This window comes from Novosphingobium sp. FG137, from assembly GCF_057809735.1.
Map to the genome: position 1 here is coordinate 399,292 of NZ_JBMDKN010000001.1, position 110,792 is coordinate 510,083.

Consider the following 110,792-nt stretch of genomic DNA (forward strand, 5'->3'; position numbering starts at 1 on the left):
TTGTTGAACCCGAAGCGCTCGATCGAGGCCGCGATCTGGCGAATCTGTTTTTTGGAGTGAGTGCGGGCGTTGCCCGCATAGGCCTTCAGCGACGAGATATGGCGTTCTACAACCTGGGGAGCGGACATGGCGACCTCTTTCTTGACGATGTCGTACGCATGGATTGAACGCTTGCAAATGTCAATCCCGGGCGTATGCATGTGCATAACCCGATTGAACGGCACCGCTTCCCATGTCCTTCGCCCGCAAGCTCCACGACCTCAGAATCGCCCAGAAACGCTCACTGCAGGACGTCGCGGATGCTGTTGGCGTGTCGAAGGCGCATGTCTGGAACCTTGAGAAGGGCAGCACCGCCAACCCGTCGATGGAACTGGTGGTCAAGCTCGCCGAGTATTTCAGGGTGCGAGTCGCTGATCTCGTTGGCGAGGGGCCTGACAGCAGTGAGGAATCTCCCGAGATGATCGCGATGTTTCGCGATCTCAAGCAGCTCGGCGAGCGGGACCGCGAGACGATCCGGCTGCTAATGGAGTCAATGAAGAAAAGCCGGGGCTCGAGCGATTGAGCCTGAGCAGGATCGATCTCGACGGGATTGGTTCACCGTTGGCACTGGCGGAGAAGATCCACGAGCTGCTTCCAGACCTCGCTCCTGATTTTGACCTCGACGCGCTGTGCGCCGCGTTCGACATCCACTCAATCAATCGTGTTGAGACATCTGCGTACGAGGCGGCAATCGTTATGGACGGGCTTAAGGCGCAAGGAGCGATCCTGCTTGCCAAGGGCCGCCGGCGTGAGCGTGAGCGGTTCTCCATCGCGCATGAGTTGGGGCACTTCCTGATCGAGACCCACCGCCCGGTACCCGGACAGCCACTCTCCTGCGCGCTGCATGATCTCAGCCACACGGATACAAAGGCAGCCGATCGGCACAAGCGCATTGAGGCCGAAGCCAATCGGTTTGCTGCGGCACTGCTGATGCCAGCAGCAAAGGTCCGCAAAGCGATGACCGCACGCGAGCCCAGCCTAGATGAGATTGTCAGTCTGGCCCGCAACTTCGCTGTCAGCAAGGAAGCGATGGCGCGTGTCTATGTCATGGCCTCGCGGGCTGATATCGCCGTCCTCATCCTCCAGCACGGCCGGATCCTGCGTGTGTATCGGTCCGCAGAGTTTCCGTGGATCGAAGTGCCTATTGGCCGACCCGTCCCACAGGCTTCGCTTGCTGCTGAGAACAATCATCAGCCGGGCACACTGACCGAGATCGAGGAATGTGAGCCAGAGACTTGGCTGTCTCCTCGCACCTGTTTGGACGTCGAAGTCATGACCGAGCAGGTTCTCGGTCAGGCCAGCGGTTTTGCGATGGTGCTTCTGCGCGTCGAGCGAGCAGACGCTTAACACGCGTTCAATGCGGCTCCGTCTTCACGGCAGCGTTCACTGTTCCAGCACTGGCGATTCCCAGTTATGCTGGCTGGATTTCCCTGATCTGAAGGACTGAATTCCCTGTTCCGCGCACCGCCAGTTTGCCGCGCGAATGGCGGATTTCTGCGGGTTGCGAACCCCTCAGAGGGGGTGCCGGTTGCCTAAAAATTGATGATTTCCCTGATAATCCTTCGAAAACAGGGAATATCAGCGGGAGAGCGGCTCGCTACGGACTGCGTCGCGCACCAATCACCCTTCAGAACATGTCGAAGTCACCCCTTTTGGGGCCCACGCATTCAGCGTTCACGATCCGGCTGCAAGAAACAGCGCGAGGGCGGAAGCCTGCGCGGCCGCACCGACTTGCCCAGATCCGCCGCTCCACAGTCCGTCCAAGGGCTGGCTGCCCCCGGCGCTCAACGCCCACACAGCGTCGCTGTTGCGGGCAAGCCAGGCGCGCAGTTCCGCGCGCTCAGGGCCATCGGGCATGGCCTCGGCAAGGCGGCCGAGGTGGAAGACAAAGACGCCTTTGAACATCGGCCCGTCCGCGCCCAGCGCGTCGGATGGCTCGGTCAGCAGGCCATGCGGGGTGACCAGCGTGCGCGTTGCGGCCAGCGCGGTTCGCAAGGCGGCCTCGCGGAACTGCGGATCGCTGGTGATGGCGGTGAGGTCGTTCAACCCGCCGAGCAGCACGCCCTGATTGTAGGTATAACGCGGCGCACCATTGTTGCGGCATTGCGAATCGAGCCCGTCGTTCACCAGCGCATCGGGGCCGATCATGCCAGAGGCGGCAAACCACGCCCATGTGCGCAGCGCCCAATCGCGATAGGTCTCCTGCCCCGTGGCGAGATAGAGCCGCGTCGAGGCAAAGAGCAGCAGTTCGTTGGTGATCGCGTTCTTGTAGCTGTGCTTCGGGTCCCACCACAGCCCGCCGCCACAGTGATCGTCCCAGTGATCGGTCACGATGCGGCTGTAGTTTGCCGCCGCCCAGGCCAGCAGTTCGGGATCGTGGTCGATCTGCCAGGCATCCACGCTGGCTATCACCGCCCAAAGGTCATCGTCGTTGAGATAGCGCCCGGCACGGTTGCGCACGGCAGCGGCGATCTTGCCTCTCCAGCGCGGATCGCCGGTGCGGCGCTGATAGTCCATCAGCACATCCGTCATCGGAAAGCGCTGCCAGTTCTCGCTGGCCTGCCACCCGTTTGGCGTGCCCCATGTGCGTTCCAGCGTGTCGGCCGCAGCGGCAGCGCGCGCCTGCCACGCGGGGGTTTCGGCACGCGCCGAAACCGCGCCTGGCAGGATCAGCAGGGCTGCCACCAGCCGCGCAATTCGCACCCTTCGCATCGGACGTTCAGGCCGCATCCCGGCGGCGCAGCAGCAGCGAACCTGCAACCAGCACCGCCATCAGCCCCGCGAAGATCGCCGCCAGTTCGCGGTTGCTCCACGCCATGGTCACGAGCGCGAGGCTGGCCATGCCGAGCGCAAAGGCCGGGGCGAACGGATAGAGCGGGGCGCGGAACGGGCGCAGAAGGTCCGGTTCGCTGCGCCGCAGCCGAAACAGCGCGGCCATCGAAACGATGTACATGAGCAGCGCGCCGAACGCGGAAAGCGTTACCACGCTCGCTGTAAGCGATTGGCCCGCGATGCTCACGAAAGCATCGCTGTAGATCGCGGCGATGCCCACCAAGCCGCCCGCCAGCGTCGCCACATGCGGCGTCTTGAAGCGAGGATGCAACCGCGCGAACACTGCCGGAAGATAGCCAGCCCGCCCCAGCGCGAAGATCTGGCGCGCATAGCCCATGATGATCCCGTGGAACGAGGCGACGAGGCCGAACAACCCCAGCCACACCAGCATGTGCAGCCACCCGCTGGAGGCACCGACCGCACGCTTCATCGCCTGCGGCAGCGGATCGTTGAGGCTCGACAGCTCCGTCCAGCTGCCCGATCCGCCCGCAAACAGCATGACTCCGAAGGCCAGCACCGTCAGCGTGAGAATGCCCGAGATATAGGCCATCGGGATCGTCCGGCGCGGCTCCTTGGCTTCTTCCGCCGCCATGGCGACGCCTTCGATGGCGAGGAAGAACCAGATCGCGAAAGGCAGCGCGGCAAAGATCCCGCCGACCGCCGCCATGCTGAAATGATCCTGCCCGGCCCAGCCTCCGGCGAGGAAGTTGGACCAGCGGAAGGCGGGCAGCACCACGCCCATGAACACGAGGAGCTCGCCCACCGCCAGCAGCGTCACCACCACTTCAAAGCTCGCCGCGATCTGCACACCCAAGATATTGAGCGCCATGAACACGGCATAGGCGCCGAGCGCGGCGTGCTTGGGCTCCAGCCCCGGGAACTGCACGTGAAGATAGGCGCCGATGGCGAGCGAGATCGCAGGCGGCGCGAACAGGAACTCGATCAGCGTGGCAAACCCCGCCACCGCGCCCCCAACCGGCCCGAACGCGCGCAGGCCATAGGCGAACGGCCCGCCTGCATGCGGGATCGCGGTCGTCAGCTCGGTAAACGAGAAGATGAAGGCGATGTACATCGCCGCCACCGCCATGGTGGTCACAAGGAAGCCCAGCGTTCCCGCGCTGGCCCAGCCATAGCTCCAGCCGAAGTATTCGCCCGAAATGACGAGGCCCACGGCAATCGCCCAGAGCTGGAACGGGCCCAGTGTGCGTTGAAGCTGCTGCGAGCCTCCGGTCGGCGTGGTCATGCGGGGCCTTGTCCTTCGAAGGCAAGCGTCGGGGTCTGGTCGTCCTTTAGCGCAACACCTGAAAGCTCGCGCCGCAGCGCCTCGCGCAGTAGCCAGCCGAGCGTGCGGGCGGCCTCATGCGGAGATAGGCCGCCCGCACCATGGATGTTGGAAATGCAATTGCGCTCGGCGTCAGTGCGGCCTGTTTGCGGCGCGTACGTCATGTAGATGCCAAGGCTGTCGTGGACACTGAGGCCGGGGCGTTCGCCGATGATCATCACGCAGACCCGGGCGCCGAGTGCCTCGCCGATCGGATCGCCCAGTGCCACCCGCGCCGCCTGCGCAATCACCACCGGGCCGATCCTGAGGTTGTCCAGCCCGGCCAAGCAGGCCCGCACCAGCTGGGCGGCACCCGCTTGCACCCCCGTCGCGGAGAGCCCGTCACCAATCACGAAAGCCACATCGCAGTCCCCGCCGGCATCGGCCAGCACTGCTGCGGAGCGCGCCGATAGCCGGCGGCCGAGGTCCGGACGGCGCAGATAGGTCGCCCGGTCCGGTGCATCGCTTTCGACCTCCAGCACAGGCAGCGGGGCCAATGCGGCTGTCAGCGCGGCTGGATCGAGCGCGGCGTGAACGGCATCACGCGCGCGAGCGTGGGCTAGCTGGAAGTCCAGCACTTCGCCCAGCGGCAAGGCATGTCCCACACGCCCCAGCGCGATCCGCGCAGGTGTCGTCCGCCGCAGCCGCGCCCAAAGCTCGCCCGGCACCACTTCACTCAAGAGAGGTTCTCCGCCAGTTGGCGCACGAACGGCGAAGCGCCGTCCGCCAGCGCCCGTAGCGTGCCATCGGGCGCGGCAATCCCCACGTCCGCCAGCCAGGCCTCGAATTCCGGCGCGGGGCGCAGGCCCATCACGCTGCGCAAGTAGAGCGCATCGTGGTTGGACAGGCTCTGGTAGGAAAGCATCACATCGTCGCTGCCCGGTACACAGATCAGGAAGCTGCAACCCGCCACGGTAAGCAAGGTCATCAGGCTGTCCATGTCGTCCTGATCGGCTTCGGCATGGTTGGTGTAGCAGACGTCGCAGCCCATCGGCAGGCCGAGCAGCTTGCCGCAGAAGTGATCCTCCAGCCCCGCGCGGATGATCTGCTTGCCGTCGTAGAGGTACTCTGGCCCGATGAAGCCGACGACAGTGTTCACCAGCAGCGGATCGAACGCGCGCGCCACGGCATAGGCGCGCGCCTCCATCGTCTGCTGATCCACGCCGTGGTGGGCATTGGCGGAAAGTGCCGAGCCTTGGCCCGTCTCGAAATACATCACGTTGCTGCCGACTGTGCCGCGCCCCAGCGCCTGCGCCGCCGCATGCGCCTCGCGCAGCACGGCAAGGTCGATGCCGAAGCCTGCATTGGCCGACTCGCTCCCTGCGACCGACTGGAACACCAGATCGACGGGCGCGCCGCGCTCGATGATCGCCAGTGCATTGGTCACGTGGGTGAGCACGCAAGTCTGGGTCGGGATCGCATAGGCCCCTCGCAATTCATCGAGCATGCGGATGAGCGTGGTGGCGGCAGGCACGCTGTCGGTCGCGGGGTTCACCCCGATCACCGCATCGCCCACCCCGTGCAGCAGGCCGTCGAGCACGGCAGCGGCGATCCCGCGCGGATCGTCCGCCGGGTGGTTGGGCTGGAGGCGCGTGGAAAGCCGGCCGGGAAGGCCGATGGTGGAGCGGAATGCCGTCACCACGCGGATCTTCTTCGCCACCGCGATCAGATCCTGGCTGCGCATCAGTTTGGAAACCGCCGCAGCCATTTCCGGCGTCAACCCCCGGGCGATAGCCGCCAGCGCTGCCTCGTCTGCCGCCTCGCTCAATAGCCAGTCGCGAAATCCGCCGACGGTGAGGTGTGCAATCGGCGCGAAGGCCGCGGCATCGTGGCTGTCGATGATCAGCCGCGTCACCTCGTCGCTCTCGTAGGGGACGATTGCTTCATTCAGGAACGTGGCCAGCGGCAGATCGGCCAGAACCCACCGTGCCGCCACTCGCCGAGTGGCGCTGGAGGCGGCAATGCCCGCGAGTTCGTCGCCGGATCGCGCCGGGCTCGCGGCGGCCAGCACGGCTTTCAGGTCCGCGAAGCTGTGCCGTTCGCCGCCAAGATCACAGGTAAACGGCAAGATCGCATGCCCTCCATGCCAGAGCGGGATGGTAAGCCGCGATCTTGCTGCATTGCAACGGGAGTTTGGGGGCAGCTTGGGGCAACTTACTCCGGGATACGCCAGCGGATCACGCCGGAATAGCGTCCCGCCACCAGATCGCCGTGCTCATCGCGCGCAGGCGTGAAGCTGGCGCGCTCGCTGACTTTCGCGCAGGTCGCCGCGTCGAGATCGGCCGAGCCGCTCGAGCGGGTGATCCGGCAATCGCGCACGCGCCCGTCAGGCCCGATGGTCAGTTCGAAGGCGGAAGCACCCTGCTGGCCCCGCCGCAGCGCGCTGGTCGGGTAGTCCGCGTCCGAAACCCATTTGCCCGGCGCGCCGAGCGGCTTGGCCAGCCGCGGGGTGAAGCTGGGGCTGGGCGTTGGCGGGGGCAGCGGCGGCAGGATCCCACCGCCCAGTTCGGATCCGATCGGCGGGAGCGGGCCGGGATCGATATGGAAGCCCGGATCACCCGTCGGCGGGATCTGCGGGATCGGGTCCGGCCTCGGTGTGGTATCGCGGGGATGCGGTGCGGGCTTCACATCGGGCTCGGGCCTCGGCGCCGGCGGTGGCGGCATGTAGTTCCACGTCTGCAGCGTCTTGCGTTTGAACTCCTGGATCATCCCGCCGGCAAAGCCGGTGAGGAGCGCCAACGCCATCACGCCGTGCACGGCGCCAACGGCACCCAGCGCGACGATCCTTCGCCGGTTGATGCCCTGCTCGTTGTGAGGGGTAAGGTAGGCCATCGCATGCTCTCCTCGGCTGTGCCGGACAGCCCGGGTTGCGGGGCGAGAGCAACGGGAACGAAACGAACAATCCCGATGCAAGCAACACGGGCCGTACGACGTTATTATGGTATAACATTACCACGGCCCGCGCGGCCTTGCGAGAAGAATCTCAACCGGATTGGTGGAGTTTTAAGTTGCCCGGTGCAACTGATCGGACCCGGCTAGCCGCCGTTGACGTAGTCCCACACCTTGGAGATCACGACCGAGCCTTCGCCCACGGCAGAAGCCACGCGCTTGACCGAGCCCGAGCGGACATCGCCCACCGCGAAGATACCCGGGTGCGAGGTTGCGTAGGGCGAAGTGGCGCCGACTGCCGGCCCCGTCTTCACGAAGCCCTTGTCGTCAAGCTCGACCAGGCCCGAAAGCCACTCGGTGTTGGGCGCTGCACCCACCATGATGAACAGCGCGCGTGTCGGGATATCTTGCGTCTCGCCGGTCTTGGCATCGCGCAAGGTCACCCCTTCGAGATGCGCGTCGCCATGCAGCGCGATGACTTCGGCATTGTAGGCGATCTGGATGCCGGGATCGGCCTCCAGCCGTTCCGAAAGATAGCTCGACATCGACAGCGCCAGCGAGGGCCCGCGCACCACGACATGCGCGCAGCGGGCGGAGCGGCTGAGGTACATCGCCGCCTGCCCGGCGGAATTGCCCCCGCCAATGATCACTGCCTGCGTGCCCTTGCAATAGCGCGCCTCGATCTCGGTCGCGGCGTAATAGATGCCCGCCCCTTCGAATTCGGCGAGGCGCGGGATCGGCAGGCGGCGATATTGCACGCCCGTCGCCACGACCACAGCCTTGCCACGCACGCGCTGGTCATTGTCAAACGTGGCGCAGAACATGCCGTCGTCCAGCTCCTCCAGCGCGGTCACCCGGCGCGGCAGGGCAAAGCGTGTGCCGAACTTCATCGCCTGCACTTCGCCGCGCCACACAAGGTCGCCGCCGGAAATGCCGGTCGGAAAGCCCATGTAATTCTCGATCCGGCTGGAGGTGCCTGCCTGCCCGCCGATAGCGAGATCCTCGATCACCAGCGCGCAAAGCCCTTCCGCCCCGGCATAGACCCCGGCTGCCACACCTGCCGGCCCGCCGCCGACGATCAGCACGTCGAACGCCTCATCATGTTGCAGCTCGCGGTTGATGCCTAGGAGGTGCGCGATCTTGTCCGGCGTCGGATCGGTCACCACCGTATCGCGTCCGAAGATCACCGCCGGGACCGAACCCTTGATCGAGCAGGCCTGCGCAGCGGCCAGCGCTTCCTCGCTGCCAAGTTTGAGCGAGCCATAGGGTATGCGGTTACGGCTGGCGAACTGGGCAACGCGGCGGACCGCCGGATCCTGCTCCTCGCCGATCAGCTGCAGCGAACTGTCGCGCTCATCAAGCTGGCGGCGGCGGCGCGCGGCGAACACCGTGATCACGATGTCGGACATTTCCGGGATCTGCGCCATCAGCTCGAGCATTACCTCGCGCGGCACTTCGATCACCCGCGTGTCCTGCGCCGCGCGCATCGCCAGCGAAACGGTGCCGCCGCTGAGGAACGCGATCTCGCCCATGAACTGCGTGGGGCCGAGCGAAGAAGGCCGGTGGCGTTCCTCGGTGAGGGGATTGACGACTTCGATCTCCCCTTCTTCAACATAGGTGAACGTGTCCGCCGGATCGCCGGGGCGGGCGATCATGGTGCCGGCGGGGTAGAGTTTCGGCGTGCCTGCCGCGCGCAGGGCCTCGACATGGCTGGGGTGCAGCGGGGTGCGCTGCATGGTGCGAAGATCGGCGCCAATCGATTCCATATGTGGTCGGGTCCTGCTGTCGCCGGGGGGCGATGGGCGCGCGGAGTCGCGCGGGGTCAGCATACCGTAACGCCCTCCGCCATCCTACAGCCGGATGACTCAGGATGGCGGGATCAAGCGAGTGGCGGGAACGAGGCTACCACGTTGACGGCAACGACCGACACTGAGACTGCGACGGATACCAGGCGGGATCTGAACGACATGGCGGTTGGTCCTTTCTGCGGGAGGGATGGCGGGCGCCTGCTGGAGTGGGAGCTGCAGACGCCCGCCCCCGGCGTCAGGCGGCGATGCGCGCGGTGACGACCGGGAAGTCGATCACGGTCTGGAAGGCCGAGTTGACGTAGTTGGTCCAGGTGTTGAGTGCGACATGCTGGACGATTTCGAGCGCCTGGGCATCGCTGTAGCCGGCGGCGCGCAGCGCCTCGACTTCGGCGGCGCTGACATGGCCGCGGGTCTTCACCAGCTGCACGGCGAAGCGCACGGCGGCATCAGCCTTGGGATCGTTCGAGGCGCCGTTGCGGTTCGCGGTGATTTCCGCGTCATCGAGCTTCGAGAGGTTCTTGCCGAGATAGGTGTGGGCCGAAAGGCAGTAGTCGCAGCCGTTGATCTCGGCGACGGCGAGGGCGATGCGCTCGCGGGTGGCGGCGGGCACCTTGCCCTTGGCCAGTGCGCCGTTCATCGCGAGATAGCCTTCGAGCGCGGCCGGGCTAGTGGAAACGAGGCGGTGGAGATTGGGCACGGTGCCGATCGCCTTGTTCACGGCTTCGAGCAGCGGCTGCGAAGCTTCGGGGGCATCGGCGATGGTGGCGGGGGTGGGGATACGCGACATTTCGGGGGAGACCTTTCCTTGAGAGCTGGCCGGTATCGGCCGGTGACCTCCAAGTAGGGCCTTCCGCCGGGTGGCAGTATCCGCTACCTTGGCAACTCTACCTTCCAAAAAGCGGAATGTCTGATGGACCGGTTCGAGGCCATGCGCACCCTGCTCGCTGCGGTCGACGGCGGCAGCCTCTCAGCCGCCTCGCGCGCGCTGAACACGCCGCTGCCTACGGTGAGCCGCCGGGTGTCCGATCTCGAAGCGCACCTCGGAGCGCAGCTCCTCGTGCGGACGAGCCGCAAGCTGATCCTGACCGAAGCGGGCGAGACCTACGTTGCGGCCACGCGCCGCGTGCTCGATGATCTCGCCGATGCCGAGCGCGCGGCCAGCGGTGAGTACCGTGCGCCGCGCGGCGAGCTCATGGTCACCGCGCCGATCATGTTTGGCAAGCTCCACGTGGCCCCCATCGTCCATACGTTCCTTGCCGCCTATCCCGATGTCACCGTGCGCCTCGTCCTTTCGGATTCGACGATCGATCTGGTCGAGGCGCATGTCGATGTTGCGGTCCGCGTGGGCCAGTTGCCGGACAGCGATCTCGTCGCGCGCAAGCTGGGCGATATCCGCTGGGTCGTCTGCGCCAGTCCCGGCTATCTCGCCCGGCGCGGCGCAATCACGCAGCCGGACGACCTCGCGCGGCACGATTGCATTGCGTTCGAGGGCCTGCATTCCACCCGCAGCTGGCGGATCGGAGCCGGTGTGAACGCCCGCAGTGTGGAGATCACGCCGCGCTTTTCCGTCAACACCGCCGATGCGATCATCGATGCTGCTGCTGCAGGGGTGGGCGTGGCGCGGATCATGTCCTATCAGGCCTCAGCCGCCGCCGCCGATGGCAGGCTTGTGCCGCTGTTCGGCGATCTCGGCTGCGAGCCGGTGCCCGTCCACCTCGTCCACCGCCGCCAGCGCAGCCAGCCGCTGAAGCTGCGCGCCTTCCTCGATTTCGTCGCGCCGCGCTTGCAGCAGGTGCTGGGCGAAGTCGCGGGTTGCTTCGAATAGCTCAGCCGACTGCGGCGATCATGCCTTCGGCGAGCCAGCGGCCGAGCAGCGTCCCGGCCGTGGTCACCGCTGCTTCGTCGCCCAGCGTATCGGCAAGGCGCGCGCAGACCGCCGCAAAACCTACCCCTGCGGCAGACCACGCCAGCACATCGCATTCGTGCGCTTCGGCGCGGCGGAACACTGGCTCGAGGCCCTGCCGCCAGACCAGCAAGGCCGTGCCGCGCTCGGCCATCTCGGCGGGCGGGGGCGGCTCTGCGGTTGCGAGCGCTTGCCAGATCGCATCGGCATTGGTGGTGATCGGCAGCACGAGCAGCGAAGGCACGGCATGGATCGCCGCGGTTTCCCAATCGGCCACGGCCAGCGCTTCGGGCCGGAGTGCGTCTGCATCGGACCCGACGAAGACCTGGCCCACGGTCCAGTCGATCAGCGCGATTTCCGCGACTTCGGGATCATCGGGCCAGAGCGTGGCGACAAAGTCGGTGAAATCCTCCCCATAGGCATCAAGCGTCCAGCTCGAAGGCGGGCGCGCATCGATATAGCGTGCCGCTGCTGCTTCGAAGCCTTCCTCACCCAGCCACAGCACAAGGCGCTGGAACGTCTCGGCAAGGCTGGAGACCAGCGCGGTGCGGTAGTTGTTCTGATAAACCGCCGTGCCCGGCCCGCCGCCGAGCGCGGCAGCTGAACTGTCCTCGCCTGTCACCAGCCAGTCGCGGAAGTTGCGTTGGAGGGCGAGCAGGCTCATGCCGCGATCCTTTCATCGGCGGCAATGCTGCGCGCAATATCGAGCTCGGCGCAAAGCGCCTCGAGCTCGGGTATGTTGTCATCGCGCTCGATCATCGTCGGCACCGGCCCGGCGAGCGCAGTCGCGGCGCGATAGAGCGCCCAGACTTCGTCCGGCACCGGCTGGTCGTGTGTGTCGATCAGCAGATGCTCGCCCTGCACATGGCCGGCGAGGTGGATCTGGCCGACCGCATCCATCGGAATGCCGGCAAGGTAATCGGACGCCGCAAACCCGTGGTTCACCGCGCTGACGTAGATGTTGTTGACATCGAGCAGCAGGCCGCAGCCGGTGCGCCGGGTCATTTCGGCGAGGAATTCCCACTCCGTCATCGCGCCGGGAAAGGCGATGTAGCTCGAAGGGTTTTCCAGCAGCATGCGGCGGCCGAGTGCTTCCTGCGCACGGTCGATATTGCGGCAGACCACTTCGAGCGCTTCCTCGGTATAGGGCAGCGGCAGCAGGTCGTGCGAATTGAACTGGTCGATCCGGGTCCAGCACAAATGGTCCGAAACCACTGCAGGCTCCATCAGATCGACAAGGCGGCGAAGCTCCCGAAGATAATCGTCCCTGAGGCCGTCCGCCGAGCCGATCGACATCGAGACACCGTGGAGGGCCAGCGGATAGTTGCGGCGTGCCTTCATCAGCGTATCGAGCGGCTTGCCGCCCGCGATCATGAAGTTTTCCGAGATCACCTCGATGAAATCGACCGGCGCGGTGCCGTCGATATACGACCGGTAGTGCGGGCGGCGCATGCCAAGGCCAAATCCGGCCAGCGTGTCAGACATTGCGCGCCTCGGTCATCTCAGGTCTCGGTAAAGAGGGGTTGTCTCGCGAAAGAAGGCCGGGGCTCCATCGGGCGCCGGGGAGGGGGTGGCGCCGCAGGGCAGTTGGGACAAGGAGCCCCGGTCAAGTCATCACAGTGTCAGCCGGGAGGGTGCCGGCAGCACACTGGTGGAGCCTTACTTGGGCTCGGTCAGGCTGCCGCCCTGGGCCGCGCAGGCCTTCTTGGTCAGCGCCTTGAAGCCCTGGCCCTTGCATTCGTTCTGGCCCTTGCAGCTGTGCGCGCCGGCGGCGCAATCCGAAGTGCCCTTGCAGGTGTTCACGCCGTAGCAGTGCACGACCTCGGCGGACTTCGCCTTGGCAATCGCGGGGGCAGGGAGCGCTGCCATGGCGGCGGCGATCAGGGCAGCGTTGGCAGCAATGGCAAAGCCGGTCTTCAGGCCGGAATTGAAGGTGGTCATGGGTCGTCTCCGAATATTGCGCCGGGTTGGCATCGGTCTATTCGGCTTTGGACTCAGTGCGGTTACAGGCCGGGTGGAATTTTCTGCGGCGGGCGCAGTCCATGCTTACGCCCGGTTGCGCATCAACCACTCCCGAAACACCGTCAGCCCTTCCGCCATATTGCTGCGGCCAAAGCCGATGCGGAAATGGTCTTGTGGCACGGGGCCAAGCTCGGAGTGATAGATGCTGGAGGGCAGCAGCAGCACGCCGGTTTCCTCGACCAGCCGCTCGGTAAAGCGCTCCACCCCGTCCGCGCCCTTGTAGCGGATGAAGGCCACGCAGCTGCCATCGGGCCTGCGCCAATCGAACAGACCGGGGAAATCGGCGAAGAAGCTGTCGAGCAGATCGAGGTTGCCGTGCGCAAGATCGCGGTTGCGCCCGACGATCACCTCGCGCGCCTTCAGCGCGATTTCTGCGAGGAGCTCCGAAGGCGCCGAATTGCAGATCGAGAGATAGTGCTTGTAGCGCTCGCAGCCTTGCAGAAACGCGCGGTCCTGGCAGGCCAGCCAGCCGATGCGCAGACCCGGCAGGCCATAGCTTTTCGACATCACGTTGAGCGAGATGCCCCGCTCGTAGACATCGGCCGCTTGCGGAATGCGCGCATCGCTGCGGTGCTCGATCAGGCGGTACACCTCGTCGCTGAACAGCCAGAGCCCGCGTTCCCGGCACAGCTCGACCAGCGCGGAAAACGTCTCCTGCGAAGGGATTGCCCCGGTGGGATTGTTGGGAAAGTTGATCGAGATGAGCTTGGTGTTCGGCCGCAGCGCCGCGCGCACGGCATCCAGATCAAGCGCCCAGCCCGCGTCTTCATCCAGCGCGACCCCCGTCACCGCGCAGATCGAGAGCGGGATCGTCTCGGCGGCCTGATAGTTGGGCGTGATGACGATGCAGTGGTCCTCGGGCCGAAGCAGCACTTTCATCGCGACATAGATGCCCTCTTCGGCGCCTGCAAAGCACAGCAGCTGGTCTTCGCGGATCGTATCGTAGGTCTTCGCGATCTCGTGCAGTAGCGGTTCCGCGCCGAAGGTCTTGGTATAGCCCAGGTGCAGGTTGTCGAACCGCTCGCGATCTGCAGGCGTTGCATGCGCGAGAAGCTGCGAAAGGGTCATGCTCTGCGCGTCGGACGCGGTGAGGTGATACTTCGCGGCGAATTCCCACTTCGAGAAGTACACCTCCAGCGCAAAATTCCGCACGAGCCGATTGTCCTTTCACCACGGTGACTTGTTTGGCCACCCTCTAGGATTTGTGGCTCACGAGGTCCACCCGCGCGGAAAAAATGCTGCGCCGTGTAACCGCCGTTCGGCACCCGGCGAACTGGTCAATGTGGCCGGCGCGAAGACTTCCGGACACGAGGCAAGGGCGCGGCAAACGAAGCGCCCGGCCTTCCCTGTTCCCCCATTCTCACCCCCGTGGTGCAACCGTTCACGAAGGAACCTGTCATGAAGATTGCTGCAACCGCTTTCGCTGCCTCGATCGCTCTCGGCCTTGCTGCCGGTGCCGCCCACGCTGCCGATGCCAAGCCCGCGATGGAAAAGTGCTACGGCGTTGCCAAGGCTGGCAAGAATGAATGCGCCGCCGGTCCGGGCACCAGCTGCGCCGGCACCTCGAAGGTCGACTACCAGGGCAACGCCTGGATGCTGGTCAAGGCCGGCACCTGCACCTCGATCAAGACGCCCAAGGGCAACGGTTCGCTGACCGCGAAAGCACACTGATCCCGGCCGGGTGTTCCGGCAGGCCGGAACACCCGGGTGGAGCCTTCGAGGTATCCCCGCATGACCGCTCTCGTTTCCGTCTACAACCGGCTGGCCGAGCTGGCCGGGCGACTGCTGCCCGAAACCGTGCTGCTGCTGGTGGCGCGGCTCGGCATCGCGGCGGTGTTCTTCCAGTCGGGCCGGACCAAGGTGGAAGGTTTGCTGACGATCACCGACAGCACCTACTACCTGTTCGAAACCGATTACAAACTGCCGTTCGTGCCTCCGCATCTGGCCGCCCACATGGCGACTTATTGCGAACACCTGTTCCCGATCCTGCTCGTCCTGGGCCTCGGCACGCGCTTTGCCGCGCTGGGCCTGCTCGGCATGACCACGGTGATCGAGGTTTTCGTCTATCCCGATGCCTGGCCGACGCACCTGAGCTGGGCGGCCATACTCCTGCCGCTCATCGCCAAGGGCGGTGGAGCCCTCTCGCTCGACCGTCTGCTGCGCCGGGGCTGAACCCGCGCCGCCTGCTCCGCGCAGCGACCGGCCCGCGTGACTGCGGGCCGGTCTTGCGAGGTGGTCTTGCGGGGTCGGGGCAAAGATGCAACGTGGCCGGGAACCGGTAGCCAGCGCATCTGGCGATCCTGATCCCGGCCGTTTTCCCTTCGGGCGCGGCGGTGCAGTGAAGGAAGTCTGATGGCCCTCGATCCGGACGACCCGTCCATCGCACAGACGATCGAGGCGCTGGTCGGCGATCTGCGACCGGTCGTGCCGCTGCGTCTGTGGCGCGGCATGGCCGCCGGGCTGGGGTTGACGGCGCTCGCTATCGGCGGGGTTTGGCTCACCTTCGGATTGCGTCCCGATGTCATTGCCCTGCATCCTGCGCCGATCGTGATCGCGCGCGGGGCTGTCTTGCTGGCGGGCAGCCTTGCCCTGCTCGTGGCCGCGCTGCGTGCCGCGCTTCCGGGCCGCGCCGATCAGGGTGCCACTGCCCTTGGAACGCTGATCCTCGGCATCCTGCCGGTGGGCCTCATGGGGCTGCTGCTGGATGGCATCGTCGCTGGCCGGCGGCCCAGCTTTGCCGAACTCACCCCCTCCGGCACCTTGCGCTGCTGCGGTATCGCGCTGGCGACTTCGCTGCTTGTCGGCACCGGCCTCGTGCTGTGGATGCGCCGTGCGGCACCTACCGATCTGGCGCGCGCCGGTTGGCTGACCGGATGGGCTGCGGCAGGGCTCGGCACCTTTGCCTATAGCCTGTTCTGTCCCTCGCAGACGATGGCCTTCGTCACGACCGCCTATCCTGCGGCGATGCTGTTGACGGCAACCGTCATCCGCTTCGTCACGCCGCGTTTGCTGCGCTGGTAGGGTTCAGATTTCGCGCAGCGCGGCCAGCACGTCAGCCGGTTCGGCGCGTTCGCGGAAATCGACATCGGCATAGGCGAACCGCACGCGGCCGGCCTGATCGAGTGCGAAGGTGGCCGGCACCGGGAGGAACCCGCTCGGCGAACCATAGAGCTCATGCATGTCGAGCCCTGCATCCCGGTAGAAATCGAGCAGCGGATCACCAGCAAAGAACGCGAGGCCGAGCGACAGCGCAACGCCGTGGTCGATATCGCACAGCACGTCCGCCACTTCCGCATGGGGAGAGGCTTCGAGCACGGCGCCAAGCGCGCGCGCGCCGCCGCCGGTCTCGCCGGTGATCTCGACAAAACGGACGCCGGCCTCCGCCAGCTCGGGCAGCATGCCGGCCCATGCCGAAACCTCGTGTACGCAATAGGGGCACCAGCGGCCACGGCTGAAGTTAACGATGACCGGACCCTGATCGAGCAGGTCGCCCAGTCGCCGATAGCCGCCGTGCGCGGTCGGCAACGAGAAATCGGGAAACATCTCCCCCACCTTGGGCGCGGCTGCCCCCACGCCCGCACCGCGCAGCGCAATCACGATCTCGTCGAAAAACGGGCCGAGGTCCGGATTGCGGCGCCGGATCTGCGCCAGCTGGGGTGCCAGCGGCGCGGGGGAAGTGGTGGGGCGGTCCATCATGATCTCATAGGCGTGATTGCCGGGCAGGGGAAACGCACCGCGGTGCATCGAGTCCATGCGCGGCCCCTATGGCGCCCCCGCTGCCGCATTGCCGTTTGCCAGCGCCCAATCCTGCGCGCGTGCAACCCGCAGAAATGCCTCTGCAGCGACCGAGCGGCGGCGCCCGGCGACGGAGGCGAGCACGAACCGCGTCTCCACCGATCCGAACGGCAGCCCGGTTGCCGCCAGCGGCGGCGCGGCAATGCTGCGCGGTGTCCAGCCGCAACCGAGCCCGGCCTGCACCATCTGCCGCAATTGCGCGGCGCCTTGCGCCTGATGCCGCACTTCGATCGCCGCGCCGACCTGCGTGGCGATCCGCGCTAAAGCGGCGCAGCCATCACCGGCGAGATCGATCCAGGCTTCCTCCTCGAGCATGGCGGCCGAGGCAGGAGGGGCGGCGGCAAAAGGATGATCGCCGCGGGTGACGATGCACCATTCATCCGCGAACAACGGCCAGCAATCCAGCCGCTCGGGGGCTTCATCGGGCATCTCGACGATGATCAGGTCGAGCGAGCCGGCCATGGCCAACTCGATCAGCTCGCGCGAGGAGCCGCCCGCCAGCGCCAGTTCCAGACCGGAAAGGCTCTTGCCCAGTTCTGCCAGCACGCGTTCCAGCATGGCATGCTCGACCGTCCGCGCGACGCCCAGCGCCAGCGGCGCGATCTCCGCCCGGCCCATGCCGCGTGCCATCTGCTTGGCGGTCTGCGCGGCCTCGAAGCTGCGTTCGAGATGCGGCAACATGGCCTTGCCCAGCTCGGTCAGGTGGGTGCGCGCCCGTTCACGGCGAAACAGCGGGGCGCCGAATTCGTCTTCCAGCTTCTGGATCGCCTTGGTCAGCGAGGGCTGCGAGACGTTGCACTCGATGGCTGCGCGCGTGAAATTCAGCAGGCGTGCTGCGGCCAGGAAGTACCGGACCTGATGCATTTCCATGGCTGTGCTGCCCTGTGCCTGCAACCGCCGGACATTCCCGGACCAGCCGGCACCGCAAGGGCGCCACCGGAGTCGCGGACGACAGCGGGTTGACCCGGCGACAATGAGCGCCATCCGGCCTTGCCGCAAGCGGCGCATGCCACATATGATTTATCCATAAACTGCATTGAACTGCGGTGAAATGGACTGGAATGGTGCTTTACCAGCATCAGCCGATGGTGCAGGACAGCGGCGTGAACGATCTCACCGGCTGGATGCGCACTTTCATCACCGTTGCGGATGCGGCCAGCTTCAGCCGCGCCGCCGCGCGTCTCGAATTGCCGCAGTCGACTGTCTCGCGCCAGGTGGGTGCTCTGGAGCGTCATCTCGGCGCCGCGCTGCTGAAGCGCACCACCCGTTCCATTGCGCTGACAAGCGAAGGGCAGGCTTACTACGAGGCGGCTTTGCGCGCGCTGGCGGCGATCGACGAGGCCGAGGCGGCGGTCGGGCTGCATGGCGCGCTTGGCGGCCAAGTGCGATTGACCGCGCCGCTCACGCTCGCGCAGTCGCGCGTCATCGCCATGCTGGCGCAATTCCAGCGCATCCAGCCGCGTATCGAGATCGATCTCAGGGTGTCCGATCACGCGCTCAATCTCGTGTCAGACAATCTCGATTTCGCCATCCGTGTCGGCGCAATCGGCGATAGTCGCTCGATCGCGCGCCGCATCGGTGTGTGCCGCCGTGTCATGGTCGCATCTCCCGCCTATCTCGATGAATATGGCGTGCCGCATCAGCCGTCCGATCTTTCGGCGCACAATTGCCTCAGCTACTCGCTGCTCGCGACGGGCAACAAATGGGTGCTCGGCAAGGACATGCAGATCGAAGTGAGCGGGACTTTCCGCGCCGACAGCCCGGATGCGCTGCGTGCGGCGGCGCTGGCGAGCATTGGCGTTGCCGTCAATGCGCGCTGGCTGTTCGAGGAAGACCTTGCCAGCGGCCGGCTGATCGAAGTGCTGCCCGATCATTCCCCGGCGGACATGCCGATCCACCTCGTCATGCCGGCGGGGCGCTATGTCGCCGCGCGCGTGCGGGCGGTTGCCGATCATCTCATCGCCGCATTCGCCGCCGATCCCCTGCTGCGCTCGGCCTGAGCGCTGTAACGATCGACCGGCCCCAGGCGAAACGCTCTCCATTGAAGGCGGGAGCAAGACAATGGTCGGTGAAGCAGGGGTCGGTGAAGCAGGGGTCGGTGAAGCAGGCGAAAGAACCGCTACGGTGGAGGGCAGGCCTCCGCAGGTCGTGATCGTGGGCGGCGGGTTCGGCGGGCTGGCGGCGGCCAGGGCGCTGGCCGGTGCGCCGGTCGAGATCACCCTGATCGACAAGCGCAACCACCACCTGTTCCAGCCGCTGCTCTATCAGGTTGCCACCGCCGGCCTCTCGCCGGCAGATATCGCCGGTTCGATCCGCGCCATCCTCGCCCGCCAGCCGAACGTGCGCGTGCTGCTCGACCGGGTCTACGGCGTCGATCAGGAAGGCCGGCGCGTCATTCTCGGCGATGGGGAGCCGCTGGCCTATGACTGGCTGATCATCGCCACCGGCGCCACGCACAGCTATTTCGGGCGCGAGGACTGGGCGCCCCATGCGCCCGGCATCAAGACCATCGACGATGCCACCGCCATCCGCCGCCGCGTGCTCCTCGCGCTCGAACGCGCGGAAACCGAAACCGACGAGGAGAAGCGCAAGGCGCTGCTCACGTTCGTGGTGATCGGCGGCGGCCCGACCGGGGTCGAAATGGCCGGCGCGATTGCCGAACTTGCCCGCCAGTCGGTCAGCCGCGATTTCCGCCACATCACTCCGCATTGCTCGCGGATCGTGCTGCTCCAGCGCGGAGATCGTCTGCTGCCATCTTTCCCGCCCGCGCTTTCGGCCAAAGCGCGCAAGGGGATCGAGGAACTGGGCGTGGAAGTCCGGCTCGAAGCGGATGTCACCGCTATCGATGCCGAGGGCGTTACTGTCGATGGCAACCGGATCAAGGCGGGTACGGTGATCTGGGCCGCCGGTGTCATGGCCAGCCGCGCGGCGGAATGGCTTGGGTGTGCGGGCGATCGCTCGGGCCGTGTGCCGGTGGGCGCGGACCTCCATCCCGATGGCGATCCTGCCATCTTCGTGATTGGCGATACCGCGGCCTGCACCGATGGAGCGGGGCGGGCGCTGCCGGGTGTGGCCCCCGTTGCCAAGCAGCAGGGCCAGCACGCCGCCCGCGCCATTCGCGCGGCGCTGCAGGGCCGCGCCGTGCCGCCGTTCCGCTACCGCGACTATGGCAACATGGCGACGATCGGCCGCAGCCGCGCGATCGCCGATTTCGGCCGTCTGCGCGTGACCGGTCTGCCCGCCTGGCTGCTGTGGTGCGTCGCCCATATCTGGTTCCTGACCGGGCACCGCAATCGTCTCTCAGTCGGAATGAGCTGGCTCTGGAGCTACCTTACCTACCAGCGCGGAGCCCGTCTGATCACTGGCGATGTGGCGCCAGACTTGCCCGCAACGCGCGAACTGGCGCCCGCACTGCGGCGAAATCGCACCGAGTTGTCTGAATTTATCCTTGTCGAATAGAGGTTTGAGTTCGCTCATACCCGGCATGCATTGATAGCATAACCACCAGGTGCGTGGTCGGCTTGCCAGCACTGAGGCACTGTTGGTGCATCGAGAGGCAAAGGAGCAAAGCATGGCAAGCCAACTGGAGACCGCCCGGCACGCTGCAAGCAGCCCCCGCAAGAGCGTTGGCTTCGGTTGGGAAGCCGCGATGGCAGCCAGCCTTGCCGGGGATGCCGCCGCGTATCGCCGCCTGCTGGAAGAGGCTGGCCGCTGGCTGCGCCGCTACTTCGCTCGCCGCCTTGCCCCCGAAATGGTCGACGATGCGGTGCAGGAAGCGCTCACCGCGCTTCACCTCAAGCGCGCCACGTTCGAGCCGGGCCGCCCGTTCCTGCCCTGGCTCGCAGCCATCGCCCGCTTCAAGGGCGTGGATAGCCTGCGCAGCTCCGGGCGCAATCGCACCGAGGAGCTGGATGAAGGCCAGCACGGCGTGCCCAGCCACGAAAGCGCCTCGCTCAGCGGCATTGTCATGGCCGGGCTGTTCGATCGCCTGCGCCGCCCGCAGGCCGATGCGATCCGGTTGGTCAAGCTGCAGGGCTTCTCTGTCCGCGAAGCCGCCGCCATGACCGGCCAGTCCGAAGCGCTGGTCAAGGTCAACATCCATCGCGGGCTTTCAGCGCTCAAGGCCTTCTTCGGCGAAGGCGATCTCGCTCTCGAAGTGATCGGCTGAAGAAAAAAGAAGGGACGGATTGCTCCGCCCCTTCCTCGGCCGAGGGCCATCTGGCTCCGGTCGTCAACTGAAAATGGCGTGCTTACAGCAGCTTCCACGTGATCGGCACGGTCACCGAGGTGGCCCCACCCGGCGGCGGCGGCACCGAGCCGGTGCGGCTCGGCAAGGCCAGCGCTTCGCGATCGAGCGAGGTCGAGCCCGAGGGCGAGACCAGTTCGGCGCGCTCGACCGCGCCGGAGGCAGCAACAAAGATCTTCACTTTCGCCGTGCCTTCCTCGCCGCGCGCAACCGCGGCCTTGGGATAGGTCTGCTTGGAGGCGATGGTGCGGGTGACCTGGCGGATCCAGTCGGCAGACTGGGCGTGGGCGGGGCCGGTAACGCAGGCGGCGGCGAAAAGCCCGAAGGCCAGGATCTTGGCAGTCTTGAACATCGTTGGTCCTTCCGATTGGCGTCGAATAAGATGGCCCGCCAGCCTGATGGGGCTGGGCGGACCATGGTGGCGTGGGGTGCCTTCATCTGGCGCAAGGGCCGTTAGATTCGCGCCAAGCCGCCTTACGAGCGGCACCGGAGGGGGCGTTCATGCCATTTCGGACTGTGCCGAGCGGCAACCCTTGCTTCGCTGCGCGCCTTGAAGGTTAATGCGGAGCCATGATGCATCGCCGATTCGTCCTCGCCGCGCTTCCGCTTGCCTCCCTGCTGGTCGCCGCCGCGCCGCGAAAGCGCGTGGCAGCCCCGCCGCCGCCCCCGCCGCCTCCTCCGCTGGCGGCAGTCGAACGCGTTGTGCTCATCACCGAGCTGGGCACGATAGAACTAACGCTCGATGGCGCGCATGCCCCGATCAGCACCGCCAATTTCCTGCACTATGTCGATACACGGCGCTTCGACGGGATCAGTTTCTACCGCGCGATGCACCTTGCCTGGGGCGATCAGCCCAATGGCCTGCTGCAGGGCGGCCTGCGCGATCCGCGCCGCCTGTTCCCGCCCATCGCGCATGAACCGACGAGCCAGACCGGCCTCAGCCACGTGGCCGGCGCGATCTCGATGGCGCGCAATGCGCCGGGCACGGCAATGGCGGATTTCTCGATCATGCTGTCGGACCTCACCAGCCTCGATGCGAACCCCGCGTCCGCCGATCCGGAGGCACAGGCGGGCTACGCGGTGTTCGGCAAGGTCACGGCAGGCATGGATGTCGTGCGCAAGATCTGGGAAGCGCCGATCTCGCAAACGCTAGGCGAAGGTTCGATGCGCGGGCAGATGCTGGAAGCGCCGGTGAAGATCCTCACCGCGCGCCGCCTGCCGCCCCCGCCTCACCCCTGATCCGCGATCACTCCGGGCAGACCACCGGCTCCCCAGCGCCGCGCTGGAACAGCACGAGCCGCACGAAGAACGAGTCCCCGCCCGCTGTCTGGTTGGGCCCGGCCACGAGCTCCAGCGCATCGCCGGGGGCAAGATTGGCGCTGAGCGGCGGCAGTTGCGTACGCCCGGTCAACACCCCTCGCCACAGCACCTTGCTGCCTGCGGTAAGGGTGAGGTCCACGCCGTCACCGCCAGCGGCCTTGGCGAAGCAACCTCCCACGTCGATGGCTTCGGCCACCGGCGCGACATGTCGCCACACCGCGCGGATCGGCGCCGCAGCCGTGCCGCCCGGCGCAGCAGAGGCGTTGTTGATCCGCAGCGGGCGATACCAGCGGTCGCCGAAGTAGCTGGTGAACTGATCGTCGAACAGCGGCAGGCGGTAGCTGGTATCGGCCTTAAGCCGCGCTGCATAGCGCCACTGCGGCGTGCCCCAACCCATCAGCGTGTCGGCGATCCAGGTGGAGGCGCCAAAGCGGATCGCGGTGGAGCCGGTGATCACCAGCGGACTTTCGCTGACCTGCGCGAGCGCGGCGGGTGTGCCGCTCGCGTCGCTGATCTGCCCGCCTTCGACCCTGAGCGATCGCGGCGCACCCCAGACCACGGTCGTGTCCGTCCCGAAGCGATAGGCAAACAGCAGCGGATCGCCAAGATCGAGCCGCTGCGGCCGCCCGCGCGCCAGCAGGCGCTGCATCAGCCGGAAGGCCCCCGCCTGCGCTTTGGCGGCAGTGCCGGCATAAAGCCCCATGTTCGGGAACCAGCGCTGGTCGATCAGCGCATACCAGCTTGCCTGCGCGGCACCTGCGGCGGCCAGCATGGTTGCCTGCTTGACCAGTTCTCCGGCGGCCAACGGCTGGTTGCGGCTGTCGATGCTGAATTCGCTTGCCCAGATCGGCACGCGCTTGCCCGCGCTGTCCATTGCGGCACCGAGCTGCGCGAGCTCGATATCCAGCCCCTCCGCGCGTGAGCGATAGGGGTGCACCGCGATGCCGTCCACCGTCGCCAGCATCCCGGCAGCGAACAGGGTCCGGAGGAACCCGGTGCCGATCATGTTGGTCGATCCGCCGAGGATCGCCACCCGCCCGCCGATCCGCGCCCGCACCGCCTTCAGCGTTGCGACATAGGCGGCGGCGCGGTCGACCCCGGCGGGATAGACCAGCGTGCCCGGCCCGTTGATCTCGTTGCCGACTTCGATCGCGGCGAGGCAAGACCCGAAGCGGTCCGCCAGTGCCGCAAGGTAGCTGGCAAAAGCCGCATTGCCGGCTGTGCTCGAAACCCACCCGCCGCCATCATAAAGCGGGTTGGACGGGACCGCCGTCAGCAGCAGGCGCTGCCCGCCCGCGCAGGCCGAGGCCAGCGCCTGTGCCGCCGGGGTAGTGAAGGTGTAGCTGCCGCGCACTTTCTCGCTCTCGGCCCAGGGCAGCGAATCGCGAAGCATCGGCGCGCCGACCTGCCGCGCGAGGGCGAGAGTGGAAGGCGACCAGCCTTGGCTGAAATGCGTCTGCACCCCCAGCACCATCGGCGGCTGCTGGGCGATGTTTGCCGCGCCGCTTGCCGCAGAACCTGCCGCCTGCGCCGTCCCGATCGGCGATGTGATCTCGGCCGTGCGCTGCAGGTGCGCCGGCCCGCAGGCTGCAAGCAAGGCCACCAGCACGGCGATGCGCAGCGTAGGGCGCACCTGGTTCGCAACATGGCGAAAGGGATCGATCAGGGCACGGCGGACCATGGCACGCTCTCCGGCAAGGGGACGCGGCAAGGATGTGCCGGAGGCGCCTTAATGCGCTCCCAGCGGATTCGCTTAAGCGGCCATTTTTCTGTGTTGCGCTAGTCTGGCCGAACGCTCGGGGTTTTCCCTTAGGGCGTTACAGCCTAACAGCGCGAACGGCCATTTCGATCACATCGCCGATCCGGCTGAGATCGGCTTCGTCGATGCAATAGGGCGGCATGACATAGATCGTGTTGCCGAGCGGGCGCAGCAGCACGTCCGCTTCGCGGAACAGGGTCAGCAGGCGCGGGGCGAGCGAGGACAGATAGCCGCCGTCGGGAACCTCCAGATCGAGCGCGGCAATCGTTCCGCAGCGGCGCACCGCCCCCACGCCGGGCAGCAGCGCCAGCCTGTCGAGCAGCGCCTGCTGCCGCGCCCCAAGGTCGGCCAGCCGCCCGAGCACCGGCTCCTCCTGCCAGATCGCGATGTTCGCCGCCGCCGCCGCGCAGGCAATCGGGTTCGCGGTGTAGCTGGAGGAGTGGAAGAACATCTTCGCCCGGTCGGTCGACCAGTGCGCCAGGAAGATATCCTCGCGCGCCATGGTCACTGCCAGCGGCATCGAACCGCCGGTGATCCCCTTGGCAAGGCACAGGATGTCCGGCACCACGCTCGCCTGCTCGCAGGCCAGCAGGGTGCCGGTGCGGCCCCAGCCGGTCATCACTTCGTCGGCGATCAGCAGCACCTCGTGACGGCGGCAGATCTCGGTCATAGCGGCTAGCAGCGCCGGTGGGTACATCAGCATGCCGCCTGCGCCCAGAATCAGCGGCTCGACAATGAAGGCCGCCGGGCCTTCGCGGCACGCGGCTTCCAGCGCCTCCAGCGTGTTGGCGCCGTCACCTGTGGGAAAAGGAATGCAGCCCACATCGAACAGCAGCGGCTCATAAGGAGCGTTGAACACCCCGCGCGCGCCGACCGACATCGCGCCGATGGTATCCCCGTGGTAGCTGTTTTCGAGCACGAGAATGCGCGAACGCGGCCGCGCGGTATGCGCCCAATATCCCAGCGCCATCTTGAGCGCGACTTCGACCGAGGTCGACCCACTGTCCGAAAAGAATACCCGCGTCAGTTCGCGGGGCATCAGCTGGACGAGCCCTGCTGCCACTTGCTCGGCAGGCGCATGGGTCCAGCCCGCAAAGATCAACTGGTCCAGCGCCCCGGCCTGCGCGCGGATCGCCTCGACAATGCGCGGATGGCAGTGCCCGTGCGTCGTCACCCACCACGAGGAGATCGCGTCGATCACCCGCCGTCCGTCAGCCGTATAGAGCGCCGCGCCCTCGGCGCGCGTCACCAGCGGAACCGGCTCGCCCAGCCCGTGCTGGGTGAACGGGTGCCAGACGGCGGAGCCGCTCACGTGAAGTCGTCGAGGGAGAACCCCCGGACAAAGGCGCCGATCAGCGTTTGCGGCTCGAGCGTGGGCAGGAGGGGCAGGCGGCCCAGCCGCCGCACCTGGCCCATTTCGCAAATGGTCGCCTCGTTGTCCTCGTTCGCTTCGCCGACGAAGGCCACGCCGTGGATCGGCACGCGCCGCGCGCGCAGTGCCTCGATGGTCAGCAGGGTGTGGTTGATCGTGCCCAGCGCCGTGCGCGCGACAATGATCGTGAGCAGCCCCCACCGCGCGAAGACATCGGCATAGGTCACCTCGCGCGTCAGCGGCACCAGCGCGCCGCCTGCGCCTTCGATCACCAGCGGCCGCGCTTCGGGCAGCATCAGCCAGTCGGGATCGATGACCGTGCCGTCCAGCTCTGCCGCGCGGTGCGGCGAAAGCGGTTCGGTCAGGCGATAGGCTTCGGGGAGGATCTTCTCGGCGGCCAGTCCGGCGAGCGTCGCCACGCTGTCGCTGTCCGCGCCGTCGGCCAGCCCGGACTGCACCGGCTTCCAGTAGTGGGCACCCAGCGCGCCGGCGAGGGCGGCGGAAAAGACGGTCTTGCCAATACCGGTATCGGTTCCGGTTACAACAAACGCACTCATGCCAACGCCTCTGCCAAGGCTTCCGCCAACGCGTCAATATCTTCCGGCATGACGTTTTGTGTCAGTGAAATCCTTAGCCTGCTGGTTCCGGCGGGCACGGTCGGCGGGCGGATGCCGCGAATGTCGAAGCCCGCCGCTTGCAGGCGCGCCGCAACCGCCATGGTGCGCGCTTCATCGCCAAGGATCAGCGGCATGATCTGCGTGCCGGTCGCATCCGCGCCATGGGGCGCCAGCGCCGCCTCGGCATGGGCGACGCGCGCCATCAGCCCGGTCCGCCGCTCGGGCTCATCCGCCAGCATCTTCAGCGCCTCGCGCACCGCAGCGGCCATCAGCGGGGAGGGCGCGGTCGAGAAGATGAACGGGCGCGCCCGGTTGACGAGGAAATCGCGCACCACCGCCGGAGCGCAGACCAGCGCGCCTTCGCATCCCAGCGCCTTGCCGCAAGTGCGCAGCACCACCGTGTCCGCCCGCCCGTCGAGCGCGGCAGCAAGGCCGCGCCCATCCGGCCCGAACACGCCGGTCGCATGGGCCTCATCGATCAGCATGATCGCCTCGTGCCGTTCGGCAAGCTGGACGAGGTCCGCCAGCGGCGCCCGGTCGCCGTCCATCGAATAGAGACTCTCGAACGCCAGCCAGATGCGGCCCTTGCCGCCCGTCTTGCGCCAATCCGCTATCGCATCGGCGAAGCTGCCAACGTCATTATGCCTCGCTGAAACCGCGTTCGCGCGCGTCAGCGCAAGGCCCTCATGCATCGAGGCGTGGATCAGCGCGTCATAGACCACAAGGTCTCCGCGCTGCGGCAAGGTCGCCAGCAAGGCGACGTTGGCGGCATAGCCCGATGAGAGGAACAGCGCGCTTTCCGCGCCGAAAAACTGCGCCGCGTCCGCCTCGAGCGCTTCATGCTCGGGATCATTGCCGCGCAGCAGGCGCGATCCGCCCGAACCGATCGGCACGCCCCGCGCGATGGCATCCCCAACCGCGCGGGCAAGGCGCGGCGCGCGGGCCATGCCGAGGTAGTCGTTCGAGGAGAAGTCCCGGCCTTCGCGCGCGATCAGCCGGCGCCCGCGTCCGCGCGCCTCTAGCGCTTCGAGATCGGCGCGCTGCGCCTCCCAAGCATCAATTCCCGCGCTCATGGCTTTCGTTTGCCTTAGCGCCCGCAGCCCGCTGCCTTGTCCGCGCGCATGGGCTCCTCGGCCTCCATCGGCTTGAGGCCGAGCCGGGCAAACAGCGCAGCATCGGCATCGTCGCCCGCGTTCGCCGCAGTGAGCAGCCGGTCACCGGTGAAGATCGAGTTGGCCCCGGCCATGAAGCACAGCGCCTGCGCCGCCTCCGACATCGATTCGCGCCCTGCCGAAAGCCGCACCATCGACCGCGGCATGGTGATCCGGGCCGCCGCAACGGTGCGCACGAATTCGATGTCGTCGATCTTGGCGAGCGGCGTATCGGCCAGCATGTCGCCCAGCACAGTGCCCTTGATCGGCACCAGCGCATTCACCGGCACGCTTTCGGGATGGCGCTCCAGCGTCGCCAGCGCATGGATGAAGCCCACCCGGTCGCCGCGCGTTTCGCCCATGCCGACGATCCCGCCCGAGCAGACGTTGATCCCCGCCTTGCGCACTTGCGCCAGCGTGTCGATCCGCTCCTCGAAGCTGCGCGTGGTGATGATCTCGCCATAGCGTTCGGGCGAGGTATCGATGTTGTGGTTGTAGTAATCGAGCCCCGCTTCGGCGAGCTGCGCGGCTTGGCGCTCGCTCAGCATGCCCAGCGTCATGCAGGTTTCCATGCCCATCTCGCGCACGCCCTTCACCATCGCGATGATCGCGGGCATGTCGCGGTCCTTGGGGTTGCGCCAGGCCGCGCCCATGCAGAAGCGCTTCGATCCCGCATCGCGCGCCTGCGCGGCGGATTGCAGCACGGCCTGCACTTCCATCAGCTTGGTCGCCTCGACCCCGCTGTCCGCCTTCACCGATTGCGAGCAGTAGCCGCAGTCTTCCGGGCAGCCGCCGGTCTTGATCGAAAGCAAGGTGCACAGCTGCACTTCATCGGGCCGGTGGTGGCGCCGATGCACTTCGGCAGCGCGGAACAGCAGTTCGGTGAACGGCAAGTCGAATAGCGCGGCGATTTCCTCGCGCGTCCAATCAGTGCGCACGCCGTCTGCGGCCTGCGCCGCTGGTGCGACACGGCTGGCCGGATCGCGGGCAGGGATAGTCGCGGCGTTGGTCATGGCGCACTCCGTCAGGCTCGTAGAGGAAGAGAATCAGACACTTGCTCCTAGCCGAGTTGAATCGCCCTGCCTTCCCCGAAAATGCAGTGGGACATTTCACGTCTGGAAACCGGACCCAGTTCGCTTGCGCCAGGCATCCCGGCCGTTGGCCCAGTCTTTGGAATTTTTTCACACCCCCGATGCTAACACGCCCCATGTCCGGCGCAGATGCGAGCGGCGCCCTGCATCGGTCATCAGGTCGGATGGAGCAGCGTCCGGACAACCAAGTTCATGAGGCAGGTTGTTCTGGTATGAAGGCGTTCGGCAAAATCGGCATTATCGGGCTTGGCTACGTCGGCCTGCCGCTGGCTGTCTCGTTCGCCCGCAAGCATGCGGTGGTGGGCTTCGACGTGAGCGAGCACCGCGTATCCACGTTGCGCGCGGGCCATGACTATACCAACGAAATCTCGCCCGAAGAACTCGCGGCCTCCACTCTCGTCATCACGTCGAGCATCGAGGATCTGCGCGGCTGCAGCATTCTCATCGTGACCCTGCCGACCCCGGTGGACGAAAGCTGCCGGCCCGATTTCGCCAACATCGTCGGCGCCTGCACCGCCATCGGCCAGATTATCGCGCCCGGCACGATCATCGTGTTCGAAAGCACCGTCTATCCCGGCGCAACCGAGGAAGTCTGCGCCCCGGTCATCGAGGCAGCCTCCGGCCTCAAGAGCGGCGAGGGCTTCAAGCTCGGCTACAGCCCCGAACGCATCAATCCGGGCGACAAGGCGCATCCGCTCGAAGGCATTGTCAAGGTGGTCGCCGGGCAGGACGCCGAAACGCTCGATACGCTCGCCGAACTTTACGGCTCGATCATCCACGCTGGCATCCACCGCGCCTCTTCGATCAAGGTGGCGGAGGCCGCGAAAGTCATCGAGAACACCCAGCGCGATATCAACATCGCGCTGATGAACGAGATTTCGAAGATCTGCGATCTCGTCGGCATCCGCACCAAGGAAGTGCTCGCGGCGGCGGGAACCAAGTGGAACTTCCTCAAGTTCTATCCCGGCCTTGTCGGCGGGCACTGCATCGGCGTCGATCCCTACTACCTCACGGCCAAGGCAGAGCAGCTGGGCTATCACCCCGAAGTGATCCTCTCCGGCCGCCGCATCAACGACAGCATGGGCAGCTACATCGCCCAGCGCGCGGTCAAGATGCTCGCCGTGGCCGGGCTCCCGCTCAAGAATGCACGCGTCGGCATTCTCGGCCTCACCTTCAAGGAAAACGTGCCGGATATCCGCAATTCCAAGGTGGAGGATATCCATCGCGAGCTGTGCGAGTTTGGCATCGCGCCGCTGGTCCATGATCCGATGGCCCATCCGGAGGCAACCCGCCACGAGTTCGGGATCGAACTGTCTCCGATCGAGGCCTTCTCCGGCATGGACCTGATGATCTACGCGGTGTCCCACGATCACTACGCGGCCATGGGCATCGATGCGATCCAGGCGATGCTCGCCCCCGGTGGTGCCCTGATCGACGTCAAGTCGGTCGTCGCGCCCCAGGGTCTGCGCGATGACATCCGGTACTGGAGCCTCTAAGGTCAGACCAACTGCCGGCACCGGAACGGAGGTCGGCCTTCCCCCGCGCCGGAGAATGACATGGCAATCCTCGTAACCGGCAATGCCGGCTTCATCGGCTTCCACACCGCCAAAACGCTGCTCGAACGCGGGGATGATGTCGTCGGTCTCGATGTCGTCAACGATTACTACGATCCCGCGATCAAGGAAGCGCGCCTCGCGATCCTCGAAGAAACCGCGCGCCGCACCAACGCGAAGTACACTTTTGTCCGGGCCAACCTCGCGGATCGCGGCGCGGTCGAGCAGACCTTCGCCGCAAACGACATCCGCCGGGTCATCAACCTCGCCGCGCAGGCAGGCGTGCGCTACTCGATTGAGAATCCGCACGCCTACGTCGAAAGCAATATCATCGGCTTCACCAACATTCTTGAAGCCTGCCGTCACGGCGGGGTCGAGCATCTGGTCTATGCCTCCACCAGCAGCGTCTACGGCGCCAACCAGGCCATGCCGTTCAGCGAGCATGTCGGCGTCGATCATCCGCTACAGTTCTACGCTGCGACCAAGAAGGCGAACGAGCTGATGGCGCACAGCTACAGCCATCTCTACCGCCTGCCGACGACGGGGCTGCGCTTCTTCACCGTCTATGGCCCATGGGGCCGGCCGGACATGGCGCTGTTCCTGTTTGCCAAGAACATCATCGCGGGCGAGCCGATCAACGTGTTCAACTATGGCAACCACACGCGCGATTTCACCTTCGTCAGCGATATCGTGGAAGGCGTGATCCGTGCCTGCGACCATCCGGCCCAGCCGAACCCGGATTGGGATGCACACCGCCCCGATCCCGCGACGAGCAACGCGCCCTACCGGATCTACAACATCGGCAACAACAGCCCGGTAAAGCTCACCGAGTATATCGAAGCGCTCGAAGACGCGCTCGGCAAGAAGGCCATCCGCAACCTGCTGCCGCTCCAGCCGGGCGATGTGCCGGATACCTTCGCCGACGTCTCCGATCTCGAGCGCGAGCTGGGTTACAAGCCTGCAACCACCGTGAGGGACGGTGTTGCCGCCTTCGTGAAGTGGTACGTTGAATACATGGCCAAGACGGCGGACTGACCTTTCGGCGCAAACTGTGATAGGCCCTTCCTCTCACAAGGGATGGCCCTCCGATGCAACTGCGCCACTTGCGCTATTTCGTCACGCTCGCGCGCGAGCAGCATTTCGCCAAGGCCGCCGCCACCTGCGGCATTTCGCAGCCCACGCTGTCGGCCGGGCTCGCCGCGCTGGAGTCCGAATTCGGCCGCCGTCTGGTCGAGCGTGACCGCCGCTTCATCGGCCTCACGCCATATGGGCAGGCAATGCTCCCCTGGGCCGAGCAGATCCTCGGCGCGGTCAGCGGCATGGCGAGCGCGGTGGCGGCTACCGCCGCGCCGCTCAGGGGCGAGTTCGGGCTTGCCGCGATCCCTGCCGCACTTCCGCTTATCGGCCTCTTGGGAGAAGCGCTGCTGGCGCAGAACCCGGGGATCACGCTTTCCGTCCGTTCCGCCACCTCGCGCGCGATTGAGCATGGGCTGCATGCCTTCGAAGTCGATGCCGGGATCACCTACCTCGATCACGAACCGCCCGCGAATGTGCTGTCGGTTCCGCTCTATGCGGAACGCTACGTCTTCCTCGTGGCGCGCGGCAGCGGGTTCGATCAGCACGCGGCGATCAGCTGGGAGGAAGCCTGCGCGCAGAACCTGTGCCTGCTCCATCAGGGCATGCAATACCGCCGCATTCTTGACGAGCGCCTTGCCGCGCGCGGGCTCGCCACAGCGCCGCGCGCCACGGCAGACAGCCACTTCGCGCTGTTCGCCTTGGTCCATTCGGGCGCCTTCGCCACGATCGTGCCCGATGGCTACGCGCGGCTGATGGCGGGTGTGGAATGGGCGCGCTTCCTGCCGTTCGATGAGGCGGAGGAGGCTCGCCGGGTCGGGCTTGTCGTGGTCAATCGCGATCCGCTCGGCCCCATGGCGCGCGCCGCGCTCGCGGCGGCCCGCGCGCTCGAACCGGCAGGGCTGCGACCCGCGTTGTAATAGAGATTATCTATCAACCATAAGGCAATTCAATTTGACCTGCGCCGCTGAATTCCCATGGGTTTTGCGCATGACAGATCAAGACGAGCTCGATGCCATCCTTGCCGGCCACACCGGCCGCGAAGGCGCGCTGCTGCCGATCCTGCACGATGTGCAGGCCGCGTTCGGCCACGTTTCGGAAGATGCGATCCGCCGCATTGCGCATGCGCTCAATCTCACCCGCGCCGAAGTCCACGGCGTCGTCAGTTTCTACCATGATTTCCGCGAAGCCCCGGAAAGCCGCCCGGTGCTCAAGCTTTGCCGCGCTGAAAGCTGCCAGGCACGCGGCGTCGAAGCCATGGTTGCCGCGCTGCCCGATAACCCCCGCGTCGCGGTCGAGACTGTCTACTGCCTCGGCCTTTGCAGCGTCGGCCCCGCTGCAATGATTGGCCATGAAGTCCACGGAAGGCTCGATGCTGCTCGACTCGGCGCGTTGGTGGAGAGCCTGGCATGACCGTGGTCCGTATCTCCGACGATGCCGCCGCGCTCGCTTGCGGCGCCAACGCCGTCGCCGCAGCCTTTGCCAAGGCAGGCTGCACGGTCGAGCGCGTGTCCAGCTGGGGCATGCACTGGCTCGAACCTTTGGCAGAGATCGAAGGGCAGGGCTTCGGTCCGCTCACATCTGAGGATGTGGCCGCTGTCCTCGCCGGAACGAGCGACAAGGCCATCGGCCCCATCGCCGAGCATCCCTTCATCGCCCGGCAGCAGCGCTTCACCTTCGCCCGCGCGGGCAAGACTCGTCCGCTCAGCCTTGAAGACTACGCCGCGACCGGCGGCTGGGCCGGGCTGAAGCGCGCGCGTGAACTCGGTCCAGACGCGACCATCGCCGATGTCACCCAGTCAGGCCTGCGCGGGCGCGGCGGCGCGGGCTTCCCGGCAGGCATCAAGTGGACCACCGTCGCCAAGGCGGCAGGCCCGGTAAAGTACATCGTCTGCAACGCGGACGAGGGCGACAGCGCCACTTTTGCCGATCGCATGGTGATGGAAGGCGATCCCTTCATGCTGATCGAGGGCATGGCGATTGCCGGCCACGCCGTCGGCGCGGGCAAGGGCTATATCTACGTCCGCAGCGAATACCCCCACGCCATCGCCAAGCTGCAGGCCGCCATCGCGCTGGCGGTGCCGTATATCGCCCCGTTCGAGGTCGAAGTCCGCGTCGGCGCGGGGGCCTACGTTTGCGGCGAGGAAACCTCACTCCTGAACTCGCTTGAAGGCAAACGCGGCGAAGTGCGCGCCAAGCCGCCGCTCCCCGCATTGGAAGGCCTCTTCGGCAAGCCCACGGTGGTCAACAACGTGCTGACCCTTGCGGCGGTGCCGTGGATCTTGGCGAATGGCGGCGCGGCTTATGCCGACGTCGGCTTCGGCCGGTCGCGCGGTACGATGCCAATCCAACTTGCGGGCAATATCAAGCACGGCGGGCTCTACGAAGTCGGCTTCGGCATCACGCTCGGCGAACTCGTGAACGATATCGGCGGCGGCACTGCCACGGGCCGACCGGTCCGCGCGGTGCAAGTCGGCGGGCCATTGGGGGCCTATCACCCGCCTGCGGATTACGCTCTCCACTTCGATTATGAGTGCTTTGCCGAAGCCGAAGGCCTGATCGGCCACGCGGGGCTGACGGTGTTCGACGATACGGCTGACATGAGCGCGCAGGCCCGTTTCGCCATGAGCTTCTGCGCCGCCGAAAGCTGCGGCAAGTGCACGCCCTGTCGCATCGGCAGCACGCGCGGCGTCGAATTGATCGACCGCATCCGCGCCCGCTCGGGTCGTCAGGCTGACCGAGTGGAAACGCTCCCCCAGATGCACAACGCCCGCAAGGCGCCGCGCACTTTGGCCGAAGACGTCACGCTGCTCGAGGACTTGTGCGAGACGATGAAGTTCGGCTCGCTCTGCGCGCTGGGCGGTTTCACGCCCTATCCGGTGCTCTCGGCGCTGAAGCATTGGCCCGAGGATTTCGGGGTGGGTGTGCCGGATCAGGAAGCGGCTGAGTGATTGGGCGTCGCGCCAGCATCCTTCGACAAGCTCAGGATGAGCGGGTCTTGGTTTGGGGCTCTTCCCCAATGCACCAAACCCCGCTCGCCCTGAGCTTGTCGAAGGGCCACAGCACGACGGTGGGAAAAGCATGATCCTCGGCGCAGTCCTTGCGGGTGGGCAATCCTCGCGCTTCGGCAGCGACAAGGCGCTGGCCGCGCTTGGCGGGCGCACCCTGCTGGCACGCGCGGTCGCCTCGCTCGAAGCACAATGCGACGGCGTGATCGTGGTAGGTCGCGATGACGTCCCCGACCGCCCGCGCCCCGGCATGGGTCCGCTCGGCGGGATCGCCGCCGCGCTCCACCATGCTGCCAGTCACGGCTACAGCGAAGTGCTCACCTGCGGGGTCGATTGCGGCGGCCTTGGTTCCGGCACCCGCACCGAACTTGCGCCCGCCCCGGCCTACGTGGCGGATCAGCCGGTCATCGGCCTTTGGCCCGCCAGCGCCGCGTCCGCGCTCGATGCCTTTCTCGCCTCCGATGCCAAGCATTCGATGCGCGCTTTTGCCGAAATGATCGGCGCGCGCCGCGTCAATCTTTCGGCCAGTCCCGCCAATATCAACACGCGCGAAGATCTCGCCCTCGCGCAGGAGCACCTCGATGGACAGTGAACGCGAAACCTATCGCCCCCAGCCCGATTTCGGTACGCCCGAAGTGCGCGGGGCCGCGACCGTCACGCTCAACATCGATGGCCGCGAAGTTTCGGTCGCCCCCGGCACCACCGTGATGCGCGCTGCCGCCGTCTCGGGCGGCTCGATCCCCAAGCTCTGCGCGACCGACAGCGTCAAGCAATTCGGCTCGTGCCGCCTCTGCCTTGTCGAGATCGACGGGATGCGCGGCACACCCGCCAGCTGCACGACGCTCGTCTCCGAGGGCATGAAGGTCCACACCCAGACCAAGAAGCTCGAAAAGCTGCGGCGCGGGGTGATGGAGCTCTATATCTCCGACCACCCGCTCGACTGCCTCACCTGCAGCGCCAACAACGATTGCGAGCTGCAGGATCAGGCCGCCGCCGTGGGCCTGCGCGATGTGCGTTATGGCTTTGAGGGCGCGAACAACCTCGCCCAGCCGATGGACATCTCGAACCCCTACTTCGATTTCGATCCCTCCAAGTGCATCATGTGCTCGCGCTGCGTGCGCGCCTGCGATGAAGTGCAGGGCACCTTGGCGCTGACCATCGAAGGCCGGGGCTTTGACAGCAAGGTGAGCGCGGGCTTGTCGTCAGACAGCTTCCTCAGTTCCGAATGCGTCTCCTGCGGCGCCTGCGTGCAGGCCTGCCCGACCGCAACCTTGCAGGAGAAGGCGGTCAAGGAAATCGGCAAGCCCGAGCGCGCCACCGTCACCACCTGCGCCTATTGCGGCGTCGGCTGCACCTTCCGCGCCGAGACGCGCGGCGAGGAAGTCGTGCGCATGGTGCCGTGGAAGGACGGCAAGGCCAATCGCGGCCACTCCTGTGTGAAAGGACGCTTCGCCTGGGGCTATGCCCAGCATCAGGAACGCGTGCTTTCGCCGATGATCCGCTCGTCGATCGACGAGCCGTGGCAGGAAGTCAGCTGGGACGAAGCCATCGCCCACACCGCTAGCGAACTGAAACGCATCTCGGCCAAGTATGGTCGCAATGCGCTGGGCGGGATCACCTCCAGCCGCTGTACCAACGAGGAGACCTTCCTCGTTCAGAAGCTCGTCCGCGCCGGGTTCGGCACCAACAACGTCGATACCTGCGCACGCGTCTGCCATTCGCCCACGGGCTACGGCCTCAAGACCACCTTCGGCACCTCGGCGGGCACGCAGGATTTCGATTCGGTCGAAGACAGCGACGTGATCCTCGTGATCGGCGCCAACCCCACCGACGGCCACCCCGTCTTCGCCAGCCGCATGAAGCGCCGCTTGCGGCAGGGCGCCAAGCTCATCGTGATCGATCCGCGCCGCACCGATCTTGTCCGCAGCCCGCACGTCAGCGCCGATTATCACCTGCCGCTGCGCCCGGGCACCAATGTCGCGGTGCTGACCGCGCTCGCCCACGTGATCGTCACCGAAGGCCTGGCGGACGAGGCCTTCGTGCGTGAACGCTGCGATTGGGAAGAGTATCGCCACTGGGCCGATTTCGTTTCGCTCGAACGCAACAGCCCCGAGTTCCTCGAACCGGTCACCGGCGTTCCCGCCGCTGATCTGCGCGGCGCGGCCCGCCTCTTCGCGACCGGCGGCAACGGCGCGATCTACTATGGCCTCGGCGTCACCGAACACAGCCAAGGCTCCTCCACCGTCATGGCGATTGCCAACCTCGCGATGGCGACAGGCAACATCGGCCGCCGCGGTGTCGGCGTGAACCCCTTGCGCGGCCAGAACAACGTGCAGGGTGCCTGCGATATGGGCAGCTTCCCGCACGAGCTTTCGGGCTACCGCCATGTCTCGGACGCCAGTGCCCGCGCGCTGTTCGAGGCGGAGTGGGGTGTGCCGATCGATCCCGAACCGGGCCTGCGCATCAACAACATGCTCGATGCCGCGACCGACGGCCTGTTCAAGGCGATCTACATCCAGGGCGAGGACATCCTCCAGTCCGACCCGGACACCAAACACGTCGCCGCCGGCCTCGCCGCGATGGAATGCGTGATCGTGCAGGACCTGTTCCTCAACGAAACCGCCAATTACGCGCATGTCTTCCTGCCGGGCTCCACCTTCCTCGAAAAGAACGGCACTTTCACCAATGCCGAGCGCCGCATCCAGCCGGTGCGCAAGGTGATGGAACCGAAGAACGGCTACGAGGACTGGGAGATCACCCAGCTCATGGCGCAGGCGATGGGGCTCGATTGGGCCTATACCCACCCGCGCGAGATCATGGATGAGATCGCCCGCCTCACGCCGACTTTCGCGGGCGTCAGCTTCGCGCGGCTCGATGCCGAAGGCTCGCTGCAATGGCCGGTCAACGATGCCGCACCCGAAGGCTCGCCGATCATGCACATCGATGGCTTCGTGCGCGGGAAGGGCAAGTTCGTGGTGACCGACTACGTGCCGACCGACGAGCGCACCGGCCCGCGCTTCCCGTTGCTGCTCACCACAGGCCGCATCCTCAGCCACTACAACGTCGGCGCGCAGACCCGCCGCACCGCCAATGTCGTGTGGCATCCGGAAGACTTGCTCGAAATCCACCCGGCCGACGCCGAGAACCGGGGCATCAAGTCGGGCGATTGGGTTCGCCTCGCCAGCCGCTCGGGCGAGACGACCTTGCGCGCCACCGTCACCGACCGCGTTGCGCCGGGCGTGGTCTACACCACCTTCCACCACCCGGTGACGCAGGCCAACGTGATCACCACCGACTATTCGGATTGGGCCACCAATTGCCCCGAATACAAGGTGACTGCCGTGCAGATCACCCCGTCCAACGGCCCGACCGACTGGCAGGAGGAATACGAGGCACAGGCCGCGCGTTCGCGCCGGATCAAGGGGCATGAAGGTGCGATGGAGCCAGCCGAATGAGCGCGCATACCGCCGAAAAGCTCGTCTACATGGCCAACCAGATCGCGCGGAACGTGACGCACGAGCCGGACCCCGTTGCCATGATCGCCGATCACATCCACGCCTTCTGGTCGCCCCGGATGATAGCCGATGTGCTGGCTGTGCTGGATGGGCCGCAAGGCGCTGCGCTCGATCCCGTGGCGCGCGCGGCGCTTGACCGGCTCGCCGCGCATGCTGCCTGAAGCTGCCCGGCAGCATACATTCGCCGAACATTTCGCCGATGGCCGCGCGCCCGCCCCGCGCGAGCGGCTGCTGGCGATCGAGGCGCCCATCGCGGTCGAGATCAACGGCCTCGGCTATGCGGTGATGATGGCGACGCCATCGGATCTTGGCGACTACGCGCTCGGCTTCTGCCTTTCCGAACAGCTGATCGCCGCGCCCGAACAGCTTCTGTCCGCCGAGGCGAGCGAAGTCCCCGCTGGCGGCTGGATGCTGCGGATTCAGCTCGCCGCCGATGATGCCGCGCCGCTGATGGAGCGCGCCCGCCTGCGCCTGGCCGAGGGCAGCTGCGGCCTCTGCGGCATCGAAAGCCTCGAACAGGTCCTGCGCCCGCTGCCGCCGATTACGGCGCAAATCGAAGTCGATGACGCGGCGATCTTCCGCGCCGTCGCCGCGCTCCCCGATCTCCAGCCGCTCGGCAAAGCCACCCGCGCCGTCCACGCCGCCGCATTCTGCACCCCCGATGGCACCGTGCATCTGGTGCGCGAGGATGTCGGCCGCCACAACGCGCTCGACAAGCTGCTGGGCGCGATGGCGCAGACCGGGCTCAATGCAGGGCAAGGCTTCATCGTCCTCACCGCGCGGTGCAGCTTCGAGCTTGTGCAGAAGGCGGTGCTGGCAGGCTGCCCGCTGCTCGTCACGATCTCCGCCGCCTCGACGCTCGCCGCGCAGCAGGCCGCCGCCCACGGCCTGCGCCTCGTCTCGCTGGCGCGCGAGGACAGCTTTCTCAGCGACTAGGATTCCGGTTTACCCCCGGATGCTTTAGACATCCCCGGGTGACCACCGCGCCCGCCAGTACCCGCTTCACCGATCGCCCCGGCCTCAGCCGCCGCGCGCGTGCGTGGCTGATGCTGGCGGTCGCGCTGCTTCATGTCGCGCTCGGCTTCGCGATCTTCACCGGCCTTGCGGGCAGCGCGATCACGGCGATCCAGCAAGCGGCGACCGCAGCCTATTCGGTTCCGCTCGATCCGCCGCCACCCCCTCCGCCGCCCCCGGCCAGCCCGGTCCCAACGCCCCAGCCAGCCGGAGCCGAAGGTGCTGCTGCCAAGGCGGCCAAGCCCAAGCCCGTGGTCGCCGCGCCCGCGAAGATTCTCACCAAGGCGATGATCGCCGCCCCCGCCGCTTCCACCGGGGATGCAACGAAATCGGGTGCAACCAGCCTTGGCAGCGGCACCGGCGGCGGCACCGCGGGCTCCGGTACGGGCAGCGGCGGCAGCGGCGATGGCTGGGGCGCGGGCGCCAGCCGTGCGGTCAAGATTGCGGGCGAGATCACGGCCACGCGCGATTATCCGGCGCGAACCCGCAACCTGCGGCTGGGCAAGAGCGTCATCGTGGTGCTCACCGTGGGCACCGATGGCCGTGTCCACGGCTGCCGCATCCACCAGCCGAGCCCCGACGCGGAGGCCGATGCCATCACCTGCCGCCTGGCGACCGAACGCTTCCGCTTTCGCCCGGCAACCGACCGTGCCGGCAATCCGGTTTCGTCCGAATTCGGCTGGCAGCAGCGGTGGTTCGCGCCATAAGCGACCGTCAGAAGCCTCAAATGATCAACGCCGAGGCCACTTCCCGCGATCTGTTCACAATCTGGACGTATCAGACACGACATGATTGAATTTGGACCCTAACAGCATTGCCGTGACTTATACGTAGGCTATTGCCATAGACCGAGCTGCCGCCGAAGGTGGCTTTGTCCGGAGCCGCGAAACAGGAACCCGATGGACACTATCATTCCCGTTGTTCTGTGCGGCGGCAGCGGCACCCGCCTCTGGCCGCGTTCCCGCAAGACCTGCCCCAAGCCGTTCCTGCCGCTGGTCGGCGATACCACGCTGTTCGAGGCGACGGTGCTGCGCTGCCCGGCGGAGGCCGGATTCGGCGCGCCCATCGTGGTCACCGGCGCCGCGCATCTCGAGCATGTCGAGGCGCAGCTTCCCGATCCAGCGCGCAGCACGGTGATCGTCGAGCCTGAAGGCAAGAACACCGCCGCCGCGATTGCTCTTGCCGCCTTGCGCCTGCCCAAAGACGCGGTGATGCTGGTCTGCCCGAGCGATCACCACATCGGCGATGTGGCGGCCTTTCAGGCTGCCGCGCGGGAAGCGGCTGCCCTTGCGCGCGGCGGCTGGCTGGTCTCGTTCGGCATTGCTGCAACTGCGCCCGAAACCGGGTTTGGCTATCTGCGCCGCGGCGATGCGATTGAAGGCTCCGGCGGCTTTGCGGTTGCGCAGTTCGTCGAAAAGCCTGATCTGCAGCGCGCGATCGGTTTCCTGGCCGATGGCGGCTATGCGTGGAACGGCGGCATCTTCGCGTTCCGCGCGGGCACCTTCCTCGAGGAACTTGCCGCCCATCGCCCGGCGCTGGCTGCTGCGGTGCAGGCCGCCGTGGCGGAAGGCCGGGAGGATGGCACGCGCTTCTATCCCGATCCGGCCGCCTTCGCGCGAATCGAAGGCGAATCGGTCGATTACGCCGTCATGGAAAACACCGCCCGCGCCGCCATGGTCCCCGCTGCCATGGCATGGTCCGATATCGGCAACTGGCAGGCGCTGCATGAAGCGCTCGACCGCGATGACGAAGGCAATGCATCGCGCGGACGCGCCGAACTCGTCGATTGCACGAATGTCCTCGTGGAAAGCGATGGACCGCGCGTTTCGGTGATCGGTGCGCGCGATCTGATCGTCGTTGTCGACAAGGACGAAGTGCTCGTCTGCACGGCTGACGGCGCGCAGAAAGTCGGCAAGCTTTCAGGCGCGGTGAACCAATGAGCCTGCTTGCCGTGCGCACCGTGGAGAAGCCGTGGGGGCGCGATCAGCTGCCCGCCCCGTTCATGGCCCCATACGGCAAGCGTATCGGCGAGATCTGGTTCGAACCCATCGAGGAAGTCAGTTCGCTCCTCGTCAAATACATCTTCACGAGCGAGAAGCTCTCGGTCCAGGTCCACCCGGACGACGCGCAGGCGAAGGACCTGGGCGAGTACGATACGGGCAAGGAGGAATGCTGGCTGGTGATCGATGCCGAGCCGGGCGCCACCCTCGGCATCGGCTTTCACGAACCGATCGGGCCAGAGGCCATGCGCACCGCCGCGCTGGATGGCAGCATCGAGGACCTGCTGGTCTGGCACCCGGTGCAGGCGGGCGACTTCTTCTACATTCCGGCGGGCACCGTCCACGCCATCGGTGCCGGGGTCAGCCTGATCGAGATCCAGCAGAACTCCGATATCACCTACCGGCTCTATGACTATGGCCGCCCGCGCCCGCTCCATCTCGACAAGGGCATCGGCGTTGCCAAGGGCGAACCCTACGCAGCGGCCCTCCACCGCCATCTTGCGCCCACCGGGACGGTTGAGCTTGCCCGCGGGCCTTACTTCACCGCCCACCGCGTCGAAGGCGTGCCGGACGCCGCGCTACTGGCGGAATATTCCGGCCCCATGCTCGTGCTGCCACGCCGGGGCGAGGTGGAACTGGGCGGCCATCTGCTCCGTCCGGGCGAGTGCGCCGCCGCCGCTGCGGCCAGCGCCATCACCTTCACACCGGAAAGCCAGAGCATTCTCGTCCGTGCAGCCTGAACACCCCGGGATGATCGCACAGACCATCCAGCTCGCGCTGGCGCCGGTCTTCGTGCTCGTGGCCATCGGCAATATCATGAACATCCTCACCACGCGCCTTGCGCGCATGGTCGATCGTTCGCGCCACCTGCAGACGCTCCATCCCGGCACCCAGGGCAGCGAGCACGATGTGATCGTGGTCGAAATGCGCATCATCGACCAGCGGATCGCGCATATCGGTCATGCGCTGCTGTGTCTGGTGATCAGCGGTCTCGCCATCGGCACCACGGTCGCGGCGCTGTTCCTCAGCGAACTCGTCAATGCCGATCTGCGCGTGGTGACGGCGCTGACATTCGTCGCTGCCATCGCGCTGCTCATGTGCGCGCTGGTCCTGCTCCTGCTCGAAACCCGCCTCGCCGCCCGCGCGCTGCGCCTGCCGCCTGAATTGCTCGAACTCGAACGCGGCGATCTCTGAATCCCAGCTCACAAAATGGGGACTGTCCCCATTTAACGCAGCAGATGCCCCGTCCGGTCGCGCTTGGTATCAAGATAGCGCGCGTTGTGCGGATTGGCCGGCAACTGGTGCGCCACGCGCTCGCTCACCGTCACGCCCACGGCTTCCAGCGCCGCCACCTTGGCCGGGTTGTTGGTCAGTAGCCGCACCGCCCTCACGCCCAGCAGATCGAGCATCCGCGCCGCTACCGGGAAATCGCGCGCTTCGCTCGGCAGGCCCAGCCGCTCGTTCGCGTCCACGGTGTCGAAGCCCTGATCCTGCAATTCATACGCACGCAACTTGTTGATGAGGCCGATTCCGCGCCCTTCCTGCCGCAGATACAGGAGCAGCCCCCAGCCACCCGCATTGGCTTCCTCCGCCATGCGCGCCAGCGCCGCATCAAGCTGCGGCCCGCAATCGCACTTGAGGCTGCCGAGCACATCGCCCGTCAGGCATTCGCTGTGGAGCCGCACCAGCGGCACATGGTCCCCGCTTTGCGTGCCGATCACCAGCGCGACATGCTCGCGCAGATCGTCGCGCGCGCGGAAGGCGATAATCTCGGCATGCTCGCAGGCATCGACTGGCAGCCGTGCGCGCGCCTGGATGGTAAGCTCCATCGGATCCTTGAACGCGCCAAGATCGGCCGGCGTTACATGGGCCGAAGGCTCAACCCCGGTCGCGACCATGAACGCCGGCAGGATCCCCGCCAGCCGCGCCAGCTCCATCGCCGCAACTGCCGCCGTCTGCGCGGGGCAGGGGTCGGCGCGGAAAGGGCCGCGCATCGGCTCGGCCAGATCGAGTGCGGGATCGGCGAGTCGGCGCGCGGCGTGGAGCGAAAAGGGCTCCGCGCCGTGGATCATCACCGGCATATGCGGTTCCGCCGCATCGCGCTGGTTGGCAAGCTTCAGCGTGGCGGCGCGCGCGTGGGAAATCAGCAGCCGCGCGGCATAGAGCCCGGGCTGCACGAACGCAGTCTCCGCCGGCAGCAGATCGAGCGCCCCGTCCGGACCTTCTACCCGGATCGCCCAGCCATGGCGCAGCGCATCGAGCGCCAGCGCCACCGCACGCGGCTCTCCGCTCAAAGCGCGAACTCCGTCACCAGCGGGATATGGTCGGAAGGCTGATCCCAGCGCCGCGTCTCCTCGACGAAGCGGTGCGAGAGCGATTGCGCGGCAAGCTCCGGCGAGGCCCACATATGGTCGAGCCGCCGCCCCTGATCCTTTTCCCGCCAATAGGAACGGTAGGACCACCACGAATAGTTCCGCTCGGGCGCTGGGATATGTTTGCGCCCCAGGTCCACCCAGCCATGCGCATCGCCGAATGCGCCCAGCGCCGCCACTTCCTGCGGCGTGTGGCTGACGACCTTGAGCAGCGCCTTGTGATTGTAGACGTCGCAGTCCAGCGGGGCGATGTTGAAGTCCCCCACGATCAGCGTCGGCCGGTCAAGCGCATCGGCCCAGCGCGTCATCCGCTCAAGGAACGCCAGTTTCTGGCCGAACTTCGGGTTTGCTTCCGGATCGGGAATGTCCCCGCCCGCCGGGATATAGACGTTCTCGAGAATCAGGCCCTGGCCCGCGCCGAGCACCTCGACCCCCACATGCCGCGCCTCGCCATTGGCCTGCCAATCGTGCCGGTTCACCTCGCGGATCGGCAGGCGGCTTACGGTTGCGACACCGTGGTAGCCCTTCTGCCCATGCACCGCGCGGTAGGTGTAGCCCAGCCGCTCGAACATCTCGTGCGGGAACAGCGCCTCGGCGGTCTTGATCTCTTGCAGGCACAGCACATCGGGTGCCTGCTCGGTCAGAAACCGTTCGACCTGATCGATGCGCAGCCGCACCGAATTGATGTTCCAGGTGGCGACGGTGAGCGTGGGAGAAGCCATGGCCGCGCTTTACGGTCCTGAGGCGACAGCGGCAAGCGGATGGTCGTGCAATCGTCGCGCTAGCGGGGGGGGCCATGAGTCCGATTCCGGGGGAACCTGAACAACCGAACAAAAAAACCCTCGGACCGGGGGCGTGGTCCGAGGGTTCCTTGTGCGTTCGTCACGCTGTCATGACGGAAGGGGGATTGTGGACCGGGTAACAGGGGGGGCGAACCCGGTCGGATCCGTCTTGACCCCTTCTTTCTAGGACCCCGCCGCTTGCTGGCGGATGAACGGTGTTGTCAGGGAAGTCCCAAACTGGTCGCAAATTGTCGCGGGATCGCGATGGCCCTTCGGCACTGCGATGAACGGCCGACTATTTGCGGCCAGCGGTCCGCGGGTCGTTCCAGCGGAAGATGTTGGACGGAAGCGCGATGCCATAGCGCTGATTCGAAAGCCGCACGGTCGTCCGCCGGTTCTGCGAATCGAGCGCGATCCAGCTGTTGAGCTCCCACCCGCCGGGCGCGCCGGCCTTGCGCAGCATGATCATGGTGATCGAGCCATATTCTGGGTGGCGAGGATCGCGCACATCCATGCTGAGTACATCAGAATGACCGGTCGGGTTCAGCGTGGCAAAGCGCGCCACGTCCTTGTTCGGATCGAGCAGCGCGCCCAGCGGGCTGTTGCGGATCGGCCAGCGTTGCACCTGCCGCACTTCGTAGTCGATCAGCGTCAGCGCCGCGCCGTCAGAAACGATCAGCAGCGGCACGCCCGCCTGATACTGGAAACGAATCCTGCCGGGGCGCTGCATGGAAAGCACGCCGGTCAGGCGCTGGCCGTTGCGATCGGTTTGAACGAAATCGGCCTGCAGCGTCGTGATCGCGCGCAGGGCGGCGACCGCCTGCTCGATCTGCGGATTCGCCACGGGCGCCGCAGCAGGCGGCGCGGCAGCCACGGTCACGACAGGCGCCGCCAACGCAAACAGCGCGGCGGCGACAAAGGAACGGGGGGCGGAAAGCCGGCGGGCAAGGGAGAGGTTCATGGTCATCCCTATACCACTGCCGAAGGGCCATTGAACCCGGCGTGAACCCGATTTCGGGCCATGCGCCGGGCCATAAGCCGCTTACTTGATCTTGGCTTCCTTGAACTCGACATGCTTGCGCACAACCGGGTCATACTTGCGGAACACCATCTTCTCGGTGGTGTTGCGCGGGTTCTTCTTCGTGACATAGAAGAAGCCGGTGTCGGCGGTCGAGACCAGGCGGATCTTGACGGTAGTGGGCTTGGCCATGGCTTTATCCTGAACTTGCGCCAGAAACACGAAAGCGCGCATAAAAACGAATACGGCGGCGCGTTGCCACGCCGCCAGACAGGGGCCGGTCGTTGTGAGCGAATCGCGCAAAAGTCAAGCGTCGGGATAGGGCCTCAGAGGTTTGAGCACCCCGAAGTGCTCCTTCGCGCACGGTTCGGCCAGCGGCGGCAGCCCCGGAACCGTCTCCTCCACCTGCTTGATCGGCAGCCGGTCCAGCAGATCGCGCACCAACGTCAGCCGCCCCCGGCGCTGATCGTTGAAATCCACGAGGGTCCACGGCGCGTGCTTGGTGTGCGTCGCCTGCAGCATCGCTTCGCGCGCTTCGGTATAGGCCCGGTACTTGCCGCGCGCGGCTACGTCGATGGGCGAGATCTTCCAGCGCTTGGTGGGATCGTCGTGCCGCTCGGCCAGCCGCTCTTCCTGCTCCTCCTGATCGCAGGCGAGCCAGTACTTGAACAGCAGCAGCCCATCATCGACCAGCATCCGCTCGAACGTTGGCGCCGCGTCCAGAAAGGCCGCAACCTGCGGCTCGGTGGCAAAGCCCATGACCTTCTCGACCCCCGCCCGGTTGTACCAGCTGCGGTCGAACAGCACGATTTCGCCGCCCGCTGGCAGATGCGGCACATAGCGCTGGAAATACCACTGCGTCTTTTCCCGGTCGGTCGGTGATGGCAGGGCGACAGTGCGCACCTGCCGCGGGTTGAGCTTCTGCGAGATCGCGTTGATCGCGCCGGTCTTGCCCGCAGTATCGCGCCCTTCCAGGATCACGAGGATCCGCGCGCCGCATTGCCGCGCCCAGCCCGCCATCGCGGTGAGTTCGGCCTGCATCGCCTCGAGCGCTTCTTCGTAGTCCTTGCGGCCCAAATCGTCCTTGCTCACGGCAGTTCCTCTCGCTCTGAAAGGGCAGACTGTCGCACCCCCGCGGCTTTGGCAATCGCCGCCGATTGCGCGCGGTGAGCGCGTCTGTTAAAAGTTGCAACTGAAACCATGTCCGACCTTATCGAACTCGCAGCCGATTTCACCCGGCTCCCCGAACTGCCCGCCGGCCTCTTCACCGCGCCGCTGCAGCGTCCGCCGCATGTCGGCGAGGACTGGCTCGAGCCGCATCAGACCGACTATTCGGCGGACGAGCACCGCGTGTGGGACGATCTCTTCGCCCGCCAGATGCAGATCCTGCCCGGCCGTGCCGCGACTGCCTTCCTCAAGGGGCTCGACCGGCTCGATCTCGGCCGCGGCGGCGTGCCCGATTTCGCGCGGCTCTCGGCAGAGCTGGGCGCGCTCACCGGCTGGAGCGTCGTGCCGGTGCCGATGCTGATCCCCGATCACGTGTTCTTCTGGCACCTCGCCAACCGCCGCTTCCCGGCCGGCAACTTCATCCGCCCGCGCGAACGCTTCGACTATATCGAGGAGCCGGACGTCTTCCACGATGTGTTCGGCCATGTGCCGATGCTGACCGACCCGGTCTTTGCCGATTACATGCAGGAATACGGCCGCGCCGGGTGGAAGGCGATGCGCTACAACCGCTTGAAGGCGCTCGGCGCGCTTTACTGGTATACGGTCGAATTCGGCCTGATCATGGAAGCCGATGGCCTCAGGGCCTATGGCGCGGGCATCCTCTCCGGCCCGACCGAGGCGGTTTTCGCGCTCGAGGCGCAGTCACCCAACCGGATCATGCTCCATGTCGACCGGGTGATGCGCACCGACTACGCGATCGATGATCTCCAGCCGACCTACTTCGTGATCGAAAGCTTCGCCGATCTCTTTCGCCAGACCGTCGAGCGTGATTTCGACCGGCTCTATCGCGGGCTGGGCGCAGGCTTCACCTATGCCGGCAGCGCGGTGATCGATGTAGACGATGTGCTCCATCGCGGCACGCTTGAGTATCACCTGCGCGGAGGGCGGGGGAGCGGGGCTTTGCCGGTCTAGAACCTGCGGTGCAGGTGGGCTTGCGCTCAACTCTGGTCACTCACGTCCACTTTCGACTTGCTTCGGAGCTACCTTAGGTGCAGGTTCAACCTGACAAATACCGGCGATGTGTGGGAGGGCTTTATGCCGTTGAAGTGCAATAATACAGCAATGCTGATTAAGTTTGTTGAAGAAAAGCATCCTAAAGCTACAAAATCCCATCCATCGGGACTTCAAACAAAGTTTGATTTTCCATGTGGATTAGTGATGAACGTATTCAATACTGGCACTGTAAACTTTCAAGGTAAAAGCTTCGAGAACCATACTGCATCTGACTTAATAAACGTGATTGAAGCTATAAACCGGTAAAGCAGGGTGATATTGCAAGCCACCCGCGTGCAGCGCCGAAAAGTGACCCTTCCGCTTCCCACCAATTCGCGCCATTCACGCTTGTGACACTACGCCCTGAAACTTACACCCACAGCAACCAGGCCAACCCCGCGCCGCCCAGCACGATCCGGTAGACGGCAAACGGGGTGAAGCCGCGCTTGCTGACAAAGCCGATGAAGAACTTGATCACGATCAGCGAGACCACGAACGAGACCACCGAGCCGATCGCGATTTCCTTCATGCCCACCGGCCCCGCGCCTGCTGAAAGCTCGTGCCGGTGATCCCACAATTGCTTCACCGTCGCGCCCAGCATAGTCGGCACCGCAAGGAAGAAGCTGAATTCGGCGGCCGTCTTGCGGTTCTCGCCCATCACCAGCGCGCCCATGATCGTCGCGCCCGAGCGCGAGACGCCGGGGATCACCGCGATGCACTGCATCATGCCGATGCGGATCGCCTGCGCGAGCGGCATCTGGCCCACCGGACGGTAAGTCTGGTGCGAGACCAGCCGCTCCACCGCCACGATGGCAAAGCCGCCCAAGATCAGCGCGATGCAGACCACCACCGGGTTTTCCAGCAGCAGATCGATGCGCGATTTGAACAGCACGCCCACGATCGCGGCCGGAATGAACGCCGCGAGCACGTTGCGCACGAAGGCGATCGATTCGCGCGATCCGCGCAGCGCGCCCACCGCAACGTCCATGAAGGTGCGCCAATAGAGCACCACCACCGCCATCACCGCAGGCAGCTGGATCACAACGTTGAACACTTCCCATGTCTTCGCGTCATAGCCGAACAGCTCCGACGCAAGGATCAGGTGCCCGGTCGAGGAGACGGGGATGAACTCGGTAAGCCCCTCGACGATGCCGAGGAGGATGGCGGTGATGGTCGTATCCATGGCGGCAAGGGGTCGCCGCAGCGCAGCATTCTGTCAAGCCGCCACCACCTTAAAGTTCTGTCATCCGGTCGTTTTGCCGCTGCCCACCCCCGGCCCCTCCCGCAAGCGGGAGGGGGGAAGAATGGGCAACAGGCTCCCCTCCCGCTTGCGGGAGGGGCTGGGGGTGGGCCTGCAGCCCGGCGCAATCTCACCAGATCCGCACGCGGTCCTTGGGCGCGAGGTAGAGCTTCTCGCCCGGCTTCACCTTGAACGCCGCATACCAGGGATCGAAATTGCGCACGACCGCGTTGACCCGCGCCTCTGCCAGCGAGTGCGGATCGGTCTTGAGCTGCTGGCGCGCCAACTGCTCGCGTATCTTCTCGCGCCACGATTGCGCGTAGGAGAGGAAGAACCGTTGGTCGCCGGTCAGTCCGTCAATCAACGGGGCAGGCTTGCCGCCCAGCGAAAGCTTGTAGGCGGTATAGGCCATTGAAAGGCCGGCAAGGTCACCGATGTTTTCCCCCAGCGTCAGCCGACCGTTGTGGCAGGTCTTGCCGTCATCATAGGGGCAGACCTTGTCGTACTGCGCGGCAAGCTTGGCCCCCAGCGCGTCGAACGTCTTGCGGTCCGCCTTGGTCCACCAGTCCTTGAGTGCGCCGGTGCCATCATAGCGCGAACCCTCGTCGTCGAACCCGTGGCCGATCTCGTGGCCGATGGTCGCGCCCACCGCGCCATAGTTCACCGCCGGATCGGCGTTCGGATTGAAGTAGGGCGGCTGCAGAAAGGCAGCCGGGAACACGATCTCGTTCGCGGTCGGCTGGTAATAGGCGTTCACCGTCTGCGGCGTCATCAGCCACTTGGCCTTGTCGACGGGCTTCCCCAGCTCGTCCAGCATGTCCTGCCACGCCCAGCGCCCCGCCTCGATCGCGTTGGCCAGCGGCTGGCCCGGCTTGATGTCCATGCCGGCATAGGTCTTGAACTTGTCGGGATAGCCGATCTTCACCGTGAAGGCGTCCAGCTTGGCCAGCGCGGCCTTGCGCGTCGCCGGGCTCATCCACGCCAGGGTCTTGAGCTTGGAGGCCAACGCCGCCCGCAGGTTGCCGACGAGCGTGACCATCGCCGCCTTGCTCGAAGGCGGGAAGTGCTTCTCGACATAGGCCTTGCCGATCGCCTCGCCCATCTGGCCCTGCACCGCCGAAAGCGCGCGCTGCCAGCGCTGGCGGTCGCGCTCGCGGCCCTGCAGCGTCTTGCCGTAGAAGGCAAAGCGCGCATCATCGATGTCGCTCGGCAGCACGGCGGCATTGGTGATCAGGAAATGCGCCGCAGCCCAGGCCTGCAGGGTGCCGATATCTTCCTCGCCCAGCAGCTTGATCAGCGCGGGGAAGCCGCCGCCCAGCTTGCCGAGGTCCTCCTTGGTCAGGCCCAGCTTTGCCGCCTTGTCCGCGCTCGGCAGGATCTCGGCCACGAACACCGAATTGACCTTGCCCAGCCCCGAACCTTCGAGCAGCGACAGGACCGGGAACGCGCCGCCCATGGCCACCAGGTCATCGCGGGAGACGCGGTTGGTGGTCAGCAGCGGGTTTCGCTGCACCGCCTTGTCCCAGTCCACCACCGCGATCTTGCGTTCGAAGTCATAGACTTTCGCCGCCGTCCCGGCCGGATCGGCATAGCCTGCCTTGCCCAGCATGAAGGTCAGCAGATCGCGGTACTTGCCCTGCAACTCGCGGTTGCGCTCGTTGTCGACAAGGTAATAATCGCGGTCCGGCATGCCGAGCCCGCCCACCCCGGTATAGACCGCATTGGCGCCCGGCTTTTCGGCATCGATCTGCACCGAGAAACCGACTGGCGAAGGAAAGCCCGGCGCGGCAAACAGCGCGGCGAGGTCGGCGCGCGTCCTGGCGGCCTTGATCCGGTCGAAATAGGGCTGCGCGGGCGCCATGCCCGCAGCATTGATGGCGTTCTGATCAACGAACGCGCGGTAGCTGTCGGCAATGCGCTGGCCGTCGCTGCCGGGGGCCTGCGGCGTTGCGACAAGGTCTTCGACAATCTGCCTGACCGACTTTTCCGCTCCCAGCACCAGGGCCAATGCCACGCCGCTATAGGGATATTGCGGCGGGATCACCTCGCTGCGCTCCCACTTGCCGTTCACATAGGCGAAGAAGTCGTCACCCGGCTTCACGGCGGGGTCGATATCGGCAGGATTGACGCCCCAGCCGCCGAAGGTCGGGATGCGATAACCGTCGATTTCGGCGGAGGCTGCTGCCGTATCGGCATGGGCGGCGAGGGGTATGGCCAGCGCAAACAGCGAGGCAGCGGAGAGCGCGCCCTTGATGTGCTTCAACATGGCTCGGAGATTTCCAATCGATTGCGAATGTACCGTAACGGGACACTAGCCATCGCGCTGCGCTTGTCCAGCACCCACCAGTATTACCGATTTGCGGCTGATCAGGCCTCGGCGCCGTCGAACTGCAGCCGGGCGAGGCGGGCATAGAGCCCATCCTGCGCCGAAAGCGCCGTGTGGGTGCCCTGTTCGACGATGCGGCCCTTTTCCATCACGATAATGCGGTCTGCCGCGCGCACGGTGGCGAGCCGGTGCGCAATCACCAATGTGGTACGCGCCTTCATCAGCCGGTCGAGCGCGTCCTGCACCAGCCGCTCGCTCTCGGCGTCAAGCGCGCTGGTCGCTTCATCGAGCAGCAAGATCGGCGCATCGCGCAGCAGTGCGCGCGCAATCGCGATGCGCTGGCGCTGCCCGCCCGAAAGCCGCGCGCCATCTTCGCCCAGGAACGTATCGAGCCCCTGCGGCAGCTCCTTCAGGAACGCAGCCGCATTGGCGGCTTCAGCCGCTTCCCAGATCTGCGCGTCGCTTGCGGCCCAGTTGCCATAGCGCAGGTTGTCCCGCGCGGAGGCGGCAAACAGCACGCCTTCCTGCGGCACCAGCGCCATGCGCGCGCGCACTTCGGCGGGGTCCGCCTGCGGCAGTGGCACGCCGTCGATCCGCACGGTGCCGGCATGCGGATCGTAGAACCGCTCGGCCAGCAGGAAGAGCGTGGACTTGCCCGCGCCCGAAGGTCCGACGATCGCGACCGTCTCGCCCGGCTCCACCGCCAGCGAGAAGTCCTCCAGCGCGGCCACTTCTGGGCGGCTGGGATAGCGGAACGAGACGTTCTGGAAGGCGATCTGCCCGCGCGGCGGCTGCGGCAGATGCAGCGGCCGCGCCGGGGCGGTGATCTCGGGCTGTTCGAGCAGCAGTTCGTTGAGCCGCCCCGCCGCGCCCGCACCGCGCAGCAGGTCGCCATAGACTTCCGTGAGTGACCCGACCGCGCCCGCCACGATCCCGCCCGTCAGCACGAACGCGGCGATGGTGCCGCCGCTGATCGATCCACTCGCCACCGCAGTCGCGCCCTGCCACATCAGCGTGGCAATCCCGCCGAACACCAGGACGATCACGATCGCGGTCATGATCGAGCGGATCATGATGCGCCGCTTGGCGGCGCTGAAGGTGCGCTCCACCGCCTCGCCAAACCGGCCCGCCTCGCGCTTTTCCTGCCCGAAGGCCTGCACCACCTTCATCGCGCCGAGCACTTCGCTGATCTGCACGCCGATGTCCGCGACGCGGTCCTGGCTGGAGCGCGAAGCCTTGCGCAGCCTTGAGCCAAAGAACACGATCGGCCCGACGACGACCGGAATGCCCACCAGCAGCCCGGCGGTGAGCGCCGGGGCCAGCGTGAAGAGATAGGCGAGCCCGCCCAGCGCGGTGATCGAATTCCTGAGCGCGATGGAAACAGTGGTGCCCACCACCTGCTCGATGATCGCGGTGTCCGAGGTCATGCGTGAGGAGATTTCCTTCGGACTGTTCGTCTCGAAGAAACTCGGCGGCATGCGGAGAAGATTGCCCTGCACCTTGAGCCGGATGTCCGCCACCACGCGCTCGCCCAGCCACGAGACATAGTAGAAGCGCACCGCGGTGCCGAGGCCCAGAATCACCACCACCACCAGCAGCCAGCGGAACGAGCTGTTGATCGTCTCGGCATTGGCGCCCTTGCCGAAAGCCTTGTCGATGATCGACTTGAAGCTGGCCGGAATCGCGATGGTCGCGCCCGATGTGATCAGCAGCGCGGTGAGCGCAATGGCCAGTTCGCTGGGATAGGACGCGCCTTCGCGCAGCAGCATGCGCAGCGGGCTCAAGGTGCGCGCAGGCCGGGCGGCAGGTGCGGCTTCGGCGGCCGGAGCTTCGGGGCCGGTGTTCTCGGTTTTGGCGTCCATCGCACCCGCCCTAGCCCAAGCGGCGAGGGGCCGAAAGGGGGCAGCGGGGCATTCGCGTCCAGCTTGGGTCGATGGTGCGTTGCACAAGGCCGAGATGTGCGGCACACTGGGGCTAATCGGAGCAGCGTACGGCTCCGCAACAACAAAAAGGTGTTCGCAGTGCTCTACAAGGCTTACGAAATCCAGCGCTCCATGCTCAATGCTGGCAGCGCCATGGCATCGATGGGTGCCGAGATGCTGGCCGATCCGCGCAACCCGTGGGCGCCCTTTGGCGGCACGCAGATGATGGCCTCCGCGCTGGAGGTGTTCGCCCACGCCGCCGCGCCGCGGGGCAAGCCCACGTTCGGCCTCAAGGTCATCACCGTCGATGGCACGCCCCACGCGGTGAACGAGACGGTGGAGATCCAGCAGCCCTTCGGCAACTTGCGCAAGTTCACGCATGAAGGCCTCCCCGCCGATGCGCCGCGCCTGCTGATCGTCGCGCCGATGAGCGGCCACTACGCCACGCTGCTGCGCGGCACGGTGGAGCGCATGCTCGAACGCTCCGTCGTCTACATCACCGATTGGGCGGACGCGAAGTACGTGCCGATGGCCGAAGGACGCTTCGATCTCGACGAATACATCGACTACCTGATCGGCTATCTCGAGCACATCGGCCCCGGCACGCACATGATGGCGGTGTGCCAGCCCTCGGTCCCCGCGCTTGCCGCAACGGGTGTGATGGCGGTGCGCGAGAACCCGTGCCGCCCGGTCACGCTCACCATGATGGGCGGCCCGATCGACACGCGCGAGAGCCCGACTGCCGTCAACGATCACGCGGTCACCAAGCCCTACGTGTGGTTCAAGCACAACGTGATCACCACCGTCCCGGCCAACTATCCCGGCGCCGGCCGGCAGGTCTATCCGGGCTTCGTCCAGCTCGCGAGCTTCATGTCGATGAACCTCGGCAGCCACATGATGAGCCACTATGGCCTGTTCAAGCACCTCATCCAGGGTGACGGCGAGAGCGCGGACGCGGCCAAGGCGTTCTATGACGAGTACCGCGCGGTGTGCGACATGACCGCCGAGTTCTACCTCCAGACCGTCGACGTCGTGTTCCAGACCCACGCGCTGCCCAAGGGTGAACTGGTGCACCGCGGCATCCGCGTCGATCTCGCCGCGATTCGCGATACCGCGATCCTGTGCATCGAGGGTGAGCGCGACGATATCTCGGGCATCGGCCAGACCAAGGCCGCGCTCAAGGTCACGCCGAACCTTCCGGAAAAGCTCAAGAAGTATCACCTCGCGCCAGAAGTCGGCCACTACGGCATCTTCAACGGCTCGCGCTGGCGCACCTCGATCGCCCCGGTGGTCGAAGGCTGGATCCGCAGCAACAGCGCCGCGCGCAAGCTGAGCGTGGTGGCCTGATCCGCCGCCCCGCTGCCCGGGCGGCGGGGCGGATCACCGGCCGCTTGTAGCCGGAAACCGCGCCGGTTCTGTACTGAAACGGCACGCATGGGCTGAGCAGACCCCTGTCCGGGGCGGATTCGCGCGTCCGAAACAAAGTGCAACGGTCCGGAAAAGCAGGTGCTGCATTTGTCTGGCACCTGCTCATCCATGGAAATGGTATCTCATCACGTCCAAGGCGACGATCCGCCGGGTCCTGATTCCGGCGGCGATGGCAGCGCCCGGTCGCAGGGCGCAGCTCCTTTGCCGCGCGTCAGCGTCGTGCTGCCGGTCCACAACGGCGCCGCCTATCTCGATGCCGCGATCGGTTCGATCCTCGGCCAGACCTTCCGCGATTTCGAACTGATCTGCGTCGACGACGGCTCCACCGACGAAACGCCGAGCATCCTCAGGCGTCATGCGCAGGCGGATGGCCGGGTTCGGATCATCACCAACCGCCCCAACAAGGGCCTGCCCGGCGCGCTCAACACCGGCTTCGCGGCGGCGCGCGGGATGCTCCATACGTGGACATCGGACGACAACATTGCCCGGCCGCACATGCTGGCGCGGCTGGTGGCGGCGCTTGATGCCGATCCCGGAGTCGCAATCGCCTATGCCGATTTCAGCGTGATCGACGCGAACGGCGCGGTGATCGGCTGCCAGAAGATGGGGCCCGCCTCCGATCTTCTGCTCGGCAATCGCATCGGCGCAGCCTTCCTCTACCGCGCCGAAGTCACCAAGGCGCTTTCAGGGTATGACGAGGCGCTGTTCGGCGTCGAGGACTACGACTTCTGGCTACGCGCCTCGCGCCGCTTCTACTTCGTGAAGCTCGACGAGGATCTCTATCTCTACCGCCGCCACGAGGCGAGCCTGACGGGTCGCCGCGCGCTGCGCATCCACCGGCTGGGCTCGCAGGTCATGCGCCGCGAATTGGCGCGGGTGCCCAGTCGGACATTGCGCGCGCGGGCGCTCGTCGAACATGGCCTTGCAAGCCGCCTCGATCCGCGGCTCGACATGCTGGTGCGCGGGTTGATCCTGTCACCGGGGCTGGCCAGGGGCAGGATCACGGCGATCCTGCGCCACTGTGCCCATCACCTCGTCCGGGCGTTTACACGAAGAACTGGGTAATCCACTCGCAGATCAGCGCGGGCTTGGGCTCGCCCTCGATCTCGACGGTGATTTCCATGGTCTGCTGCCACTGGCCGGGGCGCTTTTCGTCCAGCTCCAGCAGCTTGAACACGCCGCGCACGCGCTTGCCAGAGCGGACGGGAGCAAGGAACCGCGTCTTGTTGCCGCCGTAGTTGACGCCCATTTTCACGCCTTCGGGGCGCGGGCAATCGCTTTCCATCGTCAGCAGCGGGATCAGCGAGAGGGTGAGGAATCCGTGCGCGATCGTCCCGCCAAACGGCGTCAGCTTGGCCTTCTCCGCGTCGATGTGGATGAACTGGAAGTCGCCGGTCGCCTCGGCGAACTGGTTGATCCGCTCCTGCGTCACTTCGACCCATGCCGAGGTGCCCACCACCTCGCCGACCAGCTCCTTGATTGCGCCCGGTGCCATCGTCTTCATTGCATCGTCTCCCGCTGCGAGAATTGTCTGTCGCCTTCCCATGGCGGCAAGTGGCGGACCGTTCAACAATCTCGTTGCGTGAGGGTACTTGCGGCGGCCTCTTGCCGGACGCGTTCAGCGGGAAAGGGCGGTGCTCCGGTTCAGGCGGGGTTGCAGCGCATTGAGCGCGCGCTGCGCGGGCAACTCAACCCATGCGTGCGAGAGGCCCGAGACCACGACGAGCAAGCCGATGAACACAGCGAGCTTCCAGACATTGAGCTGCAGGTCCGCGCCGACAAAGGCCAGCTTGAACACGATGAACAGGCCGAAGTGGCACAAGTACGTCGAATAGCTCACCTCGCCCAGCCAGTGCACCGGGCCGCTGGCGAGCCGGCGCGCGATGCGGCCATCCGCCAGTGCCATCGCCAGCAGCACCAGCAGCAGCGCAAGCGGCACCCACGCCGTCTCGGGCAGGGCAAACCACAGCCCGGCACCGCAAGTGGCTGCAGCAGCGCCGCCGCAGGCATGGCCGATGCGCTGCGCTGAAGGCAGGGCGCGCCAGTGCAGCCAGAGCCGAGCGGCCAGAGTCCCGGCGGTGAACTCGATCAGGCAGCGCGCGAGGCCAAGCGAAGTGATGGCATCGCCAAGGCTGGAATGGCCCAGCGCGGCAAACAGCGCGAAAAGCCCCATCAGCAGCAGGCCGAGCCCGGCCACCAGCCCCGTTGGCCCCCATGCGCGGCGGCCCATCACGGCCAGCAGCGGGAACAGCAGGTAGGCCGCCATTTCCGTGCTGATCGACCAGGCCGGGTGGTTCCACGCCAGCGCGCCGGTGAAGCCCCAGTTCTGGATCAGCACCACGTGAAGCGGCAGTTCGCCGAAGGGATAGCCCGCATGATCGCGCCCGGTGATCGTCAGCAGGATGGCCAGCATGACAAAGCCTGAGAGCACCACCGCATGCAGCGGCCAGATCCGCGCGATGCGGCGCCACCAGAAGGTGCCGATCTCTGTCGGCGCGAACCGGGCCAGTCGCGGGCCGTAGGTCAGCCAAAGCACGAACCCGGAAAGCATGAAAAACAGATCGACCGCGAGGTACCCCTTGGCGAGGACCGCGATCACCGGGGCGGGCAGGATGGCGGCAAGCGAGAGGCGAATATGGTAGAACACGACCAGCCACGCCGCGAGCCCGCGCAGGCCGGTCAGCGCTTCGAGCCGCAGCGGCTGCGCCGTCATCGTGCGAGGCTCCCGGGCAGGGGCGGCCCGCTCGCGGGTTCGCTGCCATCTGCCGCCACGCTCTTCTTGCGCTGCTGCCACTGCGACGGGGGTGCCAGACGGCGCGCCACCTGCATGGCAAGCGCGATCTGGAGGCCGATCAGCATGAAGATGAAGGGCTGGAACGCGATGCCCACGAACAGGGCGCCGAACAGGTAGATGCAATGTCCCGATTGTAGCGCCAGCGCCAGCGAGCGGTCCGCCTGGCTGACCACATCGGTCTTGCGGCGCAGCCGGCGCTGGATCAGCTCAAGCTGGAACAGGCCGGAGACATGCAGCAGCAGCCACATGGCAAGGCCGGGATAGCCCTGTTCGCCCAGCATCTCGAAATAGCCCGAATGATAGGCGCGCGCCTTTTCCTCGATCCGCTGCGTCTCGATCGCGGTGTTGTTGTCGCCGGCGTTCTCGGCCTTGATCGTGTCATAGCTGACCCGGTTCTGGCGGAATGCATCGAAGCCGCCGCCGAACGGGCGTGTCTTCACGAAGTCCAGCGTCCACATCCACACCGCCATGCGCGTCGAGGCGGACTGGTCCGACTTGTGGTTCTCGATCGTGTTCATCCGGTCGAGATAGCTTTGTGGCAGGAACGGTACCGCCACGCAGGCGAGCCCCGCGATGACCCCGATGTAGAGCAGCGGCCGCTTCACCGAACGGAGCGAGAGCCCGATGAGTATGACCAGGCAGATCAGGCCGGTGCGGGTCTGCGTGCCGATCGGAATCAGGCAGCATGCGAAGCCCAGCGCCAGCGCGAACAGCGTGACGAGTTTGCCGGGCGGAAAGATCGTGCCGAACCGCGCCAGCCAGACGATCAGGGGGATCGTGGCGACCGCCACCATCGACAGCGTGCTGCCTTCGTAGATGCCGGTGTTGTCGTTCACCAGCAGCCTGAGCTCGCCATAGCCGCCCCCGCCGGACGCGATCGTCTTGATCCCGCCGCCGATCACGATGCAGCCGAGCGAGAGCACCATGACCAGCACCAGCGCTTCGATCCGCAGCCGCGTGCGCACGGTCAGCGGGAGGAACAGGGCAAAGACGAGCGCCTTCCACACCCAGCTCCACTTTTCGAGCGCTTCTTCGGGGAAATCGGCGCTGCGAGTGGTCAGCCCGCAATAGATCAGCAGCATCAGCAGCAGGAACTGGCGCGGCGAGAAGCGTATCCCGGTCTTGTCGTCCGCCACTGCCCAGGCGGTCACCGCGCCGATGAAGGCGATCAGGCTGATGGGGATCGATTGGAGGAAGCCCCAGCTGACCTTCTGCGGCGCGAGGATATCGATATAGGCGTAGGCCAGCACGAACAGGAACGGCCGCCGGATCCCGGCAGCGAAAAACGCGGTCACGAAGGCGGTGAGGAAGAGATTAAGCACCGGGGGTGCCGTCCCCGCGCAGTGGCGCCTTCGTCTTGCGCTGCAGCGGCCCGCGCCGGAAACCGGGCAAGGTCGGTTCCTGATCGAGATCGTCGCGGTGCAGCAGGCGCCAGACGGCAATCGCCATCAGCACATGCGGCAAGACCACGGTGAAGATATCGATCATGCGGCCATGCCCAGGCTTAACATCCGGCCCCTGATCGAACCGTCTGATCCTGCTGTTTAGGCAAACTCGGTTGACGCGGCGTTAAGTCCTGCCGTGCCATGGCAATCAGCATGACCCGGGTCCTGCATATCCTCGATCATTCGCTTCCGCTGCAGAGCGGCTACACCTTCCGCACCCGCGCGATCCTGAAAGCGCAGGAAGGGCTGGGACACGAAGTGCGCGGACTGACCGGCCAGCGCCATACCGCCGCGCTGACGGGCGAGGAGCCCGAGACGCATGACGCGCTGCAGTTCTATCGCACCCCCGGCACGCCGTCCGGTCCGCGGTCCCGTCTTCCGGGCCTCAGCGAATGGCAGGAAATCGGCGCGCTCGCCCAGCGCATCGAGGGCGTCGCCCGCGAATGGCGTCCCGATATACTCCACGCCCATTCGCCCGCGCTCGGCGGGCTCGCCGCCGTGCGCGCCGGTCGCCGGCTCGGCCTCCCCGTCGTCTACGAAATCCGCGCCTTCTGGGAAGACGCGGCGGTCGGCAACGGCACGGGCAGCGAAGGCTCGCTGCGCTACCGGCTGACCCGCGCGCTCGAAGACCGCGTGGTGCGCGGCGCGAATGCCGTTGTCACGATCTGCGAGGGCCTGCGCAGCGATCTCGTCACGCGCGGGGTTCCGGCTTCCAAGATCACGATCATGCCCAATGGCGTGGACCTTGCGCTGTTCGGCCAGCCGCTGGAGCGCGATGCCGCGTTTGCCCGCAGCCTCGGGCTGGGGGAGGGGCCGGTGATCGGCTTCCTCGGCAGCTTCTATCCCTATGAAGGGCTCGACGATCTCATCGCCGCGATGCCGATGATCCTCGCGCGCCAGAGCGATGCCCGCCTGCTGCTCGTCGGCGGCGGCCCGGCAGAAGCGGCCTTGCGCGCCCAGGCTGCTGCTTCGCCGGCTGCGCACGCGATCCACTTCATCGGCCGCGTGCCGCACCACGAAGTGGACCGGTACTACGCGCTCGTCGATGTCGTCTGCTATCCGCGCAAGGCGATGCGACTCACCGATCTCGTCACGCCGCTGAAACCGCTGGAGGCCATGGCCCAAGGCAAGCTCGTGGCGGCAAGCGCTGTCGGCGGCCACCGCGAACTGATCGAGGACGGGATGACCGGCACCTTGTTCCCGCCCGATGATCCTGCCGGCCTTGCTGCCGCGATGGCCGCGCTGCTGGGTGATCGCGGGATGTGGGATGCCCGCCGCACGGTCGCCCGCGCCTTCGTCGAACGCGCGCATGACTGGTCCGTCAATGCGGCGCGTTATGATTCTGTTTACCAAACCCTGTTAACCCGAAAGCAAGCAATCTCCGGCGCTGCGGCCTGATCCAGGGACGCGCTTTTCCGGGGGTACCATTCGACCGGGATCTGAAACGCGCCATGAGTACGTTCCGCCAGAAAGTTCAGGCCACGACGAACTGGGTGAAGCCCGATCCGCAGGATCTGGACGAGGCACCGCGCCGCGCCCGCCGCGCGGGCAAGCGCAAGCGTTCCAGCGCGCCGGTCACCGCTCATCGCCTGTTCCCCGCCCTTGCTGCCGTGTGGTTCGCGGCGCTGCTGGGCCTCGGCAGTCTCGCCATTCCCGGCAGTCTGCTGGGGGCAATCGTGGTCAAGACCGGGCTGCCGGCGCTCGTGCCCGCCGCCGCCCCGCCGCTGGGCTTTACCGCGCATCTGCTGGTCGCCTTCGCGCTTGCCATGTTCGGCGCCGCGCTTGGCCTCGCCCTTGGGCTTCGCCTGCGCCCGGCGGGATCCACCGAAGCCCGCAGCGCCGAAACGATTGTCCCGGTCGCGCAGCCTGAGGCGGACAACGTCTACAAGGTCCGCGCCCGCGATGCGCACCCCGATGCGCCGCCGCGCCGTCCGCTGGTGCTGACCGAAGCCTTTGCCGAACCGCTCGTCGAAGCTGCCGCCGAACCGGAGCCGGAACTGGCCGAGCCGCTGCTGCGCCGAAAGCGCAGCCTTCCGGACAGCGAGCCGGTGCGCGATGCAGGCCCGTGGCTTCCCGAATTCACCCCCGGCGGCATCGGCGCCATCCGCCCGCTCGATCTAGCCGCGCTCGATCTCAGCGATCCGGACATCGCCGAAGCAGAAATCGCCGAAGCAGAAATCGCCGAGCTTCCGGCCCAGCCTGTACCCGCCGCCGAACCGGCGCCTGCCCCCGAAGCAGCCGCAATCCCCGCCGCGCCCGCGCTGATTGCCGCGACCCCGCAGCTCCCCGCCGGCTTCGCCGCCGCACTGCCTGATGTTTCGGACGGAAAGTGGTCGCCCGTCGCCGGAGCGCCGCTCGAAAGCCTTGGCCTCGTCCAGTTGATCGAACGCCTCGCCCTCGCCATCGCCGCGCAGAAAGCTGCCAATGAAGCAGTGATCAAGGCCGATGACGCTGCCGAGGCCGCTGCTGCCGCTTCAGCGGTCGAATCTGCACCGCGCGCCGCCAAGGAAGTACCCGTCCAGCCCGTATCCGTGCCCGGTCCCTTCTCACGCCCGCATATCGCAAGTGTCGCTGGCGCTGAAGAAGCGCCCGCATTCGGCTCCGCCCGCGAGGGCATTCTGCGCCGCCTCGGTGCGCTTGCTGCCGGCGATTCGACCAGCGGCGAGGCTGATGCGGCCCCTGCACCGCGGCAGTTCACGCGTCCCGTGTCAGTCGCTGCGCCGGTTGAAGCTGTCGTCCCGCTCCGGCTGGCCGAGCCCGCCGCCCCGGCCCCTACAGCGGCGGCCGCAGCCCTTGCGTCGCAACCCGATGCCGATGCTGCCCTGCGCTCTGCGCTGGCCACGCTCCAGCGCATGACTGCCCGCGGCTGACGCTACGGCAAGGCCGATGGCAGCACCCGGTCAAAGCCGGGTTCTGCCATGCATCCGTATTTCCGGGCGGATCGTCGCCGGACCCTTCGGGCAATTCGCGCAGCGCAGTTGCAAAATAACATTCCTGCAGTCATGGGGGGATTCCGCGCAACTTTCGTTGTCCTCAGGACAGCGTGATTCGCGCTGGGCGTATCAACCGACGTCATTTGACCGAGTGCAGGGCGATTTAAGTGATGGGTTTTCCGCAGGTTCAGGGCCTTTACGATCCGCGTAACGAACACGACGCATGCGGCGTCGGCTTCGTCGCGCATATCAAAGGCATCAAAAGCCACGGAATTATCGAGCAAGCGCTTGAAATCCTGCGCAATCTCGATCACCGCGGCGCGGTTGGTGCCGATCCGCTGCTGGGCGATGGCGCGGGTATCCTGATCCAGATCCCCGATGCGCTGCTGCGCCGCTGGGCGGAAGGCGAAGGCAAGGACCTTCCCGCGCCCGGTGACTATGCCGTCGCGATGTGCTTCCTGCCCCAGGACGAGCCTGCGCGCGACTTCGTGATCGAGGTGTTCGAGCGGTTCATCGCCAAGGAAGGCCAGCACCTCGTCGGCTGGCGCGATGTGCCCACCACGCTCGATGGCCTCGGCAAGACCGTGATCGAACAGATGCCAGTGATGCGCCAGTGCATCATCCGCCGCGGTGAGAACTGCCCCGATCAGGACGCGTTCGAGCGCAAGCTGCTCGCCATCCGCAAGCAGACGCAGAACCCGCTCGCCGCCATGGCCGAAAAGCATGGGCTGCCGGGCGTGACTCAGCTCTACATGCCCAGCTTCTCGTCGCGCACCGTGGTCTACAAGGGCCTGCTGCTCGCCGATCAGGTCGGCTCGTTCTACGATGATCTGCGCGATCCGCTTTGCGTCTCGGCGCTCGGCCTCGTCCACCAGCGCTTCTCGACCAACACCTTCCCCAGCTGGAAGCTGGCGCACCCCTACCGGTTCATCGCCCACAACGGCGAGATCAACACCGTGCGCGGCAACGTCAACTGGATGAACGCGCGCCGCCGCACCATGGAGTCGGAGCTGCTCGGCCCCGATCTCGACAAGATGTGGCCGCTCATCCCGCATGGCCAGTCAGACACCGCCAGCCTCGACAACGCGCTCGAACTGCTGCTCGTGGGCGGCTACAGCCTCGCCCACGCGGTGATGATGCTGATCCCGGAGGCCTGGGCCGGCAATCCGCTGATGGATGCCAAGCGCCGTGCCTTCTATGAATACCACGCCGCACTGATGGAGCCGTGGGACGGCCCCGCCGCCGTCGCCTTCACCGATGGCCGCCAGATCGGCGCTACGCTTGATCGCAACGGTCTGCGCCCCGCGCGTTTCTCGATCACGCGCGATGATCTCGTCTGCATGGCCTCCGAAAGCGGCGTGCTGCCGTTCCGTGAGGAAGACATCGTGCGCAAGTGGCGGCTCCAGCCCGGTCGCATGCTGCTGATCGACCTCGAAGAAGGCCGCATCATCGAGGACGAGGAAATCAAGGCCCGCCTCGCCAGCGACGAACCCTATGAGGAGTGGCTTGCCGCCGCGCAGTACAAGCTCAAGGAGCTCGCCGTGGTCGAGCCCGAGGAAGGCGAACTGCCCGAGCCGACCTCGTCCTTGTTGGACCGCCAGCAGGCGTTCGGCTACACGCAGGAAGACATTTCCCGGTTCCTCGAACCGATGGCGACGACCGGCGATGATCCGCTGGGCTCGATGGGCACCGATACGCCCATCGCCGTCCTCTCGGACCGTTCGCGCCTGCTGTTCGATTACTTCAAGCAGAACTTCGCGCAGGTCACCAACCCGCCGATCGATCCGATCCGCGAGGAACTGGTCATGAGCCTTGTCTCGATGATCGGCCCGCGCCCGAACCTGCTCGGCCACGATGCCGGCACGCACAAGCGTCTGGAAGTCGATCAGCCGATCCTCACCAACGCCGATATTGCCAAGATCCGCTCGGTCGAAGCCGCACTCGACGGCGCCTTCCGCACCGAGACGATCGACACGACCTGGGACGCCAGGACCGGCGCCGCCGGCCTCGAAATGGCGATCAAGGAAATGTGCTGGGCCGCCACCGAAGCGGTGCTGGCAGACAAGAACATCCTCATCCTGTCCGACCGCGCGCAGGATGCGGGGCGCATCGCGATGCCCGCGCTGCTCGCCACCGCCGCCGTCCACCACCACCTCGTCCGCCAGGGCCTGCGCATGCAGACCGGCCTCGTCGTGGAAACCGGCGAAGCGCGCGAAGTACACCACTTCTGCGTGCTGGCGGGCTATGGCGCTGAAGCGATCAACCCCTATCTCGCGTTCGAGACGCTGGAATCGATTCGCGTTTCCCGCGAACTGCCGCTCTCGGCTTACGAGGTCGAAAAGAACTACATCAAGGCCATCGACAAGGGCATCCTCAAGGTCATGTCCAAGATGGGCATCTCGACCTACCAGTCCTATTGCGGCGCGCAGATCTTCGATGCGGTCGGCCTCAGCTCGGCCTTCATCGACAAGTACTTCACTGGCACCGCCACGATGATCGAAGGCGTGGGCCTCACCGAAATCGCCGAAGAGACGGTGCGCCGCCACGCGGTCGCCTATGGTGACAGCCCGGTCTACCGCAAGATGCTCGATGTCGGCGGCATGTACCAGCTGCGCCTGCGCGGCGAGGAACACGCGTGGACGGCGGAAAACGTCGCCGCCCTCCAGCACGCTGTGCGCGCCAATGTGCCCGAAAAGTACCGCGATTTCGCGCAGTCGATCAACGATCAGTCCGCCCGCATGCTCACAATTCGCGGCCTGCTCGATTTCAAGCCCGCGAACGATCCCGTGCCGCTGGAAGAGGTCGAATCCGCGAGCGATATCGTCAAGCGCTTCGCCACCGGCGCGATGTCGTTCGGCTCGATCAGCCGCGAGGCGCACACCACGCTGGCCGTCGCGATGAACCGCATCGGCGGCAAGTCCAACACCGGTGAAGGCGGCGAGGAGCCGGATCGCTTCGTCCCGCTGCCCAATGGCGATTCGATGCGCTCGGCGATCAAGCAGGTCGCCTCGGGCCGCTTCGGCGTCACCACCGAATACCTCGTCAATGCCGACGATATCCAGATCAAGATGGCCCAGGGCGCCAAGCCCGGCGAAGGCGGCCAGCTGCCGGGTGACAAGGTCGACAAGGTGATCGGCAAGACCCGCCACTCAACGCCCGGTGTCGGCCTGATCTCGCCGCCGCCGCACCACGATATCTATTCGATCGAGGATCTCGCCCAGCTGATCCACGACCTCAAGAACGTGAACGGCAAGGCGCGCGTCTCGGTCAAGCTCGTCTCCGAAGTCGGGGTCGGCACGGTCGCGGCGGGTGTCTCGAAGTGCAAGGCGGACCACGTCACCATCTCGGGCTACGAAGGCGGCACCGGCGCTTCGCCGCTCACTTCGCTGACGCACGCGGGCAGCCCGTGGGAAATCGGCCTTGCTGAAACCCAGCAGACCCTGCTGCTCAACAACCTGCGCAGCCGCATCGCGGTGCAGGCCGATGGCGGCCTGCGTACCGGGCGCGACGTTGCGGTCGCCGCGCTCCTCGGCGCGGACGAGTTCGGCTTTGCCACCGCCCCGCTCATCGCGGCCGGCTGCATCATGATGCGCAAATGCCACCTCAACACCTGCCCGGTCGGCGTCGCGACGCAGGACCCGGTGCTGCGCGCGCGCTTCACCGGCCAGCCCGAGCATGTGATCAACTACTTCTTCTTCGTCGCGGAAGAGCTGCGCGCCATCATGGCCGAACTCGGCTTCCGCACCGTCGGCGAAATGGTGGGCCGCGTCGATTGCCTCGATACCCGCGCCGCGATCACGCACTGGAAGGCGCGCGGCATCGATCTGTCGCGCCTCCTCCACCGCGTCGAACCCGCAGCCGGCACCACGCTCGGCTGGAGCGGCACGCAGGACCACGGTCTCGACGCCGCGCTCGACAACACGCTGATCGCCGCCGCTCAGCCCGCGCTGGAACGCGGCGAGGCGGTGCGCATCGAAAGCAAGGTGCGCAACGTCAACCGCACCGTCGGCGCCATGCTCTCGGGCGAAGTGGCCAAGCGCCACGGCCATCGCGGCCTGCCCTCCGGCACGATCCATGTCACGCTCTCCGGGGTTGCGGGTCAGTCGTTCGGCGCGTTCCTCGCCCACGGCGTCACGCTCGATCTCACCGGCGATGCCAACGACTATGTCGGCAAGGGCCTCTCCGGCGGCCGCGTCATCGTCCGCCCGCCTTCGCATGTGGACCGCGCCGCGAACGAGAACATCATCGTCGGCAACACTGTGCTCTACGGCGCCATCGCGGGTGAGGCCTACTTCAACGGCGTCGCCGGTGAACGCTTCGCGGTGCGCAATTCGGGCGCCGTCGCGGTGGTCGAAGGCACCGGCGATCATGGCTGCGAATACATGACCGGCGGTGTGGTCGTCGTGCTCGGCAACACGGGGCGCAACTTCGCCGCGGGCATGTCGGGCGGTGTCGCCTATGTCTATGATCCGGAAGGCCGTTTCGCCCCGCTGTGCAATCCGGCAATGGTCGATCTCACCCCCGTCTCGGCCGAGCGCGACGAGGATGAAGGCACCGGCAGGCCCCAGCAACGCGGCGTGGACGTCACCGACTTCGGCATGGGCGATATGCTCCGCCACGATGCAGAACGCCTGCGCATTCTCGTCGAGCGCCACCACCTCCACACCGGCAGCAAGCACGCCCGCGCGCTGCTTGATAACTGGGCGGAGGCGCTGCCGCACTTCGTCAAGGTCATGCCGCGCGACTATGCCCGCGCGCTGCGCCAGCTCGAAGCCGAGCGCGCCGCAGCCGCCAGCGTCGCCGCAGAATAAGTCAAGGTATCAAGAACATGGGCAAGGCAACCGGCTTCCTCGAAATCGATCGCAAGGATCGTTCCTACGACGCACCGCAGGAGCGTCTGAAGCACTACCGCGAGTTCGTCATCCCGCATGACGACAGCACGCTCAAGGGCCAGGCGGCGCGCTGCATGAACTGCGGCATTCCGTATTGTCACAACGGCTGCCCGGTGAACAATCAGATCCCGGACTGGAACCACCTCGTCTACGAGAACGACTGGCGCACCGCGCTCGACAATCTCCACTCGACCAACAACTTCCCGGAGTTCACCGGCCGCATCTGCCCCGCCCCGTGCGAGGCCGCCTGCACGCTCAACCTCGTCGACCAGCCCGTCACCATCAAGTCGATCGAATGCTCGATCGTCGACAAGGGCTGGAAGGAAGGCTGGATCGAACCGCAGGTGCCCGCGCACAAGACGGGCAAGACTGTCGCCGTCGTCGGCTCCGGCCCCGCAGGCCTTGCCTGCGCGCAGCAGCTCGCGCGCGCCGGGCACTCGGTCACCGTGTTCGAAAAGTCTGACCGCGTCGGCGGCCTGCTCCGCTACGGCATCCCCGATTTCAAGCTCGAAAAGCACCTCATCAACCGCCGCCTTGTGCAGATGATGGCCGAAGGCGTCGAGTTCCGCACCTCGGTCGAAGTCGGCGTCACCGTCTCGGTCGCCAGCCTGCTCGAAAACTTCGACAAGGTCGTCCTCGCCGGCGGCGCCGAAGATCCGCGCCCCATCGGCATCCCCGGCTTCGAACTCCCCGGCGTGCGCTACGCCATGGAATTCCTCACCCAGCAGAACAAGCGCGTCGCCGGAGACGATGAAATCCGCGCCGCCCCGCGCGGCTCGCTCCTCGCCACCGGCAAGCACGTCGTCGTGATCGGCGGCGGCGATACCGGCTCGGACTGTGTCGGCACCTCGAACCGCCAGGGCGCGCTCTCGGTCACCCAGCTCGAAATCATGCCGCGGCCGCCCGAGAAAGAGGACAAGGCGCTGACCTGGCCCAACTGGCCGCTCAAGCTGCGCACTTCCTCCAGCCACGAAGAAGGCGTCGAACGCGAATTCGCCGTCCTCACCAAGCGCGTGCTCGGTGAAAACGACGTCTCCGGCCTCGAATGCGTCCGCGTTGAATGGAAGAACGGCAAGATGGAAGAAGTGCCCGATAGCACCTTCGTCATCCCCGCCGATCTCATCTTCCTCGCCATGGGCTTCACCGGCCCGCGCAAGCAGGGCCTGCTCGAACAGTCCGGCGTCAAACTCGATGCGCGCGGCAACGTGAAGGCCAACACCGCCGACTACCACACCAGCCACGAACGCATCTTCACCTGCGGTGATATGCGCCGCGGCCAGAGCCTCGTCGTCTGGGCCATCCGCGAAGGCCGCCAATGCGCCCGCGCCGTGGACGAAGCCCTGATGGGCGTGACCGAACTCCCGCGCTGACCCATTGATCCTCCCCATTTTTCCCCTGAGCTTGTCGAAGGGACAAATGGGGAGGTGGCAGCCCGCAGGGCTGACGGAGGGGTAATTCAACCTCCGTTGGGCAAGGGCCATCGCCCCTGCATCCCATCACCCTGTCAGCGCCATCCCCACGCCAACCACACCGCATTCCCGCCTGCGCGCCGCAGCTTGTCCGCCATTCCGCAGCCTGTTTTTGCCATGACAGCCCGCGCCGGGACTGATAATCAAGCCACACATTACTAACGGGTTCGCGCAACATCGTCGGTCATCCAGCGGCTCCGGCTCCACGGAGCGCTCGCTGTTTGCGCCAAGCGGGAGCTCGTTCGCCATGCCAGACCTTCGTCTCGACACTTACCCGCAAGACATGAAGGCGCTCGCGCTGCTCGTGACCGATGCCAGCACGGTGCCCGGCGGTCACCGGGTGCAACGTGTGGCCTCCACCGCAATGGTCGATATCAATGTCGTCGCCACTGGCGCGGCGCAGATCACGATGCTGGTCAAGGAATCAGGCCTCTATTGCAAGGGGTTCCGCAACGGCAACGGAACCTTCTACTTCAAGGACGAGAACAACGGCGCCAACGAACTTCGCTTCGGGTGCAGCTATGTCGGCAGCAACAGCTTGGGCATCTTTACCGATGGGGGCACCGACATCGCCAAGAAACCGCGCGCGAAAAAGGACATCGTCCAATCGGTGACCACCCTCGCCGCCTTCGCGGGCGGCAACGACCTGCACCTCAAGGAACATCTGGCAACGATGGTCTTCTGCGTGTCGGAAGCGATCCGCTTCACGATCGTCTATGATCGCATCGTCGAGGTGTGCAAAGGCAACGGCGCCACCTTCAACTTCCGCGATCTGCGCGCCTACGTCCAGAACTGGTCGGAACTGTCGAGCGGTGGACGCGTAGCCGGCACGACGCCCAACAAGGTCTTCACGTCACACGGTTGATGAAAGCCGCTCCGCTCCGGGCGCGCGTCCTGATCGGTTTGCGGATCATGAAAGTGGAGCCTCCGGCGGGCAAGGGCCATCGCCCTACACGTTGCGCCAGCGTCCTTTGTTCTCGGCCTTATGCGGATCACGCGAGGTTGCGAGCAGCATGCTGCCAGCCCGCGTTCAAGCCACTCCGCCAGCCACCCGCCGCGCCCGCCATGCCGCGATCCGCACCCCCAGCGCCGCGAGTAGCAGCGGCACCACTGTCAGGCCCAGCGAGCGCAGTTCGGGTTCAGCCAGCATCGAGGCGTAGCCGGCAAGGTAGTAGAGGAACACGATCTGCACGCCCGCCGTGTGCAGGCGGTGCCACCATTGGCCCAGTTGCTTCATCGAACCGGGGTTCGATGAGAAGGCCATCAGATAGATGAAGACATAGCCCACGATCCCGGCAGCAGGCTGTGGTGGGCTGCCGGGTTGGGCGATATAGTTGAATACGGCGGCCAGATGCACCGTGTGCGTCAGCGCGAAGCTGAGGCCGAGCGAGCGGCGATTGCGGCTGAGCCATGCCGTCCAGGTCCCGGGCCACAGGCGGTGGAGCGAGGAGGCGGTGTAGATCAGCAGCACCAGCGGCACGCCGACGCGCGCGGTGAACCGCACCATGTAGAGCGCGCGCTGCAGAGGATCGTGCCCCAGCCATTGGCCGAGCAGCACCGCCGCGGCACTGGCGGCAATCGCATAAAGAAACGGTTCGATCCGAAGGCGCATGGCGGACCTTTCGAGCGGGAGCGGATGAGGCGGGTATCGAATCAGTCCAGATAATCTCTAAAACCGTCTATATAGACTGTACAGGGAATCAGCCAGCCTTTTCCCACCGGCGTTGATCCCGCCGTGCTCGCAGCTATGGTGCGCACCCAGGTAAGGAACGATCATGGCAGATAGCCCCAAGCGGAAAGGCCCCGGCGCGCGGCGCGAAGCCGTGCTCGATGCGGCGGAGGCGCTGGTGCTCGATACCGGGGCGGCGCACCTCACCATGGATGCGGTTGCGGCGCGCGCCGGGGTGAGCAAGGGCGGGGTGCTGCATCACTTCCCCACCAAGCGGCACCTGATCGAGGCGATGCTGGACCGGCTGCTGGCGGTGTTCGAGGCGGATTCGGTCGTGGTCGAGCGCATTGCGGGCCCCGGCCTCAAGGCCCAGATTCACGGGTGGATTCGTCTGGCAGAAACGCCCGATCCCAAGGTCGAAGGCATGGCTGCCGCGCTGCTTTCCGCAGCGGCGAACGAGCCTGAGCTGCTTTCGCCCTTCGGCGGCATGATGCAGCAGCGCCTAGCCCAGCATCGCGCCCACCCGGAATATGCACTGGCCCTCGCGGTCCGCACCGCGCTCGATGGCTACTGGCTGTGCAATGCCCTGCGCATGGGGCCCTTCACGCCGGCGGACCACACCGCATTCTTCGCGATGCTCCACACCCTTGCGGACGGGATCGGGGACTGACCGGGGAACGAATAACAGACGCGCGCGTCAGATATAAACCGCTGTCCTACAGGTAGGCACCTGCGGCATGGTCCTCGGATGGTCATGCCCATGCCTCGGTTATCCAACGATTCCCGCACCTTCCGGCGCAGAGGGGCGGGTCTGCCGGGGGCTCGTGAGTTTTCGCTCAGGACTGTGTCAACCGTGTCAACTTGCGGGCAAAATCACCCCGAACAGGTCGTGCGCGTCGGCATCCTCCACCAGCACTTCGGCGAAGTCTCCGGCCTTCAGATCGGCGGGCACGTTGCGCAGGTAGACGGCGCCGTCGATCTCCGGCGCGTCGGCCTGGCTGCGGGCGGTGGCGCCCACGTCGCCGTCTTCGTCGGGGTCGCCAACTTCGTCGATGATCACGCGCACGGTGCGGCCAACTTTGGCGGCGAGCTTGGCGGCGCTGATAGCTTCGGTTTTCGCCATGATCCGGGCGTAGCGTTCTTCCTTGACCTCCTCCGGCACGGGATCGGGCAGGTCGTTGGCGGCGGCGCCCGCCACGGGTTCGAAGCGGAACGCGCCGACGCGGTCGAGCTGCGCTTCGTCGAGCCAGTCGAGCAGGTACTGGAAGTCCGCCTCGGTCTCACCGGGGAAGCCGACGACGAAGCTGGAGCGGATGGTGATGTCCGGGCAGATCGCGCGCCATGCTTTCAGGCGTTCGAGCGCCTTGGCCTCGTTGGCGGGGCGCTTCATGCGTTTGAGAACGCTGGGGCTGGCGTGCTGGAACGGGATGTCGAGGTAGGGCGTGAGCAGCCCTTCGGCCATCAGCGGGATGACGGCATCGACGTGGGGGTAGGGGTAGACATAGTGGAGGCGCACCCACGGCGTGTGACCGTCCGGCGTGCGCAGCTGGCCAAGTTCGCGGGCGAGGTCGGTCATGTGGGTGCGGACCTCGCGCCCCTTCCACTGCCGCGTCTCATGCCGCACATCGACGCCGTAGGCCGAAGTGTCCTGGCTGATGACGAGCAGTTCGCGCGTGCCGGCGGCCACCAGCTTCTCGGCTTCGCGCAGCACGGCATCGATGCGGCGGCTGGCGAGTTTGCCGCGCAGGCTCGGGATGATGCAGAAGGCGCAGGCGTGGTTGCAGCCCTCGGAAATTTTCAGATAGCTGTAGTGGCGCGGGGTGAGCTTGACGTCGCCCGGATCGGCCTGCGGGATCAGGTCCACATAAGGGCTGATCGAAGGCGGCGCGGCTTCGTGGACGGCTTCGACCACGGCTTCGTACTGGTGCGCGCCCGTCACGGCGAGGACGCTGGGGAAGCGCGCGCGGATGGCTTCGGCTTCGTTGCCCATGCACCCGGTCACGATCACGCGGCCGTTCTCGGCGATGGCTTCGCCGATCGCGGCGAGGCTTTCCTCCTTTGCCGAATCGAGGAACCCGCAGGTGTTGACCAGCACCACATCCGCCCCGGCATAGTCCGCGCTCATGGCATAGCCATCGGCGCGCAGGCGGGTGAGGATGCGTTCGCTGTCGACGAGCGCCTTGGGGCAGCCGAGGCTGACCATGCCGACTTTGGGGGCGTCCGGAAGGATGATGGGTGTGGTGGCCATGGCGGGGGCGCTTACGCGATATTTGGCGGCGCGTCACGGGTCCGCGCACTTTCCCCATTTCCCGCTCACCCTGAGCTTGTCGAAGGGTGTAGGACGCGGCGCTGCAGCCAAGGAGAATGCAATGGGTCCGGTAAACTGGGTGGCGGTGGTTGCGGCGGCACTGGCCGCGCTCGTCTTTGGGCTCATCTGGCACGGCCCGGCGGCGCGGCGGCCAGCGCAGGTGGTGCTGGCGGGCGCGCTGCTGCTGCTGACGGCCTCCATGATGGGGCACATGTTCGCGCGGGTCGGCGCAGCGACTTTGGCGGTGAAGCCGTGGCTCTATTTCATGATGTCGGGCGGGCTGGCGCTCGCCTTCGTGGCGCCCGCGCTGGCGATTGGCGAGGCGCGGGCCGGGGCTTCGGCGGGAAAAGTGGTCCGGGGCGCGGCGTTCTGGATCGCCAGCTACCTGCTGATGGGCCTCGTGTTCTTTCTGTTCAAAGCCTGATCGGAAGATACAGCGCCGGGTTGCGCGGGGACGTGCCCTTGCGCAGTTCGAAGTGAAGGCCGGGGCGCTTGGCCTCGCCGCTCTTGCCGATGCGGGCGATGATCTGGCGGGCCTTGACCGTCTGGCCTTCCTTGACGCGGACCTGCCCGAGGTAGGCATAGGCAGTGACCCAGCTGCCGCCGTGGTCGATCAGGATCAGCTGGCCGAAGCGCTCGGGTTCGGTCCCGGCGAAGACAACCTTGCCGGCGGCAGCGGCGTGGACGGTCATCCCCGCGAAGGCGGCGAGGTCGATGCCGTTGTTGGGCAGGCCCTTGACCGGGGCGCCGAACTTCGCGGTGACCGCGCCGGAGGTGGGCCAGGCGAGGCGCGGAGCGCCGGCCTCGCGGCTGGCAGGCGGCGGTGCGGGTTTGCGGGCCGGGGCGGAGGGCGGGTTGGCGCGCCGGGGCGTGCTATCCGTAGCGGGCCGCTTGAGCACTTGCCCGACGCGCAGGATATAGGGCGCGCGCAGATGGTTGGCGGCGGCGAGCGCTTCTATGCTGACGCCCATGCGCTGCGCGATCACGCTGAAGCTGTCACCCGCCCGGACGGTGTAGGGCCCCGCGCTATCGAGCAGGTTTTCGGGCTGGGCTTGTGCGGAAGGGCTTGCTGCCAGAAGCAGCAGTGCCGCCGCAACCAGCCGGAGCCGCGCCATCAGCCGAGCGCGACGAGGCGGGTCACGCCGCCCATGTAGGGCTTGAGCACCTCGGGCACCTCGACCGTGCCATCGCCCTGCTGGTAGTTTTCCAGCACCGCGACGAGCGTGCGACCGACGGCAAGGCCCGAACCGTTGAGCGTGTGGACGAACCTAGGGCCAATCATCATATTGTCCCCAGCTGGCCGATAGCGCGCGTTCATGCGCCGGGCCTGGAAATCGCCGCAGTTGGAACAGGAGCTGATTTCCCGGAACGCCCCCTGCCCGGGCAGCCAGACTTCGAGATCATAAGTCTTGCGCGCGGTGAAGCCCATGTCGCCCGCGCAGAGCAGCATCTTGCGGTAGGGGAGATCGAGCGCCTGCAGGATCGATTCCGCCGCTTCGGTCATGCGTTCGTGCTCGGCGTCCGAATCCTCGGGCCGCGCGATAGAGACGAGCTCGACCTTCTCGAACTGGTGCTGCCGGATGAACCCGCGCGTATCACGCCCCGCCGCGCCAGCTTCGGAGCGGAAGCAAGGGGTGAGCGCGGTGAGGCGCAAGGGGAGGGCGCTATCGGCGAGGATCTGGCCGAGGACAGAGTTGGTGAGGCTGACTTCGGCCGTGGGGATCAGCCAGCGGCCATCGGTCGTCTTGAACAAGTCCTCGGAAAACTTGGGAAGCTGGCCGGTTCCGAAGGCAGCTTCGTCCTTCACCATGAGCGGCGGGTTGCACTCGGTGTAGCCGTTCTCGCCGGTCTGCCGATCGAGCATGAACTGGGCGAGCGCGCGGTGGAGGCGGGCCATCTGGCCGCGCAGGAAGCTGAAGCGTGCGCCTGCGATCAGCGCCCCGGTCTCGAAATCGAGGCCGAGCGGCGGGCCGAGATCGGCGTGTTCCTTCGGCTGAAACTCGAAGCTGCGCGCCGTGCCCCAGCGGCTGACTTCGACGTTGCCGGCTTCATCCTCACCTTCCGGAACATCATCGGCGGGGAGATTGGGGTGGGCTGCAAGCGCGGCGTTGAGCTCGGCGGTGAGACGGCGCTCGTCTTCTTCCAGCGCGGGGAGCGCGGTCTTGAGTTCGGCGACTTCAGCCTTGAGCGCTTCCGCCGCGTCCTTGTCGCCCTTGCCCATGGCGGCGCCGATGGCCTTCGACGCCTCGTTGCGGCGGGCCTGCGCTTCCTGCATCCGCGTGGCGACATCGCGCCGTGCGGTATCGAGCGCGAGGATCGCTGCCGACTGGGGGGCAACGCCGCGGCGGGCGAGGGCGGTGTCGAACCCGGCGGGGTTCTCGCGGATCAGGCGGATGTCATGCATGGTCCGGGCGCTATGCCGTCTGCCAGCGCCCGGAGCAAGTGTGTGGCGATCAGGTGTGCAGGCCGAGCGCGCTGTAGAGCGGGCACACGCCGGCAAAGGCGGTCACGATCGGCACGATGGCCACAAGCGCGATCAGGGGGTGGCCGAGGATCAGGCTGAACACGATGATCATGGCGGCGAGCAGCAGACGGATCACTTGGTCGACATCACCGACATTGCTCTGGAACATGGGTCAGGTCCTCCACTTGGCTTGGTGTGGAGGGCTTATGCCTGCCCGAGAGGGGGCGGACATTGATGCGGATCAAAGGGGGTGGCTTCTCAATCCATCCCTTCGTCATTGCGAGCGTAGCGAAGCAATCCAGAGCGGAAGCGCATCACCGCTCTGGATTGCTTCGTCGCTGCGCTCCTCGCAATGACGAAGGGTGGGCCTTGGGCTTTACAGCGCCCGATATTGCGGATGGCCGCCTTGCAGCACTTCGAGGATCGGCAGCGGGAAGGCCGCGTTTGGATCGAACACCGGTTGATCGGGGATTGGGTGCGACCAATCGAGCACGTAATCGCGGCGTGATATCCGCCATTCGCTGCCGCGCTTTTCAAAGGCATCGAGGTAGCGCCCGCCGTAGAGTGTGCCGGCGTAAGTGCCGTCTTCGCCCTGCCGTGCCCCGGCGGTAAGGCCGTAGGTTTCGACTTCGGCGTGGGCGGCGCTGGTGAAGCGGATCGCGGGGGTATTGAGGAAGTGCCAGCGCCGCGCGCTGCGGCGTTCGATGGCCATGACGACGGGGAGGAAATCGGCTGCGCTGCCCTTGAAGAAGCCGTAGTCGATGGCAGCGTCGGGCCAGAAGCAGCTCGCCTGCCCCTCATCATCGAGCCAGTCTAGCGTGCGCGAATAGCGTGCGAGGACGTCGGCGATGGCATCCTTGGCGAGGAGCTCGTCGAGCGACGTCGCAGCGCTCATGCGCGGCCGCTCCACCATGCGGGAATGGTGATCGGGAAACGTTCCTGGGCGGTCTTGAGGTCGGCGTCGGCATCGGCGGGGAGCGGCGCATCGATCGTGGCGGGGAGGCCGCCGCCGGAGCCCTTGACCGGATCGACATATTCGAGGCGGATGTCTTCAAGCACGGCGGCGAAATCGTGGCCTTCATGGTGCGGCGACATTTGGTGGCGATAGAAGGCCACCTTGTCATCGAACGAGAGCAGGCAATAGTAGAGGTTTGGCGCCTCGCCCTTCCAGTATTCGTAGCGCTTCACGCCGGTTTCGGTGCTCCACGTCTGGTGGATCATGTCGGCCATGATCTCTTCCCATTGGGCTTCCGAGCCGGGCTTGATCTTGATGTGCGCGAGAAGGGTGGTCATTGGACGGGCTCCCTTTGGAAAGTGCAGTGAAGCGCAAGCGTGCCGAGCATGATGCCCGGCTGGTGCAGGAAAGTGTTGCCGGGGGCGTAGTCGAGGCTCGCGAGGCGGTCGCACAGGCGGTTCCAGGCGATCGTCTGTTCGAGCCGCGAGAGGCCGGTGCCGGGGCAGACGCGCGGGCCGGCCGAGAAGGCGAGGTGGCGGGTGACGGCAGCGCGGTCGAGCTTGAGGTCGAGCGGGTCGTCGAATTCGTCGGGATCGATGTTGGCGGCGCCCCAGCGCAGGTGGAGCGTTGAGCCGGCCGGAACCTCGACACCCTGGAAGACCTCGTCCTGCGAAGTGATGCGGGTGGAGAGGCCCTGCGTGGGGGAGCGCAGGCGCATGCCTTCCTCGGTGAAGGGACGGATAAGTCCGCGGTCGGCCTTGAGCTTTGCGAAGAGGCCGGGGCGCTCGATCAGCAGCTGGGCTTGCTCGACGAGGGCGTACTGCGTGGTCTCCAGTCCGCCGATGACCATCGCGTAGACGATGCCGTCGATCTCGTCGTCGGTCAGCTTGCGATCCAACGCCTCGTAGTGGACCTGCGTGAGGTAGCTGATCATGTCCTCGCCCGGATTGGCGCGGCGGCGGCGGACGTGATCGCGGACGTAGTCGGAGAAACCGGCGAGCAGGCGGAACTTCTCGGCGCTCTGCTCGGGGGTGAGCACGTTGTTGTGTCCGCAGCCGTGGACATAGGACATGACTTGCGCGTTGCCCCAGATCTCGAGGTCCTTCACATCCTCCAGCGGGAAGCCGAGCACGCTGGCCATTGTGCGCTGGGGCAGGGGGCGGGCGAAATCGGCGACGAAATCAAATTGCTCGCCGCTTATCCATGCGTCGATCAGGGCATCGACATGGCCGGTGATCATCGCCTCGTGCCGCTTGGCGCCAGGGCCGACCCACGGATCGGTTAACTGCTGGCGGTGCGCGCGCCACAGTTCGGGATTGGGGCGTAGCGAGGCGATGGATTTCACCATTGCGTCGATATCGGGCATCGCGCGGACCGAGGCGGGATCGGCCTTGCGGGCCTCGAGCAGCAGCGAGAGCGTGGGCGGATAGCGATCCCAATCGCGCACGACGCGGGCGATATCCTCGTATTTCGAGAGGATAAAGGCGTCGCGGTCCGGAGCCAGTCCCTCGCCGGGGAGGCGCAGCACCGGGGCCTCGGCATGGAGGATTGCATAGGCCTCATACCAGTGCTCGGCAGCGCCGGGGGAGAACAGATCGACATCCGCCAGCGCGCGCGGACACGCCATCGGGCTCAGTTCGTGATTGACGTGGCGCATGGCCTCTCTCCCCTGGCTCTATTCAAATCGCCAGTTGTTGTTGGGGGGATGGTGCATGACCAATGCGGGGTCTGCCATGCTCACTTTTGCCAAGACCACCAGATGGCAGCGCTGGACGGAAGGGACTGCACCATGACCCGCGTCGCCAAGATTGCCCCGGAGGATTGGGATCCGCGCCTGCGCGCCGCGCTGAAGCCGGAAGACCGGACCGAGATCGAGCAGGGGATGATCCGTTTCCTCGCCCATTGTCCCGATCAGGTGCTGGGCATGATGCAGTTTGCCGGAGCGCTGAAAGTCCATCGCCAGCTGCCCGAGAAGCTGGTGGAACTGGTGCGGCTGCGTGTCGCCTTCTTCAACCAGTGCCGCAGCTGCATGGCGATCCGGTATACCGATGCGCTGGAAGACGGCGTGACCGAGGACCTCGTCTGCTCGCTGGAGCGGCCGCAGGAAGCGGAGAACCTGACCCCGGCGGAGAAGGCGGCGATCCGCTTTGGCGAGGCGATGGCGACCGACCATCTGCGCATCGATGAGGCGATGTATGCCGATCTGCGCAAGCATTTCAGCGAGTCGGAGATTGTCGAACTCGGCATGACCTGCGCGTTTTTCGTCGGTTTCGGGCGGCTCGCGGCGACACTGCACATGGTGGAGGAACTGCCCGATGCGTTCCGTCAGGAGGGCGTGGTTGCGCCCTGGGGCGAGGAACGGGTGGTTGTGCGATGAGTGATGGTGCGGACGAGCTGGGGATCAACCTGTTCGACCCTGCGGTGCAGCAGTGCCCCTATGACGCTTATCGCACGCTGAGGGATCAGGCCCCGGCCTATCGCCAGCCGGGCACCAACATGTATGTGGTGACGCGCTACGAGGACGTGCGGCGGGTGCTGCTCGATTCCGAGACGTTCCCGAGCAGCCCCAAGAGCATCGGGCTGCAGACGCTCTCCGCCAATGTCGAGCGGCAGAAGAAAGTGGTGGCGCGGTTTCAGGAGCGCGGCTGGCTGCCCGAGCCGACGCTGAGCGGGCGCGATGATCCGAACCACAAGCAGATGCGCGCGATGTTCAACGAGGCGTTCAAGCCGAGCCGGATCAAGGAGATCGATCCGCTGGTGGAAACGCTCGCCTATGAACTGATCGATGGCTTCGTGGCGGATGGGCGCTGCGAATGGGTCAGCCAGTTCTGCGTGCCGCTGCCGCTCTACATCATCGGCGAGCAGATGGGCGCAAAACGCGAGGACATGTGGAAGATCAAGCGCTGGACCGACGCCTTCTTCAAGCGCATCTCGATGATGCTGCCCGAAGAAGACGAAATCGAGATGGTCGACCGCGAGATCGAGGCGCAGCACTATTTCCAGCCGATCTTCGAGCGGCTGCGCGACAAGCCTGATGACTCGCTGATCAGCGTGCTGGTCAACACCGTGATCGAGGGCTGGGGGCGGCCGCTGAGCGACAACGAGCTGCATGCCGAGATGATGGCGGATACCTTCGTCGGCGGCAGCGAGACGACGACCAACGCGCTCGCGGCTGGGATGAAGCTGCTGATCGAGAACAAGGACGTCTGGCGCAAGCTGAAGTCCGATCCCGAGCGCTACATGAAGACCTTCGTCGAGGAAGTGGTGCGGCTGGAATCGCCGGTGCAGAGCCTGATGCGGTTCTGCGCGAAGGACACCGAGCTGGAAGGCACCGTGATCCCCAAGGGCGCGCTGGTGAACGTGCGCTTTGCCGCCGCGAACCGGGATGAGCGGGTGTTCGAATGCCCGGAGAAGCTCGATCTCGACCGGCCCAAGGCGGGCGCGCACATGGGCTTTGGTTCAGGCACGCACCACTGCCTCGGCGCGCCGCTCGCGCGGCGGGAGCTGGCGTGGGGCTTCCAGGCGGTGGTCGACCGGTTCGAGGATATGCATTTCGCTGACGGGGCGAACGACTTTTCGGTCCACCCGCACTTCTTGCTGCGCAGCCTGAAGGCGCTGCATATCGAGTTCGAGGTGAAGAAGCCTTAAGCTTCGCACAAAAAAGGGGGCTGGCGGTGTGTGCCGCCAGCCCCCTTTTTGCGTCTGCCGCTTACTTCGCGGCTTCGAACACCATCAGCGCATTGCCGGGTGCGTGGCTGTACATGCCGTAGCCCGAGTTCACGAAGACCTTGCCCTTCCACACGGCAGCGCCGGGGCCGCTCATCGAGCCGCCCTTGGCCGTCTGGTCGCCGATCGCGGTCATCGGCTGGGTGGTGTCGTATTGCCACAGGATCGCGCCGCTATCGGCATCATAGGCGCGCAGCATGCCATCGAGGTGGCCGCCGAATACGACGCCCGGAATGCTGGTGACGGCGGCGGAAATGCCCGGATCGCAGAACTTGCGGCCCTCGCAATTGTCCTTGGCTTTGGCCTGCCAGATCACATTGCCGGTAGCGGCATCGAGAGCGTGGAGGCCCGCGCCGCGGATCGCGGGATCATAGAGGCGTGCGTCGCCGGTATCGGCCATGTCGTTGATGGGGACGAATACGCGGTTGCCCTCTGCCGACATGCCGAAGTGGACGCCGCCCTGCGTGCCGCCGTGGCCAAGCCGGGTCATCCATTTGACCTTGCCGCTATCGGGATCGAGACCCCAGGCCTGGCCCGACTTCTGGCCGATGACGAGCATCTTGGCGCCGGTACCGGTATCGATGAGAAGCGGCGAGGCGGCGACGTCGTAGTCAGGCCCACCTTCCTTGGGGCACGAACCGAGGCCCATCATGCAGCCGACGTTCCAGGCGTCACCGAGGGTGAGCTGGGTATGCCAGACGCGCGCGCCGGTGCGGGCATCGACCGCGAAGATCGCGTCGGAGCCATCATCGGCGGGGGTGGAATAGTTCTCGCCCGAGCCGAAGTAGACGCGGTTGGTGGCAGCGTCATAGGTCGGGCTGTTCCATACGGGTGCGCCGGAGGGGCCGAGGATCTGGGTGCCGTCTACGGTCTTGCCCTGCGGCACCGGCTGCCCGGCGGTGTAGGCGCGCCATTTTTCAGCGCCTGTTTCCGGATCGACCGCTACGACCGAGCCGCGGAACGTGCAGCACGGGTAGGCCGGGTTGCCGGCCTGCACGACCTCAAGCGAAGATACCGGCACATAGAGCAGCCCGCCGCCCAAGGTGGGCGTGCCGGTGATCGTGGCATCGGCATGATCGCTCATCTTGCTGGCCCAGAGCTCCTTGCCGGTCATGGCATCGAGCGCGTGGACCTTGCCGAGCAGATCACCAAAATAGAGCCGCTTGGTCGAAGCTTCGGTCACGATCGCGGTGCGCACTTCGGCGCTGAGGCGCGTGGTCCATCTGGTGCAGCCGGTGTCCGGATCGAAGGCATAGACGGTGCCGTCCTGGCTGCCGACGAAGAGCGTTCCCCAACCTATCGTGGGCTGCGAGCGGATGTGGGTCGCGGCCGGATAGGCGAAGGCCCACTTGAGTTTGAGCTTCGGCACATCGGCCTTGGCGAGCCCGGCGATCCCGGCGGGGATGAAGCGGCGGTTGTCATGCCCCCAGCCGATATCGGCCGGCACGTCCGTCATGTCGAACCTGGCGGCGGCGCCCTTGCAGCGCGGCGGCGGGGCGGGGCGCTGGTAGGAGGCGTAGGGCGTGCGGGTGAGATACTCGGCGACCTGGATCTTTTCCGCCGGGGTGAGGCTCGCGGCCTGCTGGCGCATCACGCCGCTGGTCATTGCGGTGACGATAGCATCGGGCGCAAGCATCGCGAGGAAGCCGGGCGAGGGCGCCTTGGGCACGCCGCCGAGATGGCACATCGCGCAGGCCCGTTCGAAGATCGGGCGGCCCGGTGCGGTTTCGGGATTGATCGAGGGGCCAGCGCGGGAATTCATGTCTTCGGTCGACTTGATCCGTTGGGGCGTGGCCGCGTTGAGGCCAGCGGCGAGTGCCAGCGCAGCGAGGCCGGACAGGACCGCAATGCGGCTGGATTTGAACAGCATGGTGTGAGACCCCAATCTCAATCGAGCGAACGGTAGAACGAAAGCTTCATGTCTTCGGCAAGGCAGGCGAGGACGGGCGGCACCAGCCGGTCGTGGAAATCGATGTGCATGTGCGTCTCGAACGCCGCATCGTCGCGGAAGGTGGCGACACACTGGAACAGGTCCGGGTCTTCTTCTGATTGGAACAGTTCGTAGACCAGCGCGCCCGGTTCGTGCTCGAACACCAGCTTCTTGAGCTCGGTCTGGAGCGCGATCAGCTCATCCCGTTTTTCCGGCTTGGTGCGCAGCTGCGCGATGAAGCTCTTTGCAGTCATGGTGTCAGTCAGCCTTGGGCAGCGGGTTCGAGATCGTAGAGCAGTTCGCGCGTGTAGGAGCCGTCCATGCAGGCGATCATCCGCTCGATCAGCGGTTGGTTGTGGGGGTACGCCCCGTGGGCCTTGTCCGCTTCCTCATCGGTGAAGCGTTCGTAGACCGCGAACATGCCCGGCTCCGCAAGCCGGTAGAACTGATAGGAGAGGGTGCCTGGCTCACCGGGGGCGAGCGCTTCCATCTCTTTGGCGAGCGCGATGAATTCGGCTTCCTTGTCGGCGCGGATGCGGAAGCGGGAAAGGAAGGAAAAGGCCATTGGGGGTCCTTCGGGGTTCAGGCCTTGCGGGCCTGTTCATAGGAAATCCAGCTGGGCAGCCGCTCGGGGTAGTCGGCCAGCTTCGGCTCGGCATAGGCGTGGTTGCGATCAGGCCGGGCGAGGATGCCGGGGTAGGCTTCCACCGGCACGTAGTAGAGAAAGCCGATCACGCGCTCGGCAAACTTCCAGCCTGCGGGCGTCTTGCGGTAGCGATCATCGTAGCGGATCGAGGCGACCATCATCCGGCCATGACGCATCAATTCGGCATGGCCGGCGACGCGGCCGGTGGCGGTCTCGTCGTCCACGAAATCGATCTGGATATCGTGCATCACGTGGTGGCCGGGGCCGAGCACGGCGAAGCGGCCATCGAACTGCGCCATGATCGCATCGGGCCCGGCCGCGTGCATCACCCCGTCGTGCGAGCGCAGCACGGCATCATCGGCAAACAGCGCGCGTACCGCATCGGTGCGGCGATCATCGATATCGAAGCTGTAGCGCGCGACGAGTTGGCGGATCTGCGATTCGGCTTCCAGCCGCGCGATACGCTTTTCCAGATCGGCCCCTGGGCTCGCCTCAAGATCAGGCATGCGGCTGTGCTTTCTCTCCCGCAGACCGCTTCGCGCGGCCCTGCTTTGTGATCATGATACCGGGCCTTGGCCTGAAAACAATCATGAATGTTTGGAGGCTGCCGCCGCCCACATATCTGATCCGAGGATTGCAGCCTGGGCGCGGCGGGTCGGCGCAGATGCGCCGTTTGCTGGGCTGGACGCGGGGGCATTCGCGAGGTGCGGGGCAAATCGCGCTGGTGCTCCCGAAGGGCATCCCGCCTCTTTAAAAAAACATACATGTCTGCTTGCAAAATACGCCCCGGAGTCTATCCTTGAGCCCACACCGCACACGAATGCGGGGCATGAGGAGATGGGGATGGCACTGAGGGACCTTCGCTGGTCGGCGGCATTTGGCGCAATGGCTGCAGCGATGCTGGCAACGCCAGCTCTGGCAAATGATGAGGCTCAGGCGGCGCAGCTGCAAGCAGGCCAGGCGCAGTCCAGCGCCGATGACATGGCAAGCGATCGACTGGGCGAAATCGTGGTGACGGCAACGCGGCGCAGTTCGAACCTGCAGCGCACCCCGGTCGCGGTCTCTGCGGTCGATGCCAACCTGATCCGCCAGTCGAGCCCGCGCGATATCGGTGATCTCGCCGCCTTCGTGCCGAACTTCTCGGCGAACACGATCACCAACTTCAATGCCGCCTCGTTCGCGATGCGCGGTGTCGGCCAGACCTCGATCATCGTTTACTTCGAGCCGCCGGTCGCGGTCCTCGTGGACGACTTCGTGGTGCCTTCGGTGCAGACCCAGCTTCTCGACACGTTCGACATTGCGCAAGTGGAAGTCCTGCGCGGTCCGCAGGGCACGCTGTTCGGCAAGAACACCACCGGCGGCGCGGTGACGGTGCGCACCAAGCGTCCCGAGCTCGGTGTCGTTGGCGTCGACGGCCGCGTCGAGATCGGCTCGTTCGGCTCGAAGCGCCTGCAACTCGCTGCCAACGTGCCGATCTTCGACAACATGGCGCTGCGCATTGTGGCCGGTGCCGAGAAGTCGGACGGATATTACAAGAACGGCGCCTGCTACGGCCCGGTCGGCGGTCTGCCGACGAGCAATTTCTTCGGCCAGACGGGCTGCCTTGATGGCAAGTCCGCCGGCGGCAAGGATGTGGTCAACCTGCGCGGCAAGCTGCTGTGGGAGCCGACCAGCCGCCTGCACATCCTCGCGCAGTATGAATGGCTGCGCGACCGTTCGCAGACGGTACCCTCGGTCAACGAGAACTACCTGTACAAGGGTACGGGCGGCTTCGCCACCGACGCGCTTGGTACGATCCGCCAGAACCCGGCCAGCAGCGATCCGCTCGACAATGCGGCCGTGACCTATCGTCAGGACGGCCTGATCAAGATGAAGAATGGCCAGCGGATTTCCGTGGACGGCTTCTATCTGAATGCCGACTACGATCTCGATTTCGGCAAGTTGACTTCGGTTACCGGCTGGCGCCGCCAGCTTTCGCGCATTCCGAACTCCTATGCCGGCGCTGCGCCGATCGGAAAGGATGGCACGCCGCTGTCGTTCTTCGATGCGACGCGTGACGACAATCGCAAGACCTTCCAGCAGGAACTGCGCTTTGCCACCAACACCGGCACTGCATTCGATGCGGTGATCGGCGGGTTCTACCAGCGTGAGACGGTGGATTTCTGCGTTGCGCAGATCCTCGGCTTCCTCGATCTGACCGCAGGGCCGCTGCCCTTCGGCAACTGGAACGACACGCCCTACATCCTGTGCAACGCGCAGCGCTCCAATTCCAAGGCGGTCTTCGCCGAGGGCACCTACAAGATCACGCCCGAACTCTCGCTGACCGGCGGCATGCGCTATACTTGGGAAAACAAGACCTGGTATGGCCGCAACCAGGCGTTCATCCCGCAGCTTGGCGGTGGTTTCGATCCCACGATCAAGATCAACGAGGCGCTGGATGCGAGCGTGTTCAAGTTCCCGGCCAATGTGGTGACGGTGAACAACAAGTCGAACAAGCCGACCTGGCGCATCACGCTTGGCTATCAGGCAACGCCGGATATCTACGCCTATGCGAACTACTCGCGCGGCTTCAAGAGCGGCGGGTTCAACGACCAGATCGGCGGCTTCGCGGCCTTCGCGACCGACCTTGACGCCTTCCGTGAAGCGGCGCGCGCCACGCGCCCGGAAACGGCGGATTCGTTCGAAGCTGGCATCAAGACCGAGCTGTGGGATCACCGCCTGCGCTTCAACCTCACCGGCTTCTACGTGAAGTACAAGGATCTGCAGAAGCAGCTCAACGTGCCGATCGTGGTCAATGGCAACCCGAACCAGGTCACGCTGTTCGTCAACGCGGCGAGCGCCACGGTCAAGGGCATCGAGGCGGAAGCGACCGCACGCCTGTTCAAGGGCTTCACCCTGCGCGGCGTGCTCGGCTACCAGAACGGCAAGTACAACCAGTACACCGCCGCCGGCGCTGGCTACAACCTCGCCGACGCACCGCTGGACCGCGCGCCGGAATGGCAGTGGACGATCGACGGTGCCTATGAAGTGCCGCTCGGTTCGAACTACAAGATCATCGCCAACGCTTCGGCGGCCTATACGGCGAAGAACCTCAACACACAGTCGATCACCGATATCGACGGCAACACCTTCCTTAACGCGCGTACGCTGGTGAACGCCTCGCTCACGCTCTCGCAGATCGACGACAAGTACTACGTCAAGGCCATCGGCCGGAACCTGACGGACGAGCGCTACCGGATCGCCTCGCAGAACGTGGCGGGCCTGTGGCTCAATTCCAACTTCGGCGCGCCGCGCTACTTCGGCGTCGAAGTCGGCGTGAAGTTCCGCGGTCCCTGAGCAGGGAACATGCGGCAAGACTGAAAAGCCTGCGGGCCGTCGTGTGGGGAAACCCGATGGCGGCCCGCAATCATGATCGGGAACGACAATGAACGCCTTGGACCTCTGGGATATTCACACCGGCAAGCGCTTTCCCTTCGATGCACGGGCGCCGCGGATCGATAACGGCACCGCCCGCCCGGCGCCGGACCGCTATGTGAGCCCCGCCTACGCCGCAGAGGAATGGGACAAGGTGTTCGCGAAAAGCTGGCTGCTGGCCGGTCCGCTCTCTGACATTCCCGAGCCGGGCGATTTCATGAAGTTCGATGTGGGGCCGGAGAGCTTCATCGTGGTGCGCGATGATGATGGTACGATCCGCGCGCACTACAACGTGTGCCCGCACCGGGGCAGCCAGCTCGTCAGCGCCGATCTCGGTTCCGTCGGCCAGTTTACCTGCCCGTTCCACTCGTGGCAGTTCGCACTTGATGGCAAGTGCACCGCGATCACCGATGAAGAGACCTTCCGGCCGGAAGTGCTGTGCCACGGCACCGATCTTTCGTCGGTGCGCTGCGAAGTTGCGGCAGGCTTCGTGTTCGTCTCGATGGACCCGGAGATCAAGCCGCTCGCCGAGTTTCTCGGGCCGATCCTGCCGCAGCTCGAGCTCTACGAGATCGACCAGATGTACGTGGTGCAGCACCGCCGGTCGGACTGGGGATCGAACTGGAAGGGCGGGGTGGATGCTTTCGCCGAGATCTATCACCTCCACGCCGTCCATCCGCAGACGCAGTGCCTGATGGATGATCGCACCCAGATCGACTTGTGGCCGGGCGGGCTCAGCCGCCAGTTCGTACCCTTTGCGCAGCCGAGTCCGCGCTTCCCCGACCAGGAGAGCGTCAATCCCGGCATCCAGATGATGCTGCGCGATGCAGGCATCGACCCCGAAAGCTACGAAGGCTCCGCGCGCGAGACCCGCACCGCCGTGCAGCAAGCCAAGCGCAAGCGGTCCGACGAGCTGGGGCTGCGCTACGAGCGGTTCAGCGACAGCCAGCTTTCGGACTCCGTGGTCTACTCGGTGTTTCCGAACGTGCAGATCGGCTGCCATCCTGAAGCTGTGTTCCTCCACCGCTTCCTGCCGCATCCCACCGACCCGAACCAGTTCACCTACGACACGATCATCCTCTACCGCCATGTCGATGCGCCCGGCTACTCGGCCCCGGCGTGGATGGGGATGGGCGAGGATGTCGATCTTTCGGGCCGCACGCGCCCGGATGTGATCCACACGAGGCTGGGCGAGCCGCCATGCCTGGGTGAAGTGCTCGATCAGGACAGCGACTTGCTGCCGGTGGTGCAGAAAGGTGCACGTTCGCGCGGGTTCAAGGGGCCGCTGTGGAGCGAGCAGGAAGGGCGGCTGCGGCACTTCCATGCCGAGCTGGATAGGCTGATGGGGGCTTGAGGGCCACTCCACACTTCGTCATTGCGAGGAGCGTAGCGACGAAGCAATCCAGAGCGGTCGTGCACTGACGCTCTGGATTGCTTCGCTTCGCTCGCAATGACGAAAGTTTAGCTAGTGCGTGGTGGCGCCTAGCCCTCAGAACGGCCGGATCGTCAGCCCGTTGTCGATCACCAGTTCGGCGCCGGTGATGTAGCGGCTTTCGTCGCTTGCGAGGAATACCACGAGCGCGGCGACATCCTTGGGGTGACCGGGCGAGCCATGTGGCAGCACGCCATCGGGGATGTCCTTCGCCTCGCCCGGGCGACCCTCGGCCTGCTGGACCATCGGCGTCTCGATCGCGCCGGGGTGGATGGAGTTGCAGCGGATCTTGTAGCCCTTGACCTGCGCCATCACCGCGACCGACTTGCTCATCGAACGGACCGCGCCCTTCGCGGCGGAATAGGCGAAGAAGATCGGATAGCCGAGCAGCGCGCCGACCGATGACATGTTGATGATCGAGCCGCCGCCGCTCTTGTTCATCAAGGGAATCGCGTGCTTCATGCCAAGGAACACGCCGTCGATCATGATCGCATTGACCCAGCGGAACTTGTCGAGGCTGGTGTCCTCGACATCGGCATTGAGCACGACGCCGGCATTGTTGACCAGCACATGCAGCCCGCCGAAGCGCTCTTCGGTTGCGGCATAGGCGGCAATCCACTGCGCCTCGTCTGCGACATCGAGCGCCAGCGCCATGGCATTCTCGCCGATGCGATCCGCAACAGCCTGCGCGGCGGCTAGGTTCACGTCGGTGACGACGACCTTGGCGCCCTCGGCGGCGAGCGCCTCGCAATCAGCCGCGCCCAATCCCGATCCGCCGCCGGTGACCAGTGCCACCTTGCCTTCAAGCCGGCCCATATTCGCTCTCCTGTCTTGCCCGCGCGGTTCAGGCCGCGCCGTCTTCCGAGAAATAGTCCGGCATTCCGGCCGGCCAGATCACGCCCCATTGCGCCTGCCCGCCATCGATGATCATGAGATCGCCGTTGATGAAGCGGCCTGCCGGGCTGGCGAGATAGGCGATCGCCTCTGCCACATCCCAGGCATTGCCCCGCATCTTCAAGGGGTTGGCCTTGTGGAAGCGGGCGAGCGCTTCTTCCGGATACATGCGGAAACCCTCGGTCTCGATCACGCCGGGGCCGATGCAGTTGACGCGAATATTGTGGGGCGCCCACTCGGTGGCGACCGTCTTCGAAAGGTAGATCACCCCCGCGCGCGCGGCGCAGGTGTGCGCGGCCTGCGGCATGCCGCGCTCGACATTGGCGACGATGTTGATGACATGGCCCGGCTTGCCATCCGCACGCCAGCGCTTGGCGGCTTCCTGCATCATCCACCAGGTGCCGTTGAGGTTGGTGTCGATCACCGCGAGCCAGCCCTTGCGGCTGAAATCGATCGCGTCCTGCGGGAACTGCCCGCCCGCATTGTTGACCAACGTATCGAGGCCGCCGAAGTGATCATGCACCGCGCCGATCATCGCCTCAACCGCTTCGGGATCGCGGATATTGGCCTCGAGGCAGAGAATCTCGCGCCCGGTTTCCTCGCGGATCAGCGCAGCGGTGGTATCGAGCTTTTCACGCGTGCGGCCGCAGATCGCGACGTTCGCGCCAAGCTTTGCGGCGAGAAACGCGGCGGCCTTGCCCATGCCGCTACCAGCGCCGGAGATCAGGATGGTGTGCCCGTCGAGCAGGTCCTCGCGGAAGATCGTCTGCTGCGTGCGCAGCGCCTCTTCATCAAGCCCGCGCTTGGGGCGGCCGGGATCGCCGGGTTCGGGACGGAAGATGCGCGGGGTATGTATATCGGGCGCGTTCAACGGTTCATCCCCCATTCGTTCGTTCTCGCATAGCTAGAACACCCGCACAGAAAAAACAAACAGGTTTGATTTTGATTTGTGCCCCGCAGCCTCGATTTGCGCAGGGCGCGCGGGGACTTGGTGGGGGCTCTCCCACTCCCGCAAACGCGCCGCCAATCAGTCCTTGGCGGCAGGAGCGAGCGCGCGGATCTGGGCTTCGAGATGGCGCAGCATCGGCTCAACCTGCGCGGGTTCCATGCCGCCGGTCTGCAGCGAGATCGCCATGCCTTCGAGGATCGTCTGCGAGAGCGTCATCGCGAGGGCAAAGTTGGGCGAGCCGAGCCATTCGGGGAAAAGCGCTTCCGCCTGCGCGTTGAACTTTTCACGGAATTCGTCCTGCAGGGGCGAAAGGATCGAGGCGAGATCGGCATCGGTGCGCGCGGCGACCGCAAGCTCGTGGAACGCGATGAACGCGGGCTTCTGAAGCTGGCGCCAGTAGGTTTCGACGAGATCGGTGACCTCGTGCTCGGGCCGGTCAGCCGCGCGGCGGAAGGCGCGCAGGCGCTTTTCGTGCAGTTCCGTGATCGCCGCCTTGATCAGGGCTGAGCCGTTCTCGAAGTGGTGGACCATCGCCCCGCGCGAAAGGCCGGCTTCTTCCGCCACTTTGGGCGTAGTCGTGTTGGCATAACCGTATTTGACGAGGCAGCGCACCGTTGCGTCGATCAGGCGGGCACGCGTCTGGGCCGCCTTGGCTGCCTGCAGAGTGCGCGTGCGATCAGCCGCCGGGCGTAGGGGCCGAGGGGCGGGCCGTGCCGCCCGCGTGCGTGATAGAGCCATGCGTTTTACTTGCCTGAACCGCTGCGCACCGGGTCCGGTACGCCTTGAAAACACCCTTAATGCGTTTTCATGCCTCGTAAAACCGCTGCCTCGACCGGTTCGGGGACAAGTACCCCGGCCTGCATCGCGGCGGCTGGTTGCCGATGGCATGATAGACATCGAATCAGCCGCACTGCACTTCCGTGCCGTGCTGGTTCAAGGCGTAACGCATCGCGCAGAAAAAGACAGATATGATTGTCTTTTTCAGCATCCTGTGTATCTCCGCATCAAGACCAATAAGGGCCTGTCAGGCCGGGGGATGCATGACCGACGCGCAGCCAATCGCCACTGCACCTGTGCTTACCATGGGCGGCATGATCCGCGCTTCGGCGCAGGCCTTTGCCGAACGCGAGGCAGTGGTCTTCCCCGATCGGCGCATCAGCTATGCAGACCTTGATGCTGCAGCGAGGGCCTGGGCGTCGGCGATGATCGCGCTGGGCGTGCAGCCGGGCCAGCACGTCGGCCTGTTCATGCCGACATGCCCGCAATTTATCGAGGCTTTCTATGGCATTGCGATGGCTGGTGCGGTCGCCGTGCCGATCAATGCCCGGTATCAATCGCACGAGCTCGCCTATCTGGTGCGCGATGCCGATCTGGTTGTGCTGGTGACCGCAGGGCATGTGGCCGAGGGGCTGGACTACCGCGACCGAGTGCGTGCTGCACTGCCATCGCTGGCTGAAGCGGACGCGGCGCGGGGGTTGAGCCTGGATGAAGCGCCGATGCTCCACACGATCATCTCGCTTGATGCCGCAGGCGCGGACGGGATGCTGCCGGTGGACGAGGCGCTGGCGCTGGGCGAGGGCACCGAAGCGGCGCTGATCGACCGGCGGATCGACGATGTCGATGCAGAGGACATCGCGATGATCCTCTATACCAGCGGGACAACGGCGAACCCCAAGGGCGCGTTGATCTCGCACCGCGCGCAAGTGGGCAACAGCCGGAACCTCGGCAAGCGCTACCTCTGCACGGCCGAAGACAAGGTGTGGTCCCCGCTGCCGATCTTCCACATCGCGGGCATCCTGCCGATGACGATGATCCTCGATCTGGGCGGGGTCTACATGACCGTGCCGCATTTCGAGGCGGGGCAGGCGCTGGCGATGCTGGGCGCGGAAGGGGCGACGATTGCGTACCCCAGCTTCGTGACGATCATGCAGGATCTGATCAATCACCCGACCTTCAAGACCACCGATCTTTCGAAGCTGCGCGTGATGAATTCGAACTTCGCGGTGCAGCCGGCGTGGATCAAGGACGCTGTGGTTTCCGCGATGCCGCACACGATCCAGGTGGGCACTTATGGCCTGACCGAAGCGGCGGGCACGGTTTCGACGAGTCGGCTGGACGACAGCTTCGAGGTGCGCACGGGGCGTTGCGGCTTCCCGCTCGAGGACTGGGAGATGCGCATCGTCGATCCCGAAACCGGGCGTGACTGCGGTGCCGGCGAGCGCGGCGAGATCGTGCTGCGCGGGCCGCATATGCTGAAGGGCTATTACAACGCGCCGGAAAAGTCCGCCGAGGCGCTTCGTGGTGGCTGGTTCTACACCGGCGACGTCGGCTCGGTGGATGTGGGCGGGAACGTGATGTTCCATGGCCGTACCAAGGACATGCTCAAGGTCGGCGGCGAGAATGTCGCGGCGGCGGAAATCGAATCCATGCTGCAGACCCATCCGGCGGTGAAGCTGGCGCAAGTCGTGGGCATTCCCGATGACCGCTATGTCGAAGTGGCGGCGGCCTTTGTGGAATTGGCCGAGGGTGCTTCGACCGACGAGGCGGAGTTGATCGCGCATTGCAAGGGCAAGCTCGCGGGCTTCAAGATCCCGCGCCATGTGCGAATGGTTAGCGAGTGGCCGATGTCGACTTCGAAGATCCAGAAGTTCAAGCTGCGCGCCGGGCTAATCGAGGAACTGGGGCTGGGGTGAGCCTCACCCCCCCCCACACACAGCCACTCATGCTGAGCTTGTCGAGGCATCACACACAACCGCCGCGCCAACACCCTTCGGCAAGCTCAGGGTGAGCGGGGTTGGTTTTGTCCTTGCCAGAACTAAACCGTCTCGGCGTTCCCGAAGATCACCGTCGCCTGCGCCGAAAGCGTGCCGCCGTTGCCATGCGCGAGGGCGGTTTTCGCGCCAGCGATCTGGTTGGCCGCCGTCCCGCGCATCTGGCGCACCGCTTCGACCATCGCGAACATGCCGTACATGCCGGGGTGGCAGCACGAGAGGCCGCCGCCATTGGTATTGACCGGCAGCGAACCGCCCGGCGAAATCGCGCCGCTCGCCACGAACTTGCCGCCCTCGCCCTTGGCGCAGAAGCCGAGGTCTTCGAGGAACAGGATCGTGTTGATGGTGAAGGCGTCGTAGAGCTGGACGGTGTCGATCTCGCCCGGCGTTAGCCCCGCCATGGCCATCGCGCGCGGGCCGGATTCGGCAGCGGCGGTCACCGTGATGTCGTCGGCCTGCGTGACCGAGTTGTACCAGGTCGCGGCAGCGGCGCCGAGCACGGGGACGAGCGGCTGGGGGCCATGCTTGGCGCGGTCGGTGCGGGTGAGGACGAGCGCGGCGGCGCCGTCGGTCACAAGGCAGCAGTCGCGCGCGCGGATCGGGCTGCTGATGAGGCGCGAGGCGATGACGTCCTCGACCGAAAGCGGTCCCTTGGCAAAGGCTTCGGGATTGGTGTTGGCCCAGAGGCGCGCGGCAACCGCCACGCTCGCCAATTCCTCACGCGTCGTGCCGTACTGGTGCATGTGGCGCGCGGCGGCGAGCGCGTAGAAGGAAAGCGGATACATCGGATTGTAGGGCGCGTCCCACCGGTCGGGCCGTGCGGGGGTGGAGAGCTTGCCGCCGCTCGAACGCTGGTTCGCGCCATAGGCGATCACCGCACAATCGAGGTACCCGGCGTCGAGCATCATGCACGCGGTGACGAGGTGGCTCATGAACGAGGCACCGCCCGCGCGGTTGTTGTCGGTAAAGCGCGGGTGCAGACCGAGATACTGCGCGAGGCTCAGGCCGGCGAAGAGATCATCGGGCAGGGCGATGAACAGGCCATCGACTTCAGAGAGGCCGATCGCGGCATCGGCGAGCGCCAGTTGCACAGCCTTGCCTGCCATCTCGATGGTCGAGTGGCCCGGCATTTCGCCGACACCGAAAGTGGAAGCGCCAGCGACCGCAACGCGGCCGCGCGGGAAGGTGTCACCCATGGGCCTGCTCCACTGGATCGAAGACAATCATGGGGGTTTCCCCGGCGATGATCCGCGCCTTCACGGCCATGCCGATGTCGAGCGTTTCAGGGCTGACGCCTTCGACGCGGCCCATCATGCGCACGCCTTCGGCAAGATCGACGAGCACGACGTTGTAGGGCGGCTCAGGCGGTTTGCGCTGGATCCAGGTGGCGGAATAGACGGTGCCGTGGCCCGATGCCTCGAACCATTCGAGGTCTGCGCCGGTGCCGGGCGCGAAGGCGCGTGGAGGGAACACCGTGGCGCCGCCGCCAACCGGCTGCTGGATCAGGAAGCGGCCCTCGGCAAGGGCGGCATCCCATTCGGCAGACGGGCCGCTCATGGCAGCACCGCGCCGCTGGCGACCATGGCCGCGATCTCGTCTTCCGCGAAGCCTGCCTCGGCGAGCACCGCGCTGTTATCTGCACCCAGCGTTGGCCCGGGATCGCCGATTGCGCCGGGCGTGCCGGAAAAGTTCGTGGGGATGCCGGGGTAGCGCAAGGTGCCAAGCTCCGTTTCGGCGCTGTGCCAGAAGCCCGTCTCGACCAGATGCGGATCGTGGAGCAGGTCTTGCAGCGAGGCGATGGGGGTTGCGGGGATTTCGGCGCGACGGAAGAGCTCCATCCACGCTTCAGTGGTGCGGGTGACCATGACTTTTTCGACCTCCGCGAGGACCGCCGAGATATTCTCACTGCGGCTGCGCATCGAGGCGAACATGGGATCGTTCGACCAATCCGGATTGCCGAGTTCGCGGAAGAAGGCCTGCCACTGCTTATCGTTGTAGATCATCACGCCGACATGGCCGTCCGCCGTCTTGTAGGGCCGGCGCGAGGGCGAGGTGGCGCGGGGGTAGACCGGGGGCCCGAGCGGAGGATCGAACAGCGAGCCGCAGATGTGCTCAGTCGCGGCGAACGAGACCAGCGTCTCGAACATCGGGACTTCGATTTCCTGCCCCTCGCCCGTCTTCTCGCGCGCATAGAGCGCGGCGATCACGGCATAGGCGCCGGTGAGGCCCGCCACTTTGTCGGCGATGACGGTGGCGCTGTAGGTCGGCTCGCCGTTCGAGAGTTTGGCCTGCAGATCGACGATGCCCGAGGCGGCCTGCACGATATCGTCGTAGGCCGGATAGTCGCGGTAGGGGCCGGTGCGGCCATAGCCATAGAGATTGGCGTAGATGATCTTCGGGTTTGCCGCCTTCAGCGCAGCATAATCGAGCCCGAGTCTGGCGATGGCCTGCGCGCGCATCGAATGGATGAAGACGTCCGCGTCTTTGGCGAGGCGCAGCACGGCATCGCGTGCGGCGGCCTGCTTCAAATCTAGCGCAAGGCTGCGTTTGCCGCGGTTGACGTTGAGGAACATCGCGCCGCGGGTGGGATCCGGGCCGGGCGGAATGAAGCGCGTGGTATCGCCCGAGGGGCCTTCGATCTTGATCACATCGGCGCCCAAGTCGGCGAAGATCTGCGTGGCGTAGGGGCCCATCAGCACGGCTGTGAGATCGAGCACGCGCACGCCCGCGAGGGGCCCTTTGCCGCGCCCGCTCATGCCCCGGATCCGGTGCTGCTGATGAGCCGTGAATGCCCCATGATTCTCCCGTTTCTTCTTGCCGTCCGGCGGCGGCTGAGTTCGCTATGAAGGACCATAAAAAAGCATTCAAGCATGTTTTTTTCTTGGCGGGTGAGCCCCGCCTCCATAGAGTGCGCGGCAACAAGAGGAGCGGGCATTTCGAGCCATGCGCGCGAGCGCCGATGGTAGCCCCGCCGCAGGAAAGGACAAGGCATGGATCTGGGACTTCAGGGCAAGAAGGCGATCGTCGTCGGCGGCGCGCGCGGCATCGGCTATGCGGTCGCGGAGATCCTGGCGCGCGAAGGCGCCGATGTTGCGATCAGCGCGCGCGGCGAAGACAGCGTGAAGGACGCGGTGGCCGCGCTCTCGCGCTATGGCACGCACGTGGTGGGCAAGCCCTGCAACGTGAAGAAGGCGGACGACTACAAGGCGTGGCTGGAGTGGGCTATCGAAGCGCTGGAAGGCGTCGACGTGCTCGTGCCGCTCAGCTCGGCCGGCGGCGGCATGGGCAGCGAGAAGTATTGGCACAACGCGTTCGAAACCGATGTGATGGGCCCGGTCCGCGCCATCGAAGCCGTGATCCCGGTGATGACGCAGCGCAAGGGTGGTTCCATCGTGCTGGTTGCCACCACTAGCGCACTGGAGGCCATGGGCGGCCCGCAGGCCTACAACGCAATGAAGGCCTCGCTGATCACCTATGGCAAGCAGCTGGCGCTGGCGCATGGCAAGGACGGCATCCGCGTCAATGTCGTCTCGCCCGGCCCCATCGAGTTCGAAGGCGGCAACTGGGACATGATCAAGGGCACGATGGAGAAGTTCTACCAGTCGCAGCTGCGCCAGCAGCCGATGGGGCGGCTCGGGAAGCCCGAAGAAGTGGCGCGCGCGATCGTGTTCCTCGCCAGCGAGGCAGCGAGCTGGTGCAGCGGTTCGCACCTCGTGGTCGATGGCGCCTTCACCAACCGGACGCACTTCTGAGATGAGTGAGCCCGTGACCCACCGGCCCGTCACGTGGGATACGTCGAAGATGGACGTGAAGCGCGTCGTCGATGTGATCCGCGTTTCGCCCGACGACAATCCCAGCCGTACGCCGGTGGACAAGGCGCCCGATCCGCAGTTGGGGCATGATCTGATCCCGGCAGAGCGGTACTACTCCGAAGAATTCATGAAGCTCGAATGGGAGCGGGTGTGGACCAAAGTCTGGCTGCTGGGCGGCCGGGCGGACGACATCCCGAATCCGGGCGACTACATCTGCACCGAGATCGGCAAGGAAAGCGTGCTGATCGTGCGCCAGCATGATGGCTCATTGCGCTGCTTCCCCAATGTTTGCCTCCACCGCGGCAACCGGCTGCGGCCAGAGGGCATTGGCAATGCGCAAGCGTTTCGCTGCATGTATCACCACTGGACCTACGGGCTCGACGGCAAGATCGAGCGGCTGCCGGACTTGTGCACGTTTCCGCAGGGCGGTCCTCCGGGGATGACCTTGCCGAGCTTCCCGGTGACCGAGTGGAACGCTTTCGTGTGGTTCTCGCTGAACCCGGATGTGGAGCCGTTCGACGAATTCATCGCGCCGCTGAAGGAGCATCTGGAACCCTATCACCCCGAGCGCATGGCGTGGAAACGCGATGTGACGGTGGAGTGGGACTGCAACTGGAAGGCCTCGGTCGATGCCTTCAACGAGACCTATCACGTGCAGGGCATCCACCCGCAGCTGCTATGGTATCTCGATGACGTCAACGTGCAGATCGATTGCTACGAGCGGCACAACCGCTATCTGATCCCGTTTGCCGCAATCTCTCCGCGCGTGGCCATGCCCAGCACGATCCCGCCTGCGATCGACGAGATCATGCGCCATGCGGGGATGGACCCGGCGGAGTACGAAGGCCGCGTGAGCGACATTCGCCGCGATGTGCAGCTGTTCAAGCGGGCCAACGGCAAAGCGCAGGGCAAGGACTATTCGGCGCTGAACGACGATCAGCTGACCGATGATTACCACTACATGATCTTTCCGAACGTGGCGCTCAATGTGCATGCGGACGACATCATGATGTTCCGCCAGCGCCCGCACGCGAGCGATCCGAACAAGATGCTCTATGACGTGTGGGTGTTCGAGCTGGTGCCGGAGGGCGAGCCTTGGCCCGAGCGCGCCAAGCATCGCCGCTTCAAGCATGGCGACCGCAGCATCGGGCAAGTGCTCGACCAGGACGCCTACAACCTGCCCACGGTGCAGGCGGGGATGAAGAGCAGCGGTTTTCCGGGCCTGTGGATCGGCGAGCAGGAACTGCGCATCCGCCATTTCCACAAGGTGCTCGACGATTACATCTACGGGCCGGGCGGCAAGCAGGCGAGTGACTTGTGAGCGAGCGTATCCTCCATTTGATCGGTAGCCCGCGCGGGGATCGCTCGCGTTCGGTAAAGGTGGCCGAGCGGCTGATCGCAGGGCTGGTGGCGGCGAGCCCCGGCGCGGTGGTCGAGACGCTGAATGTCTGCCACGCCGATCTACCCGCACTGACCGGCCCGGTAATCGAGGGGCGCTATGCGCTGATCGAGGGCCGCGAAGTGGCGGACGAAGTGCGCGCTGCTTGGGCGCAGATCGGCGCGGCGGTGGCGCATTTCCTCTCGTTCGATTGCGCCGTGTTCAGCGTGCCGATGTGGAACTTCGGCATTCCCTGGCAGCTCAAGCAGTACATCGACACGATCACCCAGCCTGGCATGGCCTTCCGCGTTTCGGAAGCGGGTGTGGAAGGGCTGGGCGCGGGCAAGCGGGCCATTCTGGTGGCCTCGGGTGCGCTCGATATCCGGCCTGCCGCTCCCGGCGCGGAGCTGGATCATCAGGTGCGCTTCATGCAGACTTGGCTTGGTTTTATCGGGATCACCGACGTGCATGTGGTCCACTTGCGGCCGACTTACGGCCCGCCCGAAGCGGTCGAGGCCGCGATGGACGAGGCTTATGCTTCGGCGGAAGCGCTGGTGGCGGACCTGTCGCGCGCATCGCGCGTGTAGACGAGGTTGGTGCTCTCGAAGGTCACGCATTCTGTGCCGTCTTCAAGGCTCACGACATAGCGCGTGACAGCGGTGCCGCGCGGTTTGCCGCTGCGTGATGGCTCCAGACTCAGGATTTCGCTGGAGACGCGCAGGGTATCGCCTGCACGGACCGCACGTTTGAGGCGCAGCCGATCCCAGCCCACACCGCAGACGAAATCGATATCGCCATTGATCTCGTGGTCCATCTGCCGCCAGATCGCCAGCACATGGATGCCGCTCGCGACCACTTGCCCGAACACCGAGGCGCGCGCGGCTTCGGGATCGGTGTGGAACCACTGCGGATCATGCGCGCGGGCAAATTCGACGATTTCCGCCTCGGTGACGGTGCGTGTGGGCGAGAGTTTCGTTTCACCCACGCGCAAGTCCTCGAAGGTCCGCCAGAGCGTGCCGAGCGGCGATAGCGTATCCGTCATTCGCGGACGATGAAGGGCGCGAGCACCGGCTTCACGCGCAGGTTCTCCGGCACGTTCTCAACGCCGATCCGGCGGTCAAGCTCTTCGTGCCAGTTGTAGATGCGCCGCTCCTGATAATTGAGCGACATGCCCTTGAAGCCCGGCCCTTCGACCGATTCCTGGATCTGCGGCGCGAACTGCAGGTCTTCGTAGAGAATGCGCTCCCAGTTCTTGATGCGCATCTCCCATAGCGGGTGGGGATTGGCGGCATCATGCTCCGGCGCGAGCCAGGTCGAGACGACGCGGGTGCGCTTGGGTCCCATCGGCCAGAATTGCAGTAGCGGAATGCCGGTCGGCGCGGGCGGCATGATGAAGTTGGGGTAGATCGAATAGCTGACGTTGTTCTTCGCCACGAACTCCGAGATCGTCGGGATTTCGGGCATGCCCTTGGTGCCGGGATCGATCCAGCCTTCACGGCGGTTGGGCGTTGCCATGCGGCTATGGCCATTGGGCCAGAGCGTGACGATCATGGCGCGGTGATCGAGGAAGCGGTCGACCGTGTTCTCGTGGATCGACTTGAGGTGATAGACTTCAAGGAACGCGTCGAGCAGCACCTTGACGTTGCACTCGGTCTCATAGGTGCGGCTATCGACGAGGCGCAGCGTTTCAAGTTGAAGCTGTTCGAGCTCCGCCGCCATCGGGCCGATGTGGTGGAGGAGCGGCTCGGCATCTGGATCGGCGTTGAGGAAGATCAGGCTGCCGAGCAGCTCGCAGCGCACCTGGCTAAGTGAGTGGCAGGAAAAATCGAAGCCCTCTGCAAAATCGCGCCGGTCGCGCACGGCGGTGAGCTTGCCTTCCAGCGTATAGGACCAGCCATGATAGCCGCAGACGAAGCCGCGCGAAGTGCCGCTCTCCTCCTTTACGAGAGGTGCGCCGCGGTGCTGGCACGTGTTGTAGTATGCGCGGATGTCCCCCGCGAGCGTGCGGGTGACGATGACAGGGGAGCCGGTGTTGCGGCAGAGGAACCATGAACCGGGTTCGGGAAGCTGGTCCACGTGCCCCGCATAGAGCCACGAGCGCTGCCACATCCCCTTTTCCTCGAGTTCAAGGAAGGCGGGATCGACATAGCGGCCGCCGGGGATCGAGGGGAGCGCAGGGAAATCGACGGGCGGGCCATTGCGCTCGCGTTCCCAGGTCATGCGTGCGAGATCGTCGGCAGGCGGCGATGCGAAGGGGGGCTTGGCGGTCAGGGCTTCGGACATCGGTTGCTCTCCCGGAACGCCCGAGTACGCCGGCGCTCCGTTTGCAGTTTAAAAACATTCATGTATGCTTGTAAAGCGATGGTTTAGAGGTCTGATTTGGTCATTTTTTAATCTATAAAACATGGGCTTGCTTAGGTATGGCGGGCAAAGCGGGAGTGAAGCGAATGGAGATTTTGGCGGGCATCTTTCACCATGGCGTGATCGTCGACGATCTGGAAGCGGCCATGGCCCGGTTCAGCGCGACGATGGGCTGCACCTGGACCCCGGTACGCACGTTCGATCCGATGCCGGTGTGGAACGCGGCGGGCGAGCAGCTCGAGGCGAAGCTGCGCGTGGTCTATTCGCATCAGGGGCCGCTGCGGATGGAACTCATCGAAAGCGTGCCGGGCTCGGCCTATGATGCGATGCGCGCGCTGGGCCCCTCACACCTTGGCGTGTGGGTCGATTCGGTGGCGGACAGCGCGGCGGCGATGCTGGCAGACGGCTGGGAGCTCGTGCTGGGCGGCGCGCCGGCGGATCAGGGCCACGGCGCGATCGCCTATCTCTCGCGTCCCGGCAGCCCGGTGATCGAACTGGTGGCGCGGGCGATCACGCCGATGATGGAAGAATGGTGGGCGGCGACGGAGTGAGTGGGGCAATGAGCACGACCTGGCATGATCTGCTGCCCGAGGCCGATTTCCCGGCCGAGGGCAAGCTCGCGGCGCGGGTGGCCGGCTGGCACGTGCTGGTGCTGCGCGCGGACGACGGCAGCTTCCGCGCCGTCAACGACCGCTGCACGCATCAGGCAGCGCAGCTTTCCGGAGGCCGCGTGCGGCGCGGCGCGGTGATGTGTCCGCTCCACGGCGCGCGGTTCGATGTGCTGACGGGCAAGTGCCTCGGCGCGGCCTATCCCGATTTGCGCACCTTTGCGGTGCGCGTGGAAGGCGGCCGGATCGCGGTGGAAGTGCCCGATGCGCCGCCGGGGCCGGGGGAAATGCCAGTGACAAGCTAGGGCTGGCGCCACCGGCCGGGCCGGTGGTGGGCGCGGCAGGGATTGAACCTGCGACCCCACCCGTGTGAAGGGTGTGCTCTACCACTGAGCTACGCGCCCGCGCGGCGGGGCCACGCACATGGCATGGCGGCCGGACAGGGGCGGGCCTCTGCCATGACGGGGCTTGATTGACAAGTGGGGGGATCAAGATATTTGCGGCCCCCATGACCGAAGAAGCTTCAGCTCCCGAATCTGCCGTTCCCGCCATCACCGCCGGACCGGATGTGCCCCCCGATCACCTCGCGATCAATCCGCGCAGCCCGTTCTTCGATGCAGAGAAGCTGCGCAGGGGCATCGGCATCCGCTTCAAGGGCACGGTGCGCCGCAATGTCGAGGAGTATTGCATCTCCGAAGGCTGGGTGCGCGTGCAGGCGGGCAAGACCATGGACCGCAAGGGCAACCCGCTGACGCTGAAGCTCTCCGGGCCGGTCGAGGCGTGGTACGAGGATCTGGGCGACGACGCGCCAGTGGCGAAGCTGTAGAGAAAACCCCCTCCGACCTGCCTGCGGCAGGCCACTTCTCCATTTATGCTTCGCAAAAATGGGAAGGCCCTAATGGGGCAGTAGCCTGCCCCTTTCGCGCTCAACCAGTCCGGTGAGCCACGTCTTGAACGCCTGAACGCGTGCGAGCGCGTGCGTATCCTTGTGCATGACGAGCCAGAACGATCTGGTGATGCGCCGCTCGGGCAGGACGGGAACGAGGCTAGGGTCCGCATCACCGATGAAGCAGGGCAGCACCCCGATGCCCGCGCCTGCGGCGATCAGGCGGTGCTGCGCGTTGATCGAGGACGAGCGGACCGTGGCGGCGAGGCCGGGCTCGATCTCCGCAAGGTAGCGCAGTTCGGGTGCGTAGAGCAGATCGGGGACATAGCCGACGAGGGCGTGGCCCTTGGCGAGGTCTGACGGGCGGCGCAGCGGGGCGTGGCCGGAAAGGTAATCCGGGCAGGCGTAGAGCCTGAGGTGGTAGTCTGACAGCTTGCCCGCGATGACGGGGCCAGCACGCGGGCGCGAGAGGGTGACGGCAAGGTCCGCCTCGCGCTTCGAAGGGCTGAGGAAGCCGGAGTTCGCCACCAGGTCGATCACCAGCCTTGGATGTGCAGCAGTAAAGCTGCCTAGCGCAGGGGCGACGATCCAGCTGGCAAAACCTTCGGAAAGGCTGACGCGCAGCAGGCCCGCCGGGCCGCCGCCGCCATGTTCGGCAATGCGGCTCGCGGCGCGCTCCATGGCTTCGACTTCGACCAGCATAGCCTCGCCCGCTTCGGTGAGCACCTGGCCCTCGCGCGTCTGTTCGAACAGGGTGGCGCCGATGCGGGTTTCGAGGCGGCGCAGGCGGCGGCCCATGGTCGTGGCATCGACGCCGATGGCCTGCGCCGCGCGGGCGAGCTGCCCGGCACGGGCGATAGCGAGAAAGGTCTGGAAATCGCTCCAGTCTGGGGCCTGCATCATTGCAGGCATCCCTCGCATTTTCTCACCTTGCTTGCAAATCGTCGGGGGTGCAGGGAACTGCCCAAGGTCCACGGACCAATTCGTCAGGAAAGGATGCAGCATGCGCCAGATCGATCATTTCATTGTCGGCGGTTCGGGCGGGGCTCCAGCACGCAAGGGCCCGGTGTTCGATCCCAACACCGGCGCGGTGCAGGCTGAAGTGGCGCTGGGCACGTCTGATACGCTGGAACGCGCTGTTCAGGCCGCACTGGCGGCGCAGCCCGCCTGGGCCGCGGTCAACCCGCAGCGCCGTGCCCGCGTCATGTTCGAATTCAAGCGGCTGGTCGAGGCAAATATCGACGAACTGGCGCGCTTGCTTTCGTCCGAGCACGGCAAGGTGATCGCCGATTCGAAGGGCGATATCCAGCGCGGGCTTGAAGTGATCGAGTTCTGCTGCGGCATTCCGCATGTGCTGAAGGGTGAATTTACGCAGGGCGCCGGGCCGGGCATCGACATCTATTCGATGCGCCAGCCCATCGGTATCGGCGCGGGCATCACCCCGTTCAACTTCCCCGGCATGATCCCGCTGTGGATGGCAGGTGTCGCCATCGCCACCGGCAATGCCTTCATCATCAAGCCTTCGGAGCGCGATCCTTCGGTGCCGGTGCGCTTTGCCGAGCTGTTCCTTGAGGCGGGCCTGCCCGAGGGCATCTGCCAGGTCGTCCATGGCGACAAGGAAATGGTCGACGCGATCCTCGACCATCCGGCGATCGGCGCGGTGAGCTTCGTTGGCTCGTCCGATATCGCGCACTATGTCTACAACCGCGGCGTCGCCGCCGGAAAGCGCGTGCAGGCGATGGGCGGGGCCAAGAACCACGGCATCGTGATGCCGGATGCCGATCTCGATCAGGTGGTGAATGATCTGGCGGGCGCTGCCTTCGGTTCGGCGGGCGAGCGCTGCATGGCGCTGCCGGTGGTCGTGCCGGTGGGTGAGGAAACCGCCGAGCGGCTCAAGGCCAAGCTGATCCCGGCGATCGAAAAGCTGCGTGTCGGAATCTCGACCGACGCCGATTGCCACTATGGCCCGGTCGTCACCGCTGCACACAAGGCGAACATCGAGCGCTGGATCACCAAGTGCGAGGAAGAAGGCGGCGAGATCGTAATCGACGGGCGCGGCTTCACCTTGCAGGGCCACGAGAACGGCTTCTTCGTCGGCCCGACGCTGATCGACCATGTGACGGCTGACATGGAAAGCTACCAGAACGAGATCTTCGGCCCCGTGCTGCAGATCGTGCGGGCGAAGGACTTCGAGGAGGCGCTCGCGCTGCCTTCGAAGCACCAGTACGGCAACGGCGTGGCGCTGTTCACCCGCAGCGGCAACGCGGCGCGCGAATTCGCGGCGCGGGTGAACGTGGGCATGGTTGGCATCAACGTGCCGATCCCGGTGCCGGTCGCCTATCACACCTTCGGCGGCTGGAAGCGCTCAGCCTTTGGGGACACCAACCAGCACGGCATGGAAGGCGTGAAGTTCTGGACCAAGGTGAAGACCGTGACGCAGCGCTGGCCGGAGGGTATGCCGTCGGGAGGGAACGCATTCGTGATCCCGACGATGGAGTAAGGTAATGGAAAAGCAACGTGTTTCGAGTGGTTCGCCGATGGAGCCAATCATCGGGTTTTCCCGGGCCATTCGCACGGGCAAGCAGATCATGGTCGCGGGAACGGCGCCGATCGAGCCGGATGGTTCGAGTACCCCCGGCGATGCGGCGGCGCAGATGGAGCGTTGCTGCGCAATCGTGGCGCAGGCGATTGCCGACCTTGGCGGCGATATCGCTGACACGGTGCGGACCTGCATCTATCTGACCGACCGGGCGGACTTCGATGCAGTGGCGCGGGTTCACGGCAAGTGGTTTGGCGGTGCGCGGCCGGCAACAACGACCTTGATCGTTTCCGGATTCATCCGGCCGGAATGGAAAGTAGAGATCGAAGCCGAAGTGATGGAATCATGACCGACCAGTTCGCCCTTACCGACGACCAGATCGCCATTCAGGAGATGGCGCGCCGCTTTACCGCCGATGCGATCACCCCGTTTGCCGCGCAGTGGGACGAGGAGCACAGCTTTCCGCTCGATACGATCAAGGCGGCGGCGGAACTCGGCTTCTCCTCGATCTATGTGAGCGAGGAAAGCGGCGGAATCGGGCTCGGGCGACTGGAATCGGCGCTGATCATGGAAGCCATGGCTTATGGCTGCCCCACGACCAGCGCGTTCATCTCGATCCACAACATGGCTTCGTGGATGATCGACCGCTTCGGTGGGGAGGAAATCAAGGGCCGCTATTTGCCCTCGCTGATCACGATGGACAAGATCGCGAGCTATTGCCTGACCGAGCCCGGCTCGGGTTCCGACGCGGCAGCGCTGCGCACCACGGCTCGGCTGGAAGGCGACCATTATGTCGTGAACGGCACCAAGCAGTTCATCTCGGGCGGCGGGGTGAGCGACATTTATGTGACGATGGTTCGCACAGGCGAGGCGGGACCGAAGGGTATTTCGTGCCTGGTGATCGACAAGGGCACGCCGGGGCTCAGCTTCGGCGCGCCGGAACGCAAGCTGGGCTGGAACGCCTCGCCCACTGCGCAGGTGATTTTCGAGAACGTGAAGGTGCCCGTGGCCAACCGCGTCGGCGCGGAAGGCGACGGCTTCCGCTTTGCCATGGCCGGGCTGGATGGCGGGCGGCTCAATATCGGCGCCTGCTCGCTTGGCGGAGCGCAGCGCTGCCTTGATGAAGCGATCAAGTATGCCAAGGAACGCAGCCAGTTCGGCCAGCCAATCGCCGATTTCCAGAACACCCAGTTCCAGTTGGCGGATATGGCAATCGAGCTTGAGGCCGCGCGCGCGCTGCTCTATCTCGCGGCCGCCAAGGTGACGAGCAATGCGCCTGACAAGACGCGCTTTTCGGCGATGGCCAAGAAGCTGGCGACCGATACCGGCTCTTCGGTGGTCGACCGCGCATTGCAGGTGTTTGGCGGGTACGGCTACCTCAAGGACTATCCGATCGAACGCTTCTGGCGCGACTTGCGCGTGCACCGCATTCTGGAGGGCACCAACGAGGTGATGAAGATGATCGTGGGCCGGGATTTGCTGCGCCAATGATTGCGCACAGCCTCGCCATGGTGACGATTGTGGTGCCCGATTACGAAGCGGGGCTGGCGTACTTTGTGGGAACGCTTGGCTTCGATCTGGTCGAGGACACCGATCTTGGCGCAGGCAAGCGCTGGGTGGTCGTCTCCATCGGTGAGGGTACGAAGCTTCTGCTGGCGCGGGCCGCCGATCAAACACAGGCCGCCGCAATCGGGCGGCAGGCGGGCGGGCGCGTGGGGTTCTTCCTTCACACCGCCGATATTGCCGCAAGCGAGGCGGCGCTGCGTGCGCGAGGCGTGACAATCGAGGCGCCCGTGCGGCGCGAAAGCTATGGCGCGGTGCTGGTGTTCCGCGATCCCTTCGGCAACCGCTGGGATCTTATTGAAGCTCTGGTCCCGCATGAAATGGGGAAGGCCGCATGACCGACGATATTCTGGTCCGCACCGAAGGGGGCATGGGCGTGCTGTCGCTCAACCGGCCCAAGGCGATTCACGCGCTCAACCGGGCGATGGTGGACGGCATGACCGAGGCGCTGCTGGCGTGGCGCGATGATCCCGCGATCGGCGCGGTGATCATCGACCATTCCGAAGGGCGCGGCTTCTGCGCGGGCGGCGACATTGCCTTCCTGCGCAATTCGGCGCTGACTGACGAAGGCGTTTCGGGCCGCAAGTTCTTCTTCGATGAATACCGCCTCAACCACCTGATCATGACCTATGAAAAGCCCATCGTGGCGTTCATGGACGGGATCACCATGGGCGGCGGCGTGGGCATCGCCGATCCGGCGCGCTACCGCGTCGCGACCGAGAATACCCGGCTTGCCATGCCCGAGACCGGCATCGGCCTGTTTCCCGATGTGGGCGGCGGCTGGTTCCTTTCGCGCATGAAGGGGCGGCTGGGCCAGTACCTCGCGCTAACCGGCGCCCGGATGGACGGGGCCGAATGCCTCTGGGCGGGTTCGGCCACGCATTACCTGCCGTCTGCCGCGTTGGCCGAGGTGAAGGCAAAGATCGCGGCGAACCCGGACGATATTCCGGCGATCCTGCACAGCTTCGCCGCCGTGCCGCCCGAACCCAAGATCGCGGCGCGGGCGGACGATATCGCGCGGCTGTTCGCTTCGGACCGCTACGAGGACATTCTCGCCGCGCTCGAAGCCGATGGCAGCGAATTTGCCGCCGCCACGCTGGCGACATTGCACACCAAGAGCCCGCAAACTTGCAAGGTCGCGTTGCGCCAGCTGGCGACTAGCCTGACCCTGCCCGATTTCGCCGCAAACATGGTGATGGAATACCGCATCTGCAGCCGCGTGCTGGTGCGCCCCGATTTTGCCGAGGGCGTGCGCGCGGTGATCGTGGACAAGGACAATGCCCCCAAGTGGAACCCGGCGACGCCCGAAGGCGTGACCGAAGACATGCTGGACGCGATCTTCGCGCCCCTGACTGATAGCGCAGAATGGAGCCCCCTATGACGTATGAAACTATTCTGGTCGAACAGCGCGGCGCCGTCACGCTGATCACGCTGAACCGCCCCAAGTCGTTGAATGCCCTCAATTCGCAGGTGCTTGAAGAACTGATCGATGCCTTCGCTGCCTACGAGGCCGACCCGGCGCAGCGTTGCGCCGTGCTCACCGGCTCGGGCGAGAAGGCATTTGCCGCCGGCGCGGACATCAAGGAAATGGCCGACAAGGCCGCAACCGATTTCTACACCGGCGACTTCTTCTCGCGCTGGACCAGCCATCTGGTGAAGACCACGCGCAAGCCGTGGATCGCGGCAGTGAACGGCTTCGCGCTCGGCGGCGGCTGCGAGCTTGCCATGATGGCGGACTTCATCATCGCTTCGGAAAACGCAAAGTTCGGCCAGCCCGAGATCAAGCTCGGTGTCGCCCCCGGCATGGGCGGCTCGCAGCGCCTGACCCGCGCGGTGGGCAAGGCCAAGGCGATGGACATGTGCCTCACCAGCCGGATGATGGATGCCGTAGAAGCCGAGCGTTCGGGCCTCGTCAGCCGCGTCGTGCCGCTGGCCTCGCTGATCGACGAAGCGGTCGCCGCCGCCGAAGCCATCGCCGCGATGCCGCCGGTGGCCGTGATCGCCAACAAGGAAATGGTCAATGCCGCGTTCGAGTTGACGCTCGATCAGGGCCTGCTGTTCGAACGCCGCGTATTCCAGATCCTCACCGCGACCGAGGACAAGGTCGAAGGCATGGCCGCCTTCATCGAAAAGCGCCCCGGCGTGTGGAAGGGAAGGTAGACCCATGAAAATCGCATTTATCGGCCTCGGCAACATGGGCGGCGGCATGGCCGCAAATCTTGTCAAGGCGGGGCATGACGTCCACGCGTTCGATCTGGCGGAAGCGGCGCTGGCGCGCGCGAAGGAAAGCGGCTGCGCCACGTACACTTCGGTGAAGGAGGCGGTGCAGGGCGCCGATGCTGTCGTCTCGATGCTGCCCAACGGCGCCATCGTGAAGGCGGTCTACACCGCCGATGTGATCGGCCATGCGCCGACTTCCGCACTGCTGCTTGATTGTTCCACCATCGACGTCGCCACTGCGCGCGAAGTGGCGGCGCTGGCGGCGGACGCAGGCTATGCGATGGTCGATGCGCCGGTCTCGGGCGGGATCGCGGCGGCCAATGGCGGCACGCTGACCTTCATGGTCGGCGGCAGCGCGGACGCGTTCGCGCGCGGTGAGCCGATCCTGGCCGCGATGGGCAAGGCGGTGATCCATGCCGGGGATAGCGGCGCGGGTCAGGCGGCGAAGATCTGCAACAACATGCTGCTCGGCGCCTCGATGATCGCGACTTGCGAGACCTTTGCCATGGCCGAGAAGCTGGGGCTGGACCTGCAGACCTTCTTCGACATCTCCAGCAAGGCTTCGGGCCAATGCTGGTCGATGACGAGCTACTGCCCGGTGCCGGGTGTCGGCCCGACGACTCCGGCGGACAATGGCTATCAGGGCGGCTTTGCCACCGCGCTGATGCTCAAGGACCTGAAGCTCGCGATGGAAGCGGCCAAGGGTGCCGGGGCTGACGTGCCGATGGGTGCGCGCGCGGCGGAGCTTTATGCGGCGTTTGCCGATGCGGGCAACGGCGGGCTCGATTTCTCGGCGATCATCAAAACGCTTTGATGGCCTCCACCCGGAGATGGTGGGTCTGAAGGCCTGCTCAGCGCACGCGGCTGGCGATGATGCGGCCGATGGGATCACGGGCCAGGTTGGGGGAGACTGCAAGGGTGCGGTCTTCCTTGACCGGGACTTTCACCGTTTCCCGCGCAGCCAGCGGGCGCCGCGCGGACGTGCGGCTCGTTTCGGGAACGATGCCCTTGAGGAAGTCGGGCCCGATGCGTGAGGTGTAGGCGGCCTTGGGCGCGTCAGCCGAAGCGAGCACAGTCAGCCGTTCATTGGGTCCGAGGGTCTTTGGCGGCTTGCGGTTGTAGATAAAGCCCTCAACCGGCCAGTGCGTCGTGCCGAGCCCGCCAAGCGGTGCATACCACACGCGCACTTCGCTCCAGTCGTTCGCGGGTGAGACATCCACCGCGCGGACATTGTCTTCCATCTGGCCACGACGCCCCTCGATGGGAGACCAGTTGGCGTGGCGCAGCAGGATGGTACGCGAATCGAGGATGCGGCTGACGGCGGCCACATGGCCGAGTTGCATCGCACCGTAAGGGCGGAATGCCATGACCGCGCCGACCTTGGGCAGGGAGCCGCGCGCATAGTGCCCGGCGGCCTGATTCCACCAGGTGTGGGCGTCACCATAGAGCTGGATGCCGGTGACCTTGCGCGCATAAGGCACGCACTGGATGTAGGGCAGGGCGAAATCTCGGCCGATATCTTCGGCGTTATCGTCGCTCGCACCGGCTGGATCGGGCGCTATCGGCCGTGCCTGCGCCTGGGGCGGCACTGCTGCGAGCAGAAAGAGGAGTGCGAGTCGCAGGGGTACCGGGATCATGCAGGCAGCTTTGCCCGCGGCGTGGTTAAAGCTGCTCAAGCGAAGCTGGTTAACGAACCATTTCGGCCTCGAGGCGCGCGCGGCGAGTCCACGCTGCGCTTGCGTTCCGGGCGCGTTGGGGCCACGGGAGGGCCATGTTGCCCCAGGTTATCATCATCGGTCGCCCCAATGTCGGCAAGTCGACTCTGTTCAATCGGCTTGTCGGCAAGAAGCTCGCGCTCGTCGACGACCAGCCCGGCGTGACGCGCGACCGCCGCTTTGGCGATGCGGATCTGCTCGGCTTGAAGTTCACCATCGTCGATACAGCAGGCTGGGAAGATCTCGATCCCGAGACCCTGCCGGGCCGCATGCGCCAGCAGACCGAAGCTTCGCTGGTGGGCGCGGACGTCGCGCTGTTCGTGATCGATGCGCGCGCGGGCGTGACCCCGCTCGACGAGGAAATCTCGCGATATCTGCGCTCAAGCCGCATTCCCATCGTGCTCATGGCCAACAAGGCCGAAGGGCGCGCGGGCGATCCGGGACTCTACGATGCCTTCGCACTGGGCTTTGGCGAGCCGGTGGCGTTTTCCGCCGAGCATGGGCAGGGCCTCGCCGATCTGTTCGAGGCGCTGCGCCCGCATATCGAAGGCACGGACGGCGAAGGCGATGCCGGGCCTGACGCCGAGATCGAAGACGAAGAGGAGTTCGATCCCGAATCGGTCCTCAAGCTTGCCATCGTCGGGCGGCCCAATGCGGGCAAGTCCACCCTGATCAACAAGCTGCTCGGCGAAAACCGGCTGCTGACGGGGCCGGAAGCGGGGATCACACGCGATTCGATCGCGATTGACTGGCAGTGGTTCGATCCGACGAGCGACGCCTACCGCCCGGTGCGGCTGATTGACACGGCGGGGATGCGCAAGAAGGCGCAGGTCGTCGAAAAGCTGGAGAAGATGTCCGTCGCCGATGCGCGCCGCGCCATCGACTTCGCCGAAGTGGTCGTGCTGCTGCTCGATGCGACGCGCGGGCTGGAACATCAGGACCTCAAGATCGCCTCGATGGTGCTGGAGGAAGGCCGCGCGCTGATGATCGCGATCAACAAGTGGGATGTGGCGGAGGACCCCTCCGGCCTGTTCAACGGGATCCGCGCCGCGCTGGAGGAAGGCCTTGCGCAAGTACGCGGGGTGCCGCTGCTGGCGGTTTCGGCGCGCACGGGCAAGGGGCTCGACCAGATGCTGACCGCCGCCTTCGATATCCGCGCGGCTTGGTCGAAGCGCGTGCCGACTTCGGCGCTCAACCGCTGGTTCGACGATGCGCTCGCCGCCAATCCCCCGCCGGCACCGGGCGGAAAGCGCATCAAGCTGCGCTACATCACGCAGGCGCGCATCCGCCCGCCCAGCTTCGTGATGTTCGGCACGCGGCTCGATCAGCTTCCCGAAAGCTATCGTCGCTATCTGGTGAACGGCATCCGCCGCGAACTGGGTTTCGATGCGGTGCCGATCCGGCTGACCTTGCGCAGCCCGACCAATCCGTTCGCGAAGAAGTAGGACGCGCCATGCCCGATACCGCCCTGCCGCTTGACCCCGCGATGCTGCCGCATAGCGCGGGTGCTGCCATCATGCGCGGTGCGGCGGGCAAGTGCCCGCGCTGCGGCGGCACGCATCTGTTCGCTGGCGGGCTGAAGCCTGTCGAACGCTGCCGGATGTGCGGGCAAAACTGGACGTTGCACGCGGCGGACGATTTCCCGCCCTATATCGCGATCCTCCTCACCGGGCACCTGATGGCACCGGTGATCATCGGCCTTGGCAAGATGGAATCCTTGCCGGCGTGGGCGATGATGTTGATTGCGCTGACCATGGCCGCCGCGCTGATCGCCGCCATACTGCGCCCAGCCAAGGGCGGCGTGATCGCGCTGCAGTGGTGGCTGGGAATGCAGGGCTTTGCCGGGCATTCGGGTAAGGTTGAGGCAGGGGTGGCATAGTTCCTCCCCGTTTTTGCGCAGCACAAATGGGGAGGTGGCAGCCCACAGGGCTGACGGAGGGGCCTCTACCCCTCCACCACCCGCTGCGCGGGCGGTCCCCCTCCCCGTTTGTCCTTCGGAAAAACAGGGAGGACCGAGCATCGGACGGTTTGCGCCCCCCGTCGCCCCGTGCTTGACACGGGGTTAGGCTTTTCTTCGAGGTCAGCGCCGTGCCGCCAAAGCGGGCCTCCGGATCAAAGGCGGGGTGACGGTCAATCGTTGGCCGAGGTGGCACCAATTCTTTCGCAAGTACCATGCGACCAGACATACGCTGTTTGTCGACCGTCCTTCGCGACCTCATTGTATCCGAGCCACTCGACCGCGAAATTCCTATCGTCCTGAGGCTTGAGTACCGCCCATGTCTCTTCGCCGTTTGAGCGGAAGCGTAGCCCTGCCAGCGTTACGATACCTTTGTCATTCTGCCGGACAGAAATGCGCCTGTCGCCGTCAATTTCGGACCAAGCGATCATTGTACCGATCCCATCTCGAGCAACGAGCGACGCCGGATGAGGTTCACCGATCGGCGAGTTGAGGATCGGGTCTATATCCTGAAATGTGCAGGCAAGAATGAACAAGCCGGCGATGGGCACACCTTCGACCATTGTTCACGGCCCCCTCACAAAAAGTTGTTCGGCCAGATCATCGTCCGCCACATGTGCGCCGTGGGTGAGCCATCGAAGCCGAGCCCTTCCGCCGGCTCCTTGAAATTCCGCCCGATCACGTCTTCCAATTCCTCGGGCACCACCACCGGGAAATCGTCGAAGAAGTAGGTGTCGTAGAGCGTCATCTGCCGCGCGGTCATGTACCACTTGTGGTTCTTCGCGTACTCGGCGTCGCGCAGCAGGTAGTCCGGCACCTGATAGTCCGGGCCGAAGAAGGCGTGGTAGCTCTCGGGGTAGGCGTAGCCGACGCTGGCATCGGGCACATAGCGCAGCGCCTGGTGGTATTTCACCGCGAAGGCCACTTCGGGATCGACGTAGGGCTCGACCAGCTGCGCGCTCCAGTAGCCGTGGTCGCAGCGGATCAGGCAGCCGTTGGAAATGTCGTGCAGCAGGCAGGCCATCACGACCTTCTCCGGCAGCCCGTCATCCAGCGCGCGCTTGGCGCTGACGAGGAGGTGGCGCACGGTGATATCGCCGAAGCGGCAGCGGAAGAAGTCCATCAGGCGCGGGCGCTCGGGCATGCGCGGCAGGGCGGGGTTGTCGCCCATCATGAACACTGTCTTGGGGTTCAGCAGCTTGAGCAGCTCGCCCTCGTTGTCCACGAAATCAGTGCCCTTCCAGCCGACCGGGGAAGGGTAGATCAGGCGTTCGCGGCCGTCCTGCGGCCAGGGGCGAGTATCTTCGGTCATGGTTTTAAGGGTAGGCGGGGTGTGCGCTTCGGGCAACCCACCCCGCTGCGACCAGGCTCACTGCGTTCGCCAAGTCTCGCGGCCCTCCCGCAAGGGGGAGGGCGCAAGGTCTT

At 65.8% G+C, this 110,792-nt stretch carries 109 protein-coding genes and 1 tRNA gene (1 of these 110 running past the window's edge); 53 read left to right on the plus strand and 57 right to left on the minus strand.

Features of this window, described 5'->3' with window-relative positions; all coding sequences use genetic code 11:
- Positions 1–200 carry the 5' portion of a site-specific DNA-methyltransferase gene (locus tag ACODS2_RS01745; protein ID WP_488997309.1) on the minus strand. The gene continues 1,201 nt to the left of window position 1, outside the view, so 200 of the gene's 1,401 nt are visible here — the first part of the coding sequence; the start codon lies at positions 198–200; its stop codon lies beyond the left edge, outside the window.
- Positions 201–232: 32 nt separating this feature from the next.
- Here ACODS2_RS01745 and ACODS2_RS01750 point away from each other — a divergent pair, with 32 nt between their 5' ends.
- Both ACODS2_RS01750 and ACODS2_RS01755 read left to right on the plus strand, forming a co-directional pair.
- Positions 233–562: a helix-turn-helix domain-containing protein gene (locus ACODS2_RS01750; protein ID WP_072384407.1), complete on the plus strand. Its 330-nt coding sequence runs from the start codon at positions 233–235 to the stop codon at positions 560–562.
- A complete protein-coding gene (locus tag ACODS2_RS01755; RefSeq protein ID WP_488997310.1) occupies positions 559–1,386 on the plus strand; it encodes an ImmA/IrrE family metallo-endopeptidase in 828 nt (275 codons plus the stop codon). Before ACODS2_RS01750 ends, ACODS2_RS01755 begins: the two co-directional genes overlap by 4 nt.
- Positions 1,387–1,713: 327 nt before the next feature.
- Here the strand turns inward: ACODS2_RS01755 and ACODS2_RS01760 are convergent, their stop codons facing one another.
- The 7 genes from ACODS2_RS01760 to ACODS2_RS01790 all read right to left on the minus strand — a co-directional run bounded on the left by ACODS2_RS01760 (position 1,714) and on the right by ACODS2_RS01790 (position 9,676).
- The gene (locus tag ACODS2_RS01760) at positions 1,714–2,724 is read right to left on the minus strand and encodes a glycoside hydrolase family 76 protein (protein ID WP_488997311.1); all 1,011 of its coding nucleotides are present in this window, start codon (positions 2,722–2,724) and stop codon (positions 1,714–1,716) included.
- Positions 2,725–2,758: 34 nt separating this feature from the next.
- The gene (gene eat / locus ACODS2_RS01765; protein ID WP_488997312.1) at positions 2,759–4,114 is read right to left on the minus strand and encodes an ethanolamine permease; all 1,356 of its coding nucleotides are present in this window, start codon (positions 4,112–4,114) and stop codon (positions 2,759–2,761) included.
- Entirely contained in the window at positions 4,111–4,863 is a 753-nt protein-coding gene (gene eutC / locus ACODS2_RS01770; protein WP_488997897.1) for an ethanolamine ammonia-lyase subunit EutC, read from the minus strand. Before eutC ends, eat begins: the two co-directional genes overlap by 4 nt.
- Before the next feature lie 5 nt (positions 4,864–4,868).
- Complete coding sequence (locus ACODS2_RS01775; protein ID WP_488997313.1) at positions 4,869–6,260, minus strand: ethanolamine ammonia-lyase subunit EutB; 1,392 nt, start codon at positions 6,258–6,260, stop codon at positions 4,869–4,871.
- 86 nt (positions 6,261–6,346) lie between these two features.
- Positions 6,347–7,024, minus strand: a complete 678-nt coding sequence (locus ACODS2_RS01780) for an energy transducer TonB (protein ID WP_488997314.1) — start codon at positions 7,022–7,024, stop codon at positions 6,347–6,349.
- A 203-nt stretch (positions 7,025–7,227) separates the two neighbouring features.
- Positions 7,228–8,847 carry an FAD-dependent oxidoreductase gene (locus ACODS2_RS01785; RefSeq protein WP_488997315.1) on the minus strand — a complete coding sequence of 540 codons (1,620 nt, stop codon included), beginning with the start codon at positions 8,845–8,847 and terminating at the stop codon, positions 7,228–7,230.
- Between the two features lie 277 nt (positions 8,848–9,124).
- Positions 9,125–9,676, minus strand: coding sequence for a carboxymuconolactone decarboxylase family protein (locus ACODS2_RS01790; RefSeq protein WP_488997316.1), 552 nt, complete (start codon positions 9,674–9,676; stop codon positions 9,125–9,127).
- Positions 9,677–9,799: 123 nt separating this feature from the next.
- On the opposite strand from ACODS2_RS01790, the gene ACODS2_RS01795 reads away from it, so the two are divergent.
- Complete coding sequence (locus ACODS2_RS01795; protein ID WP_488997317.1) at positions 9,800–10,714, plus strand: LysR family transcriptional regulator; 915 nt, start codon at positions 9,800–9,802, stop codon at positions 10,712–10,714.
- A 1-nt stretch (position 10,715) separates the two neighbouring features.
- Here the strand turns inward: ACODS2_RS01795 and ACODS2_RS01800 are convergent, their stop codons facing one another.
- The 4 genes from ACODS2_RS01800 to ACODS2_RS01815 form a co-directional block, all read right to left on the minus strand.
- Positions 10,716–11,456 (minus strand): HvfC/BufC family peptide modification chaperone, encoded by a 741-nt coding sequence (locus tag ACODS2_RS01800; protein WP_488997318.1) that lies wholly within the window; start codon positions 11,454–11,456, stop codon positions 10,716–10,718.
- Positions 11,453–12,277: an MNIO family bufferin maturase gene (bufB, locus tag ACODS2_RS01805; RefSeq protein ID WP_488997319.1), complete on the minus strand. Its 825-nt coding sequence runs from the start codon at positions 12,275–12,277 to the stop codon at positions 11,453–11,455. The genes ACODS2_RS01800 and bufB overlap by 4 nt, the downstream gene beginning before the upstream one ends.
- Before the next feature lie 174 nt (positions 12,278–12,451).
- Complete coding sequence (gene bufA2 / locus ACODS2_RS01810) at positions 12,452–12,733, minus strand: BufA2 family periplasmic bufferin-type metallophore (protein WP_488997320.1); 282 nt, start codon at positions 12,731–12,733, stop codon at positions 12,452–12,454.
- A 105-nt stretch (positions 12,734–12,838) separates the two neighbouring features.
- Positions 12,839–13,966 (minus strand): aminotransferase class I/II-fold pyridoxal phosphate-dependent enzyme, encoded by a 1,128-nt coding sequence (locus ACODS2_RS01815; RefSeq protein WP_488997321.1) that lies wholly within the window; start codon positions 13,964–13,966, stop codon positions 12,839–12,841.
- A 246-nt stretch (positions 13,967–14,212) separates the two neighbouring features.
- Here ACODS2_RS01815 and ACODS2_RS01820 point away from each other — a divergent pair, with 246 nt between their 5' ends.
- From ACODS2_RS01820 to ACODS2_RS01830, 3 genes are all read left to right on the plus strand, one after another.
- The gene (locus ACODS2_RS01820; protein ID WP_298166189.1) at positions 14,213–14,485 is read left to right on the plus strand and encodes a BufA1 family periplasmic bufferin-type metallophore; all 273 of its coding nucleotides are present in this window, start codon (positions 14,213–14,215) and stop codon (positions 14,483–14,485) included.
- Positions 14,486–14,545: 60 nt separating this feature from the next.
- Positions 14,546–14,986, plus strand: coding sequence for a DoxX family protein (locus ACODS2_RS01825; RefSeq protein ID WP_488997322.1), 441 nt, complete (start codon positions 14,546–14,548; stop codon positions 14,984–14,986).
- A gap of 180 nt (positions 14,987–15,166) precedes the next feature.
- Positions 15,167–15,835: an NrsF family protein gene (locus ACODS2_RS01830; protein ID WP_488997323.1), complete on the plus strand. Its 669-nt coding sequence runs from the start codon at positions 15,167–15,169 to the stop codon at positions 15,833–15,835.
- 3 nt (positions 15,836–15,838) lie between these two features.
- On the opposite strand, the gene ACODS2_RS01835 is transcribed toward ACODS2_RS01830, so the two are convergent.
- Positions 15,839–16,567, minus strand: coding sequence for a peroxiredoxin-like family protein (locus tag ACODS2_RS01835; RefSeq protein ID WP_488997324.1), 729 nt, complete (start codon positions 16,565–16,567; stop codon positions 15,839–15,841).
- 9 nt (positions 16,568–16,576) lie between these two features.
- A complete protein-coding gene (locus tag ACODS2_RS01840; RefSeq protein WP_488997325.1) occupies positions 16,577–17,479 on the minus strand; it encodes a LysR family transcriptional regulator in 903 nt (300 codons plus the stop codon).
- 191 nt (positions 17,480–17,670) lie between these two features.
- Here ACODS2_RS01840 and ACODS2_RS01845 point away from each other — a divergent pair, with 191 nt between their 5' ends.
- The 3 genes from ACODS2_RS01845 (at position 17,671) to ACODS2_RS01855 (ending at position 20,777) form a co-directional block, all read left to right on the plus strand.
- Positions 17,671–18,609: a LysR family transcriptional regulator gene (locus ACODS2_RS01845; RefSeq protein ID WP_488997326.1), complete on the plus strand. Its 939-nt coding sequence runs from the start codon at positions 17,671–17,673 to the stop codon at positions 18,607–18,609.
- A 61-nt stretch (positions 18,610–18,670) separates the two neighbouring features.
- Positions 18,671–20,068: an NAD(P)/FAD-dependent oxidoreductase gene (locus ACODS2_RS01850; protein ID WP_488997327.1), complete on the plus strand. Its 1,398-nt coding sequence runs from the start codon at positions 18,671–18,673 to the stop codon at positions 20,066–20,068.
- Between the two features lie 112 nt (positions 20,069–20,180).
- Positions 20,181–20,777, plus strand: a complete 597-nt coding sequence (locus tag ACODS2_RS01855; RefSeq protein WP_488997328.1) for a sigma-70 family RNA polymerase sigma factor — start codon at positions 20,181–20,183, stop codon at positions 20,775–20,777.
- Between the two features lie 82 nt (positions 20,778–20,859).
- Here the strand turns inward: ACODS2_RS01855 and ACODS2_RS01860 are convergent, their stop codons facing one another.
- Positions 20,860–21,207, minus strand: a complete 348-nt coding sequence (locus tag ACODS2_RS01860) for an energy transducer TonB (protein WP_298166176.1) — start codon at positions 21,205–21,207, stop codon at positions 20,860–20,862.
- 218 nt (positions 21,208–21,425) lie between these two features.
- Between ACODS2_RS01860 and ACODS2_RS01865 the strand changes: the two genes are divergently transcribed.
- Complete coding sequence (locus tag ACODS2_RS01865) at positions 21,426–22,094, plus strand: peptidylprolyl isomerase (RefSeq protein WP_488997329.1); 669 nt, start codon at positions 21,426–21,428, stop codon at positions 22,092–22,094.
- 7 nt (positions 22,095–22,101) lie between these two features.
- On the opposite strand, the gene ACODS2_RS01870 is transcribed toward ACODS2_RS01865, so the two are convergent.
- The 5 genes from ACODS2_RS01870 to bioB form a co-directional block, all read right to left on the minus strand.
- Positions 22,102–23,856: a hypothetical protein gene (locus tag ACODS2_RS01870; RefSeq protein WP_488997330.1), complete on the minus strand. Its 1,755-nt coding sequence runs from the start codon at positions 23,854–23,856 to the stop codon at positions 22,102–22,104.
- A 136-nt stretch (positions 23,857–23,992) separates the two neighbouring features.
- Complete coding sequence (locus ACODS2_RS01875) at positions 23,993–25,246, minus strand: adenosylmethionine--8-amino-7-oxononanoate transaminase (RefSeq protein ID WP_488997331.1); 1,254 nt, start codon at positions 25,244–25,246, stop codon at positions 23,993–23,995.
- Positions 25,243–25,863, minus strand: coding sequence for a dethiobiotin synthase (gene bioD / locus ACODS2_RS01880; protein ID WP_298166168.1), 621 nt, complete (start codon positions 25,861–25,863; stop codon positions 25,243–25,245). Before bioD ends, ACODS2_RS01875 begins: the two co-directional genes overlap by 4 nt.
- Positions 25,860–26,996: an 8-amino-7-oxononanoate synthase gene (locus tag ACODS2_RS01885; RefSeq protein WP_488997332.1), complete on the minus strand. Its 1,137-nt coding sequence runs from the start codon at positions 26,994–26,996 to the stop codon at positions 25,860–25,862. Before ACODS2_RS01885 ends, bioD begins: the two co-directional genes overlap by 4 nt.
- A 14-nt stretch (positions 26,997–27,010) precedes the next feature.
- Complete coding sequence (bioB, locus tag ACODS2_RS01890) at positions 27,011–28,087, minus strand: biotin synthase BioB (protein ID WP_488997333.1); 1,077 nt, start codon at positions 28,085–28,087, stop codon at positions 27,011–27,013.
- A 290-nt stretch (positions 28,088–28,377) separates the two neighbouring features.
- Here bioB and ACODS2_RS01895 point away from each other — a divergent pair, with 290 nt between their 5' ends.
- From ACODS2_RS01895 to ACODS2_RS01955, 13 genes are all read left to right on the plus strand, one after another.
- A complete protein-coding gene (locus ACODS2_RS01895) occupies positions 28,378–29,661 on the plus strand; it encodes a nucleotide sugar dehydrogenase (RefSeq protein WP_488997334.1) in 1,284 nt (427 codons plus the stop codon).
- A 60-nt stretch (positions 29,662–29,721) separates the two neighbouring features.
- Complete coding sequence (locus tag ACODS2_RS01900; protein WP_488997335.1) at positions 29,722–30,753, plus strand: NAD-dependent epimerase; 1,032 nt, start codon at positions 29,722–29,724, stop codon at positions 30,751–30,753.
- 53 nt (positions 30,754–30,806) lie between these two features.
- The gene (locus ACODS2_RS01905) at positions 30,807–31,712 is read left to right on the plus strand and encodes a LysR family transcriptional regulator (RefSeq protein ID WP_488997336.1); all 906 of its coding nucleotides are present in this window, start codon (positions 30,807–30,809) and stop codon (positions 31,710–31,712) included.
- A 70-nt stretch (positions 31,713–31,782) separates the two neighbouring features.
- Entirely contained in the window at positions 31,783–32,205 is a 423-nt protein-coding gene (locus tag ACODS2_RS01910; RefSeq protein ID WP_298168156.1) for an NAD(P)H-dependent oxidoreductase subunit E, read from the plus strand.
- Positions 32,202–33,743, plus strand: coding sequence for an NADH-ubiquinone oxidoreductase-F iron-sulfur binding region domain-containing protein (locus ACODS2_RS01915; protein WP_488997337.1), 1,542 nt, complete (start codon positions 32,202–32,204; stop codon positions 33,741–33,743). Before ACODS2_RS01910 ends, ACODS2_RS01915 begins: the two co-directional genes overlap by 4 nt.
- Positions 33,744–33,873: 130 nt before the next feature.
- Positions 33,874–34,392, plus strand: a complete 519-nt coding sequence (gene mobA, locus ACODS2_RS01920; protein ID WP_488997338.1) for a molybdenum cofactor guanylyltransferase — start codon at positions 33,874–33,876, stop codon at positions 34,390–34,392.
- Positions 34,382–37,255: a formate dehydrogenase subunit alpha gene (gene fdhF, locus ACODS2_RS01925; RefSeq protein ID WP_488997339.1), complete on the plus strand. Its 2,874-nt coding sequence runs from the start codon at positions 34,382–34,384 to the stop codon at positions 37,253–37,255. The genes mobA and fdhF overlap by 11 nt, the downstream gene beginning before the upstream one ends.
- Complete coding sequence (locus tag ACODS2_RS01930; protein WP_298168145.1) at positions 37,252–37,476, plus strand: formate dehydrogenase subunit delta; 225 nt, start codon at positions 37,252–37,254, stop codon at positions 37,474–37,476. Before fdhF ends, ACODS2_RS01930 begins: the two co-directional genes overlap by 4 nt.
- Positions 37,466–38,251 (plus strand): formate dehydrogenase accessory sulfurtransferase FdhD, encoded by a 786-nt coding sequence (fdhD, locus tag ACODS2_RS01935; protein ID WP_488997340.1) that lies wholly within the window; start codon positions 37,466–37,468, stop codon positions 38,249–38,251. The genes ACODS2_RS01930 and fdhD overlap by 11 nt, the downstream gene beginning before the upstream one ends.
- Before the next feature lie 38 nt (positions 38,252–38,289).
- Positions 38,290–39,036: a TonB family protein gene (locus ACODS2_RS01940; RefSeq protein WP_488997341.1), complete on the plus strand. Its 747-nt coding sequence runs from the start codon at positions 38,290–38,292 to the stop codon at positions 39,034–39,036.
- A gap of 192 nt (positions 39,037–39,228) precedes the next feature.
- On the plus strand, positions 39,229–40,269 hold the full coding sequence (locus ACODS2_RS01945; RefSeq protein ID WP_488997342.1) for a mannose-1-phosphate guanylyltransferase: 1,041 nt from the start codon (positions 39,229–39,231) through the stop codon (positions 40,267–40,269).
- Positions 40,266–41,069 carry a class I mannose-6-phosphate isomerase gene (locus tag ACODS2_RS01950; protein WP_488997343.1) on the plus strand — a complete coding sequence of 268 codons (804 nt, stop codon included), beginning with the start codon at positions 40,266–40,268 and terminating at the stop codon, positions 41,067–41,069. The genes ACODS2_RS01945 and ACODS2_RS01950 overlap by 4 nt, the downstream gene beginning before the upstream one ends.
- Positions 41,070–41,079: 10 nt before the next feature.
- Entirely contained in the window at positions 41,080–41,523 is a 444-nt protein-coding gene (locus tag ACODS2_RS01955) for a DUF2721 domain-containing protein (protein ID WP_421839647.1), read from the plus strand.
- Between the two features lie 32 nt (positions 41,524–41,555).
- Here the strand turns inward: ACODS2_RS01955 and ribA are convergent, their stop codons facing one another.
- From ribA to ppk2, 5 genes are all read right to left on the minus strand, one after another.
- Positions 41,556–42,623: a GTP cyclohydrolase II gene (gene ribA / locus ACODS2_RS01960; protein WP_488997344.1), complete on the minus strand. Its 1,068-nt coding sequence runs from the start codon at positions 42,621–42,623 to the stop codon at positions 41,556–41,558.
- On the minus strand, positions 42,620–43,423 hold the full coding sequence (locus ACODS2_RS01965; protein WP_488997345.1) for an exodeoxyribonuclease III: 804 nt from the start codon (positions 43,421–43,423) through the stop codon (positions 42,620–42,622). Before ACODS2_RS01965 ends, ribA begins: the two co-directional genes overlap by 4 nt.
- A 355-nt stretch (positions 43,424–43,778) precedes the next feature.
- Positions 43,779–44,444 carry a LolA family protein gene (locus ACODS2_RS01970; protein ID WP_488997346.1) on the minus strand — a complete coding sequence of 222 codons (666 nt, stop codon included), beginning with the start codon at positions 44,442–44,444 and terminating at the stop codon, positions 43,779–43,781.
- 81 nt (positions 44,445–44,525) lie between these two features.
- Positions 44,526–44,693, minus strand: coding sequence for a 50S ribosomal protein L33 (gene rpmG, locus ACODS2_RS01975; protein ID WP_054106051.1), 168 nt, complete (start codon positions 44,691–44,693; stop codon positions 44,526–44,528).
- Positions 44,694–44,807: 114 nt separating this feature from the next.
- Positions 44,808–45,542 carry a polyphosphate kinase 2 gene (gene ppk2, locus ACODS2_RS01980; RefSeq protein WP_488997898.1) on the minus strand — a complete coding sequence of 245 codons (735 nt, stop codon included), beginning with the start codon at positions 45,540–45,542 and terminating at the stop codon, positions 44,808–44,810.
- Between the two features lie 159 nt (positions 45,543–45,701).
- On the opposite strand from ppk2, the gene phhA reads away from it, so the two are divergent.
- A complete protein-coding gene (gene phhA, locus ACODS2_RS01985; RefSeq protein WP_488997347.1) occupies positions 45,702–46,640 on the plus strand; it encodes a phenylalanine 4-monooxygenase in 939 nt (312 codons plus the stop codon).
- A 451-nt stretch (positions 46,641–47,091) separates the two neighbouring features.
- Here the strand turns inward: phhA and ACODS2_RS01990 are convergent, their stop codons facing one another.
- The 3 genes from ACODS2_RS01990 to ACODS2_RS02000 all read right to left on the minus strand — a co-directional run bounded on the left by ACODS2_RS01990 (position 47,092) and on the right by ACODS2_RS02000 (position 52,149).
- On the minus strand, positions 47,092–47,904 hold the full coding sequence (locus ACODS2_RS01990) for an undecaprenyl-diphosphate phosphatase (RefSeq protein WP_488997348.1): 813 nt from the start codon (positions 47,902–47,904) through the stop codon (positions 47,092–47,094).
- A gap of 187 nt (positions 47,905–48,091) precedes the next feature.
- Positions 48,092–50,227, minus strand: coding sequence for a M13 family metallopeptidase (locus tag ACODS2_RS01995; RefSeq protein ID WP_488997349.1), 2,136 nt, complete (start codon positions 50,225–50,227; stop codon positions 48,092–48,094).
- Between the two features lie 101 nt (positions 50,228–50,328).
- Entirely contained in the window at positions 50,329–52,149 is a 1,821-nt protein-coding gene (locus ACODS2_RS02000) for an ABC transporter transmembrane domain-containing protein (RefSeq protein WP_488997350.1), read from the minus strand.
- Positions 52,150–52,308: 159 nt separating this feature from the next.
- On the opposite strand from ACODS2_RS02000, the gene ACODS2_RS02005 reads away from it, so the two are divergent.
- Together ACODS2_RS02005 and ACODS2_RS02010 are read left to right on the plus strand one after the other, a co-directional pair.
- Complete coding sequence (locus ACODS2_RS02005) at positions 52,309–53,556, plus strand: polyhydroxyalkanoate depolymerase (RefSeq protein WP_488997351.1); 1,248 nt, start codon at positions 52,309–52,311, stop codon at positions 53,554–53,556.
- A 189-nt stretch (positions 53,557–53,745) separates the two neighbouring features.
- Positions 53,746–54,702, plus strand: a complete 957-nt coding sequence (locus ACODS2_RS02010; RefSeq protein ID WP_488997352.1) for a glycosyltransferase family 2 protein — start codon at positions 53,746–53,748, stop codon at positions 54,700–54,702.
- Here the strand turns inward: ACODS2_RS02010 and ACODS2_RS02015 are convergent.
- From ACODS2_RS02015 to ACODS2_RS02030, 4 genes are all read right to left on the minus strand, one after another.
- Complete coding sequence (locus tag ACODS2_RS02015; protein WP_488997899.1) at positions 54,683–55,132, minus strand: MaoC family dehydratase; 450 nt, start codon at positions 55,130–55,132, stop codon at positions 54,683–54,685. The genes ACODS2_RS02010 and ACODS2_RS02015 overlap by 20 nt on opposite strands.
- Positions 55,133–55,255: 123 nt before the next feature.
- Positions 55,256–56,350 carry an acyltransferase family protein gene (locus tag ACODS2_RS02020; protein ID WP_488997353.1) on the minus strand — a complete coding sequence of 365 codons (1,095 nt, stop codon included), beginning with the start codon at positions 56,348–56,350 and terminating at the stop codon, positions 55,256–55,258.
- On the minus strand, positions 56,347–57,753 hold the full coding sequence (locus tag ACODS2_RS02025; protein WP_488997354.1) for a putative O-glycosylation ligase, exosortase A system-associated: 1,407 nt from the start codon (positions 57,751–57,753) through the stop codon (positions 56,347–56,349). The genes ACODS2_RS02020 and ACODS2_RS02025 overlap by 4 nt, the downstream gene beginning before the upstream one ends.
- Entirely contained in the window at positions 57,746–57,919 is a 174-nt protein-coding gene (locus ACODS2_RS02030; protein ID WP_298172589.1) for a hypothetical protein, read from the minus strand. Before ACODS2_RS02030 ends, ACODS2_RS02025 begins: the two co-directional genes overlap by 8 nt.
- Positions 57,920–58,029: 110 nt before the next feature.
- On the opposite strand from ACODS2_RS02030, the gene ACODS2_RS02035 reads away from it, so the two are divergent.
- From ACODS2_RS02035 to ACODS2_RS02055, 5 genes are all read left to right on the plus strand, one after another.
- Positions 58,030–59,274: a TIGR04063 family PEP-CTERM/XrtA system glycosyltransferase gene (locus ACODS2_RS02035; RefSeq protein WP_488997355.1), complete on the plus strand. Its 1,245-nt coding sequence runs from the start codon at positions 58,030–58,032 to the stop codon at positions 59,272–59,274.
- A 53-nt stretch (positions 59,275–59,327) separates the two neighbouring features.
- Entirely contained in the window at positions 59,328–60,746 is a 1,419-nt protein-coding gene (locus ACODS2_RS02040; protein WP_488997356.1) for a hypothetical protein, read from the plus strand.
- Positions 60,747–60,979: 233 nt separating this feature from the next.
- Positions 60,980–65,620, plus strand: a complete 4,641-nt coding sequence (gene gltB / locus ACODS2_RS02045) for a glutamate synthase large subunit (protein WP_488997357.1) — start codon at positions 60,980–60,982, stop codon at positions 65,618–65,620.
- Positions 65,621–65,637: 17 nt separating this feature from the next.
- Complete coding sequence (locus ACODS2_RS02050; protein ID WP_488997358.1) at positions 65,638–67,071, plus strand: glutamate synthase subunit beta; 1,434 nt, start codon at positions 65,638–65,640, stop codon at positions 67,069–67,071.
- A gap of 346 nt (positions 67,072–67,417) precedes the next feature.
- A complete protein-coding gene (locus tag ACODS2_RS02055) occupies positions 67,418–68,035 on the plus strand; it encodes a ribosome-inactivating family protein (protein WP_488997359.1) in 618 nt (205 codons plus the stop codon).
- 165 nt (positions 68,036–68,200) lie between these two features.
- Here the strand turns inward: ACODS2_RS02055 and ACODS2_RS02060 are convergent, their stop codons facing one another.
- Positions 68,201–68,782 carry a hypothetical protein gene (locus ACODS2_RS02060; RefSeq protein WP_488997360.1) on the minus strand — a complete coding sequence of 194 codons (582 nt, stop codon included), beginning with the start codon at positions 68,780–68,782 and terminating at the stop codon, positions 68,201–68,203.
- Positions 68,783–68,945: 163 nt separating this feature from the next.
- Between ACODS2_RS02060 and ACODS2_RS02065 the strand changes: the two genes are divergently transcribed.
- A complete protein-coding gene (locus tag ACODS2_RS02065) occupies positions 68,946–69,509 on the plus strand; it encodes a TetR/AcrR family transcriptional regulator (RefSeq protein WP_488997361.1) in 564 nt (187 codons plus the stop codon).
- A gap of 186 nt (positions 69,510–69,695) precedes the next feature.
- On the opposite strand, the gene rimO is transcribed toward ACODS2_RS02065, so the two are convergent.
- Entirely contained in the window at positions 69,696–71,087 is a 1,392-nt protein-coding gene (rimO, locus tag ACODS2_RS02070) for a 30S ribosomal protein S12 methylthiotransferase RimO (protein ID WP_488997362.1), read from the minus strand.
- 121 nt (positions 71,088–71,208) lie between these two features.
- Between rimO and ACODS2_RS02075 the strand changes: the two genes are divergently transcribed.
- A complete protein-coding gene (locus tag ACODS2_RS02075; protein WP_298172682.1) occupies positions 71,209–71,571 on the plus strand; it encodes a DUF1761 domain-containing protein in 363 nt (120 codons plus the stop codon).
- Here the strand turns inward: ACODS2_RS02075 and ACODS2_RS02080 are convergent.
- From ACODS2_RS02080 to ACODS2_RS02105, 6 genes are all read right to left on the minus strand, one after another.
- Positions 71,561–72,262: a peptidoglycan DD-metalloendopeptidase family protein gene (locus ACODS2_RS02080; protein ID WP_488997363.1), complete on the minus strand. Its 702-nt coding sequence runs from the start codon at positions 72,260–72,262 to the stop codon at positions 71,561–71,563. The genes ACODS2_RS02075 and ACODS2_RS02080 overlap by 11 nt on opposite strands.
- Positions 72,262–73,551 carry a serine--tRNA ligase gene (gene serS / locus ACODS2_RS02085; RefSeq protein ID WP_488997364.1) on the minus strand — a complete coding sequence of 430 codons (1,290 nt, stop codon included), beginning with the start codon at positions 73,549–73,551 and terminating at the stop codon, positions 72,262–72,264. The genes ACODS2_RS02080 and serS overlap by 1 nt, the downstream gene beginning before the upstream one ends.
- A 49-nt stretch (positions 73,552–73,600) precedes the next feature.
- The gene (locus tag ACODS2_RS02090) at positions 73,601–73,780 is read right to left on the minus strand and encodes a YgaP family membrane protein (protein WP_298172673.1); all 180 of its coding nucleotides are present in this window, start codon (positions 73,778–73,780) and stop codon (positions 73,601–73,603) included.
- A gap of 207 nt (positions 73,781–73,987) precedes the next feature.
- Positions 73,988–74,506: a nuclear transport factor 2 family protein gene (locus ACODS2_RS02095; RefSeq protein WP_298172669.1), complete on the minus strand. Its 519-nt coding sequence runs from the start codon at positions 74,504–74,506 to the stop codon at positions 73,988–73,990.
- Complete coding sequence (locus ACODS2_RS02100; protein ID WP_298172666.1) at positions 74,503–74,904, minus strand: putative quinol monooxygenase; 402 nt, start codon at positions 74,902–74,904, stop codon at positions 74,503–74,505. Before ACODS2_RS02100 ends, ACODS2_RS02095 begins: the two co-directional genes overlap by 4 nt.
- Complete coding sequence (locus ACODS2_RS02105; RefSeq protein WP_488997365.1) at positions 74,901–76,223, minus strand: cytochrome P450; 1,323 nt, start codon at positions 76,221–76,223, stop codon at positions 74,901–74,903. The genes ACODS2_RS02100 and ACODS2_RS02105 overlap by 4 nt, the downstream gene beginning before the upstream one ends.
- 132 nt (positions 76,224–76,355) lie before the next feature.
- Here ACODS2_RS02105 and ACODS2_RS02110 point away from each other — a divergent pair, with 132 nt between their 5' ends.
- On the plus strand, positions 76,356–76,943 hold the full coding sequence (locus ACODS2_RS02110; RefSeq protein ID WP_488997366.1) for a carboxymuconolactone decarboxylase family protein: 588 nt from the start codon (positions 76,356–76,358) through the stop codon (positions 76,941–76,943).
- Entirely contained in the window at positions 76,940–78,214 is a 1,275-nt protein-coding gene (locus ACODS2_RS02115; protein WP_488997367.1) for a cytochrome P450, read from the plus strand. Before ACODS2_RS02110 ends, ACODS2_RS02115 begins: the two co-directional genes overlap by 4 nt.
- Before the next feature lie 61 nt (positions 78,215–78,275).
- On the opposite strand, the gene ACODS2_RS02120 is transcribed toward ACODS2_RS02115, so the two are convergent.
- From ACODS2_RS02120 to ACODS2_RS02135, 4 genes are read right to left on the minus strand one after another with little or no spacing between them, the layout of a single operon-like run.
- Positions 78,276–80,162, minus strand: coding sequence for an outer membrane protein assembly factor BamB family protein (locus ACODS2_RS02120; protein ID WP_488997368.1), 1,887 nt, complete (start codon positions 80,160–80,162; stop codon positions 78,276–78,278).
- Between the two features lie 17 nt (positions 80,163–80,179).
- Positions 80,180–80,476, minus strand: a complete 297-nt coding sequence (locus ACODS2_RS02125; RefSeq protein WP_298172648.1) for a putative quinol monooxygenase — start codon at positions 80,474–80,476, stop codon at positions 80,180–80,182.
- An 8-nt stretch (positions 80,477–80,484) separates the two neighbouring features.
- Positions 80,485–80,787: a putative quinol monooxygenase gene (locus tag ACODS2_RS02130; protein ID WP_488997369.1), complete on the minus strand. Its 303-nt coding sequence runs from the start codon at positions 80,785–80,787 to the stop codon at positions 80,485–80,487.
- Between the two features lie 17 nt (positions 80,788–80,804).
- The gene (locus ACODS2_RS02135) at positions 80,805–81,374 is read right to left on the minus strand and encodes a nuclear transport factor 2 family protein (protein WP_488997370.1); all 570 of its coding nucleotides are present in this window, start codon (positions 81,372–81,374) and stop codon (positions 80,805–80,807) included.
- A gap of 337 nt (positions 81,375–81,711) precedes the next feature.
- Here ACODS2_RS02135 and ACODS2_RS02140 point away from each other — a divergent pair, with 337 nt between their 5' ends.
- Together ACODS2_RS02140 and ACODS2_RS02145 are read left to right on the plus strand one after the other, a co-directional pair.
- On the plus strand, positions 81,712–84,204 hold the full coding sequence (locus ACODS2_RS02140) for a TonB-dependent receptor (protein WP_488997371.1): 2,493 nt from the start codon (positions 81,712–81,714) through the stop codon (positions 84,202–84,204).
- Between the two features lie 88 nt (positions 84,205–84,292).
- Positions 84,293–85,636, plus strand: a complete 1,344-nt coding sequence (locus tag ACODS2_RS02145) for an aromatic ring-hydroxylating oxygenase subunit alpha (protein WP_488997372.1) — start codon at positions 84,293–84,295, stop codon at positions 85,634–85,636.
- Between the two features lie 135 nt (positions 85,637–85,771).
- Here the strand turns inward: ACODS2_RS02145 and ACODS2_RS02150 are convergent, their stop codons facing one another.
- From ACODS2_RS02150 to ACODS2_RS02160, 3 genes are all read right to left on the minus strand, one after another.
- The gene (locus ACODS2_RS02150) at positions 85,772–86,530 is read right to left on the minus strand and encodes a glucose 1-dehydrogenase (RefSeq protein ID WP_488997373.1); all 759 of its coding nucleotides are present in this window, start codon (positions 86,528–86,530) and stop codon (positions 85,772–85,774) included.
- A 28-nt stretch (positions 86,531–86,558) separates the two neighbouring features.
- Entirely contained in the window at positions 86,559–87,479 is a 921-nt protein-coding gene (locus tag ACODS2_RS02155; RefSeq protein WP_488997374.1) for an SDR family oxidoreductase, read from the minus strand.
- 156 nt (positions 87,480–87,635) lie between these two features.
- A complete protein-coding gene (locus tag ACODS2_RS02160; protein WP_488997375.1) occupies positions 87,636–88,295 on the minus strand; it encodes a TetR/AcrR family transcriptional regulator in 660 nt (219 codons plus the stop codon).
- 302 nt (positions 88,296–88,597) lie between these two features.
- Between ACODS2_RS02160 and ACODS2_RS02165 the strand changes: the two genes are divergently transcribed.
- Positions 88,598–90,250: a class I adenylate-forming enzyme family protein gene (locus ACODS2_RS02165; RefSeq protein WP_488997376.1), complete on the plus strand. Its 1,653-nt coding sequence runs from the start codon at positions 88,598–88,600 to the stop codon at positions 90,248–90,250.
- 122 nt (positions 90,251–90,372) lie between these two features.
- Here ACODS2_RS02165 and ACODS2_RS02170 read toward each other — a convergent pair whose 3' ends face one another.
- The 3 genes from ACODS2_RS02170 to ACODS2_RS02180 are packed head-to-tail and all read right to left on the minus strand — an operon-like array spanning position 90,373 to position 93,084.
- Entirely contained in the window at positions 90,373–91,524 is a 1,152-nt protein-coding gene (locus ACODS2_RS02170) for an acetyl-CoA acetyltransferase (RefSeq protein ID WP_488997377.1), read from the minus strand.
- Positions 91,517–91,885 carry a Zn-ribbon domain-containing OB-fold protein gene (locus ACODS2_RS02175; RefSeq protein ID WP_488997378.1) on the minus strand — a complete coding sequence of 123 codons (369 nt, stop codon included), beginning with the start codon at positions 91,883–91,885 and terminating at the stop codon, positions 91,517–91,519. The genes ACODS2_RS02170 and ACODS2_RS02175 overlap by 8 nt, the downstream gene beginning before the upstream one ends.
- Positions 91,882–93,084, minus strand: a complete 1,203-nt coding sequence (locus ACODS2_RS02180) for a CaiB/BaiF CoA transferase family protein (RefSeq protein WP_488997379.1) — start codon at positions 93,082–93,084, stop codon at positions 91,882–91,884. The genes ACODS2_RS02175 and ACODS2_RS02180 overlap by 4 nt, the downstream gene beginning before the upstream one ends.
- Positions 93,085–93,318: 234 nt before the next feature.
- Here ACODS2_RS02180 and ACODS2_RS02185 point away from each other — a divergent pair, with 234 nt between their 5' ends.
- The 3 genes from ACODS2_RS02185 to ACODS2_RS02195 are packed head-to-tail and all read left to right on the plus strand — an operon-like array spanning position 93,319 to position 96,105.
- Positions 93,319–94,080, plus strand: a complete 762-nt coding sequence (locus tag ACODS2_RS02185; protein ID WP_421839606.1) for an SDR family NAD(P)-dependent oxidoreductase — start codon at positions 93,319–93,321, stop codon at positions 94,078–94,080.
- Position 94,081: 1 nt separating this feature from the next.
- Entirely contained in the window at positions 94,082–95,461 is a 1,380-nt protein-coding gene (locus ACODS2_RS02190) for an aromatic ring-hydroxylating oxygenase subunit alpha (RefSeq protein ID WP_488997380.1), read from the plus strand.
- Positions 95,458–96,105 carry an FMN-dependent NADH-azoreductase gene (locus ACODS2_RS02195; RefSeq protein ID WP_488997381.1) on the plus strand — a complete coding sequence of 216 codons (648 nt, stop codon included), beginning with the start codon at positions 95,458–95,460 and terminating at the stop codon, positions 96,103–96,105. The genes ACODS2_RS02190 and ACODS2_RS02195 overlap by 4 nt, the downstream gene beginning before the upstream one ends.
- Here the strand turns inward: ACODS2_RS02195 and ACODS2_RS02200 are convergent.
- Together ACODS2_RS02200 and ACODS2_RS02205 are read right to left on the minus strand one after the other, a co-directional pair.
- Positions 96,051–96,560, minus strand: a complete 510-nt coding sequence (locus ACODS2_RS02200; RefSeq protein WP_488997382.1) for a MaoC/PaaZ C-terminal domain-containing protein — start codon at positions 96,558–96,560, stop codon at positions 96,051–96,053. The genes ACODS2_RS02195 and ACODS2_RS02200 overlap by 55 nt on opposite strands.
- Positions 96,557–97,801 carry an aromatic ring-hydroxylating oxygenase subunit alpha gene (locus ACODS2_RS02205; protein ID WP_488997383.1) on the minus strand — a complete coding sequence of 415 codons (1,245 nt, stop codon included), beginning with the start codon at positions 97,799–97,801 and terminating at the stop codon, positions 96,557–96,559. The genes ACODS2_RS02200 and ACODS2_RS02205 overlap by 4 nt, the downstream gene beginning before the upstream one ends.
- Positions 97,802–97,965: 164 nt before the next feature.
- On the opposite strand from ACODS2_RS02205, the gene ACODS2_RS02210 reads away from it, so the two are divergent.
- Both ACODS2_RS02210 and ACODS2_RS02215 read left to right on the plus strand, forming a co-directional pair.
- Positions 97,966–98,430 carry a VOC family protein gene (locus ACODS2_RS02210; protein WP_488997384.1) on the plus strand — a complete coding sequence of 155 codons (465 nt, stop codon included), beginning with the start codon at positions 97,966–97,968 and terminating at the stop codon, positions 98,428–98,430.
- Positions 98,431–98,438: 8 nt separating this feature from the next.
- Positions 98,439–98,792, plus strand: coding sequence for a Rieske (2Fe-2S) protein (locus ACODS2_RS02215; RefSeq protein WP_421839600.1), 354 nt, complete (start codon positions 98,439–98,441; stop codon positions 98,790–98,792).
- Positions 98,793–98,816: 24 nt separating this feature from the next.
- Here ACODS2_RS02215 and ACODS2_RS02220 read toward each other — a convergent pair.
- Positions 98,817–98,891: transfer RNA gene (locus ACODS2_RS02220), tRNA-Val, on the minus strand.
- Between the two features lie 104 nt (positions 98,892–98,995).
- On the opposite strand from ACODS2_RS02220, the gene ACODS2_RS02225 reads away from it, so the two are divergent.
- Entirely contained in the window at positions 98,996–99,313 is a 318-nt protein-coding gene (locus ACODS2_RS02225; RefSeq protein ID WP_488997385.1) for a DUF3297 family protein, read from the plus strand.
- Between the two features lie 69 nt (positions 99,314–99,382).
- Here ACODS2_RS02225 and ACODS2_RS02230 read toward each other — a convergent pair whose 3' ends face one another.
- Positions 99,383–100,273: a LysR family transcriptional regulator gene (locus ACODS2_RS02230; RefSeq protein ID WP_298173777.1), complete on the minus strand. Its 891-nt coding sequence runs from the start codon at positions 100,271–100,273 to the stop codon at positions 99,383–99,385.
- Positions 100,274–100,376: 103 nt separating this feature from the next.
- Here ACODS2_RS02230 and ACODS2_RS02235 point away from each other — a divergent pair, with 103 nt between their 5' ends.
- From ACODS2_RS02235 to mmsB, 7 genes are read left to right on the plus strand one after another with little or no spacing between them, the layout of a single operon-like run.
- The gene (locus tag ACODS2_RS02235; RefSeq protein WP_488997386.1) at positions 100,377–101,873 is read left to right on the plus strand and encodes a CoA-acylating methylmalonate-semialdehyde dehydrogenase; all 1,497 of its coding nucleotides are present in this window, start codon (positions 100,377–100,379) and stop codon (positions 101,871–101,873) included.
- Between the two features lie 4 nt (positions 101,874–101,877).
- The gene (locus tag ACODS2_RS02240) at positions 101,878–102,261 is read left to right on the plus strand and encodes a RidA family protein (protein WP_488997387.1); all 384 of its coding nucleotides are present in this window, start codon (positions 101,878–101,880) and stop codon (positions 102,259–102,261) included.
- The gene (locus tag ACODS2_RS02245) at positions 102,258–103,403 is read left to right on the plus strand and encodes an acyl-CoA dehydrogenase family protein (protein ID WP_488997388.1); all 1,146 of its coding nucleotides are present in this window, start codon (positions 102,258–102,260) and stop codon (positions 103,401–103,403) included. The genes ACODS2_RS02240 and ACODS2_RS02245 overlap by 4 nt, the downstream gene beginning before the upstream one ends.
- A complete protein-coding gene (locus tag ACODS2_RS02250) occupies positions 103,400–103,813 on the plus strand; it encodes a VOC family protein (RefSeq protein WP_488997389.1) in 414 nt (137 codons plus the stop codon). Before ACODS2_RS02245 ends, ACODS2_RS02250 begins: the two co-directional genes overlap by 4 nt.
- Positions 103,810–104,856, plus strand: a complete 1,047-nt coding sequence (locus ACODS2_RS02255) for an enoyl-CoA hydratase/isomerase family protein (protein ID WP_488997390.1) — start codon at positions 103,810–103,812, stop codon at positions 104,854–104,856. The genes ACODS2_RS02250 and ACODS2_RS02255 overlap by 4 nt, the downstream gene beginning before the upstream one ends.
- Positions 104,853–105,635 carry an enoyl-CoA hydratase-related protein gene (locus ACODS2_RS02260; protein ID WP_488997391.1) on the plus strand — a complete coding sequence of 261 codons (783 nt, stop codon included), beginning with the start codon at positions 104,853–104,855 and terminating at the stop codon, positions 105,633–105,635. The genes ACODS2_RS02255 and ACODS2_RS02260 overlap by 4 nt, the downstream gene beginning before the upstream one ends.
- Complete coding sequence (gene mmsB, locus ACODS2_RS02265; protein ID WP_488997900.1) at positions 105,520–106,509, plus strand: 3-hydroxyisobutyrate dehydrogenase; 990 nt, start codon at positions 105,520–105,522, stop codon at positions 106,507–106,509. The genes ACODS2_RS02260 and mmsB overlap by 116 nt, the downstream gene beginning before the upstream one ends.
- Before the next feature lie 37 nt (positions 106,510–106,546).
- Here the strand turns inward: mmsB and ACODS2_RS02270 are convergent, their stop codons facing one another.
- Entirely contained in the window at positions 106,547–107,332 is a 786-nt protein-coding gene (locus ACODS2_RS02270) for a CHAP domain-containing protein (protein WP_488997392.1), read from the minus strand.
- Positions 107,333–107,466: 134 nt separating this feature from the next.
- Between ACODS2_RS02270 and der the strand changes: the two genes are divergently transcribed.
- Both der and ACODS2_RS02280 read left to right on the plus strand, forming a co-directional pair.
- Positions 107,467–108,855, plus strand: a complete 1,389-nt coding sequence (gene der, locus ACODS2_RS02275) for a ribosome biogenesis GTPase Der (protein WP_298173702.1) — start codon at positions 107,467–107,469, stop codon at positions 108,853–108,855.
- Between the two features lie 8 nt (positions 108,856–108,863).
- A complete protein-coding gene (locus ACODS2_RS02280) occupies positions 108,864–109,289 on the plus strand; it encodes a DUF983 domain-containing protein (protein WP_488997393.1) in 426 nt (141 codons plus the stop codon).
- A 251-nt stretch (positions 109,290–109,540) separates the two neighbouring features.
- Here ACODS2_RS02280 and ACODS2_RS02285 read toward each other — a convergent pair whose 3' ends face one another.
- Together ACODS2_RS02285 and ACODS2_RS02290 are read right to left on the minus strand one after the other, a co-directional pair.
- Positions 109,541–109,930, minus strand: coding sequence for a hypothetical protein (locus ACODS2_RS02285; protein ID WP_488997394.1), 390 nt, complete (start codon positions 109,928–109,930; stop codon positions 109,541–109,543).
- A 14-nt stretch (positions 109,931–109,944) separates the two neighbouring features.
- Positions 109,945–110,679 (minus strand): hypothetical protein, encoded by a 735-nt coding sequence (locus ACODS2_RS02290; protein ID WP_488997395.1) that lies wholly within the window; start codon positions 110,677–110,679, stop codon positions 109,945–109,947.
- Between the last annotated feature and the right edge of the window lie 113 nt (positions 110,680–110,792).

Excerpts from the sequence above, each read along its gene's own strand:
- ACODS2_RS01750 (WP_072384407.1), top strand. The coding sequence starts at position 233 with ATGTCCTTCGCCCGCAAGCTCCACGACCTCAGAATCGCCCAGAAACGC.
- eat (WP_488997312.1), bottom strand. The coding sequence starts at position 4,114 with ATGACCACGCCGACCGGAGGCTCGCAGCAGCTTCAACGCACACTGGGC.
- ACODS2_RS01780 (WP_488997314.1), bottom strand. The coding sequence starts at position 7,024 with ATGGCCTACCTTACCCCTCACAACGAGCAGGGCATCAACCGGCGAAGG.
- ACODS2_RS01785 (WP_488997315.1), bottom strand. The coding sequence starts at position 8,847 with ATGGAATCGATTGGCGCCGATCTTCGCACCATGCAGCGCACCCCGCTG.
- ACODS2_RS01790 (WP_488997316.1), bottom strand. The coding sequence starts at position 9,676 with ATGTCGCGTATCCCCACCCCCGCCACCATCGCCGATGCCCCCGAAGCT.
- ACODS2_RS01795 (WP_488997317.1), top strand. The coding sequence starts at position 9,800 with ATGGACCGGTTCGAGGCCATGCGCACCCTGCTCGCTGCGGTCGACGGC.
- ACODS2_RS01800 (WP_488997318.1), bottom strand. The coding sequence starts at position 11,456 with ATGAGCCTGCTCGCCCTCCAACGCAACTTCCGCGACTGGCTGGTGACA.
- bufB (WP_488997319.1), bottom strand. The coding sequence starts at position 12,277 with ATGTCTGACACGCTGGCCGGATTTGGCCTTGGCATGCGCCGCCCGCAC.
- bufA2 (WP_488997320.1), bottom strand. The coding sequence starts at position 12,733 with ATGACCACCTTCAATTCCGGCCTGAAGACCGGCTTTGCCATTGCTGCC.
- ACODS2_RS01820 (WP_298166189.1), top strand. The coding sequence starts at position 14,213 with ATGAAGATTGCTGCAACCGCTTTCGCTGCCTCGATCGCTCTCGGCCTT.
- ACODS2_RS01825 (WP_488997322.1), top strand. The coding sequence starts at position 14,546 with ATGACCGCTCTCGTTTCCGTCTACAACCGGCTGGCCGAGCTGGCCGGG.
- ACODS2_RS01830 (WP_488997323.1), top strand. The coding sequence starts at position 15,167 with ATGGCCCTCGATCCGGACGACCCGTCCATCGCACAGACGATCGAGGCG.
- ACODS2_RS01835 (WP_488997324.1), bottom strand. The coding sequence starts at position 16,567 with ATGGACTCGATGCACCGCGGTGCGTTTCCCCTGCCCGGCAATCACGCC.
- ACODS2_RS01840 (WP_488997325.1), bottom strand. The coding sequence starts at position 17,479 with ATGGAAATGCATCAGGTCCGGTACTTCCTGGCCGCAGCACGCCTGCTG.
- ACODS2_RS01845 (WP_488997326.1), top strand. The coding sequence starts at position 17,671 with ATGGTGCTTTACCAGCATCAGCCGATGGTGCAGGACAGCGGCGTGAAC.
- ACODS2_RS01850 (WP_488997327.1), top strand. The coding sequence starts at position 18,671 with ATGGTCGGTGAAGCAGGGGTCGGTGAAGCAGGGGTCGGTGAAGCAGGC.
- ACODS2_RS01855 (WP_488997328.1), top strand. The coding sequence starts at position 20,181 with ATGGCAAGCCAACTGGAGACCGCCCGGCACGCTGCAAGCAGCCCCCGC.
- ACODS2_RS01860 (WP_298166176.1), bottom strand. The coding sequence starts at position 21,207 with ATGTTCAAGACTGCCAAGATCCTGGCCTTCGGGCTTTTCGCCGCCGCC.
- ACODS2_RS01865 (WP_488997329.1), top strand. The coding sequence starts at position 21,426 with ATGATGCATCGCCGATTCGTCCTCGCCGCGCTTCCGCTTGCCTCCCTG.
- ACODS2_RS01870 (WP_488997330.1), bottom strand. The coding sequence starts at position 23,856 with ATGGTCCGCCGTGCCCTGATCGATCCCTTTCGCCATGTTGCGAACCAG.
- bioD (WP_298166168.1), bottom strand. The coding sequence starts at position 25,863 with ATGAGTGCGTTTGTTGTAACCGGAACCGATACCGGTATTGGCAAGACC.
- ACODS2_RS01885 (WP_488997332.1), bottom strand. The coding sequence starts at position 26,996 with ATGAGCGCGGGAATTGATGCTTGGGAGGCGCAGCGCGCCGATCTCGAA.
- bioB (WP_488997333.1), bottom strand. The coding sequence starts at position 28,087 with ATGACCAACGCCGCGACTATCCCTGCCCGCGATCCGGCCAGCCGTGTC.
- ACODS2_RS01895 (WP_488997334.1), top strand. The coding sequence starts at position 28,378 with ATGAAGGCGTTCGGCAAAATCGGCATTATCGGGCTTGGCTACGTCGGC.
- ACODS2_RS01900 (WP_488997335.1), top strand. The coding sequence starts at position 29,722 with ATGGCAATCCTCGTAACCGGCAATGCCGGCTTCATCGGCTTCCACACC.
- ACODS2_RS01905 (WP_488997336.1), top strand. The coding sequence starts at position 30,807 with ATGCAACTGCGCCACTTGCGCTATTTCGTCACGCTCGCGCGCGAGCAG.
- ACODS2_RS01910 (WP_298168156.1), top strand. The coding sequence starts at position 31,783 with ATGACAGATCAAGACGAGCTCGATGCCATCCTTGCCGGCCACACCGGC.
- ACODS2_RS01915 (WP_488997337.1), top strand. The coding sequence starts at position 32,202 with ATGACCGTGGTCCGTATCTCCGACGATGCCGCCGCGCTCGCTTGCGGC.
- mobA (WP_488997338.1), top strand. The coding sequence starts at position 33,874 with ATGATCCTCGGCGCAGTCCTTGCGGGTGGGCAATCCTCGCGCTTCGGC.
- fdhF (WP_488997339.1), top strand. The coding sequence starts at position 34,382 with ATGGACAGTGAACGCGAAACCTATCGCCCCCAGCCCGATTTCGGTACG.
- ACODS2_RS01930 (WP_298168145.1), top strand. The coding sequence starts at position 37,252 with ATGAGCGCGCATACCGCCGAAAAGCTCGTCTACATGGCCAACCAGATC.
- fdhD (WP_488997340.1), top strand. The coding sequence starts at position 37,466 with ATGCTGCCTGAAGCTGCCCGGCAGCATACATTCGCCGAACATTTCGCC.
- ACODS2_RS01945 (WP_488997342.1), top strand. The coding sequence starts at position 39,229 with ATGGACACTATCATTCCCGTTGTTCTGTGCGGCGGCAGCGGCACCCGC.
- ACODS2_RS01950 (WP_488997343.1), top strand. The coding sequence starts at position 40,266 with ATGAGCCTGCTTGCCGTGCGCACCGTGGAGAAGCCGTGGGGGCGCGAT.
- ACODS2_RS01955 (WP_421839647.1), top strand. The coding sequence starts at position 41,080 with ATGATCGCACAGACCATCCAGCTCGCGCTGGCGCCGGTCTTCGTGCTC.
- ACODS2_RS01965 (WP_488997345.1), bottom strand. The coding sequence starts at position 43,423 with ATGGCTTCTCCCACGCTCACCGTCGCCACCTGGAACATCAATTCGGTG.
- ACODS2_RS01970 (WP_488997346.1), bottom strand. The coding sequence starts at position 44,444 with ATGAACCTCTCCCTTGCCCGCCGGCTTTCCGCCCCCCGTTCCTTTGTC.
- rpmG (WP_054106051.1), bottom strand. The coding sequence starts at position 44,693 with ATGGCCAAGCCCACTACCGTCAAGATCCGCCTGGTCTCGACCGCCGAC.
- ppk2 (WP_488997898.1), bottom strand. The coding sequence starts at position 45,542 with ATGCAGGCCGAACTCACCGCGATGGCGGGCTGGGCGCGGCAATGCGGC.
- phhA (WP_488997347.1), top strand. The coding sequence starts at position 45,702 with ATGTCCGACCTTATCGAACTCGCAGCCGATTTCACCCGGCTCCCCGAA.
- ACODS2_RS01990 (WP_488997348.1), bottom strand. The coding sequence starts at position 47,904 with ATGGATACGACCATCACCGCCATCCTCCTCGGCATCGTCGAGGGGCTT.
- ACODS2_RS01995 (WP_488997349.1), bottom strand. The coding sequence starts at position 50,227 with ATGTTGAAGCACATCAAGGGCGCGCTCTCCGCTGCCTCGCTGTTTGCG.
- ACODS2_RS02000 (WP_488997350.1), bottom strand. The coding sequence starts at position 52,149 with ATGGACGCCAAAACCGAGAACACCGGCCCCGAAGCTCCGGCCGCCGAA.
- ACODS2_RS02010 (WP_488997352.1), top strand. The coding sequence starts at position 53,746 with ATGGAAATGGTATCTCATCACGTCCAAGGCGACGATCCGCCGGGTCCT.
- ACODS2_RS02015 (WP_488997899.1), bottom strand. The coding sequence starts at position 55,132 with ATGGCACCGGGCGCAATCAAGGAGCTGGTCGGCGAGGTGGTGGGCACC.
- ACODS2_RS02020 (WP_488997353.1), bottom strand. The coding sequence starts at position 56,350 with ATGACGGCGCAGCCGCTGCGGCTCGAAGCGCTGACCGGCCTGCGCGGG.
- ACODS2_RS02030 (WP_298172589.1), bottom strand. The coding sequence starts at position 57,919 with ATGATCGATATCTTCACCGTGGTCTTGCCGCATGTGCTGATGGCGATT.
- ACODS2_RS02035 (WP_488997355.1), top strand. The coding sequence starts at position 58,030 with ATGACCCGGGTCCTGCATATCCTCGATCATTCGCTTCCGCTGCAGAGC.
- ACODS2_RS02040 (WP_488997356.1), top strand. The coding sequence starts at position 59,328 with ATGAGTACGTTCCGCCAGAAAGTTCAGGCCACGACGAACTGGGTGAAG.
- gltB (WP_488997357.1), top strand. The coding sequence starts at position 60,980 with ATGGGTTTTCCGCAGGTTCAGGGCCTTTACGATCCGCGTAACGAACAC.
- ACODS2_RS02050 (WP_488997358.1), top strand. The coding sequence starts at position 65,638 with ATGGGCAAGGCAACCGGCTTCCTCGAAATCGATCGCAAGGATCGTTCC.
- ACODS2_RS02055 (WP_488997359.1), top strand. The coding sequence starts at position 67,418 with ATGCCAGACCTTCGTCTCGACACTTACCCGCAAGACATGAAGGCGCTC.
- ACODS2_RS02060 (WP_488997360.1), bottom strand. The coding sequence starts at position 68,782 with ATGCGCCTTCGGATCGAACCGTTTCTTTATGCGATTGCCGCCAGTGCC.
- ACODS2_RS02065 (WP_488997361.1), top strand. The coding sequence starts at position 68,946 with ATGGCAGATAGCCCCAAGCGGAAAGGCCCCGGCGCGCGGCGCGAAGCC.
- rimO (WP_488997362.1), bottom strand. The coding sequence starts at position 71,087 with ATGGCCACCACACCCATCATCCTTCCGGACGCCCCCAAAGTCGGCATG.
- ACODS2_RS02075 (WP_298172682.1), top strand. The coding sequence starts at position 71,209 with ATGGGTCCGGTAAACTGGGTGGCGGTGGTTGCGGCGGCACTGGCCGCG.
- ACODS2_RS02080 (WP_488997363.1), bottom strand. The coding sequence starts at position 72,262 with ATGGCGCGGCTCCGGCTGGTTGCGGCGGCACTGCTGCTTCTGGCAGCA.
- serS (WP_488997364.1), bottom strand. The coding sequence starts at position 73,551 with ATGCATGACATCCGCCTGATCCGCGAGAACCCCGCCGGGTTCGACACC.
- ACODS2_RS02090 (WP_298172673.1), bottom strand. The coding sequence starts at position 73,780 with ATGTTCCAGAGCAATGTCGGTGATGTCGACCAAGTGATCCGTCTGCTG.
- ACODS2_RS02095 (WP_298172669.1), bottom strand. The coding sequence starts at position 74,506 with ATGAGCGCTGCGACGTCGCTCGACGAGCTCCTCGCCAAGGATGCCATC.
- ACODS2_RS02100 (WP_298172666.1), bottom strand. The coding sequence starts at position 74,904 with ATGACCACCCTTCTCGCGCACATCAAGATCAAGCCCGGCTCGGAAGCC.
- ACODS2_RS02105 (WP_488997365.1), bottom strand. The coding sequence starts at position 76,223 with ATGCGCCACGTCAATCACGAACTGAGCCCGATGGCGTGTCCGCGCGCG.
- ACODS2_RS02110 (WP_488997366.1), top strand. The coding sequence starts at position 76,356 with ATGACCCGCGTCGCCAAGATTGCCCCGGAGGATTGGGATCCGCGCCTG.
- ACODS2_RS02115 (WP_488997367.1), top strand. The coding sequence starts at position 76,940 with ATGAGTGATGGTGCGGACGAGCTGGGGATCAACCTGTTCGACCCTGCG.
- ACODS2_RS02120 (WP_488997368.1), bottom strand. The coding sequence starts at position 80,162 with ATGCTGTTCAAATCCAGCCGCATTGCGGTCCTGTCCGGCCTCGCTGCG.
- ACODS2_RS02125 (WP_298172648.1), bottom strand. The coding sequence starts at position 80,476 with ATGACTGCAAAGAGCTTCATCGCGCAGCTGCGCACCAAGCCGGAAAAA.
- ACODS2_RS02130 (WP_488997369.1), bottom strand. The coding sequence starts at position 80,787 with ATGGCCTTTTCCTTCCTTTCCCGCTTCCGCATCCGCGCCGACAAGGAA.
- ACODS2_RS02135 (WP_488997370.1), bottom strand. The coding sequence starts at position 81,374 with ATGCCTGATCTTGAGGCGAGCCCAGGGGCCGATCTGGAAAAGCGTATC.
- ACODS2_RS02140 (WP_488997371.1), top strand. The coding sequence starts at position 81,712 with ATGGCACTGAGGGACCTTCGCTGGTCGGCGGCATTTGGCGCAATGGCT.
- ACODS2_RS02145 (WP_488997372.1), top strand. The coding sequence starts at position 84,293 with ATGAACGCCTTGGACCTCTGGGATATTCACACCGGCAAGCGCTTTCCC.
- ACODS2_RS02150 (WP_488997373.1), bottom strand. The coding sequence starts at position 86,530 with ATGGGCCGGCTTGAAGGCAAGGTGGCACTGGTCACCGGCGGCGGATCG.
- ACODS2_RS02160 (WP_488997375.1), bottom strand. The coding sequence starts at position 88,295 with ATGGCTCTATCACGCACGCGGGCGGCACGGCCCGCCCCTCGGCCCCTA.
- ACODS2_RS02165 (WP_488997376.1), top strand. The coding sequence starts at position 88,598 with ATGACCGACGCGCAGCCAATCGCCACTGCACCTGTGCTTACCATGGGC.
- ACODS2_RS02170 (WP_488997377.1), bottom strand. The coding sequence starts at position 91,524 with ATGGGTGACACCTTCCCGCGCGGCCGCGTTGCGGTCGCTGGCGCTTCC.
- ACODS2_RS02175 (WP_488997378.1), bottom strand. The coding sequence starts at position 91,885 with ATGAGCGGCCCGTCTGCCGAATGGGATGCCGCCCTTGCCGAGGGCCGC.
- ACODS2_RS02180 (WP_488997379.1), bottom strand. The coding sequence starts at position 93,084 with ATGAGCGGGCGCGGCAAAGGGCCCCTCGCGGGCGTGCGCGTGCTCGAT.
- ACODS2_RS02185 (WP_421839606.1), top strand. The coding sequence starts at position 93,319 with ATGGATCTGGGACTTCAGGGCAAGAAGGCGATCGTCGTCGGCGGCGCG.
- ACODS2_RS02190 (WP_488997380.1), top strand. The coding sequence starts at position 94,082 with ATGAGTGAGCCCGTGACCCACCGGCCCGTCACGTGGGATACGTCGAAG.
- ACODS2_RS02200 (WP_488997382.1), bottom strand. The coding sequence starts at position 96,560 with ATGACGGATACGCTATCGCCGCTCGGCACGCTCTGGCGGACCTTCGAG.
- ACODS2_RS02205 (WP_488997383.1), bottom strand. The coding sequence starts at position 97,801 with ATGTCCGAAGCCCTGACCGCCAAGCCCCCCTTCGCATCGCCGCCTGCC.
- ACODS2_RS02210 (WP_488997384.1), top strand. The coding sequence starts at position 97,966 with ATGGAGATTTTGGCGGGCATCTTTCACCATGGCGTGATCGTCGACGAT.
- ACODS2_RS02215 (WP_421839600.1), top strand. The coding sequence starts at position 98,439 with ATGAGCACGACCTGGCATGATCTGCTGCCCGAGGCCGATTTCCCGGCC.
- ACODS2_RS02225 (WP_488997385.1), top strand. The coding sequence starts at position 98,996 with ATGACCGAAGAAGCTTCAGCTCCCGAATCTGCCGTTCCCGCCATCACC.
- ACODS2_RS02230 (WP_298173777.1), bottom strand. The coding sequence starts at position 100,273 with ATGCAGGCCCCAGACTGGAGCGATTTCCAGACCTTTCTCGCTATCGCC.
- ACODS2_RS02235 (WP_488997386.1), top strand. The coding sequence starts at position 100,377 with ATGCGCCAGATCGATCATTTCATTGTCGGCGGTTCGGGCGGGGCTCCA.
- ACODS2_RS02240 (WP_488997387.1), top strand. The coding sequence starts at position 101,878 with ATGGAAAAGCAACGTGTTTCGAGTGGTTCGCCGATGGAGCCAATCATC.
- ACODS2_RS02245 (WP_488997388.1), top strand. The coding sequence starts at position 102,258 with ATGACCGACCAGTTCGCCCTTACCGACGACCAGATCGCCATTCAGGAG.
- ACODS2_RS02250 (WP_488997389.1), top strand. The coding sequence starts at position 103,400 with ATGATTGCGCACAGCCTCGCCATGGTGACGATTGTGGTGCCCGATTAC.
- ACODS2_RS02255 (WP_488997390.1), top strand. The coding sequence starts at position 103,810 with ATGACCGACGATATTCTGGTCCGCACCGAAGGGGGCATGGGCGTGCTG.
- ACODS2_RS02260 (WP_488997391.1), top strand. The coding sequence starts at position 104,853 with ATGACGTATGAAACTATTCTGGTCGAACAGCGCGGCGCCGTCACGCTG.
- ACODS2_RS02270 (WP_488997392.1), bottom strand. The coding sequence starts at position 107,332 with ATGATCCCGGTACCCCTGCGACTCGCACTCCTCTTTCTGCTCGCAGCA.
- der (WP_298173702.1), top strand. The coding sequence starts at position 107,467 with ATGTTGCCCCAGGTTATCATCATCGGTCGCCCCAATGTCGGCAAGTCG.
- ACODS2_RS02280 (WP_488997393.1), top strand. The coding sequence starts at position 108,864 with ATGCCCGATACCGCCCTGCCGCTTGACCCCGCGATGCTGCCGCATAGC.
- ACODS2_RS02285 (WP_488997394.1), bottom strand. The coding sequence starts at position 109,930 with ATGGTCGAAGGTGTGCCCATCGCCGGCTTGTTCATTCTTGCCTGCACA.
- ACODS2_RS02290 (WP_488997395.1), bottom strand. The coding sequence starts at position 110,679 with ATGACCGAAGATACTCGCCCCTGGCCGCAGGACGGCCGCGAACGCCTG.